The sequence below is a fragment of the Bacillus mycoides genome (assembly GCF_018742245.1).
Classification (GTDB): Bacteria; Bacillota; Bacilli; order Bacillales; family Bacillaceae_G; genus Bacillus_A; species Bacillus_A cereus_U.
Window position 1 is genome coordinate 4,397,399 of the sequence record NZ_CP036132.1, and the last position, 115,343, is coordinate 4,512,741.

Genomic DNA, 115,343 nt, shown 5'->3' on the forward strand with positions numbered 1-115,343 from the left:
TCCTGGCGTTGTCGTGGATAATGTAACCCCAACTAATCCAGTTAATTCCAAGCTAACAGCAGCTCCAGCAGGCAAGCTAGTAATAATTGTCGCATTCAATGAACTCACATTAGCTACAGCAGAATTTATCGTTCCAGCAAGCGGGCTTCCATTTACAGTTATCTGAGAACCAACAAGCAAAGCAACTGTTAAATTGATTGTATAGGCTATATAATAATTCCCTGCATTCGCAACTGTAAATATAGTATTTGTAACATTAATTGTTATTCCTGGACCTATACTTTGGTTATTCGGTAAATTAACATTTGCACCAGCTCCTATATTACTTCCTGACGTATTATTCGCAAATGCATACGTTGCCGTTGTACTAACTCCTGTCGTCCCTGTGCTTCCTGTTGCTCCCGTACTTCCTGTCGATCCCGTACTTCCTGTCGATCCCGTACTTCCCGTCGATCCCGTACTTCCTGTCACTCCCGTACTTCCCGTCGATCCCGTACTTCCTGTTGCTCCCGTGCTTCCTGTCGCTCCCGTACTTCCTGTTGCTCCCGTACTTCCTGTTGCTCCCGTACTTCCTGTTGCTCCCGTACTTCCTGTTGCTCCTGTACTTCCCGTTTCTCCTGTTTCCCCCGTGCTTCCTGTGGCACCGGTGCTTCCTGTCGCTCCGGTGCTTCCTGTGGCTCCTGTACTTCCCGTTGCCCCCGTACTTCCTGTTGCTCCCGTACTTCCTGTCACTCCGGTGCTTCCTGTTTCTCCTGTTTCTCCTGTTGCTCCCGTACTTCCTGTCACTCCGGTGCTTCCTGTTGCTCCTGTACTTCCTGTTTCCCCCGTGCTTCCCGTGCTTCCTGTTACTCCTGTTACTCCTGTTACTCCTGTTACTCCTGTTGCTCCCGTACTTCCTGTCACTCCGGTGCTTCCTGTTTCTCCTGTTGCTCCTGTTGCTCCTGTTGCTCCTGTACTTCCCGTTTCTCCTGTACTTCCTGTCGCTCCTGTCGCTCCCGTGCTTCCCGTTGCTCCCGCGCTTCCTGTTGCTCCCGTACTTCCTGTCACTCCGGTGCTTCCTGTTTCTCCCGTACTTCCCGTTTCTCCGGTTGATCCTGTACTCCCCGTTACTCCCGTCGCTCCGGTGCTTCCCGTTTCCCCTGTACTCCCTGTCGCTCCCGTACTTCCCGTTTCTCCAGTTGCCCCCGTGCTTCCCGTTTCTCCCGTACTTCCTGTCACTCCGGTGCTTCCTGTTTCTCCTGTTACTCCTGTTGCTCCCGTACTTCCTGTCACTCCGGTGCTTCCTGTTGCTCCCGTACTTCCTGTCACTCCGGTGCTTCCCGTTTCTCCGGTTGATCCTGTTTCCCCTGTACTTCCTGTTGCTCCCGTGACTCCTGTTATCCCTGTCATTCCGGTTGGTGCTGGAGGTAAAGTCGGGCCAATAAGTTCTGGTGGTATTTTAAAATTAGAATTTATCGCCCTTTGTATTTGTGGTTTTCTGTCATTTCCCTCCACTATTTCCACCCCCTCAAAAACAAATTGCATTTATGAAGTGTGTTCAGAATAAAAAATTCCCCTTCAATTTGAATTGTATTTTCCAAAACCGTTTCCAATACTTCTTTTAAATAAAAAATCCCCTAATTTCTTAGGGGAGTCCAACTGTTGAATCCATATTATCTGTATTAGGGACACTTTGTGCTATACTTGATACATTTGTACCTTGACCCGTATTTGTTCCTGTTAGATTACTAGCAGGAGTACCTTTCGTATACGTTGTCGTCACACTATCTCCCGGCTGTAAACAAAGCTTCGTCTCCGTCCCTATTACTGTAACAACATCAATCCAAGTGCAACCCATTGAACCACTATACGATTTCGTAGCAGTAAATGAAGTATCACTCAAATTATCCCCTGTAAATATATTCCCAGTATTATTAACAATAATAAATTCTTTAATACATGCAGGCATACTTACACTCTACCTTTCCTTTATGCACCTAATGTACGTGTACTCGTCGCTAATGGCGGAAGAAACACTGATGTTCTAATCACAGCTTCTGGCTGTCGTTTCCCATTTAAAAAAACAGCCGCACTCGATCCTCCAGCACCAGCATATATTTTTGCCACAGCTAAAGGTGAGATATCATAACAGTCACCGACATTGACAGCTCCTGTATTATTTATAATTTTTACTTTACGCATGTTAATCCCCATTTACCTATCCCCCTTTTATACACTGTATGCAAAAGAAAAAAACTTGAAACAGACTCGTTTCAAGTTTTTAACAATTAACTATTTCGTTTCGCCTTCATATTGAAGCATACCGCCAACCATATTCACTGTTTTAAATCCTTGCTCATTTAAATAATGGCATACATTTTCACTACGCATTCCCGAACGGCAAATAAAGATATATTCATTCTCTTTCTCAAAGAAATCTACTTTATTTGGAATATCGCCCATTTTAATATGTACAGCTTCCGGAATTTTTCCTGCCGCTACTTCTTCATCTTCCCTTACATCTACTAAAAATAATGTTTCTCCATTTTCTAAACGCTCTTGCACTTCTTCTGTAGTAATTGTTTTTACTTCTGTCATATGTAGTTCCTCCTTATATACAATAAAACCTTCAGTTTCTTCTTTAAACAATCATTTCTCATCAATTTTAGCACGCGAAGGAAGGAACGCAAAGAATGGAACATGTATTTCTCAATTTTCCCGCAAAACTTATTCTTTACAAACATAACTAACGCATTGTATCCTCAATATACTTGTTTGATGAAAGGAGCCAGTTAAAATGACACTTTTTCTTTTCATTATGGGCATCATTTTTTTAGTTGTTGCAGTTATTGCTCTTAGTATGAAAAATAATAAAAAGATAAAATCCCCTCAAGAAATGTCATTCTTATTTCTATTACTTAGTATAGCTTTCTTCGGTTTATCAATCGCTTCATATATTTTCCGTCTGCAAATCATGTAAAAAAAGGTGCCTACTATAAATCATGCACCTTTCCACATTAATTATTTCCTACACAAAACTAGATACTTTCCGGTTTAAAAACTCATAAACTTTCTTTTCAAATAAATGAACATCTAACGCTCCTGCCATATGCCCATTTATACTTTCTATCTCGTATACTTCTGCATACTTCCCTTGCTTTTGCAAAATTTCTACCATTTTATAATTGTAACGAGGCGGCTGAAGTAAATCTTGTTTACATGGAATCATGAGTACATTCGCTTCAATCTTAGAAAGAGCCTCTTCTAAGGAAGAAAATCCATGTGCAATATCATGTAATAAGACCGCTTTTGTAGTGTACATCCATGAATTTGCATCTACTAAATCTATACTTTTACATGTCACTTTATTTATTTCTTTCTCAAATGATGTTAATGCAGAAAATTGCTGATAAGGTGCCATTTCTATACTGTTCCGCGGGAATGCCGTTTCATAAAAATGTTCATCAAATGCGTTCATAAACATCATTTTATTCGCCAAATGAAGCCCCTTCGTTGGTTGTTCCTCTCCGTACTTTCCACCTTTCCAATTTGGATCAAGCTGAATTGCTTCGATCGCATTTTGCGCTACATTTCCCGACGTTATAATTGGGTTTTGCGGATTCGTAATAACTCCAATCATTCGTTCTACCATATGAGGATAGTGGACAGCCCATTGCTGCGCAATCATCCCACCTGCCGACGGTCCCATTACAGCATGTAATCTAGCAATCCCCATATCTTTTATTAACTCATATTGCATACGTGCTACATCTAAAAATGTGAAAACTGGAAAATCCATCGCATACTCAAAACCAGTCATCGGATTTATCGATTTCGGTCCCGTTGTAATCACATATGGGTTCTTCACTTGGACATTACAAAGATTATCAGTACATATAATGAAATATTTATTTGTATCAATTGCTTTCCCAGGTCCAATTAATCCATCCCACCAACCAGCCCCCTCATCATGCTCTGTATATTTTCCAGCCGCATGACTTGTTGCACTAAAATAGTGACAAACCAAAATCGCATTTGATCTTTCTCTATTTAAAGCACCATACGTCTCATACCCCATTTGAACAGGAATTTCCCTACCATTTTCAAACACAAACTCTTTTAAAACAAACTTCTCCTTTTTTACAATTTGCACAGACTCGCCTTCTTCCCGTCGTTTTATGAACTGCTTACTAAAGGATTTTTTCTATGCAAACCAATCTCCTCCTTCTTTTCATAAATAAATGAATAATATACAAAATTAGCCACAAAATAGCACTATATTACACAATCAAAGAGGGCATACATATGATTTGGAATTGGTTACGTAAGAAAAAAAATTCAAATACAAAAGAGACAGATGATTCGAAACAACAGTCTGATGATCAAAAGGAACATAACAAAAATAAGAATGCCGAGCCAAAAAGTACGGAACAAACTGATGATTTTTCTCAAAATAAGCAACAAAACTCTAAACAAGAGGATAATTCTCAAAACAAACAGCAACATTCTAAGCAAGAAGATAATTCTCAAAACAAGCAGCAAAATTCTAAACAAGAGGATAATTCTCAAAACAAGCAGCAAAGTTCTAAACAAGAGGATAATTCTCAAAACAAACAACAAAGTTCTAAACAGGAGGATAATTCTCAAAACAAACAGCAAAGTTCTAAACAAGAGGATTCTTCTCAAAACAAACAGCAAAGTTCTAAACAAGAGGATAATTCTCAAAACAAACAACAAAGTTCTAAACAAGAGGGTTCTTCTCAAGACAAACAGCAAAGCTCTAAACAAGAGGATTCTTCTCAAAACAAACAACAAAGTTCTAAACAAGAGGATAATTCTCAAAACAAACAGCAAACTTCTAAACAAGAGGATTCTTCCCAAAACAAACAACAAAGTTCTAAACAGCAGGATAATTCTCAAAACAAACAGCAAAATTCTAAACAAGAGGATTCTTCCCAAAACAAACAACAAAGTTCTAAACAGCAGGATAATTCTCAAAACAAACAGCAAAATTCTAAACAAGAGGATAATTCTCAAAACAAACAGCAAAGTTCCAAACAAGAGGATAATTCTCAAAACAAACAGCAAAGTTCAGGAAGTAACAGCATTTATGACTTTAGCAAACCAGAAAATGACCATATTCATTCTCTACAAGATTTAATAGAGAAGCTGAAACAGTCTAGTGATTTTGTTAATTATCACACATCTGACGATGAAACGATGCCTTATTGGATTTCTTACTATCGCCCTTCACTTGATGGTGAGAAATTGCAAAAGTATTTAATGCCTACTCTTTTGAAACGTCCTTGCGCTCCATTAGAAGAATTAAAAGAACATATTCCGATGAGCGGTATTACAATTACAAATGATTTACAAAAAATTGAGGACATGGTTTTAAAAGGCCATGCAATTATTCAATTAAATCAGCAAGATCAAAAGTGTATGCTTGCAAATATTGCAATTGATAATTATCGTGCACCAACTCCTCCATTAAATGAATCAACCGTTATCGGACCTCAAGAAGGCTTCGTAGAGGATATTGATACGAATATTAATTTAGTAAGAAAACGCCTTCCTGTTTTAGAGTTACAAACAAAAGAAATGATTATCGGAGAGTTCTCAAAAACAAAAGTCGTTATGATGTATTTAAATAACTTAGCTGAGAAAGATAATGTAGATTTTCTAGAGGAATCATTACGGTCTCTTGAATATGATCAAATTAACGATAGTGCATATATACAAGAATTAATGGGGGAAAAATCTATTTTTCCGCTCTATATAAATACAGAGCGTACTGACAGAGTTACAAAGGCACTTATCGATGGTAAAATCGCTATTTTTGTTGATGGTTCTCCAAGTGTCCTCTTAACTCCTGTATCATATTTTGATTTTTTCATTTCACCAGAAGACTATAACGTTTCTTGGTTATACGCTACATTCTCAAGGATTTTACGGCTAATCGCTGTTTTATTCTCAATTTGCGCGACACCATTATATGTTGCCACTTTAAACTATCACTATGAATTAGTTCCTAGTGATTTATTGGAAACGTTAATTTTATCAAGGGCGCAAGTACCGTTTCCACCTTTAATTGAAGCACTCTTCTTAGAACTTGCCATTGATTTATTAAGAGAAGCTGGTGCGAGATTACCGATGAAGGTTGGTCAAACACTTGGTATTGTAGGCGGTATCGTAATCGGACAAGCATCTGTACAAGCTGGTTTAACGAGTAATATTTTATTAATTATCGTTGCCTTATCAGCACTTGCATCCTTTATTACACCTATTTATAAAATGGGTAACGCCGTTCGTTTACTGCGTTTCCCATTTCTCGCCTTTGCAGAAATAGGTGGTCTATTTGGTATCTCTCTTGGATTTATCTTTTTATTTACCCATCTTTTTAGACTAACTTCTTTACGTAAACCGTACGCGCTTTTTTATCCAACTAGACAACAATCAATGAAAGATTCATGGATTCGTTTTCCATTAACGATGATTGATACACGAGATGTACAAGCGAGACCACAGCATGTGAAAAAGTCAGCAAAAGGAATTTCAACAAAACATAGATCGGATTTTGATGATTAAGAAATGAGGTGCATTGATGAGTAAAGTTCAAGAAAAATATCAAATATCTCCTATTTTTGTTTTCTTCTTAATTCACAGTGCACAGTTTGGTGCTGGCGTTCTCGGGTTTGCTCGAATTATAGCAAAAGTCGCTGGATACGACAGCTGGATGGGAGTTCTAATCACAGGAATCTGTATCCATATTCTTATATGGATGATGTATTTCTTATTAAAAGAAACAAACGGGAATTTAATTGATTTACATCGACAAACATTTGGAAAATGGTTAGGAAACGGTATTAGTCTTATCTTTATGATGTATTTTTTAACCGTCAGTATTTCTGTCATTCGAACATACGTTGAAATTATTCAAGTGTGGATGTTCCCTACCGCTTCAACTTGGATGTTAACACTCTTTTTATGCTTAGTTAGCTATTACATTATTTCTTCCGGATTTCGTGTAATTACTGGCATTTGCGTTATCTCTATTGGCGGTACATTAGGATATTTATTTCTTAGCCTTTTCGTTTTGAAGTACTCACATTGGGATAATTTACTTCCTATGTTTACACGCTCTTTTTCAGATATATTAAAAGCTGCACACCTTTCAATATATAGTATGTCCGGATTTGAGGTCTATCTTATGGTATATCCATTTGTAAAACAACCTAAAAAATCGCATAAATTCGCTCAATACGGAGCACTGTTTTCAAACCTGTTATATTTATTCAGTACTCTTTTAGCCTTTACTTTTTTTAGTGAAAAACAATTATTTAAAACAATCTGGTCTCAACTCTCTATGACCCAAGTAATTCAACTTCCCTTCATAGAAAGGCTAGAATATATTGCAATTTCAGCTTATGCACTCGTTATTGTTACAAGTTCCATCCTTCCTTTATGGGCGGCAATGAGAGGAACTCACGAAATATTTCGCGTAAAACAAAGAGGGGTTCTAATCGCGTTTATCCTTATCACCCTCATTGTTTCACAACTTTTAACAAACAGACACGATATTAATAATTTTATTAGTAATGCATCAAAAGTTAGTTTTTGGCTCATTTATGTATACATCCCAATCCTATTTATCATTGTGTGGGTGAAAAGAAAATGGAAAAAATAAAAAGCAAAAGCAAATTAATACTTATTTCTTGTATAACACTCTTCAGTCTAACTGGATGTTTACAAAAAAATATTATCGATGATGTACAACTTATTCAAGGAACTGTTTTCGATGTAGCAAAGGATAATAAAGTAAAAGTGACATTCGTTTGTCCCATTCAGCGAAAAGGAAATAAAGTTCAAGTTTTTGAAGGAACGGCAAATGCGGTAAAACAAGTAAAAGCAGACACATCTTTAGAGTCTTCTCAACCATTTGCGAGCGGACAAATGCGGGTTTCGCTATTTACTATAAAACTTGCAAAAAAAGGAATGTCTACTACATTTGACACTTTAATTCGAGATGTGAATATAGGGAACGCTTTATACGTTGCTTTATTAGAGGGAAGTGGTACTGAACTTTTAAAAGGAAAATATACGACTTCATCCAATGTTGCAATTTATATAAAGAAATTGCTAGAACATAATATGGAAACTGGTCCTTTACCAAAGGATAACCTGCATATAGGAGCATTTCGTTATTATCAAGAAGGGCAAGACTACTATATTCCAATTCTAAAGAAACATGAGGATAAAATAAAAATCACCGGAATCGGTCTTTTTAAAAAGGATAAATATATCGGTAAAATTGCTGAAAGAGATATGTTCATATTTAAAGGACTGTTAGAGAAACACAGATTAGATTCACATGAATTTAAAACGGATTCTGCGTACGTAATGATTAATAATATTCGTTCTGTTCCAACTTACGATATAAAAATAAAAAACGGGAAACCTTCTTTTCTCATTCACGTTAAGCTTGATGCCCGTATTCAAGAACTATCGAAACAAATTAACTTAGAAAATGCTAAGAACACAAAAAAAATTGAAAAAGCCGTCCAAAAACAATTAGACGTACAGGCTGCCAAATTAATTAAGCAGTTTAAATCTTTAGGTGTCGATCCTCTTGGGCTAGGAGCAAAATATAAACAACATTATCGTCCATTTAAATTAGAAGAGTGGAAAAAAATGTACAAAGATGTCCCTGTTAAAGTAAAATATACCGTTAACATTACAAATTCTGGTGTAATTGAATAAGTTAACGATTGAACTCCCCTCTCTGGCATGGTACAACGGAGAGGAGAGTTTTTATTTTTAAATAGAGAAAAGGGATATTTACGGGGGAACTTATGTCTAAAAAATTAGTAAAACCTATTTTAAATGGTATTTTATTTCTCGGCGTCTTTTTATTTGCTCATACATACTTAAAAAATGTTTCTTTTACACGTTATTTACTTGTCGTTATACCAATGCTACTCATCGGAATGTTTGGTATCGATCTTATTTTATCCGTTTTAATTAAGAAAGAAGAATAACGAGCGAACATCTTATTTCTCATAAGATGTTCTTTTTATTTAATAACTACCTTATGTTACAATAAACTTCGGCATAACGTAAGAAAGGATGAAACAACATGATAAACGAAAAAGGTTTAGATAAAGGATACGAACTTGTTGCAAAAATGCATGAAGAATTCGGACATCCTGTGACAAGCACTCCAACAAAACTAACAGAAGAGCGTGCAAAAATTCGTGCTAGCTTTATGCAAGAAGAGCTAGAAGAATTTCTAGAAGCAACAACTGTTGAAGATCAATATGATGCACTTATTGACCTTATTTACTTTGCATTCGGAACGTTTGCAGAAATGGGCGTACGTCCAGATAAAGGATTCGAAATTGTAAACAATGCTAACATGGCAAAACTATTCTCTGATGGAAAGCCTCGATTCCGCGAGGGCGATGGCAAAATCATGAAACCAGAAGGATGGCAAGCACCCGAACCACAACTTCGTGCGGAAATTGAACGCCAACGTCAAGAGGCGGAAAAAAACTGCTAGGATCTCCTAGCAGTTTTTTATTATGTCTTTTTTCCAGCAATCCATTAATGACCCACGTGTCCCGCGTGTCCTGCAGCTCCTGCAGTACCAGCTGCTGCTCCTGCTGCCGCCCCGGCTCCCATTCCACCTGCCCAAGGCTGTTGTTGTTGCTGATACTGTTGGTATTGTTGTTGACCTTGATGATGTTGTTGACCTTGATGATGGTGTTGGCCTTGGTGATGGTGTTGGCCTTGATGATGTTGTTGACCTTGGTGATGGTGTTGGCCTTGGTGATGATGTTGGCCTTGGTGATGGTGTTGACCTTGGTGATGGTGTTGGCCTTGGTGAGTTTGATAAAGGACAGCCTGCGGGTGAATTTGGTGCTGGCCTTGGTGATGTACTTGTTGCTGATGATGGCCTTGGTGTTGGTGTTGATGATGGCCTTGGTGTTGGTGTTGATGATGACCGTGGTGTTGATGATGGCCTTGGTGACCATGATGATGACTTTGATGAGTTTGATAAAGGACAGCCTGTGGATGAATTTGATGATGACCTTGGTGATGTATTTGTTGCTGATGATGACCGTGATGCTGGTGATGACCGTGATGCTGATGATGACCGTGATGACCGTGATGCTGGTGATGCTCATGGTGCACATGATGACCGTGAACACCTTGAGGGAAGCCGCCGATTCCACCAGCTACAACACCAACGCCAGGTACAGGAAATCCTGTTTGTACGCCTCCAACGAAAGATGGGAATGTAGTTGGCATGCCTACAGGAACTCCACCCTGTGCTCCGGTTACCGACGTTGGAAACCCTCCCATTCCCCCTGGAAAGCCTGTTTGTCCTCCAGCTACTGATGTTGGAAATCCTCCCATTCCCCCTGGAAAACCTGTTTGTGCTCCAGCTACTGATGTTGGAAATCCTCCCATTCCCCCTGGAAAGCCTGTTTGTGCTCCAGCTACTGATGTTGGAAATCCTCCCATTCCCCCTGGAAAGCCTCCTCCTGCTCCTCCCATCCACGTTGGGATTCCTCCATATCCTTGCTGTCCAGCGCCCTCTATTAACATCATCTGTGCATAACCGTCTTCCTCACCTACCATAAAGCCATGCGGTGCATTATTATCCATTCCTTTCATTACTTTCACCTCTTCTTCTCATTTAGCCTACCTTTTTTATCATATTTTCTATAGAAGAATAGGTGTTTGTCTATATGGGAATTCCGCTCTTTTTTATTTGTTCTCCATTCGTGTCAAAATAAATTAACTGATTATTCACTCTAAAAGGAGGGCGTTGTATTGATGATCATAACGAAGGCTGAAATAACTGATTTAGATTCAATCGGAGATATAGATATCGACGTGATTGGAAATGATAATAGACGAAATTATATTAAACGTGCTATTGATGAAGGAAACTGCATAATTGCAAAAGAGGACAATTCTATTTCCGGTTTTCTAACATACGATACAAATTTCTTTTGTTGTACTTTCCTCTTATTAATAATTGTTTCGCCAACGAAAAGAAGACAAGGTCATGCAAGCTCATTAATCTCATATATGTTAAATAATTCTCCTACTCAAAAAATATTTTCTTCAACGAACGAATCGAATACAAATATGCAAAAAGTTTTTAAAGCGAATGGATTTATGCGTAGTGGAATAATCGAAAACTTAGATGAAGGTGATTCAGAACTTATTTTTCACATAAAAAAGCTCAGAGCATAAACGCTCTGAGCTTTTATTAATAATTAATTAGTTTGCAACAACGTTAACAAGTTTTCCAGGAACGACAATTACTTTACGAACTGCTTTTCCTTCGATTTGTTCTTTAATTGCTTCAAGTGCAAGTTGTTCCATTTCTTCTTTTGATGCGTCTTTACTCATTGTTAGTTTTGCGCGAACTTTTCCCATAATTTGAACAACGATTTCAACTTCATCTTCTACAAGTTTAGACTCATCAAATGTTGGCCAGCTTGCATATGTGATTGTTTCATTGTATCCAAGCTTGCTCCAAAGTTCTTCCCCGATGTGAGGTGCAACTGGTGCAATCATTTTTACGAAACCTTCTACATATTCTTTCGGAAGTGTTTCAGCTTTGTATGCATCGTTGATGAATACCATCATTTGAGAAATCGCTGTGTTGAAGCGAAGCTCTGCATAGTCTTCTGTTACTTTCTTCACTGTTTGGTGGTAAGCTTTTTCAAGCTCTTTGTTTGGTGCATCAGTAATTTTCTCACTTAATTCACCGTTATCTTGAATGAATAGGCGCCATACACGGTCTAGGAAACGACGAGCTCCGTCAAGACCATTTTCAGACCAAGCGATTGAAGCATCTAATGGTCCCATGAACATTTCGTATAGACGAAGTGTATCTGCACCGTGGCTTGCTACGATATCATCCGGGTTTACAACGTTACCTTTTGATTTACTCATTTTCTCGTTGTTTTCACCTAAGATCATACCTTGGTTGAATAGTTGTTGGAACGGCTCTTTCGTTGGAACTACACCGATATCATATAATACTTTATGCCAGAAACGTGCATATAGTAAGTGAAGTACAGCGTGCTCTGCTCCGCCGATATAAATATCAACTGGAAGCCATTGTTTTACTTTTTCAGGATCTACAAGTGCTTCGCTGTTGTTTGGATCGATATAGCGTAGGTAATACCAGCAGCTACCAGCCCATTGTGGCATTGTATTTGTTTCACGGCGACCTTTTTTACCCGTTTCAGGATCAACAACATTTACCCACTCTTCAATGTTTGCAAGTGGTGACTCACCTGTACCTGAAGGACGAATGTTCTCTGTTTTCGGAAGAACTAATGGTAATTCCTCTTCTTTCACAGCTGTCATTGTACCATCTTCCCAATGGATTACAGGAATTGGCTCACCCCAGTAACGTTGACGGCTAAATAACCAGTCACGTAGACGGTACGTTACTTTTTGATTTCCTGCGCTTGTTACTTCAAGCCACTCAATCATTTTTACGATTGCTTCTTCTTTATTTAAACCATCAAGGAATGCTGAGTTTATGTGCGCACCATCGCCTGTATATGCTTCTTTCGAAATGTCTCCGCCTTTTACAACTTCCTTCATTGGAAGATTGAACGTTGATGCGAATTCATAATCACGCTCATCGTGAGCTGGAACTGCCATTACAGCACCTGTTCCGTAAGTTGCAAGAACATAGTCAGCGATCCAGATTGGTAATTTCTCACCATTTACTGGGTTAACTGCGTAAGCACCAGTGAATACACCAGTTTTCTCTTTCGCAAGTTCTGTACGTTCTAGGTCGCTCTTCATTTTTACAGAATTAATGTAAGCTTCTACAGCTTCTTTTTGCTCTGCTGTTGTAATGTCAGCAACAAGTGCATGTTCCGGAGCAAGTACACAGTAGCTTGCACCAAATAGTGTATCAGGACGCGTTGTGAAAACTGTAAATTTCTCATCTGTACCATCGATGTTGAAGTGTACTTCTGCACCTTCAGAACGACCGATCCAGTTACGCTGCATATCTTTTAAGCTTTCTGGCCAGTCAAGCTCATCTAGATCTTCTAATAGACGATCTCCGTAAGCTGTAATTTTTAACATCCACTGTCTCATCGGACGACGCTCAACTGGATGTCCACCACGCTCACTCTTACCGTCAATTATTTCTTCATTCGCAAGTACTGTACCAAGTGCTGGGCACCAGTTTACAGGTACTTCATCAACGTAAGCTAAACCTTTTTCAAATAGTTTTAGGAAGATCCATTGTGTCCACTTGTAGTAGGTTGGATCTGTTGTATTTACTTCACGATCCCAATCGTAAGAGAAACCTAATGCTTTAATTTGATTACGGAACGTATTAATATTAAGCTCTGTAAATTCTGCTGGGCTGTTTCCAGTATCAAGTGCATATTGCTCTGCTGGAAGACCGAATGCATCCCATCCCATTGGATGAAGAACGTTATACCCTTGCATACGCTTCATACGAGATAAAATATCTGTCGCTGTATATCCTTCTGGATGCCCTACGTGTAAGCCTGCACCTGATGGATATGGGAACATATCTAGTGCATAAAATTTTGGTTTTTCCGTCTCATCTGGCGTACGGAATGTTTTATTCTCTTCCCAATGACCTTGCCACTTCTTCTCAATTTCTTGATGATTAAAGCTCATGAGATACCCTCCTTGAAATTCCATTTATTTTCACCGCCAAAAATACAAAAAACCTCTCATCCCTAGAAAGGGACGAGAGGTTATAGATTCCCGCGGTACCACCCTAAATTAATGTAATAAATACATTCGCTTAGATCCGTAACGTGGATTAACGGCAATTGCTACTAATGATTTCACAACTGCAACTCAAAGGCGAGTTCATAACGAAACGTGGATTGACTTGCACCGACCGTCAACTCTCTAAACCAGCTTCTATTACTACTACTCCTTCTCACTGTTATTACAAATATGAGTTAATGTGAACTACCCACCACTTAGTATCTCTTACAAGCTTACTTGAAGCGGGGGCTTCTCGGTTAATCGTTACTTTTTATAGCTAACGAATTCGTCTTAGGACAGCCGAGCTATCTCCCTTGTTCCAAAGGTTATTTTAGTACTATTTATTTAAATATATTCTAAAACATGTTGCATGTTCCGTCAAACTAAACTGCAATTTTTTCTTCAACTGTTTCTTCTACTTTTACTCGTCTATCATAAATACTCGTTGCTATAAGTGCTAATACAAGCATTACCATGATCGCTATAAACAATACTTCCATATTGTATAAGTCAACAATCGCTCCGCCAACAACCGGTCCGAACATTTTCCCTACAGTCGCTGCGCTATTTACAACCCCTTGATAAAACCCTAACTTATCTTTCGGTGCAAGTATATTTGCAATGGTCGGAACTGCCGGCCATACGAATAACTCGCCAATTGTTAATGTCACCATCGCAACGAGGAACATCGTAAATTGCTGTGCTTGGCTTAGTACAATAAATGAAACCGCAAAAATACCAATTCCAATCATAATTTGTTGTTTTAAAGAACGCTTCATCCAGCGAATTAGCATACTAACAAGCGGTTGTGCACAAACAATCATCGCCCCGTTTATCGTCCATAATAAACTGTAGTGACGAAGACTAATATTTAACTCTCGCATATACGTCGCAATTGCCCCTTGCCACTGTACGTATGTAACCCAGCATAAAGCATATGCTACACATACGATAAGAAGTGCTTTAAATCCAGGTGTAAGTGACCACCCTTTTTTCGTTTCAGCTTCTTTTTGTACCTCTTGCCCTTTTTCCGCTTCCATACCACGGAATCCGATAAACGCAATTAAGAAGAAAATAAAGTATAAAATAAAGTTCGCTAAGAAAATATAATCAAAACGATAAGACGCAACTAAACCACCGCACGCTGTTCCAATAGCAATACCAACGTTTTGTCCAACATACATCGCATTAAATGCTCGTCTTCCGCCCTCTGGCCAAACCGTACCAACCATCGCATACATCGATGGAAACACCATTCCAGAACCGAATCCGATTAATGCTAGCCACACAACATATAACGGCCAACCGTGGAAGAACACAAGACCTAAAATCGATACAAGTGTAATGACAATCCCTACTAAAATTGATTTATAACCGCCCCATTTATCAAATAAAACACCGCCGAGCAAGTTTCCGATTACACCAGTAAGCGAGTTGATCATTAATACCATTCCGGCTACTGATAAAGATTTCCCTAAACTATCATGTAAGTAAATTGTATTAAAAGGCCATAAAAAAGAAGCACCCGTGACATTAATAATCATCCCAGCTACTAATAGCCATACTTTCCTTGGCATAGTCTCCCCTCCTATTCTCTTTTTTTCGTTCATATATATAACAGTAAAATTGTAGTCGTTTTTAAATAGGAAGGCAACTGATTAATAGTTGATGAAATTCAGATAATAGCACAAAGACGATTAGAATGTATTCTAATCGTCTTTGTAAAATATTAATCTATAAATAATGGAATCGTTCCCTCGCGAAAGGTTATCCAACTTCCTTTTCTCGCTTTGCACGTTCTTTAGCACTCCATTTAAATATTTTGTCTAGTAGAGAGTATATTCTCCCAGACTCCTTCGTTAATAATGGCCCTAACGACGCCAATATTAAAACATATAAAGCTGAGAATGGTTTAATCGTTGCCATTAAGCCACCCGCTATTCCGAGATTCGCGACAATAATGGAGAATTCCCCACGTGATATAAGTGTTAAACCGATATTCGTAGAAGCCTTATGCGATAACCCGGCTTTACGCCCTGCAATCATTCCAGCTGTAAAATTACCGATGAGGGTAATGAAAACTGCTCCTAATGCCAACCATACTGCTCCTCCAAGCGAAAACGGATCTATACTTAAACCGAAGCTGAAGAAAAATATAGCTCCAAAGAAATCACGAAACGGGACGACGAGATGCTCGATTCGATCACTATGCTCTGTTTCAGAAAAGACGAGTCCTAATAATAAAGCTCCAATCGCCTCCGCAACATGAATTGTTTCTGAAAATCCTGCTACAAAGAATAAAATAGCGAATATTACGATAATAAAAATTTCGTTTGACGAAATATCTAATACTTTATTTAGAAACGGCGTAGCTTTTCTAGCAATTACAAAGAATAGTAACATATATCCTACTGCGATTAACACGGATGTAAGAGCACCTACAAATGACGTTGCACCTCCGAGTACTAATCCTGAAACGACTGATAAATATACAGCTAAAAAGATATCATCAAACATAATGATTCCTAAAATTAGTTCTGTCTCTTTATTACCAGTTCTTCTTAAATCAACGATTACTTTCGCTACAATTGCACTCGATGAGATTGTAATAATTCCAGCAATAATTAATGTTTCTAGTAAGGGGAAGCCCATTATATATCCATAAAGTAAACCTAATATGAAATTAAGCGATATATGAACACTACCCCCAAAAGCAATCGACTTTCCTGATTTAATTAATTTTTTTATTGAGAATTCTAAGCCTAAGTAGAATAGGAGGAATATGACGCCAACACGGCCGAGGAAGGAAATAACTTCTCCGCTTTCAATAAACCTTAAATCGATAAGTCCTAAATCTGGGGCATGAGGCCCCACTAACATACCGAGTATAATGAGAAACGGAATAATCGAAAACTTTAACTTTGCAGCGAGGATAGCTGCAAAAGCTACTAATACTAACGCAGTTCCAACTTCAAAAATTAAAGTATCCATCGATTACGAGTCACCTCCTGCTGAAAGTAACTCATTAATAATTTTTTTCACTTCATGTCTTTCGCCCGATAATACGAGCATATCGCCAGCTTCAATGATAGAATCTGGGCCTGGATTAAAGAATTTCTTCATATTCTTTTTCAAAATAGCAATGATTGTTACGTTATATGTTTTTCGAACGTGTAAGCTACCAATTGTTTTTTGTACCACTGGTGCGTTATTTTCTACTTTAAACCATTCAATTGATAATCCTTCAAAAGCCATCTCAATCGTGTCTAAAGCTTGTGGTCTATATACCATCCCGCCTAATATAGCCGCAATTTGTCTCGCCTCAGAATCGCGAAGAGAAATGCTTGAAATACTCTCATCATGATCCGCATCGAAATGATATATTTCCCTTCGTCCATCATCGTGAATAACAATAACCATTTTTTCATTACCCTTTGTTATCACTTCAAATTTACATCCAATGCCTGGTAGTTCACTCTCTCTAATATTCATATTCCCGCCTCCTAAAATTTTTTAGTTACGGCTCTTCCCTTTTACAAATCTACATCAATCTCTGTTTTAAACTTTTCATCTTTTGATATCCCTAAATACTTTAACGTTTCTGACGGAGTCGCGTGATGAAAATGTTTTTGCAACAGTGCGATTGCTATGCCTCTTTTATATGCATGAAATCCAAATGTTTTTCTCATTGAGTTCGTTCCAATCTTACCAAGTATTCCGACCGCTTCAGCTGCACTATGGATAACACGATACGCTTGTTGGCGTGAGATTGAATTTGTTGTTTTATTAGATTGAAATACGTAGTTTTCTCTTTGAATATCAAAAGATTGTACGTACGCTAAAAGCGCCTCTTTTACTTTTGTATTTAAATAAATATCTTGTTTAAACTTTTCATCTTTCACAGGAAGAGCATAAAACTCTTTAACAGTTCCATCTTCATGTAATACATCTTCAAATTTAATACTCAGTAGTTCTGTAATTTTTAATCCAGTGTTAATCCCAATAACAAATAAAAGATAATCTCGCTGGGAATGCTCTTTCAAATATTTTTTCATAGCCTCAATTTGGCTTATATCTTTTAATGCCTCTACAACTTCCATACATGTATTCTCCTCATCTTATGAACGGTAATTTTCTCATCATGTTGTCCATTTTACCTTATCATGCTATGGGAATTCCATGTATTATCCATTTCCTTTTAAATTTTTTACGCTATACAATTGGAGCGATATACTTTAATGCACCTAAAAATTCTGGATATTTATGATTTGGAAACTTACTATTGTAAAAATACGTTGCGGTTAGAAAAATAACGAGGGATAAAAATGAAAATAGTAAAACTTCTTTGGACCTTAGCGTTATACCTATAACTTCAAATAAAGATCCATCTTCTTTCTGCAAGTTGGATTCCTCCTTTCATTTCCTGCTACTTTATATGTTTAGTTTATGTTACTTAATTATATTCTATAATATAATTAAGTAACATATCAATGTTTTTCGTTATTTTTTCTGAAAATAACGAAAAATACCGAGCACCCTATGCTCGGTATTTTTGTTATTAGTCCTCTTTTGGAAGAACAATTCCTTTATACAATTGAACTGTAATGAAGTAATAAATCGCATAAATAACTACGAAAATTACAATTGGTACCCAAATACGGAAATATGGATCCATTAAAATAAATCCGAAAATATTCATACCAACTAATACGTGAGCAATACCCACAATTGCTGGGAATAGGAATACTAAGAATAACTCTTTATAAATTGATTTCGTTAATAATTCACGGCGCACACCGATTTTACGAAGCATTTGATAACGCGTAATATCTTTTGATGCACCAGACAGAATTTTAAACATTAAGCAACTTGCCATCATTGCTAAGAAAGCAATTCCAAGGAAGAAGCCCATAAACACTGTTCCACTCGCAACACCGTAGAACATATCGTAAGCTTGATATTTACTGTTCATTCTTTCAGCCGTTACATTTTTATATTTATCTAGCTGCAACTCGTCAAGTTTTTTCCATTCTTTTGTGTATGTTAAGAAATCATCTGCTTTTCCGATAAATGCTATACCTTCTTTACCATTTATCCCATCGTACATTTTTTGATCTACAATTTTAATCGCATGATCTTCGTATATATAATATGGATGGATTGTACTAAAAGCATCAACCCATTCTTCTGGAAGTTCTTTAGCGTTCGCATCTTTTTCATTCATTTCTCTAGAAACTGCACCTACTGGTAGTTCCTCTGAAGCTTTCTTCGTATTCACTAAATCTTTCATCGACTTCATGTTTGTCATATCTTTTACTAAAGGACGATTTTTCTCTAAATCCTCTTTTATATAGTAAACGTATTTATCATCTACTTTGTAACGATATTCGTTTTTCTCTTTAAATGTAATACCGTCTAAAATTTTCTTTTCTTCAGCTGTTGGGTTATGAACTACTGAATCATATATTACTAAACCATCTACCATTTTTATAACGTTATTTTTAAACGCCATACCACCTGAAATTGCACCCGCTCCAAGAGCAACTAACATTGCTACTGTCGCAAGCACTTTCGTTAAACTATTAATACGGAAGTTTAATTGTGCAAAAGTAAAAGCGTTAAGCCCTTTTTCGCTTCGTTTTTTATTACTTTTTAACTTTTTAATAATAACCGGAAGAAGCGATCCAAATAGCATGTAAGTACCAGCTGTTGTTGTAATTAATGCAATAAGGATTCCCATTTCTCTTAGCTTTTCCATATAAATCATTGATGCATAACCAATACCTAATAAAATAACCGCAAGGAATGCAACTAAACCTGTCATTTTTCCTTTCACTGCAACACGTTCTGTTTGTGCATCTGCATGTACAAGTTGTAATACAGAAATACGGGATAATTTAATACTATTCATAATTGCTGATAATACAAATAATGCAAAGAAGAAGATGCAAGTAACAGTCATAGATGGTAAATAAAATGCTTTATAACCTTCACCCGCAAATTCGAGTTGTTTCATTAACAACTGACCGATACCTTCTGCAAGTCCTATACCAACTGCAAGTCCAATCGCAAGAGACGCAGCACCTAATACAATTGTCTCAATAAACATAAGTAATGTAACTTTATGCTTTTTTGCTCCTAACATCATATACATACCAAACTCTTTTTGACGAAGAGATAGTAAGAAAGAGTTCGCATATAAAATATAGAAGAAGGTTATTATCGCTAATAAAAATGAGCCTGCTTGGAATACGAATCCAATTTGGCCAATAGTAGAATTTCCCTTAAGGAAGGCTTCGTTTAATGCTAATGTTTGGAACATATAAAAAATTGAAATGGACATGACAAGACCAACAAGTAAGACGATATAATCTTTCAACTTACTTTTCAGCCCTGACATGGAAAGTTTAAATAACATACTGGGCCCTCCTTTCTTACGCTTTTTGTGTGCCTAAGTCTGCAAGCACATCTAAAATTTCTTTATAAAACTCTTCACGTGTACCACCGCGGTGAATTTCTTTATATAGCTCACCGTCTTGAATGAATAAAATACGCTGACAGTAACTTGCACTATATGGATCATGCGTAACCATCATAATCGATACGCCTTGTTCTTCATTTAAGTTTGTCATCGCATCAAGTAAACTCGCTGCATTTTTAGAATCAAGAGCTCCTGTTGGCTCGTCACCTAAAATAATTGCAGGCTCATGTACTAAAGCGCGCGCTGCTGCTGAACGCTGCTTTTGTCCACCAGATACTTCAGTTGGATACTTTTGAAGTATTTCTGAAATTCCTAACATATCAGCTACTTTTTCTACTTTCGGTCCAATATTACGTGATGGAACACCTTGAAGGGAAAGTGGAAGTGCAATGTTCTCATAAATAGATAAGTTCTCTAATAAGTTAAAGTCTTGGAAAATGAACCCTAATTTTTGTGAACGGAAATCTGAAAGCTCACCTTGTTTCATTTCCGTAATATCCGTACCCGCAATTTCAACAACGCCGCCTGTTGCTTTATCTAACGTTGAAATTACATTTAATAATGTCGTTTTACCAGAACCAGATGGTCCCATAATTCCTACAAACTCACCCTCTTGAATTGAGAATGATACGCCTTTTAACGCATGTGATTGGTTCTCACCTTTTTTACCGTACACTTTTTGAACGTTTTTCACGTCTACAACTGGTTTCGTCATATATATCCTCCTACGCTTGTTTTTCCATTACCTATTTTGCGCCTTTTGGAGGGGAACTGCTATTTGTTAACATTACATTTACCTTACACTTTTGTAATAAAATAAAACCAGGTCGTATTTCGACCTGGTTTACTCTGATTGCTTCGATCTTTGAGGTTGTCCTTTTTTACTGTTACGCTGTTTCACTTGAACAACTGGATCAAGTTCATTTGAAAATTCAGCGTTATGTCCATTTTGCGTTTTTTGCTCTGGGTTATTTTGATCTGAACGTTTCGCCATTACATTCACTCCTTTATTAGTGCGGTGTAATAATCATTTGATGTTGCAATTGGCGAATTGCCATCCGTGCTCTATTTAACTGCTCACGTTGCTCATCATTCGCATGTTGCTGCATCGTTTGTAAGTCGTTATATGCTTGTTCTAATTGCAACTGCGCATCTGAATACTCCATCGTATTGTAATGCTCTTGTCTCATGCCTTGGTCTAATTGTTCTTTCGCATATTCCACCGCTTCTTCCGCTTGTGTAATATACGATTCAAGTGATTGACGCTCTGCCATACTTGTCCCTCCTTGCTTCAATTCTCCTTTAGTGTGTCCCTTCCATATGAACCTTATGAGTATGTTATAATGGATTTTGTTTCATTTTGACTCGTCTTAGGAGGGAAAATAATGAAGGTTCAAAACCCTTTTCCATATACAAATGACAATAAACGTTATCATACATGGAATTACCACTTACGAAATGAATTTGGTGAAAAAGTCTTTAAAGTTTCATTAGATGCTGGCTTTGATTGCCCGAACCGTGACGGTACAGTTGCTTATGGTGGCTGTACATTTTGCAGTGCCGCTGGATCTGGTGACTTCGCTGGCGATCGCCGCGATGATGTTATAACTCAATATCATGAAATGAAAGAAAAAATGCGCTCAAAGTGGAAAGACGGAAAATGTATCGCTTATTTCCAAGCGTACACAAATACACATGCACCACTTGAAGTGTTAAAAGAAAAATTCGAACCGCTTCTAGCAGAAAAAGACGTTGTCGGTCTTTCTATTGCGACTCGTCCAGATTGCTTACCTGACGATGTTGTTGAATATTTAGCGGATTTAAATAAACGCACTTACCTTTGGGTTGAACTCGGATTGCAAACTGTTCATGAGCGCACCGCAAACCTTATTAATCGCGCTCACGATTATCCATCTTACGTTGAAGGCGTAAATAAATTACGCAAGCACGGTATTAGAGTTTGCTCTCATATTATTAACGGTCTTCCCCTTGAAGATTACGACATGATGATGGAAACAACTCGTGAAGTTGCAAAGCTTGACGTACAAGGAATTAAAATTCATTTACTTCATTTATTAAAAGGAACGCCAATGGTGAAGCAATATGAAAAAGGACAATTAGAATTCCTTTCTCTTGAAGATTACGTAAGTCTCGTTGTTGACCAACTTGAGATTATTCCAGCAGATGTAATTGTTCACCGCATCACAGGTGACGGTCCACCTGATTTAATGATCGGTCCAATGTGGAGCTTAAATAAATGGGAAGTATTAAATTCCATCGATGCAGAATTTGTACGCCGCGGAAGCTGGCAAGGAAAATATGCAAATGAGGAGAAACAAAAATGAAATTAGAACGTGTATTACCGTTTGCTCGCATGCTACTGCAAACAGCAGTAAAAGAAGGTGATTACGCTATAGATGCAACACTTGGCAATGGACATGACACTTGCTTCCTAGCTGAAATCGTTGGAGATAACGGAAAAGTATTTGGATTCGATATTCAAAAAGAAGCGATCGAAAGCTCTACTATCCGACTAAAAGAAAAAGAACTTTTCGAACGTACTGTTTTAGTCCACGATAGTCACGACACACTTGTATCCGTATTACCAGAAGATGCAAAAGGAAAAGTAACAGGCGCAATCTTCAACTTAGGTTACCTTCCTGGCGGTGACAAACATATCGTCACAAAACCGAACTCAACAATCTCGGCGATTGAACAATTGCTAGAACTAATGGCACCTGAAGGTATCATCGTCCTTGTCATTTACCACGGACATCCAGAAGGACAAGTAGAACGTGACGCTGTACTTAAATTTGCAGAAGAACTAGATCAAAAACAAGCTCACGTTTTGCGATACGGCTTCATTAACCAGCAAAACAACCCGCCATTTATTGTGGCGATTGAAAAGCGATAAAGTGAAACTTTAATCAGCCCTCACCAATCGGGCATTTATGGGTAGTTGATCTACCGCCTAACTTCTTTGCTCCAGCTGAATTTTGAGGTGGGAGTGTTACTGCCCACAAATAGCGGGATAATATATCGACGATTCGACACAACACAATAGAATAAGAAAAAGACGTGCATTCACTGCACGTCTTTTTCTTATTCTCCTATATAATGGATGTATTAAATATTAAAGGGGACTAAGCAATGATCGGAATACTAGCAGGAATGGGACCAAAATCAACTGGACCATTCGTCGATACAGTTGTAGCAAAGTGTCAAACAATATACGGAGCAAAGCATGATATGGACTTTCCTCATATGATGATTTATTCGTGCCCAACACCGTTTTACATGGATCGCCCTATTGATCACGAGGCGATGAAAAAAGCGATTATTGAAGGAGCACAAAAACTTGAAAGTACTGGCGTAGGATTTATCCCGCATTAACGGGCAGTAAGACTCCCTCCTCAAAATTCAGCGAATGCGAGGGCGTTAGTTGGGAGATCAACTGCCCATAAAAGCCCGATTGGTTCAACTAATAATCAGTGGGGGATGGACAAAACCCCCACTGATTATAGTTTCACTTTATCGCTATGCCGTGCAATACGGCGCATCTTTATTTTGAAGAATTACAGCATTCTCTGTCCATTCCGATTTTAAATATAGTCGATGAAACGTTAAAAGCAATTCCTGAAACTGCAAAAAGAGTCGCTCTCCTCGCAACAGAAGCAACTGTTCAAGCTGGTATTTACCAAGATGGGATTGCACAACGTAATATAGAATACATTCATAATGAAAAATGGCAGGAAATGATTAATCAAATTATTACTTGTATTAAAGGCGGAGAAGTTGAAGAAGCTCACAAATTATGGAGTGCACTCGTTTTACAATTGAAAGATGAAGTAGATACCGCTATTATCGCATGTACCGATTTGAATGTAGTGGCGAATGAGGGCTTTGTAGATTCTGCTCAATGTCTTGCGAAAGCGGTTGTTAGGATGTATGTAGAAAATATAAAGAGGTCCCAATGAATATATCTTGCTGGCTATTGTTTTCAGAAAGATTATGTTGCTGCAGCAAGTTCATTAATTCACCTTTAGTTGCAAATCTCTCTTTATAACGTCCTTTGTATACACCGTTTTCAGAAGTAAATTGCGCTTCCAATTCAAAGAAAGGCGTTGGCTTAAAGTTTTTAATTTCCTGCTGTCGCTTGTTTATCAAACACAACACAGATGTTTGTACTCGTATAAACACCTTGAACGCCTTTCTTACGTAAGAGAAGTGTATATAACCTAACTAGCATTCATTCCAATAATCCAATCGCTAATTTGACGTACTTGCGCTTCAGCAAACATGCGCTCATAATCTGAACCAGGCTTTAAATTCTGAAAACCTTTTTTAGTATCATCTACTTCTAAACTATTGATCCACAAGCGGTTATTTTTTTTATTTGTACATCCTGCTTGTTGAATGATTAACCTCGCAATTGCTTCACCCTCTCAATCGTAATAAAACTCCAACATAGCGCTATGTTGGAGTTTTACTGCTACCTATTCATAGAAAGCACTTACTAAGAACAACATACTATAGCATCATCAAATGCATCTTCTGGAACATACACCTTATTGCCCTCTACTTTATATGGAATGTTGTTTCTTTCAAATCTTTCTGTGTCAACAGTTTCTACAGTGTCGCCCCATTTCACATATTTTCCTTTGTATTCTTTTTGACAAGCAGACAATATGAATAAAATAGATAGACAAAAAATCAGTATTAAATTCTTTTTCAAAATCTTTGTCTCCTTTTTTATGCAAATATGTATTTTCAAGGTTTTAATTTAAAGAATATCACTAAGTAAAATATAAAGACAATACTATAGGATAATTACTTCTTCTTACATTCATTCTGTGCATTACTTACCAGTAACAACATTTGTCGCCACTAATTGATTATTAACTATTCGTGCTATGTTGGAGTTTTACTGCTACCTATTCATAGAAAGCACTTCCTAAGAACAACATACTATAGCATCTTTAATTACGTAAAAAGTAAATTGGATGAGGGCGACTTCCACACCGCCCTTACTTATTTTCAAAAGGCACTTCAAATTAGGATACAAAAAGGAAATGAAGCGCTGATTCATTCAACTAAGCTTTGCATTGCGTATTGTATGTCTCGCCGATAAAATCTGCCCTAAAAACTTTTAACATTTTTCACAATTCCTTCAAAATATCCACACTTAATCTCGCTATATTAAAATGAGGAATCTATTCATATAGGGAAGGTTAGGGGAACTGAAAGTATGAAAGTAAATCGTTCGCTTCATTACATTTTTTGGCGTTGGCATTTTTATGCTGGGCTTTTTATTACGCCGCTTCTTATTACATTGTCACTGAGTGGAATTGGGTATTTATTTCGGGAAGAGGTTGAAGATTTCATCTATAAAGATTTATATTTTGGGAAGAGCGCCCAAACAGAGTCTATTTCGATGGCTGATTCGCTTTTCTTAACAGAGAAAAAATATCCACATTATAGTGTGGCGAAAATTAGTGAGTTTAATGGGGATTATAATACGAGGCTTACTATTGCAAATGAATATACTGGGCAACAAAAATATGTGTATTTAGATAGCAATAATCAAATTGTTGGAGATCAAAATGCAGCTGAAACGTTTGCCAATATAATGCGGGAATTACATAGTTCCCTTTTAGTCGGTGGCACTGTCGTCAATTATATTGTAGAACTTGCAGCGTGCTGGACAATCTTTTTAATTGTAACCGGATTGTATATGAGTATACGCCAATTCAAAAACACACCGTCATCCAATAAGCGCGAAAAAGCAAAACGACGTCATTCTATTATCGGTATTATATTTACAATTCCTCTCGTTCTGCTAGTCGCATCAGGTTTACCTTGGTCAGGATTTATGGGTAACCAAATTTATAAAATCGCAGCGTCGAATGAATCAATCGGATATCCGAAATTGTATATGGCACCACCTGAATCAAAGGTAAAAGAATTACCCTGGGCAACAAGAAAAGAAGCTCCTCCGGAATCTAACTCAAGTGAGCCAAAAATAATTTCAATTGATGAGTTACAAAAAGGGATTGAAATAAAGAGGCCATACGTTATCTCACTACCAACTGATCCGAAAGGTGTATTCACTGTTTCGAAATCAAGCGGTTCCGGTATTACGGGTATGGATGTGGCACCAAATGAAGAAATAACAGCTTACTTTGATCAATATAGCGGAGAACTCATTTCGAAAACGGACTATCGTGATTATGGATTATTTGCACAATGGTTCACTTACGGTATCCCGCTTCACGAAGGGCATTTATTCGGATGGCCAAATAAAATATTATGCTTACTAACAACATTATCTTTATTACTTCTCATTTATTACGGAGTAAAAATGTGGTTAGCACGGAAGCCTAAAGGAAAATTAGCGGCACCTCCAAAGCAAAAAGATAAGAAGAGCTTATTCGCTTTCTTTATCATGATGGTTATACTAGGCGCTGTCATGCCTTTATTCGGACTATCTGTTTTAGTTATCTTCGCAATCGAACTTCTCATATATGTATTTTCAAAAATACGATCATAAGAAAAAAACCACTCAACATGAGTGGTTTTCTTCATCACTGCGCCATTTTCTTTCGGTACATCTTCCCGTTCCAATAGAAGAATCGTGAAGTAAGCCCTCCGTATTTTACAATGCGCCGTGCCATTTTGTGCATATTCTTTTGTGCTGATACTTTTTGATCTGATAAATAAATACCAAGTAACCCTCGGCTTATGAGACGATGAAACTTTGCATGAGGTAAATCACCAATGCTCTTCTCTGCTTCTTCTACAAAATGTTTCATACGATCTAATATGGCTTGCTCGTTTTCGTAATAACTACAGAAATTCAAATCCCCGCCCATACGATCTTCTTCTTGATCAATGAAATAATCAAGTAAAATGTGAAGTCCTTGTACGTAAGGAAAATATCCTTGTCTAATTTTCTCAATATCCTCATCATGTAATTCATCATGAAATGCATATGCTACAAGACAAAAGATTCCTAAAGTTGATCCTGCACAAGCCGAAAATTCAAACCAGCTCATCGGCGGCAAGTTTTCTTTATGAGCTTCAAACCATGTTTTTAGACGCGGTTCTCTTTCTTCTAACTTCACATGTTTATGAATTTGCAAATCACAATAATAACAAGCAAGCTCATGAAGAATTGGAGCAATTTTATCATAATGCTTCGTTTTCTTTAAAACATCCTGACACGTTTCAACGAGCTCATCTAAATAACCACCATCATCTTGATCATCACGATAACGATAATAATTACCGCCTCCTTCAACTTCAGGACTTAATGCCATTACCATCGACTCATGAAGAGCCGCAAAGTCTTTCGGATCAAGTGATGTACTACGGTCACATAAATTATCCAAATAGTCGCTAATCGTTTGATATGCTACGATAAAACGAATACATTCCTCTCGATGTTCATTTGCTAGCAGCGCTAAAATGCCACCGCCCTCGCAATGAAACGTTTTATTCTCAATACTTGCGATTGCCTGACTATGAAGCTCGTCATTCGGAATATGGTAGGCACGCTCTTTCCACATCGCTAGCTCATGGTGTACAACCGGAAACACATCACGGTATACTTTCGCCATGAGCGTTATGGGATTACTCGGTACGTTCACTTCTTCCTTCATCTCCTCTGTTAAATGTACAAATAATGATTTATTTGTTTGTTTTTACTATATTATTGATATGCATTTCAGTAAATGACTGAATATAATTCAAAATTTCATCACGCTCATACTCATTTAATAATTCATGATAACAATTAGGCCATTCTTTATATGCCTTATCACTAATTTTAACATTATCAAACCATGTACGGACACGTGTTTTATCTACAAGTTTATCCTCACACGCCTGCATTAGCAAGAGCGGAACATCTGGAAAATCATCTATTTTCTCATGAGCAATCTCGATAGACTTAATCAATTCACTATACCAACGTACTGATACTTTGCGCAAGAACAATGAATCATTCTCCATCGCATCCCTCACTTCATGGTTACGAGTTGACATTTCTACAGTGAGATTTGTTGCAAATTGCAATTTTGGAGCAACGACATTTAATATTTTTGAAGCAGCACGAAGCGGAGCAGAAGGTGCAGCCAATACTCCTAAACAAGGCGAGCTTAATACAATCCCATCTATGTCCTCTCTTTTCGTTTCTTGCATCATACGAATAACGACAAGTCCTCCCATACTATGACCAAATAAAAAAATAGGCAATCTATATTTTCTTGCTTCTTTCACCCATAACTTTATTTCCTCTATGTATTCATCAAATGAATCGATATGTCCTCTATTTCTTGAAGTTGTTCCGTGTGCTGGAAGATCCCCCATAACGACGTGATAACCGCTATGATTCCACATTTCTGCAACTGCTTCATAACGCCCGTGATATTCCATAGCACCATGCACGATAATAATGACGGCTTTCGCTTCTTCCGCTTCATAGTTCCACATACGAAACTCCTCCATTTCACTCTTTTTCATAATTTGATACACTAAAACTAGTCTCTAGGAAAGGAAGGCTTTACATGATATATCCTTACAAAGAAAAAAATCCGAAAATTGCGAGTAGTGCTTTTATCGCTGACTATGTTACCATTACAGGCGATGTGACAATTGGCGAAGAATCTAGCATTTGGTTTAATACAGTCATCCGCGGTGATGTATCACCAACGATAATTGGAAATAGAGTAAATGTACAAGATCAATGTACACTTCACCAAAGCCCACAGTATCCTCTTATTTTAGAAGATGACGTTACCGTTGGGCATCAAGTTATTTTACATAGCTGCAAAATTGAAAAAGATGCTTTAATTGGAATGGGATCTATCATATTAGATGGCGCTGAAATTGGTGAAGGAGCTTTCATCGGTGCTGGTAGTCTCGTTTCACAAGGAAAGAAAATCCCTCCTAATACGTTAGCTTTCGGTCGTCCTGCGAAGGTCATTCGCGAATTAACAGAAGAAGACCGTAAAGATATGGAACGTATCCGCACACAATACGTTGAAAAAGGACAATATTATAAATCGTTACAAAAATGATTTTATCGCTGCCATAAGACTGGCAGCTTTTTTTTATGAAAAAATCTAACTTTTTCTTTACAAAACATTATTATTCCCTCAATAAAATCTTATTAAAATAGAAGTTAATAACTCCATATATATGTAAATGAGGGAGGAAAAATCTCATGAAGGTCAGTGGACTATATAAAATAGAATGTTACATTTTCAAAGGAATTAATCGCTACTTTGATCAAAAAACATTAAACATCTTTTTCAGCAATATTACCCATATCGGTGGTGCTACCTTCTCCATTGCACTTACCCTATTCTTTTTAATTTTCGCAACAGGGAATTTGCATCAAGCTGCAATTGCAACTGCTATTTCTTTAACAATTAGCCATATCCCGGTGCAAATACTAAAAAGATGGTATCCACGAAAACGCCCTTATTTAACAATTCAAGATGCGAAATATCCAGTACAGCCTTTAAAAGATCATTCTTTTCCATCCGGACATACAACGGCTGTTTTCTCTGTCCTCATTCCATTTATTTGCTATAATCCAAACTTGCTTGCTTTTCTATTACCTTTAGCGCTATGCGTCGGTATTTCCCGTATTTATTTAGGGCTTCATTATCCGTCAGATGTATTTGTAGGCATGTGCCTTGGCACTTGCTCTGGCATCATCTCTTTTTATCAATTCATTCCACTCATGTAAAGGAGCGATATGATGAGAGTCGCCATATTTACCGATACATTTACACCACAAGTCAACGGTGTGGCGAAAACTTTGGAACGTTTAACTAAATATTTTCAAAAAGAAAATATCGCCTATTCTGTTTTCGCCCCTCAGCATACGGCAGAAGATAATTTCGTTACGAATGTGAATAAAATGAGAAGCATCCCGTTAACAATATTATATCCAGAATGTCGCTTTGCCTTTCCTACTCCGCGCATTAAACGGGAACTTCTTGCCTTTAAACCTGATATCATTCACATTGCTACGCCTTTCAATATGGGACTTTGTGGATTATATTATGCCAAAAAGTTAAATATCCCGGTCGTCGGTTCTTATCATACTGATTTTGACGCCTATTTACGCTATTACAAAATCGAATTTCTCTCCAATATGCTATGGAACTATTTAAGTTGGTTTCATGGTCATATGCAAAAAAACTTTGTTCCTTCTCCTGAAACATTACATCAATTAAATAAGAAAGGATTTCAACAGCTCTATATTTGGGGACGTGGTGTAGATTGTACTCTCTTTCATCCAACTTACAATAAAGACCTATTCCGAAAAAAATATAATATTACAGCGGAATATATTCTTTCCTACGTCGGACGTCTTGCTCCTGAAAAAGATATCGACACTCTTCAAACACTTATTCAAACGACGAACAAAGAACGTGACGATATTCATTGGCTCATCGCTGGAGATGGTCCTCTCGCGAAGAGCCTGCATGAAAATGTTCAAAAAACAAATGTAACCTTTACTGGATATTTACAAGGCGTGGATTTAGCTGAAGCCTACGCTTCCTCCGATCTAATGGTATTTCCCTCTCCTACTGAAACATTTGGGAACGTCGTACTGGAGTCACTCGCATGTGGTACACCTGTTATTGGTGCGAATAGTGGCGGGGTTAAAAATATTATTAAAGATGAAAAAACTGGAATTCTATGTGAACCAAAAAATGCGGACTCATTTTTGTCATCCATTTATGAATTATTAAATAATGAAGAAATGCGTAAACAAATGAGCCTAGATGCTCACTCCTACGCTACTACACAAAGCTGGGATGAAATTTCCAGTGATTTACTCATGCATTATGATGATGTGATTCAAAGTCGAAAAGCGGAAATGCTAGCTTAAACGCAGCTTATGTATCATCAATTTACAAGTGAAACTTCTATATTATACAAAATATAAAAAGAGAGGTCATACTTCGTAGCATGACCTCTCTTTATCTTACGCTTTTATTTAACGTCTAAGTTGTTACATAGATATAATGAATAACATTTGAACTTATTTTTCTTTACCTTTTGTTTGATTCGCATTAAACGTCCAGTTCAATTTCAATGTATCTCCTTGGAATACGTTTTGATCTTCTCCATTATCTTCAAATATGAATCTCACATAGAAAGTGTCATCCTTGCCTGGAGCAAGTCCGTTTCCTTCCCAGTTTACGACACCTTTTTCTACAAGATCAGGCAAGTTGCCATCAGCAGTAGCTTGTTTCAATTCAGACAAAGTAGTTTCCCATACAGGAACTGTGTTCTTGTCTATGTTCCATAAAAACTCCACTTTGACATGATCACCGAAATCAGCATTTCCATTATCACCTTTTGCATCTGTTACAGTGTAATCAGTAAGAAGATGAACGTCCTTAATTTTCAAAGTACCGCTGTTGATTAAGTGGAAATCGCGTTCTATTTGATCACCTGGTTTGATTTTGTCAACATCGATGATAACTTGTGGATCAATGCTCAAATCTAACGTACCAGCCGCAAACGTGTTTTCTGATACTTCTTTATCACTGAAGTATGCAAACGTTCCGCCTCCGATTAAAGATAAACCAAGAACTGCGGATGCAACACCCATACCAAGTTTTTTCTTAAGATTCATTTTAACAATCCCCCTATTTTTATCATATCTAAACCATTAAACAGCTGATAAGTCCTGATAAAGTAAACACAAATTGTTTCCTTATCTGATGTCTTTTAGATTTACCTCTAAGATAGTCACTAAATTCTTAATAAAGAACTTCTCGTTTTATTTAAGAGCGACTATCGATATTTACAGAAGATGATATTTCTCCCTCTTTTATCAGCAGCCGCTCCTAAGACACCTTCTTTTTATCCCGCTATTTGTGGGCAGTAAAACTCCCACCTCAAAATTCGGCTGGAGCAAAGAAGTTAGGTGGGAGCCCCGCTGCCCGTAAACGCCCGATTGGTGAAGGCTAATAATCAGTGGGGGATGAACAAAACCCCCACTGATTAAAGTTTCACTTTATTTCTTCGGTTCTAGACCGATCTGACGTAAGAAATCTGCCAGTCCTTTTTTACCAATTGTTTCTTTTGGCTTAACTACTTCTGGAACACCGACTTCTTTTTGCAAGAAGTTTTTCTCAATGAAGCGGACATCTGTTTCGTCCACTACACCATCTTGGTTGATGTCTTGCGGCACGATGGATGCATCCTTCTTACCGTATACATCTACTACACTTTGCATATCGCGAATATCAATCAATCTATCACCATTCACGTCCCCTGCAAGACTTTTAGCCCCTAATCTAATATGTTGCCCACGCATCTCACCGTTTACAGAATACCCTGGAATGAATTTCCTCATCACTTTGAGATGTCCCGGAATATCCAAAATAAATGTGTATGCTTCGGTAGAAGCTGGGATACCATGAATGGTGTAGAATCCTTTATTATCAATTGTTCCCTTATATTTTTTACCGCTTGGGGACAGCACATATACTTGGGCACCGATTTTTGTATAATCCTCTTTTCTCAAATACGAACTTTGCCCATCCACCTCAATCAAAAATCCTTCTGGGGAGATGGAACCCTGTACTCTCGAATGCGTTGGAATGATATTAAAGGTTTCTGTTCTGAAATAAGGAATGGCAGTAGCTGCTGTTTGTCCCGCTTTCATATAAGACGCCTGTTGTACATTAAATCCGATAACATTATCGAAATATGCATCACTTACTAATTTAAACGTTACATCAAGAAAAGGCATATCTCCATCCATACCGCTGAATGCATTCCCTGTCATAGATGCGCCGACTTTCACCGTATTATTGAAAGTCCCTTCCTTCACGACAGGTTCTTGCAACGATACCTCCAAGCCCTTTTCCTTTACGTATTTATTTACCGCATTATTCAGTTTCACATTCTCAAATTTGAACAGATCTTTCATGAATTCGACTTGGAATTCCCCGGATACAAGCTGCTTCACATTATTGAGACTGAGTGTCATCGTAACTGTATCGCCAATCTTTGCATCTTTCTTATCGTAACTAGAAATCGTATATTCCGTACCTTCTTTTACGAAAACATAATTTTGTTTCTCCATTGCCGTTGCCATATCAAACGTAGTCAAAGTCAAACGTAAAGGATTTGTTGCAATATCACTTTTCTCAATTCCAAATTTCACATCTCCGTTCGCTTGGATCGGGAATATTCCATCTATGAATGCAGAATTTGCAGAGTAACCCATTGTGTTGGATGAGTGATCATAGTTTAAGCCTTTTGATTTTAATACATCTACCGTCGAATCTTTAGCTGTTCCATGCAACCATACCGCTTTTTGTCCATCCTCTTCCGTAAACATAGAGTCATTGATCTCTATTACACCCGGTTTTTTATCCATATTTACTTCCGGTGCTGTATTGTCCACAATAAGCGGATTGTCTGCAACATACGATTTCCCTTCTTCATCGTGCGCAATCATTTCCAGTATATAATCGCCTGCTGGAAGCTTCACAGGAAGATCGTCAATCGGCTTGGAAGGATCATTTGTAAATGGATAGACAGTACCGCTGAATGCTCCTATAAGAAAAGTTTCTACGTCTGTCTGTAATTTACTAGTATTCGCTGTTCCTATAAAACCTACAGCTTTTCCTGTTTTACTGTCCTTAACAAGTACATCGATTGTTTTCATCGGGCTATTCAACTTCATTACTCCGTGAACTACAGGTTCTAAATATTGCCAGAAAGGTGTCGTATTTGTTACGGATGGTTTAGTCGTTTTTATATATTCAAATCCTTTTTCCGTCACCATGACAGCGAATGGAATTTGATACGTTTCGGCCGGATTGTTCGCATTAGTCACATGGATATACCCTTCGTATCTGCCTGTCTTGGCGCTAGCAGGAATCGTAACTTTAGGCTCCAGCTCCTGTGATTGTCCGCTTGCTACTGTAATGGATGCCGGTACCTCAACTTGTACACCATTCTTCACTGCATCTTGAATACCTGTACGTTCATCGTGATACTCCACTTCTACTTTAAAGGATTTTTCTTCTTTGCCGTTGTTTTGGACATTTACTTTTTTGCTTGCCTCAATTGGTTTATCATCTTGCTTAAAATGTCTGCCAAACATAATAGAGCCTGTTTGTTCGTCAATTTCAACAATATTCCCGTTCTCAATATTTTTTGTTTTGTCCAATACTTTGATAGATGTGTCCGTATGAACAGCTTGATACGCGTCAATACGCCCCGCACCCACTTCGTATACAGAATTCTTGCCATTCAAATCATCGGATGTATTCATAAGAGCCGCTTTTACATCGAAAGGAGTATATTCTGGATGCTCCTGCAGGATCAATGCAGCTGTACCCGCTACGTGAGGAGACGCCATAGAAGTACCAGACAAGCGTACATATGCATTGCCGTAATTTATACCGTCCTGCGGATCATTGATGTATTCCGGTGCAGTAGAGAAAACCGACACACCAGGAGCGACTACATCTGGCTTAATGTCATAATTCCCATTTACCGGCCCACGGGAGCTGAAATCAGCTAAGTGATCCCCTTCCGTTTTTGTATTGCTCAGCGTCTCGAATTTGAAAGATACTTCACCTAGCGCCTTTAACCGTTCGCCATCTGCTTTTGACAGACGGAAAGATGGCATAAGGCCTACCCCCTCACCTAAGTAGGCAGATATTTGTCCGTCAGCATTGTTATATACGATAACCGCTTTTGCTCCAGCACTTTTTGCATTTTTAATTTTTTCATCAAACGTAATTTCTCCGCGCTGAATTAACGCAATTTTTCCGTTAAGATCTTTCCCCGTAAAATCAGCTGGTTTACCAAGTCCCGCAAATACAATTGGTAACGATTGTCCCCCAAAATCTTCTAACTTATCAGGAAAATCTTTACCTAATAGCTGCATATTTTCAAATTTTTCGTTAGATACACTTGCGCTGAATGTAGGAATAGACATGGCAGCATCACTTGCCCCTACTGAAATACCAAGAGCTGCCGTTCCCGGGGAACCAAGCGTTTTTTCGTTTGGCCCGGCGTTACCTGCGGCAACAACTGTTACCACACCTGAAAGCATAGCGTTATTTGTCGCGACAGAAGTAGCATATAACGGATCGTTAGTCTGCGCACCAAGTGACATATTGATAACGTCCATACCATCTGTAATCGCTTTATCTATTCCAGCAAGAATTCCTGCTGTATTACCTCCGCCCCAAGGACCTAATACTCTATAAGCATATAAATCTACATCAGGTGCTACACCTTTCACAGCATAATCCGCATTGTTTTTCTTTTGAGCTGCAATCGTTCCTGCTACATGTGTACCATGGTTTGTATAATACACATAGCCAGGAGATGTTGGCTTACCAGCTTTTATCCAGTCCTCGTATGTCGTTTCCATCGGATCTGCATCGTTATCTACAAAATCATATCCGCCTTTATAGGCACCTTTTAAGTCAGGATGATTATAGTCAACACCTGTATCAAGAACGCCGACTTTAATCTCTTTACCTGTAATGTTTTCTGCATGAAGCTTGTCCACGCCAATTTGCGGAATACTGTCCGCCATTTTCGGATCGATTGTTTCTTTTGTTTCTACCGGAGGTTCCACTTTTACCTCGTAATCTTTAAAGACACGTTTTACTACTCCAGATTGGATCAACTCCTGCACAGCCACACCAGGTAAAGTCATCGCTACGCCGTTGATCGCATTCTTATATTCGCGTGTAACCTTCACTTTTTTCGTATCGTAAGTGCCGGCATCCTTCTTCGATTTTAAGGATTCGACATGTTGTTTGAACACTTTATGCTCTTCATCCACTTTTGCTTGCGCAGTAGTAGTAGTTATTTTCTTCCCTTTCGCCGCTTGTTTCATCACTTCAATTTTTGCTGGAGCTTGATTGAATTCCACGATAACGTTAACTAATTCAGGACTATTAGAATCAATATCAGGTGAAATCGTAAAATTAGGACTTACATCTAGCTGTTCCAACGCTTTTCTTTGTTCTGGAGACAGATTCATTAGTACCTGTTCCGCATTATCAACTGGCTTCAATTCAACCGCACTTTCTGCCAATACGTTATACGGAATACCTTGTGACAATAGCATACCAGTAACTAAAGTTCCTGTAAGAACCCTCCCAAATTTCCCTCTCTTCATACAAGTTCCCCCATCTAAATTTATTTGTATTTGTAGTCATTGCATAACATAAATTTCCGAAGCTTTTAGACTACGACTCTACTTTCTTATCTTATTAAATTTAAACTTTTCTGAAAATTATCAAAAAGTAATATTTTTTTAGTTATTAGTTCTATACCGTATAGTACAAAAGAACTACCCCGCACTTTATTATTTTGAGTAAAATAATAAAACACAGGGTAGTTCTTTTAAATGATTTTCATTTAAGAAAATGGAACAAGCTGATTTCGCACGGCATATATGACTGCTTGTGAACGGCTTTTCACATTTAGTTTTCTGAAAATCTTATTTATATGGATTTTAACTGTCTTGTCACTGATATATAGAGCTTCAGCAATTTCCTTATTGCTAAAACCTTTGACCAATTCAAACAGTATTTCTTTTTCGCGCTCTGTTAGTTCATTTTCATTTGATTCTGATTTCGTTTGCTGATGATATGTAATCAACTTTTTAGTCATACGCGGATGAATCACAGAATCTCCTTGTAATACCATTCGGATTGCCGCCACTACCTGCTCGGATGATGAATCCTTCAGTAAATAACCGTCTGCACCTGCCCGAAGAGCAGCCATCAAGTATTCATCATGTTCATACATAGTCAATACGAGAACACGGCAGTTCGGATACTGATCTTTCACGAGTGATGTAGCCTCAATACCATTTTTCCCCGGTAAATTAATATCCATTAAAATACAATCAGGCCTACAATCTTCCACTTTCTTTACTACCTCATCCCCGGAAACAGCTTCTCCAACTACTCGCATATCAGATTCGAGTTCCAATATACTTCGAATTCCATCACGCAAAACAGTATGATCATCCACTACTAATATTCGAATCATGATACTCCTCCCCCATTTCTGAATCTGGAATTAACAATGTGATTTCTGTACCTTTTCCTGCTGAACTATCAATCTGAAGGACAGCCCCTAGCTGTTCAGCCTGTTCATTCATATGTAATATACCATAATGCGGCTCATGCTTTGCTTTAATCATAGATTCAAAAAGAGAAAAGCCAATTCCGTTATCCTTTACCTTTAAAAGTACATGTTCCCGTTGATAGCTTAATAAAATGTCAACTTTATCTGCCTTTGCATGCTTTATAATGTTCTGCAAGCTCTCCTGTAAAGTATCGAAAATAACTCGTTCTTTCGTAAAACTAAGTTTTCGAGAACGGCCTCTTTCATGATATGTAATGGCTAGACCATATTCTTGTTTTAAGGATTGAACTTTATTTATAATTGCTTGTTTTAGTCCTAATCTTTGTGTTGGATATGGCTTTAAAGCATAAATAGAATAACGAACTTCACTTAAACTCTTCCGTAATTTTTTTATGCTTGTATCTACCACTTGCTGCATGTCCTTTGGTCGATCTGCATATTTTTTCTGAGCTGACTCCATCTGAAATATCACTCCAGCCAATGCTTGTGCGATTCCATCGTGGATTTCACGAGCAATTCGATTTCTTTCTTCTAAAATCGTTCTTTTTTCCTGTTCAGAGACGAGTGTCCGTGTTTTAAGCAAGCTACCTAATTGATTGGCAAACGTAGCTAAAGTCTGTACATCTTCAGTAATAAAACTCGCACTCCTGCTTTTCCCTGCCACAAACATTCCAACTAATTCATGATTTACCTTAAGAGGTAAATATACAAGCGAGCGCATAGTATTTTCAAACACTTCATCTCCCGGAGCCATACCTGTTTTCCAATCAGTAACAACAACAGTTTCTGATATCTCTTCAAACTTCTTATGCAGGTCAGAATAATTAGAAATATCACGACGTACTTTTCCATCCTTTAATAAAAGTGTCCAGTTCTCTTCATCTTTTGCCCATAAAACATATGCCTGTATTCCTAGAAATCCTTTCAGTGATTGTTTCATCTGCTGTAAGTTTCCGGCAGATAATCCATGACTTAATTCCGTCGTAATGGAAAAAAGCTTATATAATCGTTCTTTTTCCACCCGTATTTGTCTAACGAAAGAGCTAATGATACAAATTGCCACAAGCGGGAAAAAGAAGAATAGAACCATGATTTCATCCATCACTCCGCGATATCGGTAATCTAAAATATGTATAAGTGAAGAATAAAATAAACAAAAACTCAAACTCAAGAGTACTAATATATTCTTTTTACGCCACTCTTCTAGCGGATAGGGCTGAGGAAGAAGTATGATTAAAAGATCGTAAAATAAACTGTTAAAAAGGCAAAGAAATGCGCTGAATAAAAACAAGCTTATAAATTTTTCATATAAAACTGAAAGATTCATTCCAGAAATAAAAAAAGAGAAACATCCACTGGAAAACCATTCTGCTAATACGATACTAAGAGCAAGTTGCGCACAATTAAATACCGTCCTTTGCATAGATAAGCGGCGAAACAATTGGATACATAACATCACACCCACACACGAAACAACAGTTATATGCATCCCAAACTGCCAATTCATTGTATAAATAAGTGTAAGGCTGAGTGTGATTCCCCCTCTCCAAATGCGGATAGGAAAATACTCAGTAATTCCCATAAACATAATTAACAACAAAAGCAGTATAAGATGGGAAGGCATTTCACTTAAAAATAAGGAAATAATAACAGCAATTAAACCAAGAAAAGAGATAGAATAAATATAAAAACTAGCTACTTGCTCTCTCATAGAAGTAAAATCTATCTTTTTCAAAACGATCCCTCCCTCAAAAAATTTATCCCGCTATTTACGGGCAGTAAGACTCCCACCTCAAAAGTCAGGTGGGAGCCCTGCTGCCCGTAAACGCCCGATTGGTGAAGGCTAATAATCAGTAGGGAATGAACAAAACCCCAACTGATTATAGTTTCACTTTATTATCATCATTATCTACTAAAAAACCGGCACTGGCAAAATGAGAATGTTCCCATTAGCCAATAACCGGTTGTGCGCTGTCCCTTAGAAGGGGTGACACAATATTAGTATAAAACAGGCCTCTCTATTCCGCTACCCATCAAATGTTATATTTGTAAATATATTCTATGTTTATCGTATAGAACTAAAGATGTATATGAATCACTTTCATAATTGTTTGTGTGGAGCTGCTCCGCAACCAAACGTGACCTTTACTGGCTATTTACAACGTGAAGGGAGTTTATTACACAATTATAAAATTTCGTTTACTAAATGATACATAAAGTGAAATATCGCTTTATTTCTATATTCATTATATCAAAAAGACACATAACTAAACAGACTTGTAATAAAAACCCATGAAAATTAAAATATGGTTATACAGTATTTTTACTGTATGATGATTTTAAGAAATTCCCCTTAAAATCAACTTACTCACATACCTTTATACAGTAATTGTTCCCCAATTTCTGTATATCAAAAAACCTTTCATTCATTTGAAAGGTTTTTTTGAACCTGTACATATTCTTCTTTCGTATTCACATTTATAAACCATTCTGCATTTGCTTGTACATCTTCTCCGGCAACATATTTCACATTACATTGTGATAAAAGCTGCCCCATGCTTCTTTTCTCTTCCTGAAGTAAAGTGTAAATCTTCTCTTTCACACGGTTATGATACGCCGCAAGTAACGGTTGTTTTCTTCCATTAATAATAGGCACAACCGCATCACACTCATCACTCGTTTGTTCTAATAAAATAGTAAACCACTCTTGCGAAACATTTGGTGCATCGCAAGGCATAATAGCGTACCAATCTGCTTCGATATATTCCATTCCTGATACAATTCCAGCAAGCGGGCCGTTTCCTTTATAATGTGGAATATCTTCTATAACGGGAACTTGTACTAATTGCTCCACTCGCTCTTTTATATCAGAATGACTAATGACTACAACTTCTTGAAGCGTACTTGTCATCACTTTCAAAATATGCTCAACAAAAGTACTCCCACCCCAGCTCGCTAATGCTTTGGGCTCACCGAATCTACTCGACATACCTCCTGCTAATACAATTCCAGCCCACTTACTCATTGGCGATGCAGCTCAAATGTAATATGACCTAATTCCGGTAAAATTAACTTATTCATCGCAAGACGAACCGCTCCGCTAGACCCTGGCATTGAAAAGACAACTTTACGCCCGATTGTACCGCCGATTGCTCTACTTAACATCGCACTACTTCCGATATCTTCTAAGTAACTTATCATACGGAACAACTCACCAAATCCAACAATTTCTTTATCTAATAACACTGACACTGCCTCAATCGTTACATCACGTTTCGTAATACCAGTTCCGCCATTGGTTAGTACGACATCAACATCTTCCCTATGATAACCAGCTAACACAGCCTGCTGAATACTTTCTTTATCATCTTTCACAATTTCATAAGAGGTCACTTTATGTCCTGCTTCTATTAATAATGTATGTAACAATTGACCACTCTTATCCGTCTCTTCCGTACGTGTATCGGAAATCGTCACGATCTTACAACGCACTTCTTTTGGCGCTTGTTTTTTATGTTCAGTTACACTCATTTTTCATCTTCCCCTTCTTAAAAGCTTTTCTTCATTTTATCATACATATCTTTACACAATTATGTATGAAGCCACCGATACGCCATGATACAATATAAGTATTAACACCCATAAAAAGGAATTTGAATAGGTATGCTATTTCCATTTCTTATACTCCTAGCTTTCACATCATTAGCTACTATTTATCTCTTCTTATGTTTTCTACATAATAGGTTTAGTTTTTAAATTTACAATACAAAATAATTCGGAGGTTCACATACTATGGAACTTTATAAAAAATTAACAACGACATTCATCCTCTTATTTGTCGCTTCCATCACTGTCGGCTTTTCTTTAAAAGGCGCAATTCCATACGCTACATTAGTGAGTATTATATTCGCAACGCTATTTTTACTGAGCAGTGCTTTTTGCGCAGGAAAAGCGCGTCAACTGAAAGGTTGATTGTCTATGTTCCGTAAGAAACCAATTCTTTGTAAATTATGTGAAAAGGAAATACAAACGTATGAAAAAACATGGATTCACATGCCATTTCCAGCAAGTGGTATGACAAATATGAAGAAGTATATTGAGCTAGACGGGGAAGTTTATTGTAGTTCTTGCATTCAAGTAGTAAATAAAGTGAAACTTTAATCAGTGGGGGTTTTGTTCTTCCCCACTGATTATTAGCCTTCACCAATCGGGCTTTTATGGGCATTTAGCCTCCTACCTAACTTTTTTGCTTTAATTTTGAGGTGGGAGGCTTACTGCCCGTTAATGCGGGATAAAACTAAATAAAAAAAGCTTTGCGACACGCGCAAAGCTTCTTTTTCATATATTATAGACCAGCTTGCTCTTTTAAAGTAGCTGCTTTGTCTGTACGTTCCCATGTAAGATCTACATCAGTACGTCCGAAGTGGCCGTAAGCTGCTGTTTGTTTGTAAATTGGGCGACGTAAGTCTAGCATTTTAATAATACCAGCTGGGCGAAGATCGAAGTTGTTACGAACTAGTTCCACTAGTACGTCTTCAGATACTTTACCAGTGCCAAATGTATCAACTGAAATTGATACTGGTTGCGCTACGCCGATTGCGTATGCAAGTTGTACTTCTGCTTTGTCAGCAAGACCAGCTGCTACGATGTTTTTCGCAACATAACGAGCTGCATATGCTGCTGAACGGTCAACTTTCGTTGCATCTTTACCAGAGAATGCACCACCGCCATGGCGAGCGTATCCACCGTAAGTATCAACGATGATTTTACGTCCTGTTAAACCAGCATCACCTTGTGGTCCACCAATTACGAAACGGCCAGTTGGGTTAATGAAGAATTTCGTTTCTCCATCCATTAATTCTGCTGGAACTACAGCTTTAATTACATGTTCTTTTAAATCGCGATCGATTTCTTCCCATGTAACATCTGGATGATGCTGTGTAGAAATTACAATTGTATCCACACGTACAGGTTTACCATTTTCATCATACTCAACTGTAACTTGCGTTTTTCCATCCGGACGTAAGTATGATAATGTGTCATCTTTACGTACTTCAGTTAAACGACGAGCTAATTTGTGAGCAAGCGAGATTGGAAGTGGCATTAATTCTTGTGTTTCATTACATGCGAAGCCAAACATTAAACCTTGGTCTCCTGCACCAATTGCCTCAATCTCAGCGTCAGTCATTAGACCTTCGCGTGCTTCTAGCGCTTGGTCAACACCCATAGCGATGTCAGCAGATTGCTCATCGATAGATGTTAAAACTGCACAAGTTTCTGCATCGAATCCATATTTTGCGCGTGTGTAACCAATGCCTTGAATTGTTTCACGAACGATTTTTGGAATATCTACGTAAGTAGAAGTCGTAATTTCCCCCGCTACCAATACTAAACCAGTTGTTACAGTTGTTTCACAAGCTACACGTGCATTTGCGTCCTTTGCTAAGATCGCATCTAAAATTGAATCAGAAATTTGGTCACAAATTTTATCTGGATGTCCTTCAGTTACAGACTCAGATGTGAACAGATGACGTTTTTTTGTCATGTGGTAAACCTCCCTACAGTAATTGTATATATTGTACGGAACTCATCCTTAATTTGCCACAAACTGCGACATACATTTATTCTCCCACACAAGCATACAGAAAAACCTTTCCTACTTAACATAGAGGAAAGGTTTAATTTGCTACTTGCATACTGCTTTTTGCCCTTTGCTCTTATCGTTCGAGACCGTTAGCCTCGCACAGGTTTTAGCACCTATTCACCTGTATTTACCACTACAAGTGAGGTTGCTGGGCTTCATCGGGCCTGTCCCTCCGCCAGCTCGGGATAAGAGAGTATCCGTCCCAACCTATACTAAAGAAATGATATTCATTTGTCAATTAATATTCACATTTTCCTGAAAGTTTTTCTCAATACGCATAGAATGAAATATTAATAAGGAAATGATACATTCACACAAACAAAAATAAATAAATAGTATACATTATTTATATAATTGTGTTATACTCTTGATGGGGATTACGAGAAATATTTCATTAAATGAAAAGGATGGTATATAAATATGAGTACTGTGAATGTCCAAATTGGTTTACATGAATTATTGAACGGAAGCAATGCACAGATTCAATTAAGTGTTCCGCAATTAGTGGAAAAAGTATTAATGCGAAACGAAGGGAAATTAACTTCTACTGGTGCCGTTTCTGCTTCAACAGGAAAATACACAGGACGTTCTCCTAAAGATAAATTTATTGTGAAGGAAGCATCGGTTGCTGACAAAATTGCTTGGGGAGCCGTGAACCAACCGATCTCTGAAGAACATTTTAATAAATTATATATAAAAGTTTTAGAATACTTAAAAGAAAAAGAAGAGTTATTCATCTTCAAAGGATTTGCTGGCGCTGATCGCAACTATCGCCTACCAATTCAAGTTGTTAACGAATATGCATGGCATAATTTGTTCGTACATCAATTATTTATTCGTCCAAATGAAGAAGAATTAGCAACTCACGAATCAGAGTTCACAATTGTTTCTGCACCAAACTTCAAAGCAGATCCAGCAATTGACGGTACAAATTCTGAAGCATTCATTATGGTTTCATTCGAAAAACGTATCGTACTAATCGGTGGTACAGAATACGCTGGAGAAATGAAAAAATCAATCTTCTCTATTATGAACTTCTTACTACCTGAACAAGACATTCTTTCTATGCACTGTTCTTCAAACGTAGGCGAAGAAGGCGACGTAGCACTATTCTTCGGTTTATCTGGAACAGGCAAAACAACATTATCTGCTGATCCAAACCGTAAATTAATCGGTGACGATGAGCACGGTTGGTCTGATAACGGTGTATTCAATATTGAAGGCGGTTGCTATGCAAAATGTGTAAACCTTTCTCATGAGAAAGAGCCACAAATCTTCGATGCAATCAAATTTGGTTCCGTTTTAGAAAACGTTGTCATTGACGGTCAAACACGCATCGCCGACTATAACGATACTACTTTAACAGAAAATACACGTGCTGCATACCCTATGCATGCGATTGACAATATCGTACTGCCAAGTGTTGCAGGACATCCAAATACAATTATTTTCTTAACTGCTGATGCATCAGGCGTATTGCCTCCAATCAGTAAGTTATCAAAAGAGCAAGCTATGTACCATTTCTTAAGCGGTTACACTAGTAAACTAGCAGGAACAGAGCGCGGTGTTACATCTCCGCAAGCTACATTCTCTACTTGCTTCGGTTCACCATTCTTACCGCTTGATGCATCTCGTTATGCTGAAATGCTTGGTGAAAAAATCGAGAAACATAATGCAAAAGTATTCTTAGTAAACACTGGCTGGACTGGTGGCGAATACGGTGTTGGTAAACGTATGAACTTAGGTTACACTCGTGCAATGATTCAAGCAGCACTAAGCGGTGAACTTGCTAAAGCTGAAACTGCAAAACACGACATCTTTGGCCTTGAAGTACCTTGTCACGTTCCAGGTGTACCTGACGAAGTATTAATGCCTGAACAAACTTGGGCTGATAAAGATGCTTACAAAGCGAAAGCAATTGAGCTTGCAAACGAATTTAAAGAAAACTTCAAAAAATTCGATAGCGTTTCTGAAGATATTATTAACTTAGGCGGTCCAATCGCTTAATTACAAATTTTCTGTTGGAATAACCCTTTTACTCATATGAATAAGTGTCGTGTAACCGTAAAGTTCCGCGTACTCACCGACAAAACCCAATGCGGCTTAACGGTTATACACACTTACATAAAAAGAAGCTTACGTAAAAAACGTAAGCTTCTTTCTATATCTTATATAAAGTGAAACGTTAATCTCTTCATCTGTGACTTAGCTCATAAAATTGCATACCAACACTCATAAACTTACAGAAAATTCATTTTATAATCATTCATTTTTAGTTTTTTATGATAAAATTGACATATACAGGAAAGGGTGAGGCCTATGAAAAATTTTTCTCGTACAGGAAAAATTTTATTCAGTTATGGAGCGATTCAAATGTTTTGGGGACTTGTAATGCTTAACGTTAATTTATTTGAGCATACAAGTGAAACGATAAAATACGTTATTCTAATTACCGGAATAGTTTGTTGTATTGTATCCAACTCTTTTAAAGAACCTAAGAGTCATACTAATACGTGATTGCATGTTAACTTATTGGGAGCAGAAACCTGCATTTTATGCAAAGTTACGCTTCCTGTTGTACTACCCCTCGCCAGATCCTCTATTCCATCTAAAAAGAGGCTTTTTATCTTTTTTAGCTCTTTGATAATTCTTCTTCATCTTTCATACTATAATACCCTAAATTAACAACGATTAAGAAATAACCACCCATAATCCCAACTGCAAATGCCCACATAACCATATGGTGCTCAATTTCGTACATAATAATTGCACCAAGGATCGCCGCTGCGTAGCGATTAAACATACCAAGCGTCGGCGCTTTCGTCTTCTTTACGATACTATCTCCAAGTTTTTCGATACGCCTTCCTAAAATCCAAACACAATACATGCTTACAATAAGTCCAATTCCTGCACCTAGAAAATGTGCTGAAAACGGTGTTAACATCCAGCCTAATAACAGAATACCTAGTAGATAATACGATTGAATTTTAAACGACCTTAATGACATACTAATCATGTTGTACTCCCCTTCAATAGTTTTTATCTATCCAACCAAACCTATATAACTCATTTCTTTCGAGTCCATGCTACTTAAAATCTATTTCATTCAAATTAAAAACAACATAAACTGTATGTTTATGTTGTTAAAATGCTTTTAGAAAATAATATTATACAAGATTTCTAATATAGAATCCCTCATAAATGTGACATTTTTCAAAACATTTTCGTCCAATTATGAAAAAAGTGATATCAATCTATGAACATACGGATATGATGTAATAAGCACATAAATAAAGGGGGCGTCTAATGGTTTATTTTTTAATGGCTCTCATTCACCTCATTGTCCCTGCACTTATTGGACTTTCCTTGTATTGGTACACGAAAAGACATAGTATTTTCTATGCTGTCCTCGGTGTTCTTCTTCCAGGTATTATTCTTATTACACTCTTCCGTATTCCATTTTTAAATTTAATTCCACTTATTACTGCTATCTTGTTTCTCATCTTTTTACCAAAAATAAAAAAATAGGAAAGCAGATCATAGGTAATCTGCTTTCCTATTTTGATATAGGTTCTTGTACGGTAGAGTGCGCTTCTATTTTCTCTGATTTCACAAACCATAGACCGAAGAAAATGATAATTCCACCGATTATTTGTTGAAACGATACATATTCATTTGCCCATACAGCTGCAAATAAAACAGCTACAAGCGGTGTTATATACATATATACCATCGTATGTGACGCACCAATTTTTTGCACACCAACATACCACATCACTAAACCAAATACTGTTACAAAGAAAATAGAATATAGTAAAGCAAACAATGTCATTCCGTGTGTAATGTGAAATGGCATGACAAATACATGTGGCCCGCTTAATAATAAGAGCGGAATCGCTCCGACTAATGCCGACCATGCAGTAACACGTAGTGCAGAGTATTTTTTTATTAATGGCCCTGCTAAAACAGGATAAAGTCCCCAGCATATCGATGTAATTAGTCCAATCCCATTTCCGTAGAAAGAACTAGCGAGTGAATGCCCCGCTACTAAAACTAATGTAGCACCAACAAAAGCAATCATGGAACCAACTAACTTTCGAGAAGAAAATTTTTCTTGTTTCAAGAAAATCGCAAATAAAGTTGTAAAAATAGGTGAAATAGAAATGAGTAAAGAGGCATTTGTAGCGGATGTATATTGTACAGTCTCCATAAATAGCGTTTGATACAGTACAATACCTACCGTGCTAACCATGATTAATCTTGGTATATCTTTTCGCTCCATATAAAGTGACTTTTCGATAAAGAACGTAAGTAATAACAGTAGTGGTGCTGCTGCCATCATTCGAACTGCAGTAAACTCAATCGCTGTAAATTCTAAAAGTCCATATTTCGCAATCGTATAGTTAATCCCCCAAATAATAACGACACTTAAAATTAATAACTCAATTCCCCATCTTTTCATGCACAATCCCCTCCGCAAAGAGAATTATACAGAAAATTCAACTATGTGTACATTTCATTATGTGAAAAAATCTTTTTATTGTATGAAGAACCTTGTCTTGGTAAATGAAGTTTTATAGACGATTTTCAAAATATATCAGCGATTCGACAAGGAATATCGATTTCCCAATAAGAAACGACAATAGCAGCACCCTATACTATAAAGAAAAGGCAGCTCCAAAATATTTTTGGGCCGCCGTTTCTTTACTATACTCGAACATGTAACTTCATATTTGGATTATAAAACTGGCTTGGGCTCTTCAGCTGAAAAGTCCCTCCAACTTCATGCCAATCAACTGTTAACTTATCATCCATAAATACAAGCTTTGTTCGATCTGCGATAAAGTTTAGTACGCTTGATTCAATATCTACATCGCGCTCATCTTTCTCTGAAACGGCTACTAAATCAATAATCCCGCTCATAACACAACCGCAACCTTCATTATCGTAAAATAATTTTATATATTTCGCTTCATTTGGAATCGTATCCATAATCTTTTTATATGCTGCTTCTGTTACAGTAACGTACATGCGTAAATCTACATCCTCTCTTCTCGTATCCTTTATATATTGTACCACCATTTTTCTTAAAATTTATATACAGAAAATTAAGACTAACATACAATGTATGTGGTAAAGGATGCTATATCACTGATGTTCAAACTACAGCGATATCCCATTTTCTTAAGTCTATTAGGTAGCTTTTTTATTTCTAGCGGAATGGTATTACAACATATACTTCCCTATTCCCCTTCTATTGGCTGGATTCTAGGTTTTATTTGTTTTACATCCGCTTCTTATTTTGCTATGAAAAATAAAAACAACTAACAAAGTAAGAATTATCTTAAGGAGGATTTTGATGTAGACGTTACTTTGATTCCACAGGAGACATGGTGGTTATCAAACTAATAACACCTCTCCTATTTTTGAAATCTATATACACAATACGATCGACCACACAAAAATATAGAATCTACAATATATATATAGTAGTTCTACTTTTAAAACTAGATTTTCAAAACTATAGAAAGGAGACAATATATGTACCAACGCAATTGCTTTAGTTGTGACGGTAGACGCAACAGTGGTTCTATCGGAAGCACTGGACCTACTGGTACTACAGGTCCTACTGGCGCTACAGGTCCTACTGGCAATGCCGGACCTACCGGGGCCGGTTTACAAAGTACTACCGCTTTTAGTCTAGCAGCTGCTCCTAACTATAAAACGGGACAAGTTGTGACTTACACAAGTAGCGGCTATGTTGTAAAAAAAGATGCACCTCAAGGGTTTCCGAATGTGTCCCCAGATTATATCGTATTAGTAGAAGGTGGACCTACTGGCAACACTGGTTCTACTGGCAACACTGGACCTACTGGCATCACTGGACCTACCGGCATCACTGGACCTACTGGCAACACTGGTTCTACCGGCATCACTGGACCTACTGGCAACACTGGTTCTACCGGCATCACTGGACCTACTGGCAACACTGGTTCTACCGGTATCACTGGACCTACTGGCAACACTGGTTCTACCGGCATCACTGGACCTACTGGCAACACTGGTTCTACCGGCATCACTGGACCTACTGGCAACACTGGTTCTACCGGCATCACTGGACCTACTGGCAACACTGGTTCTACCGGCATCACTGGACCTGCAGGTAGTTCATCAGCGAAAAGTATTGTTTTTCAAGGGACGAATGCTGGGTTTCAACGTATAGCAGGTTCTCCAGGAATTGATTCAAACGTTATTCCGTATGTAACTGCTGGAGCTGGGAATATAGTTGGTTTTGCTGCATCTATAAATATTAATAACTTACCCGCTGCTGTTTATACGATTGATATTTGCAAGGATGTCCCAACAAACCTCTCTGCCCCTACCTCTAGTTACATCCTATCTACTATCACTTTAACTACTACAGATAAAATTACGGGGACTATGACATTTTCAATTAAACCTACGGATATTGGCTCTAGACAACCTCAAGTGTATAACCCTACTCCAGTACCTGGACCTGCCACTGTAACTTGGACTAGTATTACAACTGGAAACCTGGTTTCGAGGGGGGATGCGATATCCCTTTATATTACCCCCGGGATTACGGCAAGTGCTGTATATTCTGTTTTTCTAATCACTGATATATAGCCCACTCTTACAAATCGTTCATTTTACAAAAAAACTTCGCTACCGAGGCCAAAAAAATTACAAATAAATTAAAACAAATAAATTAAAACAAATAACAGACAAATTCATTATATACCTTACCTTGGATATATCCATATTTTGATTTTTCAAATTGGTACACTATGTCAATATTGTAAACATCCCCTTTATTGGATTCCGTACTTCCATCCAAAATGAAAAGGGAAATCACTCTAAAGAAAGTGATTTCCCCTTTTTAAAATACCCACCGTTAAATCGGCAACATAATCTCAACAGTCGTTCCAACTCCAACTTGACTTTCAAAGTTCAATTTACCGTGGTGATCTTTAATAATTTTTTCCGTAACTACTAATCCTAAGCCTGTTCCAGTTTCTTTCGTTGTGTAAAAAGCTTCATTTAGCTTAGGAATTTTATCTTTCGGAATACCGCATCCCTCATCTATAATTTGAACAATGATCACATCTTCCACTATAACTTTTACAGTAATAGTTCCGCCAACTGACATTGCTTCAATCGCATTTTTAATTAAATTAAAAAATACTTGTTTCAATCGTTTCTCATCACATGTAATTGAAGGCATGTCTTTACTATAAATAGCATGCATTTTTATCCCTTGTTCTAAAGCTGGCTTTTCCATAACCCTGATAACATAAGAGATGATTTCTTTAATATTATGAGTTTCGGATTCTACCGATTTAGATTTCTCAAACCCATTTAGTTCTGTAGCAATTGTATAAATTCGCTCTACTTCCTGTCTCATAATTTCACTATAAATCTTATCTTCTGGATATTTTTTCGCTTGCTTATTCACAAGTTTTTTCAATTTCTCTAACGGTCTTCTAATCTTATCACCAATTACTGTTGCCATTTTTCCAACCATCGCTAATTTTTCTACATTTTGTATTTCTTTGTCCATCATTTCAAGTGTACGAACGTAAGATTGGAATCTTAAAAATATAATCCAACATATAATAACAAACACGCTATATAATGCTATTGGGATAAGAACGATAAAGGATTGAACAACGAATCCCATAAGTGCATATTTTCCAACAATAGTTCCGGCAACTAACCAAAAGTACCTCTTATTCACAAATATCGGTGCAAATAAAATAAAGAATCCTTCTACTATATTCCCGCCATCAAATTCCGCATCACTTCCGTAATAAATAATGAAGTTATTAATAAAATCCAATATATTATAGCCAATTAAAATAATATACTTCACAATATACGGCTTTTTCCATTTCATAAAATAAAGTCCTATAAAGAATAATCCAACCATCAAACTATATAGCCATAAACCTAATCCTTCTCCAAAAACATCTGCTAGTTTTTGATTTTTATCTGCTAAAAGGACCATCGCCTTTTCAGCAAAATCATATGCAAAAAATATAACGAAGAATAAGCTTAAAAATATTATTAATGCCTTTATCTCTTCCTTTTCAAATATATTGCCTTTTTCCATATGATAACTCCTTTAACAACACCTCTTAATCTTGTGTCACATTGCGCTCACATTTTTTCGGGAGTAGTATTTCTACTCTCGTCCCTTTCTTTACTTCACTAGAAATGTGTAATTCTCCAAGATGCTCTGTCATAATTCGCTCCGCTACCGTAAGACCTAATCCAATTCTATCTTGCTTTGTTGTATAAAAAGCATCCTTAACTCTTCCTAAATTATCCTTTTTTATCCCAAAACCACTATCTACTATCCTTACTATTACGTAATCTCTTTTTTTATTTTCAACTTGTATTTTTAATGTTCCGCCATGCTCCATTGCCTCTAAAGCATTTTTAATAACATACAAAAATACTCCTTTTAATTTGCGTTTATCACATTCAATTTCACTTCTATTTTGCTCTTCATTAAAGGTGCAATTTATATTTAACTCGTTCATTTTTTCGCGCATGTTTTCTACCGCTTGTACTAAAATATCACTTACAATGTGTTTTTCATAAACAGAAGGTTTACATGTAGCAACCTCCATTAATTCACTAATCATATTATTCATATTTTCGATTTCGAGAATCATTTGTTCATATGTTGCATCTTTTTCGTGTTTCTCTTTTTGTAATTGCGTAAACCCTTTTAATGAAGCAAGTGGGTTTTTAATTTCATGTCCGACTGTCGCTGCCATTTTTCCGATAACCGCCAATTTTTGTGACTGACTTGCCTCTGCAATACGTCCCTTTACTGCTGAAAGATATTGTAAAAATCGATTTAAAATAATAAATGACACGAAAAGTAACACCATATTTATAACAAGAGACATAAACAAGTTAAGTTCTCCAAATACAAATAGGTATATCATATATTTCCCTATAAGAAATGGCGCTAAGACAAATAAATATCTTTTACTCAAAAATATCGGTACGAAGAAAATGAAAATATATTCAATTACATTCCCTTCATCAAATGCTATTGTATTATGAAAAGCATACCATCCAATATTAAAAGTCTCTGCAATCATGTATGCAAATAAATATGTATATTTAACTAAATATGCTTTTCCTCTCTCAAATAAGTAAACACTAATACCTAATATAGCCATAATATATGCAAGCTTCCATATCACTTTATGCCAATTTCCTAAAGGCATTGTATCTTCTAATATAATCGCGTATGCAACCTCGTATACAATTACAATAACATGTATTACCCATAAGAAAATCTTAGCGTTTTTCTTTTCTTCTTTAGCTGATAGAAAACTCTCTCCCACTTCAACACCCCTTCAAAAGAATACCATTTATTATAATAAATGATTTTCATAGACAAACAAAGATAAATTGAACAAATGAGGAAAATCAATCCATAGATAATATACTTCTTCAGACCATATGTAAGCATAAAAATCATGAACAATAATACGTATAATATGGGAGGTGCTTTATATGGACGGTCGTGAAAATAAGAAGATAGAACAGTTACAATCCTTTACGAAAAACAATGAAGGAAAAGAGATGACAACGAATACGGGTGTCAAAATTTCAAATGATGAAAACTCTTTAACCGCCGGCGATCGTGGTCCTACACTTTTAGAAGATTTCCTTATGCGAGAAAAACTCGCTCATTTTGACCGTGAACGAATTCCTGAAAGAGTCGTTCATGCTCGCGGTTACGGAGCACATGGTGTTTTTGAGCTATATGATTCTTTAGAAGATTTAACAATGGCTCATTTTTTACAAGACCCATCTAAAAAGACACCTATTTTTATTCGTTTTTCTGAAGTTGCAGGATCAAAAGGTGCAAATGAAACGAACCGAGATGTACGAGGATTCGCTGTTAAGTTTTATACAGAGGAAGGAAATTTCGATTTAGTGGGTAATAACATCCCGATTTTCTTCATTCAAGATGGTATTAAATTTCCGGATCTTATTCATGCTCTTAAACCAGAGCCACATAATGAGATTCCTCAAGGACAAACAGCACATGATACTTTTTGGGACTTTATCGCCAATAATCAAGAATCAGCTGCGATGATGATGTGGATTATGTCTGACCGTACAATTCCGAGAAGTTTTCGAATGATGCAAGGGTTCGGCGTTCATACATTTCGCTTAGTTAATAAACACGGAAAGTCACGATTCGTAAAATTCCACTGGAAGCCTAAGCTTGGTGTTCACTCGTTAATTTGGGATGAAGCTCAAAAACTAGGCGGTGCTGATCCGGATTACCATCGCCGTGATTTATGGGAAAATATTAATGCTGGAAACTACCCTGAGTACGAACTTGGCGTTCAAATTTTAGAAGAAGAGGACGAATTTAAATACGATTTTGATATATTAGATGCAACAAAAATTTGGCCGGAAGAAGACTTCCCTGTTAAAATCATCGGAAAAATGACGTTAAATCGGAACGTTGATAACGTATTTGCGGAAACAGAACAAGTCGCACTGCACCCTGGAAGCATCGTCCGCGGTATCGATTTTACAAATGATCCTCTCTTACAAGGTAGACTCTTTTCTTATACAGATACGCAATTAGCCCGCGTCGGTACAAACTATCAAGAGTTACCGATTAACCGCCCGGTATGTCCTTTTCATAACAATCAAAGAGATGGTGCGTCTAAATATATAATTGATAAAGGAAAAGTCGCTTACCATAATAACTCTTTAGCTAATAACTCTCCCTTTACTGTACCTGGTACGAAAGGCGGTTTCGTTACATATCCTTCTACTATTTCCGGACATAAAACAAGAGAAACAGCCGCTAGTTTTAAAGACCATTTCTCACAAGCCCGTTTATTTTGGAATAGTATGAGCCACGTCGAAAAAATCCATATTATGCAGGCCTTCTCCTTTGAATTAGGAAAAGTAAAAAGTAAATCAGTTCGCCAACAAGTCGTAGATATGATTGGTCATATAAGTACAGAATTAGCTACTTTAGTAGCTGAAGCAGTCGGGGCAACAGTGCCAAATGTTCAAGAATCAAATGTTACAAACTCCTCACCAGCACTAAGTATGGAACATACAACATTCAGCCCAAATACATTACGAGTAGGCGTCATTGTTGCAAACGGATATGACGGTCAAAACGCACAATATATTATAAATCAATTCAAACAAGCCGGTCTTCAGCCCGTTATTATTTCCGAACGATTAGGTTTTGTGCAAGGCTCTCAAAATGTAAAGTGGGAAGTGAATGATACTTTCTTAACAGGATCACCGCTTCTTTACGATGGGCTACTTCTTATTGGCGGAAATATTGATGATCATTTTCTTAACAAAGCAAGTTCATTTGTCGTAGAATCATATAATCACTTTAAGCCAATTGGCGCTTTCCAAAACGGAACTACTATTATTCAATCTTTAAACATCGAAGGAAAACCTGGCGTTATAACAGAACAAAACCCTACCTTACTTGCAAATGAATTTATTCAGGCAATGACAAAACAGCGATTTTGGGAAAGAGCCTATTAAAATGCATGAGGAGGATACGTCATGTTCGTTACAGTGGAAAAAGATGTACACATTTTTGTGCAAGATATGAACCCAGGTCCTGATAGTAAAACTGTTTTCTTTGTACACGGCTGGCCTTTAAATCACCAAATGTTTCAATATCAATTCAATGTTTTACCACAGCACGGGTTTCGCTGCGTCGCAATGGACATTCGCGGAAACGGGCAATCTGATAAACCATGGACTGGTTACACATATGACCGTTTAGCTGACGATATCGCAATTGTATTAGAAGCACTTCAAATAGAAAATGCTACGTTAGTTGGTTTCTCAGTCGGCGGTGCTCTTTCTATTCGATACATGTCACGATATAACGGTCGCCGTATTTCTAAACTTGCATTAATTGATGCCGTCTCCCCCTCTTTCGTAAAAAACCAACAATCCCCTTACGGCGTACCGAAAGAGCAAGCAGATGCTCTGATTGCTCAAATGTATGCAAATTTGCCTAAATTTCTTAATGATGTATCTTTATCATTTTTTAATAGAAACTTAGGGGCTGCCACGTTAGACTGGTTTTCTTATCTCGGTATGCAGTCCGCTTCTTATGCTCTCATCAAAATTTTGCAAGCTGCTGCAAACGAAGACGTGACGAAGGACTTAAATAAAATTAACGTCCCAACAAAAATATTCCACGGTGTTCACGACCAACTCATCCCTTACAAAAGTGCTGAGCTTACACAACAACGGATTAGAAATTCTCAGTTACATGCTCTTACAAATAGTGGTCACGGCTCGCCAATCGATCAAGCTGATGAATTGAATAAAGAACTTATTAAATTTATAAACTCATAACAAATTAACAATGCCTCCTCAACAAAAAAGAATTTGCCAAAATGGCAAATTCTTTTTTTAAAATTACCACACAACTTTATTGCAACTGATTTTTCTGAAATTTTAATATGTATCTAAATAAAAAAACTCTTAGCAATCTTAAAGAGTTTTTTTTAAGCATTAAACAAATTATCCAATTATATACTAAATGAAAAATTCACACACTTCTCACAAATCAATTATTAAACCGATTCTATTTTAATTTATACTAAATGTACAAGTAATACTCCCTAACCCTAGCTTGTCTGGTTATCCCGTTAAATACTATGAAAAAAGAACTTGTATCGTATACAAGTTCTTTTTTTTCGCTTATTTAAATAATATATCCTTACTATATTGCTTTCCGACGAGTAAGTCATATTGAATAAACTCATATTGCTTTAACATCTCTTTTTGTTTCGCTGTTAAACCTTTTATTGCTTCTCCGTCTTTTCCTATCCTCAATTCGTCACGAAGTACGGGAATTTCTTCATATAACTTCGATAAAAATTGATAGAATGGTGCCTTATTTAATCCAGCATAATCAAAGACAAGATTTGAAAAATAAATTGGACTTACTAAGCCTAAATTGTCATTTGGAATATCAAAATTTGCATACATTAATAACGGCGTTTGTGCCATCGCTAATCGTTCACTTAGCGTTTTTTCATTTGTTATATAACCAGTCTCTTTATAAAGAGATTTATTTATTCCTAACGATGGGAGATGATCGCCAAAGAATACTAGTAATGTAGGTCTATCTAAATTATCTAGTTGCTCTATTAAATATTTAAGAGCTTCATCTGAACGTCTTAAACCTTCTGTATAAGTCTCTAATTCAGCCTTCGATTCTTCATTTTCTAAACCACTAATTTCTATTTGATTTTCGCCAAATCTTCCTTCTGTAAATGGAAAATGATTTTGCATCGTAACCGCATGAATAAAAGTAGGTTGTTTGTGCTTCTCTAATTCAGCTATTATCTCTTTACTCATAGATAAATCGCTAATATAATCTCCATCAACTTCTACATTTTCCATCGTATCTTGTGCATTAAACTTATCAAACCCTAACACTTTATATACATCATCCCGTTTAAAGAATGAGCGACCGAACGAATGAATTGCACTTGTATAATACCCTTCTTTTTTCAAAGCTCGAGTAATAGATGGAATTTCTTTCTTATTTGTAACAACTTGCTGATACGGTATAGAGCCTGGTTTTAACAAACTCATTGAATAACTCGTTAGCGCCTCAAATTCAACGTTCGCAGTATTTCCTCCAAATGTAGGAGAAATAGTTTGTCCACCAGGAAAATTTTCTATATAATGATGCAAATTCGGTAAAGGATCTTCACTAAAGGAAAGATTCGTTAATTTCGTTGGATCCCAAAACGACTCGCTCATTACAAAAATAATATTTGGTTTCTCTTTTTGCTTCTGCGCCCCTATATTGCTACTATATTTTTTCTTTATATCGTTTGCTATTTGAAGCATATTTTCTTTTGAATAATCTTTCGGCTTTTCAATGACTGTCGTATCTAAATTACTTATAAATCCTAATACAAAACCATTTGAAGCATAATTTTCATTTTGATCCCACAAAACGAACTCTATACCCGACTTTTGAAACAATTTATTCATAAACGTATTCGTAAAATTACCATACGCATATAAAACAAAGCTGGATCCTATTATAAATAGAACTCGTACGCCTACATGAACTTTTACATTTTGAATATATTTCCTTATATACATACCCGCTAAAATACAGGCAACAACACTTACAATAACGAGAAGAATATAACCCCAACTAAAATAATCCATCACCATCGGTATAACAGATTGCATATGTCCAATCTGTGTAAAATCAGAAGGATATAGTGGGTCTCCCCTAAAAACAATTTTAAAGTGATTTACAATAGCCAAAATGATTAGCAAAATGCTTGTCAAGATAGTACTCAAAAAAACTTTCCCAAGCACGTTATACACAAAAACATATATCGCATAAATTACAATTAAACTAAATATAAACTGTGCGTTATAATTGTAAATCCAATTCAGTGTATTTACGAAATCCATATTATTTTGCGTAAAAATAAAAAGCAAAGTAACCGCATGGGCTACTAAAAACATTCTAATATAAATCCTAATAATCGGTTTAAATTTATTAACTATATCTTTATTTAAATACGCAACATACAGTAGTACAATCCAAATCAAAATTGTCATTATACTTAAAACAACCTTTTGATTTAACATATCTTTCATCGTACCTAAACTAAAATATCTTAAAATCAAGAAAAGTGTGGGTACAACATATAAGGTTACTACACCACTTAAAATCACTGAAATTAATATATTTCTTCTTGGCTGATGAAATGAAAAATTATCCCTCAATTCATTCCCTCTTTTCTGTTTATTAATTTCACCCCGCACCGTGAAAATACTTCCTATAAAAATAACATATAACGTGTATTTCGTCTTCCTAATTGCTTTTACTATAAATATATTTTCTTAATTATCCCTTAACCATCAGTTAAATTTTGGATTTCAACCTATGGAGTATTGAAAAATCAAATTACTACGCTCCACTTTATGATATAATAACTATGTTTTGGAAAACCTTAATACTATTAGGAATTTTTCATGAAAATACGAAAGAATTAATAAAAAAGGAGATGCTCATTTTTGCTAAATAAGTTTAAAAGTTTACCTAAAGCGGTATATGCAATTTTGGCGCTTTCTTTCCTGTTGCACGTTTTTTGTCTAGTAAAACAGCCAGGATTAGATGGAGAGTTAGTCAAAGTAACATATGGTGCAAATGATGCGTTTAACTATTCGTTAACAGCTGAACAATTATTAAAACATGGTGTATTTGGCTATGTTTATTTAGAACCTAGTGAAGTTCCTGGAAAAAATGCTTATATCACACCAGGTCAACCACTATTATTAGCTGGCGCTATGATTATTTCTGATGTTACATCACTTCCGTACTATTACGTAGCAACTGTCATTAATATGATACTGAACCTCTGTACAGTGTTATTAGTATTTTTAATAGGAAAAGAGTTGTTTGAAAAAAACATTTATGGGATTGTTGCGAGTATTTTATATGCTATTTATCCAAGTAACTATACATACTTCCGTACATTATTGACCGAAGTTCCTTCAATATTCTTATTAGCGTTAAGTGTATATGTATTTGTTCTCGCATGGAAATACAATAAAGTAAAATTCCATATATGGTTTGGAATTGTTGTTGCTATTTTACTTATGTTCCGTCCAAATCCAGCTCCAATGATGCTCATTCCTGTTCTTGTCGTCTTGTTCACATATGGATTTAAAGACTCAATTCGAATTGGATTATTATGGTTCATTGGCCCGTTCCTTATTATCGGCGCCTGGGTTGTTCGTAACTATTTAGCGCTTCATCAATTTATCTTATTCTCAACGCAAGGTGCAGACCCATTAATTGCCGGTGCAGATCCGTTTAACAAAATTGGCTATGAAAATGTAGTTAATCAAATGAAAGCCCAAGGCTTAGATGATAAAGGGGCATACGCAAAAGATTTAATCAAAAATGGATTTAAAACGGATTTCACATATTGGTTCTCTTGGTTCACTGTTGGTAAAACAATTGAGTTATTCAAAACAGCTCCTGCTGTAGACCAATACCGTATTCATAACTTTATACAAATGTGCCATAGAGTCTTTGTCATTGGTACATTCTTAAGTGGTTTCTGCTTCATGCTAAATTCATTTAAACATAAACGCGTTATGATGCTAGTAGCAAGTTCTGTTATTTACATCATCTTCTCAAACTTATTCTTAGCAATTAATCGCTACGGATTTTTCATTAACCCTCTTATGTGCTTAATTCTTGCATATGGGTTAGTTTACACTGTGCAGAAGCTTCCATTTTTCCGCACTAACCAAGCATAATAAAAAAGAGGTCGTCCAAAGATGGACGATCTCTTTTTTATTTACCCAACACTTTGAACACGGCCAAGTTGTCCATCTTGTAATCGAACTTTAATTCCATGCGTATGTGTTTCACTATTTGTTAAAATATCTTTCACAACACCACTCACTGTTTTACTATAATCTGTATCTAATTGGATAACCACATGTGAACCGACCGAAATTTGCGATCTTGTCGGTTTCCCACCTGTTGCTTGTCTTGTTTTTTCTTGTTTTTGTGTTCTCTCTTGTTGTGCAGACTGTTGTTTTTGTTGCTCTTGTACACGTCTTTGTTCTTCTTGCTTACGTTTTTCTTCCTCTACTCTTTGTTGCTCTTCTTGCTTACGCTTTTCTTCTTCTACTCTTTGTTGCTCTTCTTGCTTACGCTTTTCTTCTTCTACTCTTTGTTGCTCTTCTTGCTTACGTTTTTCTTCTTCTACTCTTTGTTGTTCTTCTTGCTTACGCTTTTCTTCTTCCGCTTTTTGCTGTTCTTCTTGCTTACGCTTTTCTTCTTCCGCTTTTTGCTGTTCTTCTTGCTTACGCTTTTCTTCTTCCGCTTTTTGCTGCTCTTCTTGCTTACGTTTTTCTTCTTCTGCTTTTTGCTGCTCTTCTCCCTTCTTATCTTCTTCAATTTTCTTCTCATCTATTTTCTGTTCTTCCGCCGCTTTCAGCTTGTCCTCTTCATCTTTACAAGCTGTTAAAGCAACTACGCATAAGCCTGTAAGTAAAAATAATAATAATTTCTTTAACATTAAAAAATCCTCCTATATATACATTACAAATAATGACCTTTAATAGAATAGCAAATATATATGAACTCCCTTGTCGTAATTTGTCGTATATATTGAATTTCCCGTATAACAAAAGAACCTGTCATGTGACAGGTTCTTTTCGTTATTTATTATGAACGGGAAAAATGATGAAATGATTAACATGTTTACTATACAAGAGGAAGCATCCATAGTTTCCATATGATACACACGATTACTATAAAAATAAAATCAAACAAATCTAATCTCGGACCCTTTTTCATAGTCATATCTAACCACATATGAACCAATTTCAATCTTTTGTATTTATGAATATTTCTCTTTGCAAATCGGTAAGTAAGCACCCTCAGGATAAAAACTCCGGCTACGCAAATACATAATAAAATGAGAAATCCAATCACGAAATCCCTTCCTATTTTTGCAGCGTTCGTTCTACTATATGGTTCTTCAAAACCCATTCCTCAAACTGAGCACTTCCAAATTCCCAGCTCAAATCACGAGCATGTACAGAAAAAACGTAATAACCGGCATATTCGTCCATAAACATTCCTGCCCCTACATCATCTTTTTGAATACCGTATACTCCAAAATTAAAATACACATCCCACACGTCTTCATGCTTCCTCTTATAAGCAATCGATTCCATATCACATTCAGTTCCGAAATAATCAAGATGTAAATGTACGCTATCATCGTATTCGTAATCCATTTTATCACCCCTTATATTTGTACTTCTTTATTCCCTAAAAAATTCCTGCTATCTATACTCACATATGGGCACTTACCTACATATTATGCTTGTAGATTGACTTCTAGGAGGTGTCATATAGTGAAAAAATTAATAACCGTTTTTTGCATCATGTTACTAGCTGTTTTCACATTCGCTGCTTGTAGTAGTACAAAGGAAAGTACGAAAGAACAAGTTCAAAAAATTCGCGTTGGCGAAGTTACCCACTCTCTTTTCTACGCACCTTTATATGTTGGAATTGAAAAAGGATTTTTTAAAGATGAAGGTTTAAATATTGACTTACAAACAACAGCTGGCGGAGATAAAACGATGACCGCCCTTTTATCTGGCGGAATTGATATTGCGCTCGTTGGTTCAGAAACGTCTATTTATGTTCATCAACAAGGAGCAAAAGATCCTGTCATTAATTTCGCACAGCTTACACAAACAGATGGCACATTTTTAGTTTCACGTAAAAAATTGAACTCTTTTAATTGGAATGACGTAAAAGGTGTTACGTTTTTAGGACAGCGTAAAGGCGGCATGCCACAAATGGTTGGAGAATATGTTTTAAAGAAAAATGGCATTGACCCTCACAAAGATACGAACTTAATTCAAAATATCGAGTTTGCTAATATTGCAAATGCCTTTGCATCTGGTACGGGAGAATTTGTACAGCTCTTTGAACCGACTGCAAGTATACTTGAAAAAGAAGGAAAAGGTTATATCGTCGCGTCTTTCGGAGCTGAATCTGGTACTGTCCCTTATACAACGTTTATGGCAAAAGAAAGTTTCTTAAAGAAAGATAAAGCTGCTGCAGAAAAATTCACTCGCGCACTATATAAAGCGCAGCAATGGGTTGATACCCATAGTCCCGAAGAGATTGCTAATGCTGTTTCACCACTATTTAAAGACACTTCAAAAGACATTTCAGTGAAAGTAATTGAGCGCTACAAAAAACAACATTCTTATGCGACAAATCCATTATTAGATGATGCAGAATGGAAACAGCTCCAAACGATTATGAAAGAATCTGGTGAATTACAAAAAGAAGTTCCACATGAAGCGCTCGTCAATACAAAAATTGCCGAAAGCGTTATTAAGAAATAGAGGCGAAGTGTATGAGCTTTTTACAAATACGTAACGTTTCTCACTGCTTTTTTGCAAAAGAACATGCCAAACTTATTCTTGAAGATATGAGTTTGCACGTAGAAGAAGGTGAATTCATTTCAATCCTTGGCCCAAGTGGTTGCGGAAAAACAACGCTCCTCTCCATCATCGCAGGGCTACTTGATCCAATTGAAGGTATCATATTTTTAGATGGTGAACCGATTACAACTAAGACCCCATCTATGGGCTATATGCTCCAGCAGGATTACTTGTTTCCGTGGAAAACGATTGAAGAAAATATTATGCTCGGACTTCATATTCGAAAGATTTATGATGAAAATACGAAAGAACATACATTAAAGCTCTTACAACAAGTCGGCCTATATGATATAGAACAGCAATACCCACGTGAACTATCCGGCGGTATGCGCCAACGTGCTGCCCTCGTTCGAACATTAGCGACCGATCCAAAAATTTTATTGCTAGATGAACCATTTTCCGCACTTGATTATCAAACAAAATTAAAACTAGAAGATCTCGTCTTCACATTACTACGTAACTATAAGAAAACATCCCTACTTGTGACACATGATATTGAAGAAGCAATTGCGATGAGTGATCGTATTTATTTGCTGCAGGCGAACCCTGGAAAAATTGCAAAAACGTTCATCGTCCCAGAAAGTATCCGTTCCTTATCGCCATTAGAAGCACGCCACCACGATGACTTCCCATCCCTCTTCCAAGAAATATGGAAGGAGTTGGAACGACTTGGATAATATAAAACAACTACATGAGCAGTTTCGAAAAAAAGAAAGACAACATGCATGGTTAGCTCGCTCTTTACAACTTGTACTTCTTGTTCTTTTCTTTGCACTATGGGAAATAGCTAGTAAAAAGGAATGGATTGATCCTTTACTCTTTAGCTCTCCTTCAAGTATTTGGGATCTCTTTTTAATGAAATGGATTGACGGTTCCCTTTGGATTCACATATGGACGACATTACTTGAAACAGGAGTAGGCTTCATTCTCGGAACAGTACTCGGAGCTATTATCGCCACTTTCCTTTGGTGGATGCCACTTTTGGCCCGCGTACTTGATCCTTATCTCGTCGTCCTAAATGCAATGCCAAAAGTTGCACTCGGTCCAATCATCATTGTTATTTTCGGTCCAAACATTTCATCTTCTATCGCAATGGGAGTAATCATTTCAATCATCATTACTATTCTCGTTATTTACAGCGCATTTCAAGAAGTCGATTCCAACTATATTAAGGTCATGGACACATTTGGCGCAAATAAATGGCAATGCTATAAGCACGTTATTCTCCCTTCATCTTTCCCTGCAATTATTTCAACGTTAAAAGTGAATGTTGGCTTATCATGGGTCGGTGTTATTTTCGGGGAACTCCTCGTTTCTAAACAAGGACTTGGCTATTTAATTAGCTACGGATTCCAAGTCTTTAACTTCACACTCGTCTTACTCAGTGTATTGCTCACTTGCGTCCTCGCAACTCTTATGTATGTATTTGTCGAGGCATTTGAAAAACTCCTTATTGGAAAACGAAAAAAAAGCTGACTTAGAGCGATACGCTAGAGTCAGCTTCTTTCCGTTACCTTTTGTCACACATTTTAGAATTATCTGTAACATTCCCGTTAGCAACCGTAACTGTATGGAAACAATCTTTCACACGCACCGTAACGACATTATCTTTTCGATCAATAATATGATAATCATTAAACTCTTTATTTAATGCACTACGAATTTGCTCCCCTTCAAAAATCGGAAAACCGTGAGACATTACCCAAATGAGACCAGCAACAGCAAGAATCGTTTTCATACGTTTCATTACCTCCTCGAGAGTAAACTTATAGCCCCTATACTATGCGCATTATAATTGTGTCTAATTTGTGACGTTTTTATACTAATTCTATTTTAATGATTCAGTTCCTTCTTCTTTTTTAAAAAAAGACAGAATTTTCAATTTTATTAACATAAAAAAACGCAAAGAACAGAACGTCCTCGCGTTTTCATTTAATTGATCAAAAATTTATTGACTTACCAACAAATAATTACCACTAAACTATGACTGCTCTATATCCCTTGAAATATCATATAATCCAGCTAACACTTCCGCTCTCATTTTTACAAGCTCGGGGAATTGATAGAAAAAGGAAATTTTTTTATATTTTAATTCTGTTCCTTCTTTCACCTTTTTTGAATCTTGTAAAATAAACGCTGTAAATGTATCCGCAATATCCTCTGCTACATTTGTCGTCCCATACAGTGAAACAAACTCACCATGTTTTTCCTTAAAAAATTCAATTTGAGCTTCTTCGCTTTCTTCCACTTTCTTTTCTGTCCACTCCTGATCAATTGGTTTCCAGAACAAATTATAAAATTGATTTATATAAGAGCTCTCCTTCGCACATCCTTCTTGTAAGAAAAGAGATTTACATTTATTTTGGTATGATGAAATATCTTTATCTTCTTCAAAAGCCTTTAAGTACTTTTCATTTACTGGTATTTGTTTATGTCCCAGTGTCAATACGTGAGCCGTCTCATGTATTAATGTTTTCATCACTTGATCGATATTTACTGCTGAATCAAGCGTATCTAAACTAATGGTCCACTCTTTCGGATACTCCATACTCGGCATAACGTGGGCGACAATTCCGTCGTAACCATCTGTTACCATGTCAAACTCTTTTATGTCAGTGCGATACTTAGCTGGAATAAGCGTGCTATACATCTCCCATAACGATTCATGATAATCCCTATCTTGACGTTGCTTTAATACTTCTTCTTTCGCGTCCTTATCATCCGCAAAAGCCTTATTCAATCGTTTGCGATCTAGTTTATCGAAATAAGGATCTACAATTTCATCACCATCAATATAATACGAAGCTAAAAAGAAATAATTTTCATCATCCTCTTTTTTCATTTCTGCTTCTTTCATATCGTTACTTGAATGTCCTTCTAAATCATAATCCTCTAGTACTTCAAGTTCTGAAAGTCCATCTATCTTTTTATATACTTTTTGAAGCGTCTTATCACCTATTTGTGTGCATTCTTCTGTCGTTTCGCACACATCTTTTTTCTCTCTTTTCGAAGTTTTTTCCGCCATATCACATCCAGCTACTAAGCCAATCGAAAGTATAAAACAAACTAATTTCCCACCATACAGTTCTTTCATTTGAACCTCCGTCGTTACAGTCTACAAAAATATGATAATCATTTTTTCACAAATATGCGATAATTATTTATAAAAACTTTGAGGAGGTTACATATGATTCATGCGGTGTTATTTGATTTGGACGGGACACTATTAGATCGTCGTCAATCTTTAGTACGATTTATTCACGACCAATACAATCGCTTTTCTCTTCATTTTATAAACATAGAACACGCCGAGTATTGCTCTCGTTTTCTTGAACTCGATAATAATGGATATACGTGGAAAGATAAAGTATACGATTCTCTTCTTTCTGAATACGGCATTACCACTTTAACATCAGAACAACTGCTGCATGACTACATTACAAACTTTCAACATCACTGCATTCCCTTCCCAAACATGCATGAATTACTTCAACAACTAACGCAGCAAAACATTAAAATCGGTATTATTACAAACGGCTTTACTGATTTTCAAATGAACAACCTTCGCGCCTTAAACATACATACGTATACAAATACAGTTCTCGTTTCAGAAGCAGAAGGAATTAAAAAACCACATCCCGAGATTTTCAAACGAGCCTTGCATAAACTAAATGTTAAAGCAGAAGAATGTCTTTACGTTGGAGATCATCCAGAAAACGATGTGCTTGGTTCTGAACAAGTAGGGATTCTTGGCGTTTGGAAGAGAGATTTATTTTGGGGTGACTTTGAACATTCACGTGTGGTGGATGATTTGTTGGAGGTTCTTTCGTTTTTAGAGCTGAAGGTAAAAACAATACAATAGTAAATAAATTATATCAGCGATTTTTCGAATATATCGACCGCAACTCAAAATATATCAGCGATTTTTGAAATATATCGACCGCAACTCAAAATATATCGGCGATTTTTGAAATATATCGATTTACCGACAAAAAGTGACAATAGTAAGTGGATACTTTCATTCCCAAATGCCTCCCTAAAAGTAAAAATATATTCACACCTTTTTTGGGTATTTAATCAAAAAAAGAAACCGGCCATTTTACTTCGTAAAACAGCCGATTTCTTCTATATGTTTCATCGTACGCGCTAATACATCATCGCGCATAATAAAGCTAAATTTTCTATCAGTTTTAATATTATCAGGAATGTCTTTTAATAAAACAGACCCTTTCGTTTCTTCGTAATGCGTATGCTGCTCTACCGCACTAATTGTTGCAAAATAAATGTTTTTAATGATTATTTTGTCTTTTCCGGATACTTTGTATTGCCCTAAGTAAGTTAAATCAGAAACTATGCCGCCGGTTTCCTCATGAACTTCTCGAACTGCCGCTTCTTCCGGTGTTTCCCCGAGTTCTACTTTACCACCTGGAAATTCAAGACCACGGCGTAAATGATGCGTTAATAACCATTGATCCCCGTACCGGCATACAACCCAAACATGCTTTGGCTCAGGAGAAAATGGGTAACGTTCAAACGATAATTGTACAGTGTTGTGGTAATAATCTTTAAATTTGTACATGCCATTACTCCCCTATTGATGATTACAAGTTTTTCCTACCACAAATTGTAGCATATTCTCGCTTTTCTGCATAATATTATCCAATTACAATCCATTGATTATTCCCATTTGCGCGACTAATTCTTTCGTTTCATGATTCCCTAGATCATAAATCATTTTATATGCTTTTTGTAGTTGTTCATCATATCGATCATTATTCGAATCGTGATGATACTCAACGAATGGCACGTGGGAGCGTACATACGAACCTAAGTCCTCTTCATACGCTTGATCAAAATACTCTCTTAACTCCGTAATCTCTTCGTCATTTGCGTAAATTTCAAAATTATACGTATCCGCCGTCTTCACTTGTGAAATTTGACCATTTCCAACTGATATATAATATGTTTTTTTATGCTCCATGTAACACCCTTCTTTCATCCTTTTAATTTCTATTGTTTTCATCAATTACAAAATTATGTAAAATAAAGAAAAGGAGGGATTTCATGCTCAAAATATTAATTATCGGCATTATAATCGTACTGATCGTATTAGTACTCTCCGTTATGACGATCAATAAAGGTTACGCATATAAACATTCCGTTGATAAACCAGAAGATAATCCTTACTCGAAAGATAATAAGGAGAACTCATAGTATACTTCGTATCGTAATCGCACTCACGGTGATAATTATGTCGGCAATTGGGCTCTATACAGATCAAAATAACTTTCTACCACTTTCACAATTTCTATTAGGGGTTTTAATGTTTCTCATCGCAATTGAGCAAATAAAAAAGACGGAGGATCCTTTATGTTAAAAGGATTTCGAATTACTTTTTCACTTATCGCTTTATCTATAGCAATCTATAGTTTTATCAGCGGCAACAGAGACATTATGCCTTACATGTTTATTCCCTTAGGATTGATGGCTTTCACTATAGGTCTAGAAGAAATAAAAAAACATAGAACAATCTAGTGGCACACTTGCTTTCATAACTGGCGCTGCTGCTTTATTACTTGGCTTCTCAGAAATATTCCGGTAAATAGTCTATTTAAAGGAGGTATACAATGTTAACTGGATTACGGATTTTCCTCATATTTTTCACGCTTATCATACTCTCTCTTTGCACTTATTCTCTTATTACCGATAATTTCACCCTTCTCCCGTACATACAATTTACTCTCATTTGTTCCTTTATTCTTCTAGGAATTAATGAACTGAAATCCGGACGAAAATCAATGAGTATTCCGTATTTTTTTGTTGCTAGTCTTATATTCTTAGTTTTAATATCGAACTACCTTCACTACATGTAAAATGTAATTTTAATCACCTACTGACTATTACCTTTCACCAATTTGGCTTTGTCGAACAGGTAATAAATTTGAGGATAATCTAAACAAAAAAGGTGGAGAATAGTATGCTAAAAGTATTTCGTATTATATCCGCACTCATCGTCATCGCTCTCGCTCTATATGGAATGTTTAGAAACCCACTTGTTACGATGCCCTATATGCTTATTGCCTTATCTATTATGACTTTCATCATAAGTGCAGAGGAGAAACAGAAACAGAATAAAGTAAATAGTACACTCTCTTTCTTTTCTGGCGTCTTTACTTTAATTATTGTCATTCTTATTCTTGTCTCTCGATAATAATACTTCTACTAAGGAGGATTTCATGTTAAAAAACTTTCGAATTATAATAGCTACTATCGCTCTTATTCTCGCTCTACTTAACCTCTTTGCAAACTTCTCTATGCTTTTACCATTCGTATTTATCCTTTTAAGTATTATGTTTATCCTTTTTGGAATTGATGAAATAAAAGAGCGGCAAAAAACAAAAGCATTTGTTTATTTTCTCGGTTCTGCCTTTATTTTATATGTTGGGGTGTCTAGTCTACTTTCATAAAAAAAGAAGAGCATTCCTGCTCTTCTTTTTTAAACGCATATTAAAGTATTTCTCCATTAGTATTAATAACATCTTTATACCAGAAGAATGAGTTTTTCTTTTTACGCTCTAACGTTCCAGATCCGTCATCATGCTTATCAACATAAATATAACCGTAGCGTTTAGACATCTCTCCTGTGGAAGCACTCACTAAATCAATACATCCCATTTCTACAAAAGAAAAAACTGCCCTTTAACAGGCAGTTTTCCTTTTTATCCAAACACTTTCTCAAGTTCATCTTTATCTTGGCTTAGCCAGAAGTTCATTAAGCGTTGTGCTCCTTCTAAGTCATGAAGCTTCGCTTGGCCACACTGCGTTTCATTTGCAGCTGGAATTTCTGTAATTTGAACCGCATCTTTTAATGTTAGTTCTAATAAATCAATGATTTCTCGAACCGTCGGTGTTCCGCTTACAACAAGGTAATACCCTGTTTGGCAGCCCATTGGTGAAATATCGATAATATCAAAATGCGGATAACGATCAATATATTTACGTAAATTAAATGCTAATAAATGTTCTAACGTATGAATAACATCTGGTTTCATTGCTTGTTTATTCGGTTGGCAGAAACGAATATCAAATTTATTTACAATACCGTCACTACCTACATTGTGGACTCCGCAATGTCTTACATAAGGCGCCTTTACAATCGTATGGTCTAATTCAAAGCTTTCTACTGATGGCATACAACATCTCTCCCGCTTTTAATTTAATTCCGTTATATCCAATATGATATAACGGAAATCGACATTAGTAAAGAATTATGTACGGTCGTGCTATAATACTTTAAGACTATGCTGAAAAGGAGACCATTATGAAACAGATTTTTATCGGTATTATACGCTTTTATCAAAAGTTCATTTCTCCGATGACACCGCCAACGTGCCGCTTTCATCCGACTTGCTCTCATTATGGATTAGAAGCGTTTCAAAAACACGGTGCCTTCAAAGGATTTTGGCTTACATGTAAGCGTATATTAAAATGTCACCCTTTCCATCCAGGAGGATTTGATCCTGTCCCAGATAAAAAGGATGACAAAGTAAATTCTTAATTGTCGTAGCCATTCACAACTACATCTAATTTTCCTGTGTCAGGGTGAATAACAAGACCGTGAACAGGCACTTCTTCAGGAAGTAACGGATGGTTGCGAAGTACTGATACACTATGTTCTACACTTTCTTCTACACTAGAGAACCCTCGTAAGAATTGTTCTAAATCAATTCCAGAATAACGAAGTGTATCTAATTTTTCTTCTGTTACACCGCGCTCTTTCATTTTTTCGATCGTACTGCTTGCTTGAATTTTTGCCATACCACAATCGTGGTGACCAACAACACATACTTCTTCAGCACCAAGTTCATATACAGCAACTAAAATACTACGCATAATACTTCCAAATGGATGCGAAATAACCGCGCCTGCTACTTTAATAATTTTCACATCACCGTTACGCATATTCATTGCTTTCGGTAATAATTCAACAAGACGTGTATCCATACAAGAGATAATTACCATTTTTTTATTTGGAAATTTCCCAGCTACAAACTCTTCATATTTCTTCTCTTCAACGAATTTTTCATTGTACTGCAAAATCTCTTCTAATGACTTCATAGTAAAAACCCTCTTTTCTCTCATTTACACTACATAGATAGTGTACCAAAATATGAAAAACTCAAAAAGGATATTGCTTTATAGTAAAAAACGGATACTTTTAGATAATCGACATAATTCTTTCAAAATATACACACAGCTTTGTAACAAGTCACACATACTTTCCCCCTATTCTCACTATAAACTAATTGTAGATAATGTAAAAAGGAGTGAATATTTATTATGTCCGACGTTTTGTTACTGAGTCGTTTTCAATTTGCAATTACTATTTTTTATCACTTTTTATTTGTACCTTTGACAATCGGACTTGTTATTTTAGTAGCATGTATGGAAACTCAATACGCCCGCACATTGAATCCAACATACCGCAAAATGGCAAATTTCTGGGGTAAATTATTTACAATTAACTTCGTAATGGGGATTATAACCGGGATTACGATGGAGTTCCAATTTGGAACAAACTGGTCTGAGTACTCCAAATATATGGGAGATATTTTCGGATCACCTCTTGCAATCGAAGCACTTGTTGCCTTCTTCTTAGAATCTACTTTCATGGGAATATGGTTATTCGGTAAAGATAAAATCTCACCAAAATTCCGTGCTTTCTGTATGTGGATGGTTGCACTTGGAACAAATATTTCTGCCCTTTGGATTATTACAGCAAACGGCTTTATGCAAAATCCTGTTGGCTATGTAGTACGTAATGGCCGCGCTGAATTAAATGACTTCTGGGCTCTTGTTACAAATCCATATGCATGGAATATGTTCTTCCATACTGTAATTGGTTGTTATATTGTCGGTGCTTTCTTCGTTATGGCAATTAGTGCATACCACTTACTACGTAAAAATGAAGTGGAATTCTTCAAAAAATCATTTAAGTTTGGTTTAATGTTAGGGTTATTCGCAGCAACTATTACACCTTTTATGGGACATCAATCCGGTGTATCAGCAGCTAAGTATCAACCAGCAAAAGGAGCTGCAATGGAAGCTGTTTGGGAAACTGGAAAAGGACAAGGCTTCTCAATCATTCAAATTCCTGATGTGAAAAACGAAAAGAACTTTGAATTCCTTACTATTCCAAAACTCGGAAGTTTCTTCTATACAAACTCATTTGATGGAGAAATTGTTGGTTTAAAAGATATTCCGAAAGAAGATCGTCCAAACGTTAACCTCGTGTACTATAGCTTCCGCTTAATGGTGGCACTTGGCATGTTCTTTATGGCATTAACTTGGTTCGGTTTCTATTTAAACCGAAAAGGAAAACTAGAAAAATCAAAACGTTATTTAAAAATTACAATGTGGTCTGTCTTACTTCCTTATATTGCAATTAACGCTGGTTGGATTGTTGCTGAAGTAGGTCGTCAACCGTGGACAGTTTATAAACTAATGCGTACAGCAGAATCTGTGTCACCTATATCAGTTCCACAAATTTGGTTCTCATTAATTAGTTTAATATTGTTCTACACTTTACTCTTAATTGCAGACGTATACTTAATGCTGAAGTTCGCGAAAAAAGGACCAGCTGCATTAGAAGAACCTGCTACTGAAGGAGGTACAGCTCATGTCTCATGATATGCTTGCAGTCATCTGGTTCGGTTTATGGGGCGTAATTTGGACAGTTTACTTCATTCTTGATGGCTACGCACTCGGTAACGGGATGATTTTCCCATTCGTTGCGAAAGACCGACAAGAACGAAATCAATTACAAGAAGCTATTGGCCCGTTCTGGGGTGGTAATGAAGTATGGTTAATTACAGCTGGTGGCGCAACATTTGCCGCCTTCCCAATCACATATGCAAATATGTTTAGTTACCTGTATACACCACTATTTTTAGTATTACTTGCACTATTTTCTCGTGCCGCTGGACTTGAATTTATGCATAAAGACGATTCACCAATTTGGCAAAAAACTTGTAAATGGGCATTTACAATTGGTAGTTTCCTAATCGCCTTCTTATTCGGTGTTACATTCGCTAACCTATATTACGGACTACAAATCGGAAAAAACGGTTATGAAGGAAATTTACTTAGCTTACTAAACCATTACGGTATTTTAGGTGGTCTTTTCTTCACTGCTATATTCGTCGTATCTGGTGCCCTTTGGATTATGATTAAAACAACTGGCGAAGTATCTGATCGTGCTTATAAAATCGCAAGACCATTTTCAATGGCAGCTGCTATCATTTTAGCTATCTTCTATGTCGCAACTGCAAATCGTACAAATTTATTCCAAAACTTCACGGAATATCCTGTACTATTCATTCTTCCAGTACTTGCAATGTTAATGAGTGTACTCGCACTTATTATGGTGTACAAACATAAAATTGGCCTTGCATTCACATTCGTTTGCTTAACAATCGCAATGTTTATGACAACTGGTTTTGCAGGTATGTTCCCAAGAATGTTACCATCACGTATTAACGACGCATACAGCACAACGTTATATAACGCAGCCGGTAGTGAATTAAACTTAAAAATTATGTTCTTCGTTGCAATCGTCATGGTACCAATCGTTATTGGATATCAGCTTTGGAGCTACAGCATATTTAAAAATAAAATTCATAAAGACTCTGCTAAAGGGTATCACTAAAATGAAAAAAGACACTTCGAGCGAAGTGTCTTTTTTCTTATACGTATGATTTTCGATAAGATGTTACATTTCTAATCTAACAACTATGATAAAGAAGAATCACTAACAGCTCACAACTAAATTATATCACAGAGCAAACACATCACTTTATGCAATTTTACATATAAAAATTATAACGTAGATTGAATTACTTGGTCATACACATCGTTATCCGTTACATCTGCCGTACTAATACCACTGAATGTCCTCACATTTAATCCGGTATTTGAAGATCCCGATCCATTATAAGCTTTCGTTTTTTCAATTGGATGTACGTTATATTTATCACCTAAGTTAATTGTTCCGTTACAGTTTTCAATAATAACACCTTCAACAATAGCTGGCATTTTGTCACCTACTTTCATTTCGTTACTTTCAGTGTATGAAAAATGCCTATAAAAATAGCTTATTTATATGAGAAAAAGCACTCAGAAGAGTGCTTTTTCTCATACCATGAATAGCTAGTTTGGAGACAGTTGACTTCTTCAAAATTTTATTAGGGGTAATATTTTGAAAAAGAAAGCCTTTCATATGTAGCTTAACACCGCTGGAATATATAGTAAATTGATAATCTTTATACGGAAGATTGCTAATGTTTAGTATAGATATTTTCCACTATATCAACAGTGATAACTATCTACACTAAACAACAAAAAGGCGCCTTTTAAAAAGACGCCATTTCCCCTGTTTATATACAGCCCATCCCACTTTTCGTAAACACACACTAGAAAACAGAATCATTAATCGTTACAAGATTGTTAGATACAAAAAGAGTAGAGGCTAATGTTTGTATACAATTCTGCTTTATAGCATGTATCCACAATTTATATTTTAATCCTCTTTCATTAAAAAGGAACAAAATATGCAAAATTACATATTTCAAAGAAAAAGACACTCTACAGAGTGCCCTCTAAACCATTTTACTTTTAATATATCGCTTTGAATACATTTTATCATATTTATCTATATCATTTATTGAGAAAATTCCGAATCGTTATTTTAATTATTAATAACTTCAAAATCATGTAGTATTAGGGGTGCAATAAAAACATCATAAAAATTGAGGTGTACTATATTTATGTATTTTGGAATTATTCCTCTTATATTGTTTATTATTTTTCTTATCTCTTACTTAAAAGATCCGCGAAAAATAATAAATGGCTTTTTATTTAATGCCTTTTTCTGTTCTTTTCTATTATTTTGTGCAGTCGTCTCGTTTGCATCTGGTAATAACGCTTTACATTTTATCGTTATTATTCCCATGATAGCGCTAATTGTAATGATACCTTTTGCTATAGTCGCTTTAATGTTTGGGCTATTTCTTAATGCGAGAATCTTGATGAAGCGTGAAGGAAGACGCTTTACAAACTCTTTAACTTTAATTGCAGCTTTAGGGATTTTATTCTTTATGCTACTCCCTATCATAAATCCAGCAAGTTTAGTCTCAACACACTTTCAATTTATTTTTGCTGGTATTTCTCTTATAACTATGTATTTCTTTATACATTTATCTAACTTCTTAAGCGCTTATTTTCTATACCAATTCAATAGACCGAGACGTAATCAAGATTTCATCATCGTTCTTGGTAGCGGCTTAATTAATGACAAAGTGCCACCTTTACTTGCAAGTCGTATTAATAAAGCTATCGACTTCTATTGGAAACAAGCAGCTGTGAATACACCACCAACAATTATTTTCTCTGGTGGACAAGGTCCAGATGAAGGGCTTCCTGAAGCAGAAGCGATGCAAAATTATGCGGTTGAAAAAGGAATTCCTCTTGAACATACAGTGCAAGAAAATCGCTCTGTAAACACATATCAAAATATGTCGTTCTCTAAAGAAATTATGGATTCATTAAAGCCTGAAGGTAAGTATAAAAGTATCTTTACAACGAATAATTTCCATCTTTTCCGAGCTGGTATATATGCAAAACAAGCCAGTCTGAATAGCCAAGGAATCGGATCAAAAACAGCATTTTATTACTGGCCTAACGCAATGATTCGCGAATATGTTGCAATCGTCGTTATGGGACGTAAACGACATATGAAAGTGTGCGGAACTATTTTAGGATTCTCTTTATTCCTAACAGTAGTTAGTTTTATATTTTCTTAACAACCTCCCATCCTTTGAACGGATGGGATTTTTTATACGAATTCCAAAAATATTTTAATGGTAATATGGTGATAATATTCCCTGCATACATCCATTAAAGGAGAATTTTTTCAAATAAAATGTTAGAATGAAATTTAGATGTGAATTATGTAACAAATACGAAACTAGTTTGAAACGAGGAAATTATATGGAGAGAATTATGAAAAACAAACCCAATAAGCTAAAAATCGCTTTTAAAGCTTTGATGATTATTATTGGGGCATTTATCACAGCGTACGGATTAGAAGCCGTATTAATTCCAAATAACGTATCCGACGGTGGTGTAACTGGTTTAAGTATCGTTAGTTCAAGATTATTCGGGTTACCATTAGGTCTTCTAATCGCAGTCGTTAACATCCCTTTCGTTTGGTTAGGATATAAACAAATCGGTAAAAGCTTTGCACTTTATTCTATTATCGGGATTGCTTCACTAGCAGTAGGTACCGTTCTCATGCACGGAGTGCCAACAATTATTGAGGGCGATACACTTTTAATTACTGTTGTTGGTGGTATTATTATCGGTTTTGGTATGGGACTAGCATTACGTAATGGCGGGGCATTAGATGGAATCGATATGCTAGCCGTATTACTTTCTAGAAAGTTACCATTTGGAACAAGTGATCTTATCTTATTCTTAAATATGTTTGTCTTTATTTTTGTCTCAACAGTATTTGGTCTTCAAGGAGCTATCCTTTCAGCGATTGCTTACTTTATCGCTTCTAAAGTAATTCATATTGTTGAAGTTGGTTTAAGTGGTTCTAAAACGTTTAAAATCATTACAAAAGAACCTGAATTAATAGTAGAAACAATTCGTGATCGTTTAGGTCGAAGTGCAACATACAATGAAGTTTATGGTGGGTATTCAAGAGAGAAATTTAAAGAAATCTCTTGTGTAATTAACCGTTTAGAAGAAAGTAAAATGAAAGAACTTATTCATGAAATTGATCCAAATGCCTTTATTACAGTGTATGACGTAGCAGAAGTAAAAGGCGGTAATTTCAAGAAGCATGATATTCATTAATCGTTATGAAAAACGAGGCTGTGCCAACATTTTGGCACAGCCTCTTCTTATTATTAAGTTGCTACCGTTGTCAGTTTTTGTCGGTAAATCGATATATTTCAAAAATCGCTGATATAATTTTACTCCCCCCATCTTCCTCCGCTTTTAATCCATGCTACGTATTTTTGAAAGGCAGTCACTTCATCTTGAAAGCGCAGCGGAATATATAGAAATAGAGTACATGTACATAGTATCCATACAATACCTACTACAAAGTGAAATTTCATCGTTGTACTAATAAACAAACTGAGGAATAATACGAGGAACATAATCAAACTAAATCTTTTATACATAGTCATACTATCCCCTCCTTATCCCTTAATTGTACCAGATAAAAAGAATTAATTTCCATAATAAAAAAAGACCGAAAAGCAAATTCCACTTTTCGGTCTCTATACTATCTTCTCTTCGTAATTTTCCCTGAACCGCCAACCCTTGTTTTCGGGGGAGACGTATTCTTTGGTGGCGTTTTAATAGATGATTTCGGCTTCACATCAGATCCGCTCGAACCACCTGGATTTTTCGTAATTTTCCCTTTGCTTCCGGTAGAAGGCGGAGGCGTCGTTTTACTTCCTTTTTCCGTAATACTTCCTTTATCACCTACAGATGATTTCGGATCTACATTATCTCCTCGCTTAATAATAGATCCTTTCCCTTCCTTCGTAATTGGAGGCGGGGTTTTCTTTTCTTCTTTCGTAGGTGGTCTTTCCGGAATAACCGGTTTATGATTTTGTCTGTCATTATATCCGCGATAATCACCATATGATGATTTTCGTGAACCGAATATATCGTTTAATATACTCCCCATAATATATCCTTGTAAGAAGGATGGTTGGTAATTTTGACGGACAAATTCTTCATTACTTATTTCAATTAACGTATCAGATGGTTTCTCTTTATCCTTTTGTAAATTATACATTTTATCAGAATAAACGAGGAACATTTGATTTTCGTCTTCTTTAGATGCTTGCTTCGGTTTCCTTTCGGCTATAAGTTCCTTTGCAACTTCAGGAACTGACCGATTGGCGGCCCTATACACGTAAGATTCTTGTTTACCATCCTTTGCGACAGACTCTAGCGGATAACGGTCCTGAATTGACTTCGCCTGACCACTTTGACAGCCCGATAAAGCATAACCGGCAATAACAAGTAATGTAACGATAGCAAGTATAGGGATCACGAACGATTTAATCATGGTAAACAATCGGTTTGACATGATTACGCCCCCCTTATGTTGCTCTTATGATTTGTACATCAGCAGGAATAATTGCTTCTCCCTCATACATCATTGTGCGACCATTTTGCCATTCAACACGTAATAATTTGCGGTTGTCAGACTGGAATTCCCATACGTACTGTTCTTCTGAAGCAGCGAATGGCGTTTTCCCCATAACAACAACACGTCCATTATATTGTTCTTCCATATGATACTCTATATCATCCATTTCAATTGTCGTCGGAATTTCATCAATTGAATCTAAACGACCATCAATCGGTGTATACAATTTGTAATACGTATTTTCACGGTCTTCAATTTTTAAATAGCGAATGTCTTTCCCGTCCTGCAGCGTTAAAACAATCTCCTTACGAGAATGCATGCTCGTTTTCCCAGTTAATTCATACATGACTAACGAAACTTCAATCATATCGCCAGGAGCCAACGTTAAAAGACTCTTTTCTGGCTTCGGCGGCTCTGGGCTTTTCATTATATTTTTAATACGTTTAAATAAGCTCACAATCTACCCCTCCTTCTCTCTTTATAAACAAGCACCTAAAATAAATGCACCAACAATATGTAATGAACCAGCTAACATCGCATGCGCTACGCTGCCTTCTTTCGTTCCTTCTTCTAAATCAAGACCTGCCATTTTTCTTAAAACAAATTCAATAAACATTTCTACAACTAATAAAATAACGAAAGAAACTGCTGAGGCAAGAAGTGCTTGCCATAAATCATTCGCTTTCGTAATTGATTGTGACAAGATGTATCCTTGAGCGAATAGCTTCATAACGAAACGTGTTGTCACAGCTGTGTTCCCATTTTTTATTTCTTTTAAATCATTGTATTTTGTAAAAATCGAATCAACCCACATAATTGCAAATAAAAGTACCGCACTTGCTCCAGTCCATACAAGCATCGCTAAAACATTCGTCCACGTCATTGCAAAACCTCCTCTAAAAGGTAATAGAAAACCGACATGAATTCTCTTCAGACATGTCGGCTTCTTTGTCTATTCTATATTATTTCTCATACTGCTTCATAATACGAGCTAATTCATCGTCAACAACAGAATTTTTGTTTAAGCTTGCAAATTCATCATCTAACGACTTTTCTTTCTTGTAAATTTCACCGCTTGCTTCTGCTTCAGCCTCTAATTGAAGTGCTTTCTCTTCCATACGGCTTAAACCAGCTTTTGCTGAATTTGAATCGAATCCAGACATCGCCTGATTAATATTCTTTTGTGCTTTCGCTGCATTTACACGCGCTACAAGTGTTTCACGCTTATTTTTCAGCTCTGTTAATTGTTTACGCATTTCTTCTAGCTTAAGGCGAAGGTTATCAGCAGCAGCTTTGTTTTGCTCATAGCTTGCTTTATACTCATTCATCTTTTGCTCTGCATTTTGTTTTTCTTCTAGAGCACGGCGCGCAAGATCTAAGTTGCTAGCTTGAACAGCCATATGTGCTTGCTCTTCACGTTTTTTCACAAGTGCTTCTTGCTCTTCAAATAATATTTTGAATTTCTTCTCAAGTGCGATTTGAGCTGCTACACTTTTCTCAGCTTCTTGTACATCCGCTTGCATATCGCGTAAATATTGATCCGTCATCTTAACTGGATCTTCAGCTTTTTCAATTAATGAATACACATTCGACATTGTTAAATCTCTTAATCGTTTAAATACAGACATCCAAATTCCTCCTATGATATACCTCATATTTCAAATTCACTACTTGGAAAATTAAAAATCTCCCTTTTCAGTAAGAATATTCATTTTTACAACCTATGTGTTTATTATAACAAAACTAAGATGTCCTTACATGTTATTTCCAAAATACATACAATATAATATGACATTCTAGATAGAATATTGTATTCCTACTATATTCTTATTATTTCTTCCCACAAAAATTAACTTATTTTTACGTACTTTCACTCAATTACATAATTGTAATGTTACTGTAAGCTAACTCGATAGTTGCATCTCCATATTTCTTATACACTAATACCAGAAGCAACGAAATAACAAAAAAGCTTCTCATAATGTAAGGACTAATACAGAAACTGTATTTACTATAAAACATATAAAAAGGAGAAATCATCATGAAAAAATTAGTAGGAATCGGATTAGCAGCAGCAATTTCATTCGGAGCATTATCAGGTTGTTCTTTATTAGGAGAAAAAGCGAACGGCTTTGTATTATACGGAACAGAAGAACAAGTAGCGCAAATTGCAGATAAAAATAAAAAAGAAGTAAAAGAAAAAGATGTATACAAAATGAAGCTTACAACGCTAGAAGATAAAAAAGTTCTTGTAATGGATAAGAAAACTGGTGAAGAACTTGTTAAGAAAGAATTACTACAAAAAGTTGATGAAAAAGACGAAACGAAACCACTTGATAAATTACCAGCTGTAACAGCAGACCAAGGTGTATTATTCGCAAAAGATAAAGTAGAAAATGCTACAATTGATGGCGCGAAATTAAAATATGAAGGCAACACAATTATCGGTAGTGGCCGCGCATATGCAGACATGTTCGCTATTGTTGATGATGCAACTTACGGCAATGTAAAAGGTGAAGAAAAATCTGTAGGTGTACTAAAATTCGATAAGGACCCTAGTAAAGAATTCCCTGGAAAGAACGGTGTAGAAGCAGCTCAGCTTGTTACAATTAAAAAATAAGTAAAAAAGCTTTGCGAAATTCGCAAAGCTTTTTTCTATTTATGAGCGATTTGCTCCATATCTGGACTACAAGTTTGCGACTGACATGACTTACTTAAAGAGCATGCTGCGCATTTTCCTTTTTTACTTCTCTTTACAAAATTAACTAACGTATATGCTGCATAACCAAAAATGATAGCTCCAATTATAATATTGACCATCACCGCGATACATCTCCTTCTAGAATCCGAGTAAGGACCCAACTTGGTATATAATGAGCGTTAATACATAAGCAACAACGAGCGGATAAACGACAGAGAAAACTGTCCATTTCATCGATCCAGTTTCGCGTCTAATAACAGCTACTGTCGCTAAGCACGGAACATATAATAAAACAAAGAACATAAATGCATACGCTGATAAAGCAGTATAATGTGCCCCCATTACATTTCCTAGCACATCTTCTTTAACCGCATAAATAATCGCCATTGTTGAAACGACAACTTCTTTTGCCAAAAATCCTGTTAAAAGGGATGCCCCAGCTTGCCACGTTCCAAAGCCGAGCGGTGCGAATAGTGGCGCGATAAAACCACCAATCATTGCTAAGTAACTGTCTCCCATATCAACACCAAATCCTGATGGACCTGCATAGTTTAATAGCCAAATGACAACAGAACCACCGAAGATGAATGTACCTGCTTTACGAACAAATCCTTTACCTTTCTCCCACGTGCTCAGCCATAACGTTTTCGCTTGCGGCACACGGTAAGGCGGTAGTTCAATTACAAAAATAGATTTTTCTGCTTTTAAAATAGTAAGAGACATAATTTTTGTAACAAGTAACGCAAGAACAATACCTGCAATGTATAAAGAGAACACAACAGTTGCCTGACTATTAGGGAAGAACACTCCCGCAAATAATGCATATACAGGTAAACGTGCTGAACAAGACATAAATGGTGTTACAAGAACTGTAAGTAAACGTTCTTTCTCTTGTTCAATCGTTCTCGCTGCCATAATACCTGGAACGTTACATCCAAAGCCGATAATCATCGGAATGAACGCTTTTCCGTTTAAACCGAAAAACTCCATAATTCTATCCATAACAACTGCAATTCGTGCCATATATCCTGAGTCTTCTAATAATGAAATGAAGAAGAATAGTGCAAAGATTTGTGGAACGAATACTAATACCGCACCAACTCCAGCAATAATACCTTCTGTAACGAGTGCTTGAATAAAATCAGAAGCGCCAACACTTGTGAGCCCAGCTGTAACCCAATCAGTAAGTTGTCCTCCAAAAAATCCATCAAGCATATCCGATAAAGGTGTACCAATCCACGTAAACGTAACCTGAAAAATAAAAAACATAACTGCTAAAAAGATTGGAAGTCCTAAAATTTTATGTGTAATTAACTGATCGATTTTTTCCGAAAAAGGAATTTTTCCTTCTTTCTCATGCTGCATAACATTTGTTTTTAACTTTTCAATATACGCTTCACGAGTCTTGTAAATGTGCTCCTCCAACGTACAATCAAGTTTTCCATCTAAACGAGATCGAATGGCTATAAGTTCCTTATAAATTGGTAATGCTTTCATTTCTTTTTCTACTACTTCGTTATTGCTTAAAAATTGAAGGGTTAACCACCTCGGATGCTCATAATTCGCTGTCTCTAAAAGAGCAATTATCTCTCCAATCCCTTCATCCATTTGTACACCATATGAAATAACAAATGGCTTTTTCTCTTTTTGTTTCTCTTCATGAAGAGTAGTAAGTAATTCTTCACAGCCTTTTCCGGTTCTTGCGATGACAGGAACGACTGTTACACCTAATATTTCTGATAACCGTTTTACATTAATCACAATTCCTCTTTGCTTTGCCACATCAACCATATTTAAACCAATTGAAACGGGCTTACCAAATTCAAGTAATTGCAATGTTAAATGCATATTTCGCTCAAATTGCGAGGAATCCACTATATTTAACATATGATGAAATTCGTCTGTTAGTAGAAAATTCGTAACGACACCTTCATCACGTGAAACTGGATTCAAATCATAGACGCCTGGCAAATCAATTAATGTTCCTTGCTTATCTTTTAATTTACCAACCTTCTTTTCTACTGTTACACCGCTCCAGTTTCCTACATACTCATAAGAACCAGTAAGTGCATTAAATAATGATGTTTTCCCTGTATTCGGATTTCCTAGCAAAGCAACCTTATTCACGCTAATTCCACCTTTATCATTTTCGCGTCACAATGACGAATACTAATTAACTGTCCGCGACACTCCAATGTACAAGGACCTTTAAACATCGCTTTCTGTTTTATGCGAAGCTCGCTTCCTTCCGCAAGACCGAAAGCAGCTAGTCTACGCTTTAATAACTGATCTAACGACTGAATACTTTTTACTAACACTTTCTCACCAATTTTAATATCTACTAAGCTCATAACCTTCCCCCTCAGAAGAGAATGATAATTATTTTCAAACAAATTATATCATACTCTATTTCACTTGGACTATATCTTTTTGCTTCATATTTATTAACATTTCGATACAATTATATTTCAATAATTGTCATACACGGTACATTTGCCATTCTCATCCATTTCAATTACAATAAACAATAACAAATAAAGAATCTCGTTATCACAGGGGGAGCCTTACCGCTGAGAGGGAACATTTCGTTCCGACCCTTTGAACCTGTTAGTTAATGCTAACGCAGGGATTGTGCAAACGTCCGAAATACATACCTCTTTTTTATTTACGTATTTCGTATCCTCCTATGATAATGTTCTTTTTTGTGCAACTTGGATTTAGGGGGAGACAACATGCGTAACACCAATTTACAAGCGATGATCGAATCTGCAATTCTTGCAGCCTTCGCCTTGATTATCGACATTTTACCATTATCAATTAAACTTCCAACAGGCGGTTCCATTTCATTTGCTATGATTCCTATTTTTATTATCGCATACCGCTGGGGCTTCAAAATGGCTTTCTTAGGAGGCTTAATTTGGGGACTTTTACAAATTGTTGTAGGCGATGCAATTATCGTCACACCAATTCAAGTAATCATTGAATACTTCGTTGCTTTCGCATTCATTGGATTTGCTGGATTATTTTATAAGCCAATTCAGCAAACATTAATGAATAATCAAAGAAAGAAAACCATTGCTTATATTATCTTTGCAACATTTATTGGCAGCCTTGCACGTTATTTCTGGCACTTTATTGCAGGTATTATCTTTTGGGGCCAATATGCACCAAAAGGGCAATCAGCCGTCTTATATTCATTAATTGTAAACGGCAGTACAATGCTCGCTTCTTTCACATTATGTACTGTATTACTACTTCTTTTATTTACAACTTCACCACGCTTATTCAAAAGCATTGGTGCTTATCAAATGAATTCACAAAAAAAAGGCGCTTAATTAGCGCTCTTTTTTTTATCAAAGCTCTCAATGAGTAATATCAATAATAAATACAATAAATGCACAAAAGAAAATAAATACCATCACACCTAGTAAATTGCTATTCACGGCTAATCTACTCCTTACATAACCTCATTTTCTATTCAAAGTATACTGTTTAAAAATAAAGATTAGGTAAAGATAATATGAAATTAAATTAAAAAAGCGTAACATGTATTGTCTACGCTTTTTTCGGTAAATAGAAGTAAAATAACACACCATCTTCGGTATTCTTTACCCCATATTCAGCATTGTGCAGTTCTAAAATATTTTTTGAAATCGCAAGGCCGAGTCCTGTTCCACCTTGTGAACGTTTCCGCGCCGCATCCACACGATAAAAACGATCCCAAATTTTATCTAATTGTTCTTCTTCAATGTGAGAACCTTTATTTTCAATACACACTTCTATACGATTCTTCTCATCTATTACGGAAAGAATAATATCTTCTTTTTCTGGTGTATAACGTATTGCATTCGTAATGAAGTTCACTATTACTTGTTCAATTCTATTTTGATTCCCAACCACTTCAGCTGGACATATATGCTTGTGCACACTCAGTTCTTTTTTCTCTATCTCCGATGAAAGCTGTTCACATATTTCTTCAATCATTCCATCGATATAGAAAGAATCCATCTTCATGTTGTATGTGCCAGACTCAAATTTAGCTAATTCAAGCATATCCAAAATTAGTATATCCATCTTGTCTACTTCTTTTTCCATCGCCTGAAAATAGTAGTCTTTCTTATGTTCAGCTACCCCATCTTTTAAAATAGAAATACAGCTTTTCATAATACTCAGCGGTGTTTTTAATTCATGTGAAACACCTGAAATAAATTCTTTTCTCGTATTTTCTAATTTTCTTTCCTTCTCAATATCTTGTTCAAGCTGCCCAATATGTGAATGTAATTTATTAGATAGTGTATTAATATTTTTTGATAAATCACCAATTTCATCTTTTGAAGTAATCGGGATTTTTTCTGTAAAGTCTAAATGTGCTATTTTCTTCGTTGTATCATTTATTTTTAATAACGGTTTTGCAATTTGTTTTGAATAATAGAAAGAAGCTAGAAAAATAAGAATGACTACAAACGCAATAATGTAAATGTAATAATCTTGTACCATTTGTACAGCCTCATCTACAGGTTGTAAAGAAGCCATCGCGTATATGTATGTCACCGATCCATCTTTTTCTTTTATTGGTTTGATTAATAATTTATATTTTATATCATTCTTTTCATAGTCCATTGTTTGTGTTGCATATTGTATTTGATTGTTTTCTTTTAGTAATAAATCAGCTTGAAATTCTTTTATGCTATCTAAGAATAAACTATTTTTATAAATTGGATTCACAGGACCTTTTACATCGGGGAACTGTACTTTCGTAACACGTCCTCCTATGTAAGCACCTAATTCCTGAGTAGCTTGTTCCTGAACAGCTGGTTTCTTTTCCTTAACAAGTTGCTCTTGAGCTGCTCTCTTTTTCTCCTCATCTAATTTCTTTTTCTCCTCATCTAATTTCATTTTCTCCTGAAACGCTTTTTCTAACGGTTTATTAGATCCATTTAAATTTTGCTTACTTAACGCGAAAGAGAATGGAATGAAGCTATCTTCTTGTTTCACTCCAGAAAAATAAATTTCTTGTCCTAAAAACTGATCTGATGATTTATTATCAATCTCCTCTATATTGACGAGATTGTATAAGGGAATCTTGAATATTTGTTGTCCAAAGCTTTTTTGTTGCCTACGGTCTATCGTTACCTCAAAATAAAAATCATCCACATGTTTTAAATTCCCATTCTGATCTAATGTCGTAATCCACGTATTATTTTCTCTAAAAAAGTCTTGCTCCAGTTTCTGAATTCCTTCTGCACTTCCTGCATAATTTAAATAGTTCTTTGCAAAGGAATTTAAATTCACTTTAATATCTTCCACTTTTCTATTTGCATAATATTGCTTGAAAAATATCGTTTGTCCAATAAATATCGTCGCTAAAATCAACATACATAGAGCTGTTGTAAGGGTAAATAATTTAAGTACAATCCCTTTTCTCATATGTTCCCCTCGAATTTATAACCGGTTCGCACCACAGTTGTAATGCACTTTGCTTTCTCTCCTAATTTATTTCGCAAATTACGAATATGACTATTTACTGTGCGATCATCCCCAGCAAACTCATATCCCCAAATCCTTGAAATGAGTTGCTCTCTCGTTAAAACAATCCCCTGATTTTTCATGAAATACACTAATATTTCAAACTCTGTATGTGTTAAACTAATGTCTGCCTCATCAACAGTAACAGTACGTGACGGGAAATGGACATGAATGCCGTGAATTGATAACGTATCATCTTCATTCTCTAAAGGTTTCTTTGTTGCTTTTCTACTTTCCAACAACCTTTTCGCTCTTGCTAATAAAATTGGCGGACTATACGGCTTCGTCACATAGTCATCTGCCCCAAGTTCAAAGCCAAGTAACGTATCATCTTCATCTACACGCGCCGTCAACATAATAATAGGAACCTCGGACGTCTTACGGATTCTTCGGCAAACAGACCATCCATCGAGTTCTGGCAACATAATATCTAGAATAACTAAATCAACCTCTTCTTCTTCAAATACAACTAAGGCTTCTTTCCCATCTCTTGCTTCAAACACTATATATTGTTCACTCAAAAAATAGTCTTTTAATATTTCACGTAATATATCTTCATCTTCAACAATTAAAATGTTCTTTGACATAACTTATGTATCCCCCTCCCGCTTTCAAAAACTACAATTTCATTTTGAATAACTACCAGTTAACTTCGCTTCAATAATATATCGATCCGGTGCATCTCCTATATAATCAAACGGATAGCAAGTCGTCAGTGTTAATATTGGTTCTTCTTTTTTTATAATAACAGTACGATCATCCGCATGGGTAATCCATGTCTTTTGAATTTCATATGTGTAAGTTTTATTATCATACTCTAAAATAAGAGTATCCTTTTCTTTTAACTCTCCTAAATCTGTAAATACAGTATCTCGATGCCCACTGAGTACAGTATGTCCTCCTCCAGATGGAGTTGTCGTTAAATCGCTAACAAACATACCAACTCCTTTTTTCAAAGTTGCATCATTCGCTCCCCAATATATAGAAAACTTCTTCTTTATTTTCGGTATATTTAACATCGCTACCTTTTCTCCTTCTTTATGTTCTGTTTGAGAAGAAGGTACTTGAGACGTTACTGGTGTTTCATATGAAAGTTGATTATCTTGTATATTTTTAAGGCTCTTTATTTCTTCTTTCGTTAATTCTTGAGCAGAGCTTTTTCCTTTATACCATTCCACAGCGTAATACGATCCCATGAATAGCCCTATGACCATCAATATGATACCGATATAATTGAGTAACTTCACGTTCCATCCCTCCATGCAAAAAATGGTAGGAATAACCTACCATTTTTAATATATGAAATTATCCCGTTCTTTATAGAAAAATATTTTATTTATGCCTTAACTTTATTACGACGATTCAAACCAAATAATGTCCCTATCCCTACAAGACATGCGCTTAGCGCCATCATTGCTACATTATTTGATGCTGTGTTTGGTAATTTTTCACCTTGTACAACTGGCTTTGCTACTTCTTTTTTAACTGCATCATTTTTTTGCCCGTCTTTTATCGCTACTTCTTTTTTTGCCATATCACTTTTTAACTGTTCTTGCGCTATTCTCTTTTTCTCTTCTTCACTCTTTTTCTCGGCTTTTATTGCTTCCTCTTTTTTAGCCATATCACTTTTTTCTTGTACTTGTGCCGCTTGCTTTTTCTCTATATCATTTTTTTGCTGTACCTTAATTGCTTCTTCTTTTTTAGCTGCATCTTGCTGCATTTGCGCTGATTCTTCCTTTGTTAATGTTCCGGTAGAAGCACTCGCTACTGAAGAATATCCTACTGTTAAAAGTGCCATTGCACAAATTGGTAATAGTTTTTTTTTCATTTTATTTCTCTCCTCTTATACGTTTTACATCACTTCGCATCGGATGTATCACTAGAATAAACAACAGATATAAATATAAGATGCAGATGAAATATATTTCATTTAAAGATTTCATTGTAGAAAAATAAAAAAACATCGCAATATATACGATGTTTTTTCGGGTGTGTGTCTCGATATTTATTTGTTACTTTCGCGTGATTGAGAAGTAGAAAGGGCCGGAGTGATAACTAATTGTCTCGGCTCAGTTTTCTTGAAGTGATTTTTGACGTTACACTTACGACATTGAACGACCCACGCTTTAATAGGATTTGTTAAAATAATTTTTTGCCTTTCGTTAGGGGCCTCTTCTTCCAATTTACAACTATCGCTCCACTTACTCCATTTCATTGTAAATTTAGAAGAAGAATGATCGTCTTCTCGATCAAACATCTGCAAAAAATCCATTTCTCCAGCTAGTATTACGGTGTTACTAGTTGCTAAAAAAGAAAAGGTCGTCCAATGTTTCTCCATGCCCTCCTACTCCTTTTTCACATATAGAGTGCCTAAAACTCAATTTACCTAAAATATGCTTGCCTTTTACCTTACACTTATAGTTTATCCAAAACACTACTATGCAACTATCGATTTGTCTTACAAATTACCTTACATTTTTGTAAGAAACGAAAAAACCTTCACTCTATATACGTGAAGGTTTTTCATTTCTTATCCCGCATTAACGGGCAGTAAGACTCCCACCTCAAAATTCGGCGAATGCGAGGAAGTTAGGTGGGAGATAACTGTCCATAAATGCCCGATTGGTTCAACTAATAATCAGTGGGGGATGGACAAAACCCCCACTGATTAAAGTTTCACTTTATCTATATGATCTTTCATATCATCAAGTCCAGCTTCTTGCAGCTGCGACATCATACCGTGGGAAATTGCGCCTAATACTAAAGTCATTCCAATTAGTGAAATGCGAATTGCAGGTACATCAATTATGTAAGCCAACATGCCAAGAACAATTGTTAAAAGCAATGCTTTTATAAATGTTACACTTGTATACTGTTTCTTTTTCATCATAATCACCCTTTATGGAAGCGTTTTCTTAATATAATCAGTATATCATATCATCTGATTATTTTGTGGGGGGTTTCTGTAAAAACCTTATATCTTCTTTGACTTTTTTCTTTCTATCCTTTACAGTCGAAATGTTCACAAGTTTTGCACTGTAGGAGGATTCAAATGAAAATTGAAATAAAAGACACTTTAATTTCTGAAGAACAATTACAAGAAAAAGTAAAAGAACTAGCTCTTCAAATCGAACGTGATTTTGAAGGAGAAGAAATCGTAGTAATCGCTGTATTAAAAGGATCTTTCGTATTCGCTGCTGATTTAATTCGTCATATTAAAAACGAAGTAACAATCGACTTTATCTCTGCATCTAGCTACGGAAATCAAACAGAAACAACTGGAAAAGTAAAACTATTAAAAGATATCGATGTAAACATTACTGGAAAAAACGTAATTGTCGTAGAAGACATTATCGATTCTGGTTTAACACTTCACTTCTTAAAAGATCACTTCTTTATGCATAAACCAAAAGCATTGAAATTCTGTACGTTACTTGATAAACCTGAACGCCGTAAAGTGGACTTAAAAGCTGAATATGTTGGCTTCCAAATTCCAGACGAATTTATCGTTGGCTACGGTATTGACTGCGCAGAAAAATATCGTAACTTACCATTTATCGCTTCAGTTGTAACGGAATAATAAAATAAACTTCCATCAATTATTGATGGAAGTTTATTTTCTATCACGATTCGTAAAAGACAAAGGGAGAGAATAAAAATGACAAAGACAAAATTTGAAAAAGTACTCCTCATCGTAAATCCGAAAGCAGGACAAGGTGATTTACATGCAAACTTAACGAAAATCGTACCACCACTTGCCGCAGCTTTTCCTGACTTACATATCCTTCATACGAAAAAGCAAGGTGATGCAACAAAATATTGTCAGGAGTTTGCTAGTAAAGTAGATTTAATTATCGTCTTTGGTGGTGACGGAACTGTATTTGAATGTACAAATGGCTTAGCCCCTCTTGAAACTAGACCTACACTTGCAATCATTCCAGGCGGAACTTGCAACGACTTCTCTCGCACACTCGGCGTTCCGCAAAATATTGCAGAAGCAGCAAAACTCATTACAAAAGGACATGTAAAACCAATCGATGTCGCAAAAGCAAATGGACAACACTTCTTAAACTTCTGGGGTATTGGACTCGTCTCTGAAGTATCAAACAATATTGATGCAGAAGAGAAAGCAAAGCTTGGTAAAATTGGTTACTATTTAAGCACCATTCGAACTGTAAAAAACGCTGAACCATTCCCAGTAAAAATCACTTACGACGGACAAGTATATGAAGACGAAGCTGTACTTGTTATGGTTGGAAACGGCGAATATCTTGGCGGTATCCCGTCCTTTATCCCAAACGTAAAATGTGACGACGGAACACTTGATATTTTCGTCGTAAAATCAACAGGCATTCAGGCGTTTAAAGATTATATCGGAAAGAAATTATTTGAAGGCTCAAATGAAAATGACATCTTCCACGTAAAAGCAAAATCCATTCATATTGAAACAGAAGAAGAAAAAGAAGTAGATACAGATGGAGAAAGTTCGCTTCATACACCATGCCATATTGAACTATTACAAGGGCACTTTACGATGATTTATAATCCTAATGTTGTGTAATAAAAAAAACGAGTGATATCACTCGTTTTTTCTCTTCTAATCTAATTATGTCGTTGTATAATTTTTTGTATTTCTTTAACTCTCTCTAAAGTAATTCCATTTCTTTGTTCCAGCGCAAGAGGATGATCAGTCGGTTCTAATTCGATGAACGGAGCCATTCCAACTTCTCTTATATGTATATTTGTCTTTAAATTTAGTGTTTCTGAATAAACTGGTATTTCTACAGATAACCAGCCAAAATAAGGATCACTATTTTCTCGTCCTCTTTTATCCCACTTTTCTAGTACTTTATCATAACTTTCTTTACTAAGTGATACCCACACAGTCCAGATAAAACTTTCATGGTAATCAATTATAGGAAGCTCTAAACACCCTCTAATAAAGTAATGTTCATCGTCCATTATGCAAAGATCTGATGTTAAATGGAAGCGTTCCTCTCTTTCATGAGGCGCTACTTCATAATAATAATATGGTGCTTCACTTCCGTAACATAAAGGAAGTGTAAAACGATTCATTTGTATTTTCCCTCCGGATTTTCTTCTTCTTTTCATCTCGCTCTCCTATCCATGTCATACACAAAATTTATCTACATTTTCCAGTGTGTATTAAAATACTTAATCTTCAATATCATCTAATTGAGCCTTATAATATTCATCACACTCTAATGCAGTCGGAAGAATCCCTCTTCCATCAGGTAACAAAACTCTTAAAACCTCCCGATCTAGCTCTATGAAAGACTTCATACTAACTGGATAGCCTTCAATAATATTTGTGTACTCTATTCCTTGTTCAAACTTTTTTCCACTCTTTATTTCTTCTATTATGGAACAAAAAACACCATGTGCTACTTCAGGATCCATATTTAATGTTATTTGTAAATCTTGATGACTAAAGTTTTCTCTTAGACCATGCGTATGATAATTAGCATGAATACCATCAATATCCTCTGCTAACACGATATGCATGTGCCACCCATACTCTTGTAGCATGTTTTCTTCCCATGCATCTGAACCCTCTTCTAAATCTTCATTAAGTAAATTCGGATCATACCACACATCCTCGTAATCTCTAGCAATTAAAAATCTCCAACCAGGTGGTAATCCTAAATACTTCTTTATTTCAGGTACCCATTCATCAATATGTTGAACGTGTAAAGGAAGAAAGAAATCTTCTTCTGTCCCCATTTCTTCACCATCCCAAATGTACCAACCTGTCGTTCCGTTTTCTACAGGCATTCGTAACCCATTAATCGGAACGATACCACTTTTCACATTTTGCGCTATTCCTAATTTCAAGTCATTCGGGGATTCTACATACTCTGCTCTATATTTGTCGCATATACTCATTTGCTCTTTTATGTATTTTTCCATCCTTTTAGCACACTCCCAAACTTCTGAAATATAGATTTCTTTGCCGAAGCACTCTCTAACTTCCATACCCCGCACGGATTATAAAATGGATCCTCTTGTTCATAGCGTTCATCTATATAATGAGCTAGACGATACATTGGGGAATCTTCTGTGAAACTAATTGTATCTCCATCTTTCAAATTAGGTTTTTCGAATATATTATGTAGGTTAAAATCATTTAATAAATCTACAGCTACTTCCGGATCTATTCCTCCGTCTAAAACAACATCTGGTAGATTAAATGCTTGCATTCCACACGAATAATAACCGCCCTCTTCATCTCCTACTAAAGTTACAAGGTGTGAGTACATAGGGAATATTTCCTTATCCTCTACAAGCTCTTTCCATTCTTCTTTCGAATAAGCTACACCTGCTGTTTCAACTTTTAAAGCAAGTCCACCTGCATTTAAGAGTTCCATTCCTACATCAATTACTTCTTGTAACCTCTCTGTATCGTCAACTTTCGCAATAACATACACTGTATAAGTATGCTTCTCCAATTCCCGAAGCAATTCTTCATCAAAACGCTCACCGCTTGCATAGAAAAAAGCTTCTCCTAAAGATGTGTCTTGTTCATATACATCAATTTCAAAAACAATCTCCTTCTCCTTATGGTGCATAATATTCCCTGCTAACATATAGTCACTCTTACTCGCAACTTCTTGTATTAATTCTTTTCTATCTTTCCATAAACCAGGTACTCCAATAACGATTTGTGTCTCCATTAACATGCTCCCTTTTCAATTAAAATCACTACAATATTTTTGGATGATAAAAAAGTGTAGCTGAATTACTTAGCTCATTCTACTAATCTTCTTTGAAATCCTTAAGAAATATGTAACAAATGTTTCTAATATATTGCTCTATATTATCCTCCAGTTATTTCTATCTTGCGATTTATACTACCTATTAATTAGCGCTACTCACTTTTATTAAAAATTTAATGAATTCTAGAAAGAAACTCAACTAAAAAAAATAAAATTTTAAAGAAAAATACCTATTCCGACTCTTTACTGACACTTTTCCATTTTCTATTTCATAATCAATCAAAATAAATTACAATATATTAATACAAAAACACATTGTAAACAAAGTGTAATATCTACCTTATTTATTAGTATTAAATAAGGTATTCACAAGAAAATCAAACAAAAAATCCCGTGTCAAATTGAATTATTACCAAAGTGTTCAACGATGATTTATAATCCTAAGCTTGTATAATCACTATTTCACTATAACTTTAACAATTACTAAACTTCGCATTTTTCAAAAAAATATAGTATGATGAATAAATAAAAGGTTGTTAACAAAACGTTAACAACCTTTTTTGTTTTTTCTAAAAAACTTTTCAATTTAAAGGAGCGATCACATGTATTGGAGAAAAAATGATAAACCTGTAGAAGAACCAGAAGCAATTGCTGTGTGGGAATGCGAAGCAGACGACTGCCTTGGATGGATGCGTAAAAACTTTTCTTTAGAAGATAAGCCGCAATGCCCGTTGTGTAAAGGCGACATGAAAAGCAGCGAACGATTACTACAGAAGTTATAATACCTTTCCCTCTTTATCTTTTATATACTGAAAAGATAGAGGATTTTATTTCTCCTTATCTACAGTACAAGTTGCTTCCTAATTATAAATAATGAAAGAAGCAGCTATTACGTAGAATAGCTGCTTCTTTCAATCTATAACTTCTTCATCGCTATAAATTCCATATAATATTCCCCTAAATTTATCTCTATTCATCATCCCCCTTACTCACTACATACTACACTTCTTTCGGAAGAACAATTTTTTTATACAATTGAACTGTAATGAAATAATAAAACACATAAATGACTAAGAAAATAATAATCGGCAGCCAAATACGGAAATATGGATTATCTATTAAGAACGAGAACATGCTCATTCCGACTAATACGTGCATTATACCTACGATCGCTGGGAACAAGAAAACTAAAAGTAACTCTTTATAAATTGATTTCGTTAATAGCTCATAACGCACACCAATTTTACGAAGCATTTGATAGCGAATAATATCTTTTGAAGCACCAGAAAGAATTTTAAACATTAAACAGCTTGCCAGCATCGCTAAGAAAGCTATGCCTAAGAAAAATCCCATAAATACTGTTCCACTGTAAGTACTGTAATATCCTTCATACAGCATATATTTACTCAAAAGATGTACGTCCTTCATATCTTTATATTTAGCTAGCTCTAATTCATCAATTTTTTTCCATTCTTCTTTATACGTTATAAAATTGTCCGTTTTCCCCAGTATTATAATTTCTTCTTTACCTTGTATCCCGTCATACATCTGTTGATCTACAATTTTTATCTTTTGACTAGGATTCATATATGTCTTTTGAAGAGACCTTAAAACATTTCCCCACTCTTCTGGAATTACATTGGTATTATCCTCATTTTTTTCTTGCCTATGGCTTAAAACGGCTCCGACAATTAGCTCCCTCGAAACAGGAACGAATCGGCTACTATTCTCGTCTTTTCCAGTACGTGTTAGCGGACGATTTCTTTCTAAATCTTCTTTCAATTGATAAATAAACTGCTCATCTACTTTGTATCGATATTCATTCTTTTCTTTAAATGTAATACTATCTAATATTTTCTTTTCTTCTGCTGTGGGATTTTTAATTTCGACATCATAGTATTCTGCACTCTCCACCATATTTGTGACATTATTTTTTAATGCCATACCACTGGAGATTGCACCCGCACCGAGAGCCACTAACATAGCAACTGTCGCTAATACTTTCGTTAAACTATTAATAGAAAAACTTAACTGTGCAAACGTAAACGCATTGATTCCTTTTTCACTACGATTTTTATTCGCTTTTAGTTTGTTAATAATAATGGGAAGGAATGATGCAAATAGCATATAAGTTCCTAGTGTTACTGTAATTGTAGCAATGATAAATCCTGATTCCTTTAACTCTTTCATATAAATCATCGAAGCATAACCAACTGCTAATAAAATAATTGATAAAAGTGCTACTATATTCGTTAGTTTTCCTTTAGTAGGCGTACGCTCTGTGTGACTATTGGAGTGAACGAGTTGTAATAACGAATTACGCGCTAGTTTCATACCATTCATAATTGCGGACAACATAAATAATGCAATGAAAAAGATGAAAGTAACAATAATTGATGGTATATAAAATGCATGATAACCACCTCCAGTAAACTCCAGCTCCTTCATCAGTAAATGCCCAACGCCTTGCGCCAAAATTATACCGACTATCACACCTACTATAAGAGATACTATTCCTAATACAATTGTTTCAATAAACATGAGCAATGTAATTTTATGCTTTTTTGCCCCTAATACCATATACATACCAAATTCTTTTTGCCGAAGTGATAATAAAAATGAATTGGCGTATAAAATATAAAATAATGTAATGAAACCTAATAAAAATGATCCTGTTTGGAAGACTGAAAAAATTCCATCCATGGAATTTCCTTCGATAAACGTTTTATTTAACGCTAACGTTTGAAACATATAAAAAATTGAAATAGACATAATAAGCCCAACTAATAAGACCATATAGTCTTTTCGTTTACTTTTTAGTCCCGACATGGAAAGTTTGAATAACATGTTGAACCTTCTTTCTTATGCTTTTTGTGTACCTAAATTTGCAAGCACATCTAAAATTTCTTTATAAAACTCTTCACGAGTACCTCTGCGATGAATTTCTTTATACAATTCTCCATCTTGGATGAATAAAATACGTCGGCAATAACTTGCGCTTAATGGATCGTGTGTAACCATCATAATTGAAACATCCTGTTCTTCATTTAAGTTGGTCATCGCCTCTAATAAACTTTTCGCATTTTTAGAATCAAGCGCTCCTGTTGGCTCATCTCCTAAAATTATTGCTGGCTCATGTACAAGTGCACGAGCCGCCGCCGAACGTTGTTTTTGTCCACCAGATACTTCGGACGGATATTTTTGAAGAATCTCTGAAATTCCTAACATCTCTGCTACCTTTTTCACATTTAATCCAATTCTTTTCGAATGAACACCTTGCAGAGAAAGCGGTAATGCAATGTTTTCATAGATTGATAAATTTTCAAGTAAGTTAAAATCTTGAAAGATAAACCCTAGTTTCTCTGAGCGAAAATCAGATAATTCCCCTTGCTTCATTTTCGTAATATCTGTTCCAGCAATTTCAACAATTCCACCTGTCGCTTTATCTAATGTAGAAATTACATTCAATAATGTTGTTTTTCCTGAGCCAGATGGTCCCATAATTCCAACGAATTCACTCTCTTGGATTGAGAACGATACATTCTTTAGTGCATGTGATTGACTCTCACCTTTTCTACCGTATACCTTTTGTACATTCTTTACCTCTACAACTGATGCTGTCATTTATATCCTCCTACACTTCTTTTTCCTATTTTTATTTTCCTTACATATTTTCCGAGCATTTCTTAACCCATTTCTAAGTATAGATAGCATTTCTTAATAAATAGCAGCGGATATTCTTAACATTTCTTTAAGAATATGAAAAAACCCCAAAGCTAGTAGCTTGGGACTTTTGGTTTCTATATTCTATTTTTGCTTGTTTCTGAAAAGCTGCATCTTCCATTTTATCTATAGATTTATGAACTGATTTTACTTCTTCTCGTACTTTTCCAAAAGCTTCTTTTTCTTTGTTCCATACTTTTTCTTATTCCTCTTAATCTTACTCTACCTAAAAAAAGAAATGATATTCATCTCTTCTTCACTTTTAATAGACACTATTCTTTGCTATCCTTTAGGTTCTACTAAAATGACATCTTCTAAATCATATAAATTCGCCTTTGGTTTTGCATAAATAATATGTGCAAGACCATATTTATCCGGCTCTTGATTTATTACCTCTGCTACTTCAAGACCAGGTGGTATTTTCTGGCTCAATTCAGAGGTAATAATGCTATCACCTATTTTTATTTCTTTCGCTTTATCTGATGGAATATTATCAATTCGAAGAGCTTGTTTTTCCTTATCATACCCTGTAACAAATCCTAAAATGGATGAGTTATTTTGGAAAGTGATTGCTAAACGATTTGTTCGTTCATCTTTCGTAATTAATTTCACAATAGATGTAAATTGATCTACACTCTCTACCTTTCCAATAAGACCACTCACCGTCATAACAGCCATATCAACCTTTACACCATGTTGTACCCCTCTATCAAGAGCGATTTTTCCATACCAATCTTCTGCTACACGTCTTACTACTGTAGCTTGAATTAAATTATATTTTCCTTGTTCCTTTAATTCTCTCGTCTTGTTGATAAGCTTAGTAAGGTTTTCTTTCTCCTCACTTAACATTTGTACTTTACTCTTTAACGATTCTTGGTTCTCGATTTTTTCTTGCAATAATTGATTCTCTTTATATACTTTATAAATGTCTTCTATATTGTGAACAATATTTTGTACATGCCTATTATTCGTACATACATACATCATCAATAAAACAAAAAGAATAATTGAAAGAAATAATAATATTTTCCTCTTAGAAACCTGCATAGTCATCCTGTTACTCCTTACCATTTTTTATCTACACAATATAGAATACTAGTAGTTGTATACAGAAGAAATGCAGTTTAGATAAAGTTCAGATAATCTTTATCTTCTTTATAAAAAATTTAAAATTCATCATATACTGCCACAAGAAACTTGCTCGTTACTTTATCCATGGAATGCAACTTATAATTTCTATAACTAATTATGTTTTATTTTTACTTTCTCTTTTACTTTAGTAGGTATTTCATCTACTTGCACTTCTTCCCATTTCATACCATAAGTCCCTTTAGACTTAATCTTTACATATGCTCCTATTCGTAAATGTTTTGAAGAAGTCATCATAATTTTTTGTTCTTTACCAGATTCATCATATCCTTTAAATTTATAGTTCCATCTACCAAAACCATTACTTTTGGCTTCATATTCCCCATCACTGTCGACAACAGCATAATAAATATCTTCTTTAATAAACGGATTGAGTTGATCTACAATCGGTCCACCTTTCACTACAAGTAATGTAACTCCAACTATAATCAATACGATAAACGCACTTAATTTTTTCATATAACTTTCGATTCTCCACTTCTCTGTTTTATTAGTCAAAGTCCACCTGAATGATGGAATAAGCCTCTCTCTAAATCAATAGCAACACTATCACTCATTCTTCCCTAATTAGAAGGTAACCGATATTTCTAATGCCCTTCTAATTAAATTGGTAATAAGATAATAAATTGAATAACCCCATTTTCATATTCTGCTCGAATTTCTCCTTTGTGCAATTCAACAATGCTTTTTGCAATTGCAAGCCCCAAGCCTGAACCTTCTACAGCTCTACTTCTAGATTGATCTTTTTTATAAAAACGCTCAAACAAGTTCTCTAACTCTTTTTTTGTAAATTCTTCACTATGATTTGCTATTGAGACTCTAATATGACGTTCTTCCCTTTGAATAGAAACTTTAATTTCTCTCTTTTCTATACTATATTTGATTGCATTTATTAAGAGGTTTTCAAACACACGCACCATTTTTTCCGAGTCCACAACGGCATATATACGATCTTCCTGAAATTTTTTCACGAATGAAAGATTATGTTCCTCCGCTTGTGGTACTAGCTCTTCTATTAACTGATCAAGTAGTTCATTCATACACACTTCTTGTGAATCTAACACCATATTTTCATCTGTTAGTTTTGTATACTCAAACAAATCCTCTATTAACATCTTCAACTGCTCTGATTTTGAAAAAGCAATTTTTATATACTCATCATACTGTTCTTTATTTTCATATTTCGCATCACCTAGTAAGCGTAAATACCCCATAATAGAAGTAAGTGGTGTTCTTAAATCATGTGATACATTTGTAATCAATTCACTTTTTTGTTTCTCTATTTGTTTTTCTTTTTCTATATTAGCCAAAAGTTTTTCTGCCATTTGATTAATCTTTGAAGTTAATACACCTATTTCATCTTGACCTGCCTGTTTGATTTTATATTGTAAGTTCCCTTTCGAAAACTCTCTTACTCCTTCTGCCATTGCTTCAATCTGATTCATCTTCCTTTTCGTTATATAAAAGAAAGAAAGTAGAAAAGTAATAAACCCTAGTAAAGATGGGAATGGACTACTACCGTTCACTACATACTTTACATTTCCTTGTGGTATACCACTTGCAATGACATACATATTTTTCGTATTAACAGTAACTGGATAAAAGGTTGTAAACTCCTTACGCTTTTGTTCAGCTCTATCTTGAATTAAATTTTGTGCTTCTACATATCGTACTTGATCCATTTTAAAATCCATTACATTACGCATCGTCTCATGAAGATTAATCTGTTCTTCCGGTGCTCCCTTTGTTTTATAAACGACTTTCCCATTCTCATCTATTATTAAAACCTTCAATTGATTTTGATGATTTAATTGATCAAGCAGTTCTTGTATATTAATTTCCTTACCCTCTTCTGTCATACTTTCAACAAGCCTTTGTGTCTGTCCATCAATGGCTTCCATACCTGATGCATAATCAATGATAGAAATTTTATTCGCATCCTCGAAAAAGGAAGATGAAGACCACCCTACTAATACACCAAGTAACGTACAGAAAGTAAATGTAGTAATTAGCTGTACACGTATACTCTTTTGCAAATAACTAACTGTTTTACCTATCATTTTTTTAAAACCTTGATTCATCCATATTATCGGTTCAAATATCTTTCTCAATCTTGTAGCCAACTCCCCATACTGTTTTAATGTAACGAGGCTTCCTTGGAATTGCCTCTATCTTTTCACGTATTTTCCGAATATGTACCATCACAGTATTATCAGATTGGAAAGCTTGCTCTTTCCATACTCTTTCATAAATTTGTTCTGCATTTAATACCATTCCTTGATTTCGTGCAAGCAATTCTAATATCTCAAACTCTCTCGGTGTCAATTTCACCTCTTCATTTGCAATAATGACCTGCCGCGTTGCTATATTTATCTTTATATCCCCAACTTCAAATACATTTTCATCTTTTACACTTGCCCCGCTCATTTTCATATATCTCCGAAGTTGTGATTTAATACGAGCAATGAGTTCAAGTGGATTAAATGGTTTTGCTACGTAATCGTCTGCTCCAGTTGTTAACCCTAAAATCTTGTCCATATCTTGCGTTTTTGCCGACAGCATAATAATGGGCATTTCCGCTATTTCTCTCACTTTCATACACATATGAATACCATCTATTTTCGGCATCATAATATCAAGTACAATTAGATGCACGTCTCTTTTCCTTACTATTTCTAACCCCTCTTCACCATCTCCAGCTTGTAATACTTCGTAGCCTTCATTCTTCAAATAGATGGCGATAAGTTTTCTAATTTCCTTCTCATCGTCCACGATAAGTATCGTTTCTTTACTCACAAAATCTCCTCCAGCATCATTTACCAAACTATGAATGTTGCTTTATTTCACTCACTACTGCATTCTTCTTATGCATATACACATAAGAAATACTAGAAACTATGATAACGATGCCACCCAAATATATACCATACTCGGTCACAAGGGTTACTATCATTTCTATATGCTTTCCAAATATAGAGCCTAGTACAAAGTAAACTAACGTCCAAACAAATCCTGTTACATATGAATAAATCGCATACGTTTTAAATGACATGTTATTCATTCCTACTAAATACGGTACGATATGTCTCACAACGGGGATAAAATAACTTATTACTAATGCATAATGACCATATTTCCCTACTATCTCTTGTGATTTTAAAAGGTACTTCGCCTTTTTCTTTTTCATCAATTTTTTAAGTACTTTTATGCCAAATATTTTCCCTAGTATGTAACCTAAAGAAAGCCCAGATACAACGCCTAAATATGTTAATAAAAACGCAGGAATGACACTTAATACGCCTAATGAAGATACAAATCCACCACTCATTACAATCATTTCATCTGGAATCGGCATACCGATAATACCAAGCCATAAACAAAAAAATAGTGCCCAATAACCATACTGCTCAATGTATGATATTAATTCATGTAGCGCCATTATGCATATGCTCCCCTTAGCTCTTTTTTACAGCTAAAGACGTAGGCTGGCGGGAAATTAAACCAAACTTTTTCTAGTGTAATTTCAGGGAAGAAATGCTGTATAAATCCTTTTTTTACAAGTGAATATTGAAATGTAATGAATTCACCACTCTCATGTATCGCTTCCATTGCGTTGTTTAAAATTCGTTTTGAAACCTCTTCTGGTAAAGATGTGAAAGGCAATCCTGATAAGACGTAATCAATGCATTCTATATTGAGCTCTTCCATATACGTCTTTATATTTTCAGCTGAACCATGTACAACAATGACATTCTGCTCATCTTTAAATTTTCTCTTTAGCTCTTTAAAAAACACTTCATTAATTTCGATAAGAAGAAATATTGTCTCCTTCTTCTTTCGCTTCATAATTTCTTTCGTAAAGACTCCTGTACCAGGACCTAATTCCACAATGCACTTCGCTCTATTAAAATCAATTACATCTACCATTTTCTTTGCTAATATTTTTGAACTTGGCGCAATCGCACCAGTATGTTTCGGGTGTTTAATAAATTCATGTAAGAATGTTATGAGTTGCATGTAAATCTCTCCCCATTCGTTCAATAGTTTTTAACTTGTGTTTAAGTATAACTATCGTTTCTTAATAAAAATTGAGGAGATTTCTTAAGATTTTATGAAGAAATCAAAAAACAGCTACCGCTTATAGCGATAGCTGCCCCCTTTATTACTTCGCGCTCACAATCTTATAATAAGAACGAACTGTTAAGAAGTAATATCCGATATAAATGACACCGTATACTCCGATACTAATTAGGAGCGGAATCATAATTTCAAATGGTAGTATGTTCCCTAAACCTTTTAATGCAAACAAACTGTGTAGAATTCCGATTACTAACGGAATCGCAAAGATAAAGCTTACTTGTTTTGCGATAGCTTTTTTCATTTCTTGTTTCGTTACCCCGACTTTACGAAGTACAACATAACGCTCACGATCAGCATTTGCTTCTGTTAATTGTTTAAAGTAAATGATAGAACCTGTTGCTAGTAAGAATACAAGTCCTAAGAACATTCCGATGAACATCATTAGTCCAGTTCCTTCAAGCCCCATTTGGAAACCAGTGTAAAAATCTCTAAATGATGGTACCATTTCTGATTCACCAGCTGGCATCACTTTTGTTAATTTTTCTGTTAATACTTTACTGTTTCTTTCATCTTTTACATCAATATTTTTTACAACACGTGTTCCAAATGCTTGCTTCGCTTGTTCATATGTTTCATCTGAAACGACAACAACTAGTTCACCTAAGTTCGTAATTGCATTATCATTTGCGCCTTGAATCGCTAATTTCTTCGTTTCATTTCCAATTTGGAATACCGCTTTATTTCCTTTATATTGAGGGCTAAACTCATGCCCTTCAATATAAGAACTATCATATATAAATGCTTCACCAGCAGCTACATTCACTGTTTCTGCATCGATTTTTTTAGCAAGTTTATTAAATTCAGATTGAGACATAAATTGATATTTCTCTGAGATACTGTAGTTCATATTAAGGATGAAATCAACTTTATCTCCTTCAAACTTTCCTTTTACAGGAACCATCTCAACTTCAAATTGATCTTTTACAGGATGATTCTCTTTCTCTTCAGCAAAAATCGCATTTACTTTCTTATCTAGTTCTGCATCTTTTTTCTCATAAGAATAGCTGTATGGCGCGAATGCTTTTGATTGTGTAAATGTGTTGTAATACATCGTAACTGACGTACCAACTGCTGTTAATGTTACCGCACTTAAAATAGAAATTGTTGCAAGTGACTTTGCATTCCCTTTAATACGATATAGTAGCTGTGACGTCGTTACCATATTCATACCGTTATAAAACGATGATTTATTATTTCTTGAACGTTTTAATACGAATACTGTAAAGAACATAAATAGTAAGTACGTACCTAATACTGTCGCAAGTAAAATATAAAGTGCAACTGCCATAAAGTCTGCATACTTAACTGCCTTCATGAACATTAATGCTAAGAAATAACCTGAACCGATTAAGAAAATTGAAATTAACGCCATAATTACAGATCCTTTTGGCATTACTTCTCCTTCGCGTTCTGCGCGGAAAAGTTCAATTAGCTTGAATCGATAAATTAAACGATATCCTTGAAGTGATGTATACAATATAATCACAAAGAAAATAATTGCTGTATCAACAATTGCAGCCATCGGTACTTCAAAATGAACATTTAAATTTAACCCCATCATACTTACTAGTAGTTCAAGGAATAGTTTTGAAAGAACGCTACCAATCGCAATCCCAATAATTAAAGACATTAATCCCATTAACATATTTTCATAAAAGAGCATTTTACCGATCTGTCTTTTTCGAATACCTAGTAACGAATATAGCCCAACTTCTTTTTTACGCTTCCGTGTAAAGAAACCGTTCGAATATATAATGAACACCGCTACGAAGATGATTAGCATGACACTTGAAACTTGAAACGCACCGCTAATTTTTTTAGAACCTTCCGCAGCTTTTTCCATTTGCGAATTATATTGTAGTGCTTTAAATGTAAAGTAAATTACAATACTAAAAATCATAGATGCAAAATATACAAAGTAGTCTTTAAAGTTCCGCTGTATGTTACGGAGGGCAATGCTAGATAAGGTCATCAGCCATACCTCCAGAAATGGAAGACATTACGTCAACGACTTTTTGGAAGAATTGTTTACGTGTTAATTCACCGCGGTGCAATTCTTTATATAACTCACCATCTTTAATGAAAATAACTCGTTTACAGTAACTTGCCGCAAAAGCATCGTGCGTTACCATTAAAATTGTTGAGTTATCATATTCATTTAACGACTTCATACTTTCAAGTAAATCTGTTGCAGATTTTGAATCAAGTGCTCCAGTTGGCTCGTCCCCGAAAATCATACTCGGATTTGTAACGATTGCACGTGATGCCGCGCAGCGCTGCTTCTGTCCACCAGATACTTGATATGGGAACTGACTTAAAATATGATCAATACCGAATTTCTTGGAGATTTCAAGAACACGGCGATCAATTTCATTAGCCTTTACTTTTGATAACGCAAGAGGTAAAGCAATATTCTCTTTCACTGTTAACGTATCTAATAAGTTATAATCTTGGAAAATGAAACCTAAATGATCGCGGCGGAACAAAGCTAGCTTATCATCATTCATCTTCACGATATCTTTTCCATCAATTAAAATTTCACCGTCCGTCGCATTATCAATTGTAGAAAGAACATTTAAAAGAGTCGTCTTACCAGAACCAGAAGGTCCCATAATTCCAACGAACTCACCTTCTTTTACTTGTAAGTTAATACCTTTTAAAGCTGCAAATTTATTCCCACCTGTGTCATATACTTTTTCAATATTTTTTGCTTCTAACACTGTTTTCATCTCGACATCCCTCATTTCTTCTATTCTCTATTTTCAACTATATACACTCTCTACTCTTGCCACTATCGATGTTTCTTACACAAACATGACAGTTATGTAAGGCACATAAGTAAAGACATAAAAATTTAACCTACTGAATGAAAGTACTTTGTTACTATAGCATTGGGATATCATGCCATCCATTCATTCTCCTTACAGGAACATTACATTTTTGTAAGGTTAAAAATGCCCCCTACAAAGTTGTGCATGAAATGTCGGATGGAGCTATTTCATTCTTGCTATTCTATATACAAAGGAGGTCATAGTATGGATTCACTTAAAAATATGAATGCGGCAATGCAGCATATTGAAGACAACCTTACACACGAAATTGATTTTAAAGAAGTCGCAAAAATAGCTTTCTGCTCCGAATATCATTTCAAAAGAATGTTTTCTTTTTTAGCTGGCATATCACTATCAGAATATATTCGCTGTAGACGTCTTACGCTTGCTGCCTTTGAACTAAAAGATAGCAATGCAAAAGTCATTGATGTCGCTATAAAATATGGATACAACTCACCAGATTCTTTTACACGTGCATTTCAAAATTTGCACGGAATAACGCCTTCAGAAGCTCGAAGTACAATTCGTTCTTTGAAAGCTTATTCACCAATGACCTTCCAACTATCCATTCAAGGAGGAAATGCAATGAACTATCGAATTGAAGAAAAAGATCCATTTCGAATCATTGGTATACAAAAACGAGTACCGATTGTTTTTAACGGCGTAAACGAAGAAATTACTTCTATGTGGAAAAGTTTAGATCCGGGGGCCATTGAAACGTTAAAGTCCCTTTCAAATATTGAACCTACAGGAATTATTAGTGCTTCTACGAATTTTTCTGAAGGAAGAATGGAGGAAAAAGGAGAACTCGATCACTATATTGGAGTAACTACGACCAAAGATTGTCCGAAGCAATTTAAACAACTTGAAGTCGCTGCTTCAACATGGGCTATCTTTGAAGCTGTCGGTCCATTTCCTGACGCGTTACAAAATGTATGGGGGCGTATTTATTCTGAATGGTTCCCTTCTTCAAACTATGAATTAGCGGAAGGACCGGAAATATTGTGGAATGAAAGTAAAGACGTATCTTCGCCGAATTTCAGAAGCGAGATATGGGTACCTGTTTTGAAGAAATAATATAAAGGTCTAAACTGTTTCAAAATAAAGAAGCTGCTCTTCCTCTTTAAAGGAAAAGCAGCTTTTTATTTTATACTTCTTCTCGACTCGTTCTTATACAAGAAAAGAGTAATAATCGCAAGCACTATAACAACTACAAAAGTAAATACTCTGTAGTTCGAGATCGTAGCAGTACCAATTAACAAGGCAGGTATAACAGCCGTAATTAAGCCACCAAACATACCGACAAACGATCCTATGCTTTGTTTTACTATTTGAGTTTCTGATACCCAATCATAATAACCAAATCGATTATTAATAAAAATCCCCCATACTGCCGAAAAGAATGAATATGTTATCGGTGTTATGACGATTAAAAAAGAACTCCAAACATCTAGTTTTAACCCTATTATCAGTAATACGGCACTAATAAGTGATGCAGGTATACTTAATGAAAGATTCATAAGAATTTTACTGTCATAAATTATCTTTGGCGCTATAGGCAATGACTTTATAATCCATACATTTTTTCCTTCTAAAGACAATGACACACATGTTGTACACGTCATCGAAATCGCTGCTGCAATAGCAAATGGAGCAACCTTTTGCAACAGGGGCTCAATTCCTGGATACGCTATTAATTGACTTGGTCCTACTACAACTATAGCTAGCGCGAAAGCTAGCGCCATCACAACTCCCATTCCACTATTTATGACATACACTGTAGAAGAAAAGAAACGTTTCAGTTCTTTTTTATACAACGCGACCAATACACTTTCTTTTCTCATACCATTAATCTCATAATTTGAAAGCATATGATAAGTGGTAATCCCTGTGTTTATTTGCTTATATTTTAACGAAAGTATTTTTACAAAAAGATAATACCAAATAACCGATATCCCAACGAATAGGATGAAAGCTACAAGATCAGCATGAACAATTGCTTTTTGAAACATGTTAGCTAATGGGTAAACTTTAGTTAATTGCTCCGAAACAATTGCACCAATCCCGTTCATATCATTAAGGCTATATTGAGCATTTCCGTTTTTTAGCATAAAGAAACCGAATGTAATAATTACTATGAAACTTAAAATCGTAGTTATTTTATTCGTATTTTTAAATTTAGAAGCGATTGCCGTAATCGCAGCTCCAAAGACCGCTGCGATTGTTGTTGGAATTAAAGATGCTATAAACATACTGATGAACCACATAAAGTAAAAAGAAACTGATGGATTCTCATGTATGCCATAAACAACTCCCATTGGTAGCATGATTATGATTGAAAAGATCGTATTCAGCAAATATAAATACAAAAATCTACTTGTAATAACAGTACTTACACGAATCGGTAATGACATTAAAAGATCGTAGTCCTTAAAAGCAAAAATTTCTCCATTTGCCTTAAATATAGTGAAAAACAACGTCAATACACTGCTAATAACTAGTGCATAAACTGGGATAATTTCACTTATTCCTAGTTTCACCAACCCATATGCTGAGGCTCCGCAATATAGCATTAACATGACACCAACTAAGGCAATAGATGCTGACAGTAAAATCTTATTCTGCTTCTTTTTCTTATCTTTTTCGTATTTAAAAGTATTTAAACCGAGCTGCGTTATCAACCGGATTTTCAAAAGACCTAGACTATTAGTATTCATTAGCAAGCTCCTTCATAAAGAGCTCTTCCAATGATCCTTCCTTTATTAAAGAATTCACTTCCCCTGAAAGTGCTAATTTCCCTCTATTAATCATCGCTATTTTATTACATAACTTCTCCGCCACATCTAAAACATGTGTAGAAAAGAAAATCGCACTTCCCTTTTCACAAAGCTCCTTCATAATACCTTTCAATACTACGGCTGCCTTTGGATCAAGACCAACGAAAGGTTCATCTAAAACTAATAATTTCGGTTTATGCAAAACCGCTGATATAATCGCCACTTTTTGTTTCATACCATGTGAATAAGAAGATATTAAATCACCTAGGTGCGGTGTAATCTCAAAAGCATCTCCATACTTTTGTATCTCCTTTTCCCGATCTTTTGCAGACACCTTAAAAACATCCGCAACAAAGTTTAAATATTGAATTCCTGTTAATTGCTCATATAAATCTGGATTATCGGGAATATACGCCATTACTTTCTTACATGCAATCGGATCTTTTTTTACTGAATGGCCATCAACAAAAATTTCACCCTCTTCAAAATCTATAACTCCTACTAACGACTTAATCGTTGTACTCTTCCCCGCACCGTTATGCCCAATAAATCCAAAGATATCTCCTGCTTGAACAGTAATATTTAAATGATCTACTGCTTTTTTGCCACCTTTGTATGTCTTGCTAAAATTTATAATTTCTAACATGTGATTTCCCCCAAACTATCCTTTTTAACTGAATTTTCAGACCTAAAAGCAAAAAATTTACTCAGCGAGCTTTTTCATTATCCCCACTGAGTATTTAAATCTCTTAACACATAGAAACTATAAATATAAAATTTGACTAGTATAATTCAATCGCTTATTGCTCACAATTGCATTTCTTTTTTATATAAAACGTAGGAATATAAATTCGTTATGAGGACAGCAACTACTATAATCCCAAGCATCATATAAGATCTCCAATCAGCTGGAGCGAAAACACTTATAATCATAATAAGTCCTAAAGCCACAAATACTTTTCCGCTAAATCGATGTGTTTTCCGCCATACTTCTTCATTACTTAACGTCCAAGGATTACGCATCCCGACGAAAAAATTAGGCTTACACTGCGGTAAATAATTACCCATCACTAAAAATAAAACACCAACTAATAATTCTGGAACTCGATTAATGAATAAATTATATCCTAGTCCACTTGTAATAATATCTATATTTCCTACAAATAGTAGCAGGAGTATCCCGTTATTCATCATCATAAAAGCTTTAGCAAATTTCTCGTAATTTGCTTTCCTTGGATCAATCTTTGGTATCACATTTAGAAATACATATAATGCAATCATAATTCCAACCATAGAAATCATTCCGTAAAGTTTAGAAGAATAGCCATCTACCTTACCACCACTCCAATGTGTCGCGATTGTATCCGGCAAATGAGGCCAAGCAAACGCCCAAGCTAAACAAGTTGTAACAATTAATATAATTGCAAAAAGATGTTTTTTCACCTTTCCTGCACTCCCCTGTTTTTAATTCACTCATTCTATACTATTTCTTTTTATAAATAACATATGAATTTATTGTTGGTATGAAGGTACATATTCACATCACTCCAGCCAACACAAATTCTATATTATTCTATTAAGACCCTATCTCTTTCTTATAAGCCACATAAGAATATCCCATCGTTAATCCTACCGCCCCAATAATAATTCCAGCCATTAAGAAAGCTTTCCATGCTGCAGGTGCAAAAACACTTAAAATCATAATAACTCCTAGTACAACAAACACCTTTCCGCTAAAACGATGCGTCTTTCTCCACACTTCTTCATTACTTAACGTCCACGGTGTTTTTATACCTACGAAGTAGTTTGGCTTACATTGTGGTAAATAGTTGCCGATGACTATAAATAACAGACCAACAAGAATATATGGTGTACTATTCATCGGAATGTCATAACCTAATCCTACCCCAATCACGAGCATGTTTACTAGAAACAATACTACTAATACGCTATAATTCATTATCTTATAACTTCTAGAAAACTTATCGTAGTTCTTTTTCTTAGGATCAATTTTAGGAGTAATTGTTAATAAAAAATAGGTGAAAATCATAATCCCAAGTAGCAACAGCATTGCATTAAATTTGGAAGCAAAGCCATTCACACCTTCAGTCCCCCAATGAATTGCCATCGTGTCAGGCAAATTCGGCCAAGCATATGCCCAAGCTAAACCAGTTATAAGAATCAATATAATTGCAAAAAGATGCTTCCTCATTTCCCCTCTTCCCCCTTATTCGTAAACGTAAACACCCAAGTCAATAAATCCTGAAATACAGTTGTGTTCAAAGAATACATAACGAATTGCCCTCTTTTTTCATCTTGGATAAGTTCAGCATTTTTAAGCGCATTTAGGTGATGAGAAATACTTGGCTTCGTCATATTGAATTGTTCGGCAATTTCACCAGCGGTTAGATCGCCTTCTTTTAATAAGTCTAAAATTTTTCTTCTTGTTGGATCAGCTAATGCTTTGAATGCTTGATTCAATGTCTTTCTTCCTTTCGATAATTAGACATTTAGATATTTATCTAAATGTTAAAATGATTTTAGTTAATTGTCAATAATATATAAGGCCCTTTTTACTTTTTCCACTTTTGACCTATAAATACGCCACAGCTATGCTATATATAACAAACAGGAAACCCTATTCATTTGATTTCTTTGTTTTTACTTCGTACGGGGCAAAAAAGGCTCTGACCGCTTCTATGCATGGCTGGATCCTCTCTCTCCCCTAAAAAGATAGGTTTTATGTTATTTTTAAAATCTTTATATTTATATAGCTCTCATTTCAACATAATGAAAAGACGAGAAACACATGGTACACTATAGCTACAATTGTTTTTTTTAGGAGGAATATACATATGTATAAAATTTTAATCGTTGAAGACGATCCAAATATTTCATCATTACTACAATCTCACATTCAAAAATATGGCTATGATGCTGTTGTTGCGGAGAACTTCGATGATATTATGGAATCGTTTAACGCCGTGAAACCACATCTTGTTTTACTTGATGTAAACTTACCGAAATTCGATGGTTTCTACTGGTGCCGTCAAATCCGTCATGAATCTACTTGTCCAATTATTTTCATTTCAGCTCGTGCTGGTGAAATGGAACAAATTATGGCGATTGAAAGTGGCGCGGATGATTACATTACGAAACCGTTCCACTATGACGTTGTAATGGCAAAAATTAAAGGTCAATTACGCCGTATTTATGGTGATTATGCACCAAATATTTCTGAACGTATCGTTGAAGTAGAAGGTTTAAAACTATTCCCTGAACGTCCAGAAATTCATTTCGGATCTGAGCAAGTTCTTTTAACAAAGAAAGAAGCTATTTTAGCAGAAATGCTATTATCTAAATTCCCTCGTACAGCAAGCCGTGAAGATTTATTAGCTGCCCTTTGGGATGATGAGAGCTTCGTTGAAGAAAATACATTAAACGTAAACATTACGCGTCTTCGTAAAAAGTTTAATGAGCTTGGTATTGAGAACTCTATTGAAACAGTACGTGGACTTGGATATCGTTTTAACACAACTTGGAGTGAATAAGCATGAAGCTATTTTTACGTGATCATTTTGCATTTTTTCTACTATATGTATTAAACTTCGGAATCATTTTCGTTCTCTATGATGCAGTAGATGGATTTCAAAATAATAAGTTTTACTTCATCGTTTTAAGCTTATATTTATTCATCTGTTTCCTCGCTTATCGTTACGTTCGTAATCGTAGAATGTACCACAGATTAAGTGAACCACCAGAGAAAATGGAAGATGCGTTTATTGAAAGAGCGACTGCTCCTATGCCCCACGGTGTAAACGAGCTCGTTCGTACGCAATATCGTCTATTCCAAAAAGACCTACAAACATTTGAAGTAAAACAGCAAGAACACCAATTATTTATTAACCACTGGGTACATCAAATGAAAACGCCCGTTTCTGTTATGCAACTTATGGTGCTTGAAATGGAAGATGAACATTTAATCCCGCAATTTAAAAAAGAGTTAGAGCGACTAAATCAAGGACTCGATATGGCTTTATACATGGCAAGGTTAAACAACTTCCATGAAGACTTCCATGTTGAGACCGTTTCATTAAAAGATGCTGTAACAAAAAATATTAACGGATTAAAAGAACTATTCATTCGAAACGGGGTCTTCCCTGTTTTAGAAGTTCATTCAGATTTAAAAGTTGCTTCTGATGCGAAATGGCTAAAGTTCATCATTTATCAGTTAATGACAAATGCTGTTCGTTATTCTGGTGAACGCGGAAAGAAAGTTTTCTTATCAGCTTATCGAAATGGAAAAGATATCATTTTGGAAGTTCGTGATGAGGGCGTTGGTATTCCGCAAGAAGATGTTCGAAGAGTATTTGAACCATTTTACACTGGGAAAAATGGTCGTACATTCGGAGAATCTACTGGTATGGGACTTTATATCGTAAGTAAAATTTGTGATTATTTAGGTCATTCTGTAAAACTAGACTCTGAAGTTGGTAAAGGAACGACGATTAAAATCATCTTCCACAACGCTGCAAACAATCAAGCAGAAAATACGGAGAAGGTGACCAAAGCATGATCGGAACATATGCTAGCAAAATGTATGAGAATATACTCTCATACATTTTTTGCAATAAAACTGCATATTGGCCTTCTAACGGGAGGTACATATTATGACATTTTGGCAATTTGCATTTAAAAATGTAACGCGCAACTCAAGAGCTTATTTTGCCTATTTTTTAAGCAGTTCCTTTTCCATTGCTGTTTTCTTTTCGTTTGCTGTTTATTTATTTCATCCGAAATTACAAAATTTCAGTATGATCTCTGAAATTTCAGGATTAATGATTTTTTCAGAAGTTGTCATTGTACTGTTCTCTTTCTTCTTTTTACTATATTCAATCGGATCGTTTTTAAAAGTTCGTAAAAAACAATTTGGTATTTTAGCCGTTTTAGGTATATCGAAAAAGCAATTACATCGTCTCGTTTTTACGGAAAATATGTTAATTGGTATTTTATCTATCTTTTTTGGTATGCAGTTTGGGCTTGTCTTTTCGCAATTTTTCTTATTAGTGACGGCGAAAATTACGCACGTACCAGGGATATATTTATATATACCTACGAATGCTTTCATTTTAACAACGATTGTGTTTCTTGGTCTCTTTATCGCTGTATCTGCATTCACACCAATGCTTATTCGAACAAAAAAAGCATTGCACCTTTTAAAAACAAACAATGTAAAACAAAAAGAAAGAAAACCATCCATATTAATTTCTCTATTTGGTGCTATCTGTTTATTAGGTGGTTATATTTTAGCTGTAAATCCTAAATATTTCTTCTCAGTAAACCCGCAAGTAGGCGTTATATATATGGTTTCAAGTATTTTTGTGATTCCAGCACTTGTTACAATTGGGACATATTTTTTCTTTTCTCAAATTAGTTTCTTACTTATTTATATTTTAAAGAAAAGAAGAAGTTTTTATATGAAACGGATTAATATGCTTTGGATTTCTGATTTAGCAAGTCGTATTCGAACAAATATTAATATGCTTTTTATTGTAGCGATGCTATCTACAGTAGCCTTCACAATGATTACATTTCTATATGGATTTGGAAAGTTTACAAAGCTAGATGTTACGAGAAGTTCACCTTTTCCATTTTCTTATTTTTCATATGACGCAAATCCTTTTGCTAACAAGCATTTAACTTGGCTTGAACAGCAGTTACAAAAAGAAAATTTCTCTTATAAAAAGATAGAAGCTGATTTATATGAAACACCACTGAAAGAAGATGCAGGTATAACGACTTACAATGACATCTATGCAATGAAACAAAGTGACTATAATAAACTTGCAGCTTCCCTGCGAATGAAACAACTATTCATGAGCGATAACGAAGCATATGTCTTAAGCGGCAGCGCTTATTTCACCTTATTCAGCCAATTTGATCCAAGCTTCAATAGAAAATCCATTACACTTTCTAGCACAAATACGATATTACAAGTAAAGGGCTATGAACAAGCAGGGGCCATTCCATCTAACTTTTCATATCAAACTTTAATTTTACCTGATGTTGTTGTAAATAACTTACCAAGTACAACAAAGCATGTATCAGCGTACAATTATAACGTACAAAACTGGGAAAAAACGTATGAAATTGCTAATGATTTTATGAAAAAAATACAAAAAGATCGACAGGAATTCCAATACGAAGGCCCCCTTATACGCTCCTATGAATCAGCAGACTCATTATATAGAATCACATCAGGAAGTGCTGCATACTTCCTAATCGGGACATTCTTAGGTGTCATTTTCTTTATTGGAGCAGGTAGCGTTCTTTACTTCAGAATGTATACAGATTTAACAAACGAACAAGAAAAATATGTAGCAATTTCAAAAATTGGTGTAACAAATGCAGAGATGAAACGATCTGCAACCATTCAACTTAGCATTTTATTTTTCGTTCCATATGTTATGGCATCCATTCATACAATGTTCGCAACAAAAATGCTTCAAGATGTAATTGATTTATCACTATTCAAAGAAATTTCAGCCGTTCTTATTATTTTTGGCATAGTTGAAATCGTCTTTTTTTTATTCATTCGTTCCTTTTACATGCAAAAGTTATCAGAGTATACAAATGGTTAAGTTTTATGAATATATTAGTACAGGAAAAGGGTATCTCTTATATCCTTTTCCTCTTCACTCTATTAGGAGGTTCAGGTGAATGACATTTTGGCAGTTTGCCTTTAAAAACGTAACACGGAACGCCAGAGCTTATTTCGCCTATTTTGTAAGCAGTGCGTTTTCCATTGCTATTTTTTTCTCATTTGCGGTTTATTTATTTCATCCTAAATTGCATATGACAGACGTGAATTATGCTCTGAACATATTAATGACAATTTCAGAAGTTGTCATTGCGTTTTTTTCATTTTTCTTTTTACTATATTCGATTGGTACGTTTTTAAAAGTACGAAAAAAACAGTTTGGAATTTTAACAGTACTTGGCATCTCTCAACAACAATTAAAAAGGCTCGTCTTTTTAGAAAATATGTTAATTGGCATTCTTTCTATATTTTTTGGAATTCAACTCGGACTTGTCTTTTCACAGTTCTTTTTATTAGTTACCGCCAAAATTACACATGTACCTGGTTTATATTTATATTGGCCGACAAGTGCCATTGTTTTAACGACTATAACCTTTCTCGGTCTCTTTATTCTGGTATCTTCCTTTACACCAATGCTCATCCGTACGAGAAAAGCTGTACGACTTTTAAAATCAGGAAAACAACATAAAGAAAAAAAAGCATCCGTACTCGTTTCTTTATTCGGTGCGATATGTTTAATATCTGGGTATGCGTTAGCCGCAAATCCTCTGTATTTTATGTCGTTAGGTGACATCATTGGGCTTTTGTATGTCGTCTCTAGTATATTTGTCATTCCATCGCTTATTGCAGCCGGAACATACTTCTTCTTCTCACAAATTAGCTTCTTGCTCATTCGCATATTAAAGACAAGAAGAAAATTTTATATGAAACGTATTAATATGCTTTGGATTTCCGATTTAGCAACTCGTATTCGAACGAATATTAACATGCTCTTTATTGTAGCGATGCTATCAACGCTCGCTTTTACAATGATTACATTCTTATATGGGTTCGGGAAATTTACAAAGTTTGAGGAAATTAGGCAAAACCCTTTCCCGTTTACGTATTTATCTCATACTGAAAATACGTTAGCTGATCAACATTTAAACTGGTTAGAGCAAAAATTTAATGAAGAGCACTTTACTTATACAAAATTTAAAACGGATATATATGAAGTATCTTCGGCGGAAGAAAGCCCGCAGCTCTATTATGCCATTAAACAAAGTGACTATAATATACTGGCTAAGGCATTAAATTGGGAAACTCTCACAGTGAATAAAGACGAGTCTTATATCTTAATTAAAGATTTAGATGCTCAAGTCATTGGAACGCTTCATAATAAGGAAAAGAAAAACACTCTTACACTTACTCAAAACTCTTTACAATTGCAGGTGAAAGACTATACAAGTTATAGCCCGTTCCCAATTGGCTTAGTACCTCAATTAATCGTACTATCTGATGAGAATGTAGAAGCATTATCATCTATTTCGAAACAAATGAGTGTATATAGCTTCAAAGTTCTGGATTGGGAAAAAGCATATAATATTGGTTCAGCATTTATAACAAAAATCGCTAACGACAATGCGACGATTCAAGCAGAACATCCACCGTTCCACGCAAGTGAAGCAAGTGACTCTTTATACAACACGAAACTAAATATTGCTTCCTTTTTCTTAATCGGAACTTTCCTTG

General features: G+C 35.7%; 119 protein-coding genes, 5 pseudogenes, 2 riboswitches and 1 other annotated feature (2 of these 127 running past the window's edge). Of the genes and pseudogenes, 48 read left to right on the plus strand and 76 right to left on the minus strand.

Going from position 1 to position 115,343, the window contains the following annotated elements:
• The 4 genes from EXW56_RS22585 to EXW56_RS22600 all read right to left on the minus strand — a co-directional run.
• A protein-coding gene (locus tag EXW56_RS22585; protein WP_286675572.1) for a BclA C-terminal domain-containing protein crosses the window boundary here: on the minus strand, positions 1-1,494 show its 5' portion. 30 nt of this gene lie to the left of the window's left edge; 1,494 of the gene's 1,524 nt are visible here — the first part of the coding sequence; the start codon lies at positions 1,492-1,494; the stop codon falls past the left edge of the window.
• Positions 1,495-1,624: 130 nt separating this feature from the next.
• A complete protein-coding gene (locus EXW56_RS22590) occupies positions 1,625-1,948 on the minus strand; it encodes a hypothetical protein (RefSeq protein ID WP_215596959.1) in 324 nt (107 codons plus the stop codon).
• A 20-nt stretch (positions 1,949-1,968) separates the two neighbouring features.
• The gene (locus tag EXW56_RS22595; RefSeq protein ID WP_000512595.1) at positions 1,969-2,193 is read right to left on the minus strand and encodes a spore germination protein; all 225 of its coding nucleotides are present in this window, start codon (positions 2,191-2,193) and stop codon (positions 1,969-1,971) included.
• A gap of 78 nt (positions 2,194-2,271) precedes the next feature.
• Positions 2,272-2,577 (minus strand): rhodanese-like domain-containing protein, encoded by a 306-nt coding sequence (locus tag EXW56_RS22600; protein WP_000141214.1) that lies wholly within the window; start codon positions 2,575-2,577, stop codon positions 2,272-2,274.
• A gap of 199 nt (positions 2,578-2,776) precedes the next feature.
• Here EXW56_RS22600 and EXW56_RS22605 point away from each other — a divergent pair, with 199 nt between their 5' ends.
• Positions 2,777-2,959 carry a hypothetical protein gene (locus EXW56_RS22605; RefSeq protein ID WP_199659280.1) on the plus strand — a complete coding sequence of 61 codons (183 nt, stop codon included), beginning with the start codon at positions 2,777-2,779 and terminating at the stop codon, positions 2,957-2,959.
• A 48-nt stretch (positions 2,960-3,007) separates the two neighbouring features.
• Here EXW56_RS22605 and EXW56_RS22610 read toward each other — a convergent pair whose 3' ends face one another.
• Positions 3,008-4,132, minus strand: a complete 1,125-nt coding sequence (locus EXW56_RS22610; protein WP_215557574.1) for a homoserine O-acetyltransferase family protein — start codon at positions 4,130-4,132, stop codon at positions 3,008-3,010.
• 152 nt (positions 4,133-4,284) lie between these two features.
• On the opposite strand from EXW56_RS22610, the gene EXW56_RS22615 reads away from it, so the two are divergent.
• From EXW56_RS22615 to EXW56_RS22635, 5 genes are all read left to right on the plus strand, one after another.
• Complete coding sequence (locus EXW56_RS22615; RefSeq protein ID WP_215596960.1) at positions 4,285-6,567, plus strand: spore germination protein; 2,283 nt, start codon at positions 4,285-4,287, stop codon at positions 6,565-6,567.
• 16 nt (positions 6,568-6,583) lie between these two features.
• The gene (locus EXW56_RS22620) at positions 6,584-7,666 is read left to right on the plus strand and encodes a spore germination protein (RefSeq protein WP_002199093.1); all 1,083 of its coding nucleotides are present in this window, start codon (positions 6,584-6,586) and stop codon (positions 7,664-7,666) included.
• Positions 7,654-8,739, plus strand: a complete 1,086-nt coding sequence (locus tag EXW56_RS22625) for a Ger(x)C family spore germination protein (protein ID WP_215596961.1) — start codon at positions 7,654-7,656, stop codon at positions 8,737-8,739. The genes EXW56_RS22620 and EXW56_RS22625 overlap by 13 nt, the downstream gene beginning before the upstream one ends.
• A gap of 92 nt (positions 8,740-8,831) precedes the next feature.
• Positions 8,832-9,017: a hypothetical protein gene (locus tag EXW56_RS22630; protein WP_002129504.1), complete on the plus strand. Its 186-nt coding sequence runs from the start codon at positions 8,832-8,834 to the stop codon at positions 9,015-9,017.
• A 98-nt stretch (positions 9,018-9,115) separates the two neighbouring features.
• The gene (locus EXW56_RS22635) at positions 9,116-9,538 is read left to right on the plus strand and encodes a pyrophosphohydrolase domain-containing protein (RefSeq protein ID WP_215596962.1); all 423 of its coding nucleotides are present in this window, start codon (positions 9,116-9,118) and stop codon (positions 9,536-9,538) included.
• A gap of 44 nt (positions 9,539-9,582) precedes the next feature.
• Here EXW56_RS22635 and EXW56_RS22640 read toward each other — a convergent pair whose 3' ends face one another.
• Entirely contained in the window at positions 9,583-10,659 is a 1,077-nt protein-coding gene (locus tag EXW56_RS22640) for a VrrB protein (RefSeq protein WP_215596963.1), read from the minus strand.
• A gap of 162 nt (positions 10,660-10,821) precedes the next feature.
• Here EXW56_RS22640 and EXW56_RS22645 point away from each other — a divergent pair, with 162 nt between their 5' ends.
• Positions 10,822-11,247 carry a GNAT family N-acetyltransferase gene (locus EXW56_RS22645; protein WP_427224956.1) on the plus strand — a complete coding sequence of 142 codons (426 nt, stop codon included), beginning with the start codon at positions 10,822-10,824 and terminating at the stop codon, positions 11,245-11,247.
• Between the two features lie 27 nt (positions 11,248-11,274).
• Here EXW56_RS22645 and leuS read toward each other — a convergent pair whose 3' ends face one another.
• From leuS to EXW56_RS22695, 10 genes are all read right to left on the minus strand, one after another.
• Entirely contained in the window at positions 11,275-13,683 is a 2,409-nt protein-coding gene (gene leuS, locus EXW56_RS22650; RefSeq protein ID WP_033710716.1) for a leucine--tRNA ligase, read from the minus strand.
• A gap of 65 nt (positions 13,684-13,748) precedes the next feature.
• Positions 13,749-13,967 (minus strand) — a binding site (T-box leader).
• Positions 13,968-14,165: 198 nt separating this feature from the next.
• Positions 14,166-15,359 carry an MDR family MFS transporter gene (locus EXW56_RS22655; RefSeq protein ID WP_215596964.1) on the minus strand — a complete coding sequence of 398 codons (1,194 nt, stop codon included), beginning with the start codon at positions 15,357-15,359 and terminating at the stop codon, positions 14,166-14,168.
• A 190-nt stretch (positions 15,360-15,549) separates the two neighbouring features.
• Positions 15,550-16,773, minus strand: coding sequence for a cation:proton antiporter (locus tag EXW56_RS22660; RefSeq protein WP_002199086.1), 1,224 nt, complete (start codon positions 16,771-16,773; stop codon positions 15,550-15,552).
• Between the two features lie 3 nt (positions 16,774-16,776).
• A complete protein-coding gene (locus tag EXW56_RS22665) occupies positions 16,777-17,274 on the minus strand; it encodes a cation:proton antiporter regulatory subunit (protein WP_002199085.1) in 498 nt (165 codons plus the stop codon).
• 41 nt (positions 17,275-17,315) lie between these two features.
• Positions 17,316-17,882 (minus strand): tyrosine-type recombinase/integrase, encoded by a 567-nt coding sequence (locus EXW56_RS22670; RefSeq protein WP_002199084.1) that lies wholly within the window; start codon positions 17,880-17,882, stop codon positions 17,316-17,318.
• 112 nt (positions 17,883-17,994) lie between these two features.
• A complete protein-coding gene (locus tag EXW56_RS22675) occupies positions 17,995-18,183 on the minus strand; it encodes a hypothetical protein (protein WP_215596965.1) in 189 nt (62 codons plus the stop codon).
• A 157-nt stretch (positions 18,184-18,340) separates the two neighbouring features.
• Complete coding sequence (locus EXW56_RS22680; RefSeq protein ID WP_002199083.1) at positions 18,341-20,200, minus strand: FtsX-like permease family protein; 1,860 nt, start codon at positions 20,198-20,200, stop codon at positions 18,341-18,343.
• A gap of 16 nt (positions 20,201-20,216) precedes the next feature.
• On the minus strand, positions 20,217-20,978 hold the full coding sequence (locus EXW56_RS22685; RefSeq protein ID WP_002199082.1) for an ABC transporter ATP-binding protein: 762 nt from the start codon (positions 20,976-20,978) through the stop codon (positions 20,217-20,219).
• A gap of 129 nt (positions 20,979-21,107) precedes the next feature.
• A complete protein-coding gene (locus tag EXW56_RS22690) occupies positions 21,108-21,257 on the minus strand; it encodes a hypothetical protein (RefSeq protein ID WP_001129345.1) in 150 nt (49 codons plus the stop codon).
• A gap of 16 nt (positions 21,258-21,273) precedes the next feature.
• Positions 21,274-21,537 carry a YtzC family protein gene (locus tag EXW56_RS22695; RefSeq protein WP_002112394.1) on the minus strand — a complete coding sequence of 88 codons (264 nt, stop codon included), beginning with the start codon at positions 21,535-21,537 and terminating at the stop codon, positions 21,274-21,276.
• Between the two features lie 111 nt (positions 21,538-21,648).
• Between EXW56_RS22695 and EXW56_RS22700 the strand changes: the two genes are divergently transcribed.
• The 4 genes and pseudogenes from EXW56_RS22700 to EXW56_RS22715 form a co-directional block, all read left to right on the plus strand.
• Positions 21,649-22,608, plus strand: coding sequence for a tRNA modification radical SAM protein MnmL/YtqA (locus tag EXW56_RS22700; RefSeq protein WP_215596966.1), 960 nt, complete (start codon positions 21,649-21,651; stop codon positions 22,606-22,608).
• Positions 22,605-23,177 (plus strand): tRNA 5-(aminomethyl)-2-thiouridylate-methyltransferase MnmM, encoded by a 573-nt coding sequence (locus tag EXW56_RS22705; protein WP_199659268.1) that lies wholly within the window; start codon positions 22,605-22,607, stop codon positions 23,175-23,177. Before EXW56_RS22700 ends, EXW56_RS22705 begins: the two co-directional genes overlap by 4 nt.
• Positions 23,178-23,413: 236 nt before the next feature.
• Positions 23,414-23,647 (plus strand): annotated as a pseudogene (locus EXW56_RS22710) (amino-acid racemase); the annotation flags it as partial.
• A gap of 143 nt (positions 23,648-23,790) precedes the next feature.
• Positions 23,791-24,240: pseudogene (locus EXW56_RS22715) on the plus strand (aspartate/glutamate racemase family protein); the annotation flags it as partial.
• 7 nt (positions 24,241-24,247) lie between these two features.
• Here the strand turns inward: EXW56_RS22715 and EXW56_RS22720 are convergent.
• Positions 24,248-24,564 (minus strand): annotated as a pseudogene (locus tag EXW56_RS22720) (DNA topoisomerase); the annotation flags it as partial.
• A 215-nt stretch (positions 24,565-24,779) separates the two neighbouring features.
• Complete coding sequence (locus EXW56_RS22725) at positions 24,780-24,998, minus strand: hypothetical protein (protein WP_070129093.1); 219 nt, start codon at positions 24,996-24,998, stop codon at positions 24,780-24,782.
• A 513-nt stretch (positions 24,999-25,511) separates the two neighbouring features.
• Here EXW56_RS22725 and EXW56_RS22730 point away from each other — a divergent pair.
• Complete coding sequence (locus tag EXW56_RS22730; protein ID WP_215596967.1) at positions 25,512-26,813, plus strand: PepSY-associated TM helix domain-containing protein; 1,302 nt, start codon at positions 25,512-25,514, stop codon at positions 26,811-26,813.
• Positions 26,814-26,847: 34 nt separating this feature from the next.
• Here EXW56_RS22730 and EXW56_RS22735 read toward each other — a convergent pair whose 3' ends face one another.
• On the minus strand, positions 26,848-27,912 hold the full coding sequence (locus tag EXW56_RS22735) for a tetraprenyl-beta-curcumene synthase family protein (RefSeq protein ID WP_016106418.1): 1,065 nt from the start codon (positions 27,910-27,912) through the stop codon (positions 26,848-26,850).
• Positions 27,913-27,952: 40 nt separating this feature from the next.
• Entirely contained in the window at positions 27,953-28,756 is an 804-nt protein-coding gene (locus EXW56_RS22740) for an alpha/beta hydrolase (protein ID WP_215596968.1), read from the minus strand.
• A gap of 74 nt (positions 28,757-28,830) precedes the next feature.
• Here EXW56_RS22740 and EXW56_RS22745 point away from each other — a divergent pair, with 74 nt between their 5' ends.
• The 3 genes from EXW56_RS22745 to EXW56_RS22755 all read left to right on the plus strand — a co-directional run bounded on the left by EXW56_RS22745 (position 28,831) and on the right by EXW56_RS22755 (position 31,175).
• Complete coding sequence (locus tag EXW56_RS22745) at positions 28,831-29,343, plus strand: gamma carbonic anhydrase (RefSeq protein WP_002015678.1); 513 nt, start codon at positions 28,831-28,833, stop codon at positions 29,341-29,343.
• 146 nt (positions 29,344-29,489) lie between these two features.
• On the plus strand, positions 29,490-30,020 hold the full coding sequence (locus EXW56_RS22750) for a phosphatase PAP2 family protein (protein ID WP_002112405.1): 531 nt from the start codon (positions 29,490-29,492) through the stop codon (positions 30,018-30,020).
• Positions 30,021-30,032: 12 nt separating this feature from the next.
• Positions 30,033-31,175, plus strand: coding sequence for a glycosyltransferase family 4 protein (locus EXW56_RS22755; protein ID WP_215596969.1), 1,143 nt, complete (start codon positions 30,033-30,035; stop codon positions 31,173-31,175).
• Positions 31,176-31,328: 153 nt separating this feature from the next.
• On the opposite strand, the gene EXW56_RS22760 is transcribed toward EXW56_RS22755, so the two are convergent.
• From EXW56_RS22760 to EXW56_RS22785, 6 genes are all read right to left on the minus strand, one after another.
• Positions 31,329-31,928 (minus strand): TasA family protein, encoded by a 600-nt coding sequence (locus EXW56_RS22760; RefSeq protein ID WP_215596970.1) that lies wholly within the window; start codon positions 31,926-31,928, stop codon positions 31,329-31,331.
• A gap of 384 nt (positions 31,929-32,312) precedes the next feature.
• Entirely contained in the window at positions 32,313-36,461 is a 4,149-nt protein-coding gene (locus tag EXW56_RS22765) for a S8 family serine peptidase (RefSeq protein ID WP_215596971.1), read from the minus strand.
• Between the two features lie 242 nt (positions 36,462-36,703).
• Positions 36,704-37,342: a response regulator gene (locus EXW56_RS22770; protein ID WP_002160145.1), complete on the minus strand. Its 639-nt coding sequence runs from the start codon at positions 37,340-37,342 to the stop codon at positions 36,704-36,706.
• Positions 37,317-39,176, minus strand: a complete 1,860-nt coding sequence (locus tag EXW56_RS22775) for a GAF domain-containing sensor histidine kinase (RefSeq protein WP_215596972.1) — start codon at positions 39,174-39,176, stop codon at positions 37,317-37,319. The genes EXW56_RS22770 and EXW56_RS22775 overlap by 26 nt, the downstream gene beginning before the upstream one ends.
• A 687-nt stretch (positions 39,177-39,863) precedes the next feature.
• On the minus strand, positions 39,864-40,466 hold the full coding sequence (locus tag EXW56_RS22780; RefSeq protein ID WP_002160143.1) for a molybdenum cofactor guanylyltransferase: 603 nt from the start codon (positions 40,464-40,466) through the stop codon (positions 39,864-39,866).
• Positions 40,463-40,972, minus strand: a complete 510-nt coding sequence (locus EXW56_RS22785) for a MogA/MoaB family molybdenum cofactor biosynthesis protein (RefSeq protein WP_215596973.1) — start codon at positions 40,970-40,972, stop codon at positions 40,463-40,465. The genes EXW56_RS22780 and EXW56_RS22785 overlap by 4 nt, the downstream gene beginning before the upstream one ends.
• A 261-nt stretch (positions 40,973-41,233) precedes the next feature.
• Here EXW56_RS22785 and EXW56_RS22790 point away from each other — a divergent pair, with 261 nt between their 5' ends.
• Positions 41,234-41,413 carry a hypothetical protein gene (locus EXW56_RS22790; protein ID WP_002067722.1) on the plus strand — a complete coding sequence of 60 codons (180 nt, stop codon included), beginning with the start codon at positions 41,234-41,236 and terminating at the stop codon, positions 41,411-41,413.
• Positions 41,414-41,419: 6 nt separating this feature from the next.
• Entirely contained in the window at positions 41,420-41,602 is a 183-nt protein-coding gene (locus EXW56_RS22795) for a hypothetical protein (protein WP_016106424.1), read from the plus strand.
• 184 nt (positions 41,603-41,786) lie between these two features.
• Here EXW56_RS22795 and metK read toward each other — a convergent pair whose 3' ends face one another.
• A complete protein-coding gene (gene metK / locus EXW56_RS22800) occupies positions 41,787-42,986 on the minus strand; it encodes a methionine adenosyltransferase (protein ID WP_002112417.1) in 1,200 nt (399 codons plus the stop codon).
• 169 nt (positions 42,987-43,155) lie between these two features.
• Positions 43,156-43,277, minus strand: a riboswitch (SAM riboswitch).
• Positions 43,278-43,505: 228 nt separating this feature from the next.
• Between metK and pckA the strand changes: the two genes are divergently transcribed.
• Both pckA and EXW56_RS22810 read left to right on the plus strand, forming a co-directional pair.
• The gene (gene pckA / locus EXW56_RS22805; RefSeq protein WP_002112418.1) at positions 43,506-45,092 is read left to right on the plus strand and encodes a phosphoenolpyruvate carboxykinase (ATP); all 1,587 of its coding nucleotides are present in this window, start codon (positions 43,506-43,508) and stop codon (positions 45,090-45,092) included.
• Between the two features lie 312 nt (positions 45,093-45,404).
• Positions 45,405-45,602, plus strand: coding sequence for a hypothetical protein (locus tag EXW56_RS22810; protein ID WP_215596974.1), 198 nt, complete (start codon positions 45,405-45,407; stop codon positions 45,600-45,602).
• 115 nt (positions 45,603-45,717) lie between these two features.
• Here EXW56_RS22810 and EXW56_RS22815 read toward each other — a convergent pair whose 3' ends face one another.
• A complete protein-coding gene (locus EXW56_RS22815; protein ID WP_078180111.1) occupies positions 45,718-46,101 on the minus strand; it encodes an ATP synthase subunit I in 384 nt (127 codons plus the stop codon).
• Positions 46,102-46,391: 290 nt separating this feature from the next.
• On the opposite strand from EXW56_RS22815, the gene EXW56_RS22820 reads away from it, so the two are divergent.
• Positions 46,392-46,613 carry a hypothetical protein gene (locus EXW56_RS22820; RefSeq protein ID WP_002112420.1) on the plus strand — a complete coding sequence of 74 codons (222 nt, stop codon included), beginning with the start codon at positions 46,392-46,394 and terminating at the stop codon, positions 46,611-46,613.
• Positions 46,614-46,641: 28 nt separating this feature from the next.
• Here the strand turns inward: EXW56_RS22820 and EXW56_RS22825 are convergent, their stop codons facing one another.
• Together EXW56_RS22825 and EXW56_RS22830 are read right to left on the minus strand one after the other, a co-directional pair.
• The gene (locus EXW56_RS22825; RefSeq protein WP_199659260.1) at positions 46,642-47,547 is read right to left on the minus strand and encodes a DMT family transporter; all 906 of its coding nucleotides are present in this window, start codon (positions 47,545-47,547) and stop codon (positions 46,642-46,644) included.
• A 245-nt stretch (positions 47,548-47,792) separates the two neighbouring features.
• Positions 47,793-48,116 carry an iron-sulfur cluster biosynthesis family protein gene (locus tag EXW56_RS22830; protein ID WP_000289566.1) on the minus strand — a complete coding sequence of 108 codons (324 nt, stop codon included), beginning with the start codon at positions 48,114-48,116 and terminating at the stop codon, positions 47,793-47,795.
• 93 nt (positions 48,117-48,209) lie between these two features.
• On the opposite strand from EXW56_RS22830, the gene EXW56_RS27765 reads away from it, so the two are divergent.
• Together EXW56_RS27765 and EXW56_RS22835 are read left to right on the plus strand one after the other, a co-directional pair.
• Entirely contained in the window at positions 48,210-48,413 is a 204-nt protein-coding gene (locus EXW56_RS27765; RefSeq protein WP_080025052.1) for a hypothetical protein, read from the plus strand.
• Between the two features lie 213 nt (positions 48,414-48,626).
• Positions 48,627-49,733, plus strand: a complete 1,107-nt coding sequence (locus EXW56_RS22835; RefSeq protein ID WP_215596975.1) for a collagen-like domain-containing protein — start codon at positions 48,627-48,629, stop codon at positions 49,731-49,733.
• A gap of 268 nt (positions 49,734-50,001) precedes the next feature.
• Here EXW56_RS22835 and EXW56_RS22840 read toward each other — a convergent pair whose 3' ends face one another.
• The gene (locus tag EXW56_RS22840) at positions 50,002-51,219 is read right to left on the minus strand and encodes an ATP-binding protein (RefSeq protein ID WP_199659258.1); all 1,218 of its coding nucleotides are present in this window, start codon (positions 51,217-51,219) and stop codon (positions 50,002-50,004) included.
• A 25-nt stretch (positions 51,220-51,244) separates the two neighbouring features.
• On the minus strand, positions 51,245-52,474 hold the full coding sequence (locus EXW56_RS22845) for an ATP-binding protein (RefSeq protein WP_199659257.1): 1,230 nt from the start codon (positions 52,472-52,474) through the stop codon (positions 51,245-51,247).
• 172 nt (positions 52,475-52,646) lie between these two features.
• Between EXW56_RS22845 and EXW56_RS22850 the strand changes: the two genes are divergently transcribed.
• Both EXW56_RS22850 and EXW56_RS22855 read left to right on the plus strand, forming a co-directional pair.
• Entirely contained in the window at positions 52,647-54,674 is a 2,028-nt protein-coding gene (locus EXW56_RS22850; protein ID WP_215596976.1) for a catalase, read from the plus strand.
• A 21-nt stretch (positions 54,675-54,695) separates the two neighbouring features.
• Positions 54,696-55,505 (plus strand): alpha/beta fold hydrolase, encoded by an 810-nt coding sequence (locus EXW56_RS22855; RefSeq protein WP_215596977.1) that lies wholly within the window; start codon positions 54,696-54,698, stop codon positions 55,503-55,505.
• A gap of 348 nt (positions 55,506-55,853) precedes the next feature.
• On the opposite strand, the gene EXW56_RS22860 is transcribed toward EXW56_RS22855, so the two are convergent.
• Positions 55,854-57,920, minus strand: coding sequence for an LTA synthase family protein (locus tag EXW56_RS22860; protein ID WP_215596978.1), 2,067 nt, complete (start codon positions 57,918-57,920; stop codon positions 55,854-55,856).
• A 291-nt stretch (positions 57,921-58,211) separates the two neighbouring features.
• Between EXW56_RS22860 and EXW56_RS22865 the strand changes: the two genes are divergently transcribed.
• Complete coding sequence (locus tag EXW56_RS22865) at positions 58,212-59,465, plus strand: glycosyltransferase family 39 protein (RefSeq protein ID WP_002199058.1); 1,254 nt, start codon at positions 58,212-58,214, stop codon at positions 59,463-59,465.
• Positions 59,466-59,506: 41 nt separating this feature from the next.
• On the opposite strand, the gene EXW56_RS22870 is transcribed toward EXW56_RS22865, so the two are convergent.
• The 3 genes from EXW56_RS22870 to EXW56_RS22880 all read right to left on the minus strand — a co-directional run bounded on the left by EXW56_RS22870 (position 59,507) and on the right by EXW56_RS22880 (position 60,962).
• On the minus strand, positions 59,507-60,235 hold the full coding sequence (locus EXW56_RS22870; protein WP_215596979.1) for a YwbE family protein: 729 nt from the start codon (positions 60,233-60,235) through the stop codon (positions 59,507-59,509).
• A gap of 188 nt (positions 60,236-60,423) precedes the next feature.
• A complete protein-coding gene (locus EXW56_RS22875) occupies positions 60,424-60,654 on the minus strand; it encodes a hypothetical protein (RefSeq protein ID WP_215596980.1) in 231 nt (76 codons plus the stop codon).
• 11 nt (positions 60,655-60,665) lie between these two features.
• Positions 60,666-60,962 carry a DUF3986 family protein gene (locus tag EXW56_RS22880; RefSeq protein WP_002112440.1) on the minus strand — a complete coding sequence of 99 codons (297 nt, stop codon included), beginning with the start codon at positions 60,960-60,962 and terminating at the stop codon, positions 60,666-60,668.
• A 120-nt stretch (positions 60,963-61,082) separates the two neighbouring features.
• Between EXW56_RS22880 and EXW56_RS22885 the strand changes: the two genes are divergently transcribed.
• Genes EXW56_RS22885 through EXW56_RS22895 form a run of 3 tightly spaced genes read left to right on the plus strand, consistent with a single transcriptional unit; the run spans position 61,083 to position 63,665 of the window.
• Positions 61,083-62,090, plus strand: a complete 1,008-nt coding sequence (locus EXW56_RS22885; RefSeq protein ID WP_215596981.1) for an ABC transporter substrate-binding protein — start codon at positions 61,083-61,085, stop codon at positions 62,088-62,090.
• 11 nt (positions 62,091-62,101) lie between these two features.
• Positions 62,102-62,866 carry an ABC transporter ATP-binding protein gene (locus tag EXW56_RS22890; protein WP_215557596.1) on the plus strand — a complete coding sequence of 255 codons (765 nt, stop codon included), beginning with the start codon at positions 62,102-62,104 and terminating at the stop codon, positions 62,864-62,866.
• Positions 62,859-63,665 carry an ABC transporter permease gene (locus EXW56_RS22895; protein ID WP_002199054.1) on the plus strand — a complete coding sequence of 269 codons (807 nt, stop codon included), beginning with the start codon at positions 62,859-62,861 and terminating at the stop codon, positions 63,663-63,665. Before EXW56_RS22890 ends, EXW56_RS22895 begins: the two co-directional genes overlap by 8 nt.
• Before the next feature lie 34 nt (positions 63,666-63,699).
• Here the strand turns inward: EXW56_RS22895 and EXW56_RS22900 are convergent, their stop codons facing one another.
• Positions 63,700-63,927, minus strand: coding sequence for a hypothetical protein (locus tag EXW56_RS22900; RefSeq protein WP_002199053.1), 228 nt, complete (start codon positions 63,925-63,927; stop codon positions 63,700-63,702).
• Positions 63,928-64,170: 243 nt separating this feature from the next.
• Positions 64,171-65,283 carry a hypothetical protein gene (locus EXW56_RS22905; protein ID WP_002199052.1) on the minus strand — a complete coding sequence of 371 codons (1,113 nt, stop codon included), beginning with the start codon at positions 65,281-65,283 and terminating at the stop codon, positions 64,171-64,173.
• A gap of 93 nt (positions 65,284-65,376) precedes the next feature.
• Between EXW56_RS22905 and EXW56_RS22910 the strand changes: the two genes are divergently transcribed.
• A complete protein-coding gene (locus EXW56_RS22910; protein WP_215596982.1) occupies positions 65,377-66,051 on the plus strand; it encodes an HAD family hydrolase in 675 nt (224 codons plus the stop codon).
• Positions 66,052-66,288: 237 nt separating this feature from the next.
• Here the strand turns inward: EXW56_RS22910 and mutTA are convergent, their stop codons facing one another.
• Both mutTA and EXW56_RS22920 read right to left on the minus strand, forming a co-directional pair.
• A complete protein-coding gene (mutTA, locus tag EXW56_RS22915) occupies positions 66,289-66,768 on the minus strand; it encodes an antimutator 8-oxo-(dGTP/GTP)ase (RefSeq protein ID WP_002015736.1) in 480 nt (159 codons plus the stop codon).
• 84 nt (positions 66,769-66,852) lie between these two features.
• A complete protein-coding gene (locus EXW56_RS22920; protein WP_002112448.1) occupies positions 66,853-67,170 on the minus strand; it encodes a hypothetical protein in 318 nt (105 codons plus the stop codon).
• Between the two features lie 83 nt (positions 67,171-67,253).
• Between EXW56_RS22920 and ytzI the strand changes: the two genes are divergently transcribed.
• From ytzI to EXW56_RS22940, 4 genes and pseudogenes are all read left to right on the plus strand, one after another.
• A complete protein-coding gene (gene ytzI, locus EXW56_RS22925; protein WP_002112449.1) occupies positions 67,254-67,403 on the plus strand; it encodes a YtzI protein in 150 nt (49 codons plus the stop codon).
• 156 nt (positions 67,404-67,559) lie between these two features.
• Positions 67,560-67,791, plus strand: a pseudogene (locus EXW56_RS22930) (YczI family protein).
• A 375-nt stretch (positions 67,792-68,166) separates the two neighbouring features.
• Complete coding sequence (locus tag EXW56_RS22935; protein WP_002199049.1) at positions 68,167-68,400, plus strand: DUF3953 domain-containing protein; 234 nt, start codon at positions 68,167-68,169, stop codon at positions 68,398-68,400.
• Positions 68,401-68,425: 25 nt separating this feature from the next.
• On the plus strand, positions 68,426-68,656 hold the full coding sequence (locus EXW56_RS22940; protein WP_002199048.1) for a YczI family protein: 231 nt from the start codon (positions 68,426-68,428) through the stop codon (positions 68,654-68,656).
• 40 nt (positions 68,657-68,696) lie between these two features.
• Here EXW56_RS22940 and EXW56_RS22945 read toward each other — a convergent pair.
• Both EXW56_RS22945 and luxS read right to left on the minus strand, forming a co-directional pair.
• Positions 68,697-68,864, minus strand: a pseudogene (locus EXW56_RS22945) (family 1 glycosylhydrolase); the annotation flags it as partial.
• A gap of 44 nt (positions 68,865-68,908) precedes the next feature.
• A complete protein-coding gene (gene luxS, locus EXW56_RS22950; protein WP_001141371.1) occupies positions 68,909-69,382 on the minus strand; it encodes an S-ribosylhomocysteine lyase LuxS in 474 nt (157 codons plus the stop codon).
• 128 nt (positions 69,383-69,510) lie between these two features.
• Here luxS and yidD point away from each other — a divergent pair, with 128 nt between their 5' ends.
• The gene (gene yidD, locus EXW56_RS22955; protein ID WP_002112460.1) at positions 69,511-69,747 is read left to right on the plus strand and encodes a membrane protein insertion efficiency factor YidD; all 237 of its coding nucleotides are present in this window, start codon (positions 69,511-69,513) and stop codon (positions 69,745-69,747) included.
• Here yidD and EXW56_RS22960 read toward each other — a convergent pair.
• Entirely contained in the window at positions 69,744-70,307 is a 564-nt protein-coding gene (locus tag EXW56_RS22960; RefSeq protein WP_002112461.1) for a beta-class carbonic anhydrase, read from the minus strand. The two genes, yidD and EXW56_RS22960, sit on opposite strands and share 4 nt — an antisense overlap.
• 222 nt (positions 70,308-70,529) lie before the next feature.
• Between EXW56_RS22960 and cydA the strand changes: the two genes are divergently transcribed.
• Positions 70,530-71,879, plus strand: a complete 1,350-nt coding sequence (gene cydA, locus EXW56_RS22965; protein ID WP_002199043.1) for a cytochrome ubiquinol oxidase subunit I — start codon at positions 70,530-70,532, stop codon at positions 71,877-71,879.
• The gene (cydB, locus tag EXW56_RS22970) at positions 71,869-72,897 is read left to right on the plus strand and encodes a cytochrome d ubiquinol oxidase subunit II (protein ID WP_215596984.1); all 1,029 of its coding nucleotides are present in this window, start codon (positions 71,869-71,871) and stop codon (positions 72,895-72,897) included. Before cydA ends, cydB begins: the two co-directional genes overlap by 11 nt.
• 170 nt (positions 72,898-73,067) lie before the next feature.
• Here cydB and EXW56_RS22975 read toward each other — a convergent pair whose 3' ends face one another.
• Positions 73,068-73,301 carry a spore germination protein gene (locus tag EXW56_RS22975; protein WP_002015747.1) on the minus strand — a complete coding sequence of 78 codons (234 nt, stop codon included), beginning with the start codon at positions 73,299-73,301 and terminating at the stop codon, positions 73,068-73,070.
• Positions 73,302-74,014: 713 nt separating this feature from the next.
• On the opposite strand from EXW56_RS22975, the gene EXW56_RS22980 reads away from it, so the two are divergent.
• Positions 74,015-75,049 (plus strand): YdcF family protein, encoded by a 1,035-nt coding sequence (locus EXW56_RS22980; RefSeq protein ID WP_078173918.1) that lies wholly within the window; start codon positions 74,015-74,017, stop codon positions 75,047-75,049.
• 187 nt (positions 75,050-75,236) lie between these two features.
• Positions 75,237-76,109 (plus strand): YitT family protein, encoded by an 873-nt coding sequence (locus EXW56_RS22985; RefSeq protein WP_016106459.1) that lies wholly within the window; start codon positions 75,237-75,239, stop codon positions 76,107-76,109.
• A 119-nt stretch (positions 76,110-76,228) separates the two neighbouring features.
• Here the strand turns inward: EXW56_RS22985 and EXW56_RS22990 are convergent, their stop codons facing one another.
• The 5 genes from EXW56_RS22990 to EXW56_RS23010 all read right to left on the minus strand — a co-directional run bounded on the left by EXW56_RS22990 (position 76,229) and on the right by EXW56_RS23010 (position 79,055).
• Positions 76,229-76,447 carry a hypothetical protein gene (locus EXW56_RS22990; RefSeq protein WP_215596985.1) on the minus strand — a complete coding sequence of 73 codons (219 nt, stop codon included), beginning with the start codon at positions 76,445-76,447 and terminating at the stop codon, positions 76,229-76,231.
• Positions 76,448-76,545: 98 nt separating this feature from the next.
• Positions 76,546-77,364, minus strand: a complete 819-nt coding sequence (locus tag EXW56_RS22995) for a DUF4247 domain-containing protein (protein ID WP_002199038.1) — start codon at positions 77,362-77,364, stop codon at positions 76,546-76,548.
• A 13-nt stretch (positions 77,365-77,377) separates the two neighbouring features.
• Positions 77,378-77,884 carry a DUF4178 domain-containing protein gene (locus EXW56_RS23000; RefSeq protein ID WP_000051748.1) on the minus strand — a complete coding sequence of 169 codons (507 nt, stop codon included), beginning with the start codon at positions 77,882-77,884 and terminating at the stop codon, positions 77,378-77,380.
• Positions 77,885-77,905: 21 nt separating this feature from the next.
• Positions 77,906-78,310, minus strand: coding sequence for a DUF350 domain-containing protein (locus EXW56_RS23005; protein ID WP_002123337.1), 405 nt, complete (start codon positions 78,308-78,310; stop codon positions 77,906-77,908).
• A 79-nt stretch (positions 78,311-78,389) separates the two neighbouring features.
• Entirely contained in the window at positions 78,390-79,055 is a 666-nt protein-coding gene (locus EXW56_RS23010; RefSeq protein WP_002015754.1) for a PspA/IM30 family protein, read from the minus strand.
• Positions 79,056-79,468: 413 nt separating this feature from the next.
• Between EXW56_RS23010 and EXW56_RS23015 the strand changes: the two genes are divergently transcribed.
• On the plus strand, positions 79,469-80,047 hold the full coding sequence (locus tag EXW56_RS23015) for a lipoprotein BA_5634 family protein (protein WP_002199037.1): 579 nt from the start codon (positions 79,469-79,471) through the stop codon (positions 80,045-80,047).
• 35 nt (positions 80,048-80,082) lie between these two features.
• On the opposite strand, the gene EXW56_RS23020 is transcribed toward EXW56_RS23015, so the two are convergent.
• The 3 genes from EXW56_RS23020 to EXW56_RS23030 are packed head-to-tail and all read right to left on the minus strand — an operon-like array spanning position 80,083 to position 82,479.
• Positions 80,083-80,250, minus strand: coding sequence for a FeoB-associated Cys-rich membrane protein (locus EXW56_RS23020; protein ID WP_000989601.1), 168 nt, complete (start codon positions 80,248-80,250; stop codon positions 80,083-80,085).
• A 16-nt stretch (positions 80,251-80,266) separates the two neighbouring features.
• The gene (gene feoB, locus EXW56_RS23025; protein ID WP_002199036.1) at positions 80,267-82,255 is read right to left on the minus strand and encodes a ferrous iron transport protein B; all 1,989 of its coding nucleotides are present in this window, start codon (positions 82,253-82,255) and stop codon (positions 80,267-80,269) included.
• Positions 82,252-82,479, minus strand: a complete 228-nt coding sequence (locus tag EXW56_RS23030) for a FeoA family protein (RefSeq protein WP_000060510.1) — start codon at positions 82,477-82,479, stop codon at positions 82,252-82,254. Before EXW56_RS23030 ends, feoB begins: the two co-directional genes overlap by 4 nt.
• A gap of 194 nt (positions 82,480-82,673) precedes the next feature.
• A riboswitch (TPP riboswitch) is annotated at positions 82,674-82,775 on the plus strand.
• A 64-nt stretch (positions 82,776-82,839) separates the two neighbouring features.
• Here EXW56_RS23030 and thiT point away from each other — a divergent pair.
• Positions 82,840-83,463 carry an energy-coupled thiamine transporter ThiT gene (gene thiT, locus EXW56_RS23035; RefSeq protein ID WP_215597589.1) on the plus strand — a complete coding sequence of 208 codons (624 nt, stop codon included), beginning with the start codon at positions 82,840-82,842 and terminating at the stop codon, positions 83,461-83,463.
• A gap of 220 nt (positions 83,464-83,683) precedes the next feature.
• Here thiT and EXW56_RS23040 read toward each other — a convergent pair whose 3' ends face one another.
• From EXW56_RS23040 to EXW56_RS23065, 6 genes are all read right to left on the minus strand, one after another.
• The gene (locus tag EXW56_RS23040; protein WP_215596986.1) at positions 83,684-85,555 is read right to left on the minus strand and encodes a sensor histidine kinase; all 1,872 of its coding nucleotides are present in this window, start codon (positions 85,553-85,555) and stop codon (positions 83,684-83,686) included.
• Positions 85,552-86,241 (minus strand): response regulator transcription factor, encoded by a 690-nt coding sequence (locus EXW56_RS23045; RefSeq protein ID WP_002199033.1) that lies wholly within the window; start codon positions 86,239-86,241, stop codon positions 85,552-85,554. Before EXW56_RS23045 ends, EXW56_RS23040 begins: the two co-directional genes overlap by 4 nt.
• Before the next feature lie 39 nt (positions 86,242-86,280).
• Positions 86,281-86,901 carry a class D sortase gene (locus tag EXW56_RS23050; protein ID WP_002199032.1) on the minus strand — a complete coding sequence of 207 codons (621 nt, stop codon included), beginning with the start codon at positions 86,899-86,901 and terminating at the stop codon, positions 86,281-86,283.
• Positions 86,902-86,990: 89 nt separating this feature from the next.
• Positions 86,991-87,482 (minus strand): LPXTG cell wall anchor domain-containing protein, encoded by a 492-nt coding sequence (locus EXW56_RS23055; RefSeq protein WP_002199031.1) that lies wholly within the window; start codon positions 87,480-87,482, stop codon positions 86,991-86,993.
• A gap of 177 nt (positions 87,483-87,659) precedes the next feature.
• Positions 87,660-87,992 carry a hypothetical protein gene (locus EXW56_RS23060; protein ID WP_002199030.1) on the minus strand — a complete coding sequence of 111 codons (333 nt, stop codon included), beginning with the start codon at positions 87,990-87,992 and terminating at the stop codon, positions 87,660-87,662.
• A 330-nt stretch (positions 87,993-88,322) separates the two neighbouring features.
• A complete protein-coding gene (locus tag EXW56_RS23065) occupies positions 88,323-88,544 on the minus strand; it encodes a hypothetical protein (protein WP_002112485.1) in 222 nt (73 codons plus the stop codon).
• A 162-nt stretch (positions 88,545-88,706) separates the two neighbouring features.
• Here EXW56_RS23065 and hpt point away from each other — a divergent pair, with 162 nt between their 5' ends.
• Both hpt and EXW56_RS23075 read left to right on the plus strand, forming a co-directional pair.
• Complete coding sequence (gene hpt / locus EXW56_RS23070) at positions 88,707-89,234, plus strand: hypoxanthine phosphoribosyltransferase (protein WP_000687586.1); 528 nt, start codon at positions 88,707-88,709, stop codon at positions 89,232-89,234.
• Positions 89,235-89,312: 78 nt separating this feature from the next.
• Positions 89,313-90,215, plus strand: a complete 903-nt coding sequence (locus EXW56_RS23075) for a diacylglycerol/lipid kinase family protein (protein ID WP_215596987.1) — start codon at positions 89,313-89,315, stop codon at positions 90,213-90,215.
• A gap of 41 nt (positions 90,216-90,256) precedes the next feature.
• On the opposite strand, the gene EXW56_RS23080 is transcribed toward EXW56_RS23075, so the two are convergent.
• From EXW56_RS23080 to EXW56_RS23090, 3 genes are all read right to left on the minus strand, one after another.
• Positions 90,257-90,766, minus strand: a complete 510-nt coding sequence (locus tag EXW56_RS23080; RefSeq protein ID WP_215596988.1) for a DUF2199 domain-containing protein — start codon at positions 90,764-90,766, stop codon at positions 90,257-90,259.
• 63 nt (positions 90,767-90,829) lie between these two features.
• Positions 90,830-91,585: a DUF4262 domain-containing protein gene (locus EXW56_RS23085; RefSeq protein ID WP_215596989.1), complete on the minus strand. Its 756-nt coding sequence runs from the start codon at positions 91,583-91,585 to the stop codon at positions 90,830-90,832.
• The gene (locus EXW56_RS23090) at positions 91,570-92,349 is read right to left on the minus strand and encodes a DUF4261 domain-containing protein (protein ID WP_215596990.1); all 780 of its coding nucleotides are present in this window, start codon (positions 92,347-92,349) and stop codon (positions 91,570-91,572) included. Before EXW56_RS23090 ends, EXW56_RS23085 begins: the two co-directional genes overlap by 16 nt.
• Before the next feature lie 644 nt (positions 92,350-92,993).
• On the opposite strand from EXW56_RS23090, the gene EXW56_RS23095 reads away from it, so the two are divergent.
• On the plus strand, positions 92,994-93,173 hold the full coding sequence (locus EXW56_RS23095; RefSeq protein WP_002067775.1) for a cold-inducible protein YdjO-related protein: 180 nt from the start codon (positions 92,994-92,996) through the stop codon (positions 93,171-93,173).
• A gap of 217 nt (positions 93,174-93,390) precedes the next feature.
• Here EXW56_RS23095 and EXW56_RS23100 read toward each other — a convergent pair whose 3' ends face one another.
• From EXW56_RS23100 to EXW56_RS23145, 10 genes are all read right to left on the minus strand, one after another.
• A complete protein-coding gene (locus EXW56_RS23100; RefSeq protein WP_215596991.1) occupies positions 93,391-95,238 on the minus strand; it encodes an FtsX-like permease family protein in 1,848 nt (615 codons plus the stop codon).
• A 15-nt stretch (positions 95,239-95,253) separates the two neighbouring features.
• The gene (locus EXW56_RS23105; protein ID WP_215596992.1) at positions 95,254-96,015 is read right to left on the minus strand and encodes an ABC transporter ATP-binding protein; all 762 of its coding nucleotides are present in this window, start codon (positions 96,013-96,015) and stop codon (positions 95,254-95,256) included.
• A 381-nt stretch (positions 96,016-96,396) separates the two neighbouring features.
• The gene (gene mreC / locus EXW56_RS23110; protein WP_215596993.1) at positions 96,397-97,167 is read right to left on the minus strand and encodes a rod shape-determining protein MreC; all 771 of its coding nucleotides are present in this window, start codon (positions 97,165-97,167) and stop codon (positions 96,397-96,399) included.
• 189 nt (positions 97,168-97,356) lie between these two features.
• Complete coding sequence (locus EXW56_RS23115; protein WP_002199022.1) at positions 97,357-97,722, minus strand: YxeA family protein; 366 nt, start codon at positions 97,720-97,722, stop codon at positions 97,357-97,359.
• Between the two features lie 143 nt (positions 97,723-97,865).
• Entirely contained in the window at positions 97,866-99,374 is a 1,509-nt protein-coding gene (locus tag EXW56_RS23120) for a sensor histidine kinase (protein WP_215596994.1), read from the minus strand.
• Positions 99,358-100,059, minus strand: coding sequence for a response regulator transcription factor (locus EXW56_RS23125; RefSeq protein ID WP_215596995.1), 702 nt, complete (start codon positions 100,057-100,059; stop codon positions 99,358-99,360). The genes EXW56_RS23120 and EXW56_RS23125 overlap by 17 nt, the downstream gene beginning before the upstream one ends.
• A 28-nt stretch (positions 100,060-100,087) precedes the next feature.
• A complete protein-coding gene (locus EXW56_RS23130) occupies positions 100,088-100,702 on the minus strand; it encodes a DedA family protein (RefSeq protein WP_098988763.1) in 615 nt (204 codons plus the stop codon).
• Positions 100,702-101,280: a class I SAM-dependent methyltransferase gene (locus EXW56_RS23135; RefSeq protein ID WP_002123387.1), complete on the minus strand. Its 579-nt coding sequence runs from the start codon at positions 101,278-101,280 to the stop codon at positions 100,702-100,704. The genes EXW56_RS23130 and EXW56_RS23135 overlap by 1 nt, the downstream gene beginning before the upstream one ends.
• A gap of 145 nt (positions 101,281-101,425) precedes the next feature.
• Positions 101,426-103,375 (minus strand): ABC transporter permease, encoded by a 1,950-nt coding sequence (locus tag EXW56_RS23140; protein WP_002199018.1) that lies wholly within the window; start codon positions 103,373-103,375, stop codon positions 101,426-101,428.
• Complete coding sequence (locus EXW56_RS23145; RefSeq protein WP_002199017.1) at positions 103,362-104,132, minus strand: ABC transporter ATP-binding protein; 771 nt, start codon at positions 104,130-104,132, stop codon at positions 103,362-103,364. The genes EXW56_RS23140 and EXW56_RS23145 overlap by 14 nt, the downstream gene beginning before the upstream one ends.
• 306 nt (positions 104,133-104,438) lie before the next feature.
• Here EXW56_RS23145 and EXW56_RS23150 point away from each other — a divergent pair, with 306 nt between their 5' ends.
• The gene (locus tag EXW56_RS23150; protein WP_215596996.1) at positions 104,439-105,311 is read left to right on the plus strand and encodes an AraC family transcriptional regulator; all 873 of its coding nucleotides are present in this window, start codon (positions 104,439-104,441) and stop codon (positions 105,309-105,311) included.
• Positions 105,312-105,376: 65 nt separating this feature from the next.
• On the opposite strand, the gene EXW56_RS23155 is transcribed toward EXW56_RS23150, so the two are convergent.
• The 5 genes from EXW56_RS23155 to EXW56_RS23175 all read right to left on the minus strand — a co-directional run bounded on the left by EXW56_RS23155 (position 105,377) and on the right by EXW56_RS23175 (position 109,492).
• A complete protein-coding gene (locus EXW56_RS23155; protein WP_215596997.1) occupies positions 105,377-106,951 on the minus strand; it encodes a putative ABC transporter permease subunit in 1,575 nt (524 codons plus the stop codon).
• Positions 106,941-107,657 carry an ABC transporter ATP-binding protein gene (locus EXW56_RS23160; protein WP_215596998.1) on the minus strand — a complete coding sequence of 239 codons (717 nt, stop codon included), beginning with the start codon at positions 107,655-107,657 and terminating at the stop codon, positions 106,941-106,943. The genes EXW56_RS23155 and EXW56_RS23160 overlap by 11 nt, the downstream gene beginning before the upstream one ends.
• A 161-nt stretch (positions 107,658-107,818) precedes the next feature.
• Complete coding sequence (locus tag EXW56_RS23165) at positions 107,819-108,454, minus strand: SdpI family protein (protein WP_002145176.1); 636 nt, start codon at positions 108,452-108,454, stop codon at positions 107,819-107,821.
• 133 nt (positions 108,455-108,587) lie between these two features.
• A complete protein-coding gene (locus EXW56_RS23170; RefSeq protein ID WP_215596999.1) occupies positions 108,588-109,223 on the minus strand; it encodes an SdpI family protein in 636 nt (211 codons plus the stop codon).
• Entirely contained in the window at positions 109,220-109,492 is a 273-nt protein-coding gene (locus EXW56_RS23175; protein ID WP_002089211.1) for an autorepressor SdpR family transcription factor, read from the minus strand. Before EXW56_RS23175 ends, EXW56_RS23170 begins: the two co-directional genes overlap by 4 nt.
• 374 nt (positions 109,493-109,866) lie before the next feature.
• Between EXW56_RS23175 and EXW56_RS23180 the strand changes: the two genes are divergently transcribed.
• From EXW56_RS23180 to EXW56_RS23195, 4 genes are all read left to right on the plus strand, one after another.
• On the plus strand, positions 109,867-110,562 hold the full coding sequence (locus EXW56_RS23180) for a response regulator transcription factor (protein ID WP_002034497.1): 696 nt from the start codon (positions 109,867-109,869) through the stop codon (positions 110,560-110,562).
• A gap of 2 nt (positions 110,563-110,564) precedes the next feature.
• Complete coding sequence (locus EXW56_RS23185; RefSeq protein WP_002034498.1) at positions 110,565-111,587, plus strand: sensor histidine kinase; 1,023 nt, start codon at positions 110,565-110,567, stop codon at positions 111,585-111,587.
• A 94-nt stretch (positions 111,588-111,681) separates the two neighbouring features.
• Positions 111,682-113,652 carry an FtsX-like permease family protein gene (locus EXW56_RS23190; protein ID WP_215597000.1) on the plus strand — a complete coding sequence of 657 codons (1,971 nt, stop codon included), beginning with the start codon at positions 111,682-111,684 and terminating at the stop codon, positions 113,650-113,652.
• A gap of 79 nt (positions 113,653-113,731) precedes the next feature.
• Positions 113,732-115,343, plus strand: partial view of an FtsX-like permease family protein gene (locus EXW56_RS23195; protein WP_215597001.1) — the 5' portion only. 344 nt of this gene lie beyond the right edge of the window; only the first 1,612 of its 1,956 coding nucleotides appear in the window; the start codon lies at positions 113,732-113,734; its stop codon lies off the right edge, out of view.

Excerpts from the sequence above, each read along its gene's own strand:
- EXW56_RS22590 (WP_215596959.1), bottom strand. The coding sequence starts at position 1,948 with ATGCCTGCATGTATTAAAGAATTTATTATTGTTAATAATACTGGGAAT.
- EXW56_RS22595 (WP_000512595.1), bottom strand. The coding sequence starts at position 2,193 with ATGGGGATTAACATGCGTAAAGTAAAAATTATAAATAATACAGGAGCT.
- EXW56_RS22600 (WP_000141214.1), bottom strand. The coding sequence starts at position 2,577 with ATGACAGAAGTAAAAACAATTACTACAGAAGAAGTGCAAGAGCGTTTA.
- EXW56_RS22605 (WP_199659280.1), top strand. The coding sequence starts at position 2,777 with ATGACACTTTTTCTTTTCATTATGGGCATCATTTTTTTAGTTGTTGCA.
- EXW56_RS22615 (WP_215596960.1), top strand. The coding sequence starts at position 4,285 with ATGATTTGGAATTGGTTACGTAAGAAAAAAAATTCAAATACAAAAGAG.
- EXW56_RS22620 (WP_002199093.1), top strand. The coding sequence starts at position 6,584 with ATGAGTAAAGTTCAAGAAAAATATCAAATATCTCCTATTTTTGTTTTC.
- EXW56_RS22625 (WP_215596961.1), top strand. The coding sequence starts at position 7,654 with ATGGAAAAAATAAAAAGCAAAAGCAAATTAATACTTATTTCTTGTATA.
- EXW56_RS22630 (WP_002129504.1), top strand. The coding sequence starts at position 8,832 with ATGTCTAAAAAATTAGTAAAACCTATTTTAAATGGTATTTTATTTCTC.
- EXW56_RS22635 (WP_215596962.1), top strand. The coding sequence starts at position 9,116 with ATGATAAACGAAAAAGGTTTAGATAAAGGATACGAACTTGTTGCAAAA.
- EXW56_RS22640 (WP_215596963.1), bottom strand. The coding sequence starts at position 10,659 with ATGAAAGGAATGGATAATAATGCACCGCATGGCTTTATGGTAGGTGAG.
- EXW56_RS22645 (WP_427224956.1), top strand. The coding sequence starts at position 10,822 with ATGATCATAACGAAGGCTGAAATAACTGATTTAGATTCAATCGGAGAT.
- leuS (WP_033710716.1), bottom strand. The coding sequence starts at position 13,683 with ATGAGCTTTAATCATCAAGAAATTGAGAAGAAGTGGCAAGGTCATTGG.
- EXW56_RS22655 (WP_215596964.1), bottom strand. The coding sequence starts at position 15,359 with ATGCCAAGGAAAGTATGGCTATTAGTAGCTGGGATGATTATTAATGTC.
- EXW56_RS22660 (WP_002199086.1), bottom strand. The coding sequence starts at position 16,773 with ATGGATACTTTAATTTTTGAAGTTGGAACTGCGTTAGTATTAGTAGCT.
- EXW56_RS22665 (WP_002199085.1), bottom strand. The coding sequence starts at position 17,274 with ATGAATATTAGAGAGAGTGAACTACCAGGCATTGGATGTAAATTTGAA.
- EXW56_RS22670 (WP_002199084.1), bottom strand. The coding sequence starts at position 17,882 with ATGGAAGTTGTAGAGGCATTAAAAGATATAAGCCAAATTGAGGCTATG.
- EXW56_RS22680 (WP_002199083.1), bottom strand. The coding sequence starts at position 20,200 with ATGTTATTTAAACTTTCCATGTCAGGGCTGAAAAGTAAGTTGAAAGAT.
- EXW56_RS22685 (WP_002199082.1), bottom strand. The coding sequence starts at position 20,978 with ATGACGAAACCAGTTGTAGACGTGAAAAACGTTCAAAAAGTGTACGGT.
- EXW56_RS22690 (WP_001129345.1), bottom strand. The coding sequence starts at position 21,257 with ATGGCGAAACGTTCAGATCAAAATAACCCAGAGCAAAAAACGCAAAAT.
- EXW56_RS22695 (WP_002112394.1), bottom strand. The coding sequence starts at position 21,537 with ATGGCAGAGCGTCAATCACTTGAATCGTATATTACACAAGCGGAAGAA.
- EXW56_RS22700 (WP_215596966.1), top strand. The coding sequence starts at position 21,649 with ATGAAGGTTCAAAACCCTTTTCCATATACAAATGACAATAAACGTTAT.
- EXW56_RS22705 (WP_199659268.1), top strand. The coding sequence starts at position 22,605 with ATGAAATTAGAACGTGTATTACCGTTTGCTCGCATGCTACTGCAAACA.
- EXW56_RS22730 (WP_215596967.1), top strand. The coding sequence starts at position 25,512 with ATGAAAGTAAATCGTTCGCTTCATTACATTTTTTGGCGTTGGCATTTT.
- EXW56_RS22740 (WP_215596968.1), bottom strand. The coding sequence starts at position 28,756 with ATGTGGAACTATGAAGCGGAAGAAGCGAAAGCCGTCATTATTATCGTG.
- EXW56_RS22745 (WP_002015678.1), top strand. The coding sequence starts at position 28,831 with ATGATATATCCTTACAAAGAAAAAAATCCGAAAATTGCGAGTAGTGCT.
- EXW56_RS22750 (WP_002112405.1), top strand. The coding sequence starts at position 29,490 with ATGAAGGTCAGTGGACTATATAAAATAGAATGTTACATTTTCAAAGGA.
- EXW56_RS22755 (WP_215596969.1), top strand. The coding sequence starts at position 30,033 with ATGAGAGTCGCCATATTTACCGATACATTTACACCACAAGTCAACGGT.
- EXW56_RS22760 (WP_215596970.1), bottom strand. The coding sequence starts at position 31,928 with ATGAATCTTAAGAAAAAACTTGGTATGGGTGTTGCATCCGCAGTTCTT.
- EXW56_RS22765 (WP_215596971.1), bottom strand. The coding sequence starts at position 36,461 with ATGAAGAGAGGGAAATTTGGGAGGGTTCTTACAGGAACTTTAGTTACT.
- EXW56_RS22770 (WP_002160145.1), bottom strand. The coding sequence starts at position 37,342 with ATGATTCGAATATTAGTAGTGGATGATCATACTGTTTTGCGTGATGGA.
- EXW56_RS22780 (WP_002160143.1), bottom strand. The coding sequence starts at position 40,466 with ATGAGTAAGTGGGCTGGAATTGTATTAGCAGGAGGTATGTCGAGTAGA.
- EXW56_RS22785 (WP_215596973.1), bottom strand. The coding sequence starts at position 40,972 with ATGAGTGTAACTGAACATAAAAAACAAGCGCCAAAAGAAGTGCGTTGT.
- EXW56_RS22790 (WP_002067722.1), top strand. The coding sequence starts at position 41,234 with ATGGAACTTTATAAAAAATTAACAACGACATTCATCCTCTTATTTGTC.
- EXW56_RS22795 (WP_016106424.1), top strand. The coding sequence starts at position 41,420 with ATGTTCCGTAAGAAACCAATTCTTTGTAAATTATGTGAAAAGGAAATA.
- metK (WP_002112417.1), bottom strand. The coding sequence starts at position 42,986 with ATGACAAAAAAACGTCATCTGTTCACATCTGAGTCTGTAACTGAAGGA.
- pckA (WP_002112418.1), top strand. The coding sequence starts at position 43,506 with ATGAGTACTGTGAATGTCCAAATTGGTTTACATGAATTATTGAACGGA.
- EXW56_RS22810 (WP_215596974.1), top strand. The coding sequence starts at position 45,405 with ATGAAAAATTTTTCTCGTACAGGAAAAATTTTATTCAGTTATGGAGCG.
- EXW56_RS22815 (WP_078180111.1), bottom strand. The coding sequence starts at position 46,101 with ATGATTAGTATGTCATTAAGGTCGTTTAAAATTCAATCGTATTATCTA.
- EXW56_RS22820 (WP_002112420.1), top strand. The coding sequence starts at position 46,392 with ATGGTTTATTTTTTAATGGCTCTCATTCACCTCATTGTCCCTGCACTT.
- EXW56_RS22825 (WP_199659260.1), bottom strand. The coding sequence starts at position 47,547 with ATGAAAAGATGGGGAATTGAGTTATTAATTTTAAGTGTCGTTATTATT.
- EXW56_RS22830 (WP_000289566.1), bottom strand. The coding sequence starts at position 48,116 with ATGTACGTTACTGTAACAGAAGCAGCATATAAAAAGATTATGGATACG.
- EXW56_RS27765 (WP_080025052.1), top strand. The coding sequence starts at position 48,210 with ATGTATGTGGTAAAGGATGCTATATCACTGATGTTCAAACTACAGCGA.
- EXW56_RS22835 (WP_215596975.1), top strand. The coding sequence starts at position 48,627 with ATGTACCAACGCAATTGCTTTAGTTGTGACGGTAGACGCAACAGTGGT.
- EXW56_RS22840 (WP_199659258.1), bottom strand. The coding sequence starts at position 51,219 with ATGGAAAAAGGCAATATATTTGAAAAGGAAGAGATAAAGGCATTAATA.
- EXW56_RS22850 (WP_215596976.1), top strand. The coding sequence starts at position 52,647 with ATGGACGGTCGTGAAAATAAGAAGATAGAACAGTTACAATCCTTTACG.
- EXW56_RS22855 (WP_215596977.1), top strand. The coding sequence starts at position 54,696 with ATGTTCGTTACAGTGGAAAAAGATGTACACATTTTTGTGCAAGATATG.
- EXW56_RS22870 (WP_215596979.1), bottom strand. The coding sequence starts at position 60,235 with ATGTTAAAGAAATTATTATTATTTTTACTTACAGGCTTATGCGTAGTT.
- EXW56_RS22880 (WP_002112440.1), bottom strand. The coding sequence starts at position 60,962 with ATGGATTACGAATACGATGATAGCGTACATTTACATCTTGATTATTTC.
- EXW56_RS22890 (WP_215557596.1), top strand. The coding sequence starts at position 62,102 with ATGAGCTTTTTACAAATACGTAACGTTTCTCACTGCTTTTTTGCAAAA.
- EXW56_RS22900 (WP_002199053.1), bottom strand. The coding sequence starts at position 63,927 with ATGAAAACGATTCTTGCTGTTGCTGGTCTCATTTGGGTAATGTCTCAC.
- EXW56_RS22905 (WP_002199052.1), bottom strand. The coding sequence starts at position 65,283 with ATGAAAGAACTGTATGGTGGGAAATTAGTTTGTTTTATACTTTCGATT.
- EXW56_RS22910 (WP_215596982.1), top strand. The coding sequence starts at position 65,377 with ATGATTCATGCGGTGTTATTTGATTTGGACGGGACACTATTAGATCGT.
- mutTA (WP_002015736.1), bottom strand. The coding sequence starts at position 66,768 with ATGTACAAATTTAAAGATTATTACCACAACACTGTACAATTATCGTTT.
- EXW56_RS22920 (WP_002112448.1), bottom strand. The coding sequence starts at position 67,170 with ATGGAGCATAAAAAAACATATTATATATCAGTTGGAAATGGTCAAATT.
- ytzI (WP_002112449.1), top strand. The coding sequence starts at position 67,254 with ATGCTCAAAATATTAATTATCGGCATTATAATCGTACTGATCGTATTA.
- EXW56_RS22935 (WP_002199049.1), top strand. The coding sequence starts at position 68,167 with ATGCTAAAAGTATTTCGTATTATATCCGCACTCATCGTCATCGCTCTC.
- EXW56_RS22940 (WP_002199048.1), top strand. The coding sequence starts at position 68,426 with ATGTTAAAAAACTTTCGAATTATAATAGCTACTATCGCTCTTATTCTC.
- luxS (WP_001141371.1), bottom strand. The coding sequence starts at position 69,382 with ATGCCATCAGTAGAAAGCTTTGAATTAGACCATACGATTGTAAAGGCG.
- yidD (WP_002112460.1), top strand. The coding sequence starts at position 69,511 with ATGAAACAGATTTTTATCGGTATTATACGCTTTTATCAAAAGTTCATT.
- EXW56_RS22960 (WP_002112461.1), bottom strand. The coding sequence starts at position 70,307 with ATGAAGTCATTAGAAGAGATTTTGCAGTACAATGAAAAATTCGTTGAA.
- cydA (WP_002199043.1), top strand. The coding sequence starts at position 70,530 with ATGTCCGACGTTTTGTTACTGAGTCGTTTTCAATTTGCAATTACTATT.
- cydB (WP_215596984.1), top strand. The coding sequence starts at position 71,869 with ATGTCTCATGATATGCTTGCAGTCATCTGGTTCGGTTTATGGGGCGTA.
- EXW56_RS22975 (WP_002015747.1), bottom strand. The coding sequence starts at position 73,301 with ATGAAAGTAGGTGACAAAATGCCAGCTATTGTTGAAGGTGTTATTATT.
- EXW56_RS22980 (WP_078173918.1), top strand. The coding sequence starts at position 74,015 with ATGTATTTTGGAATTATTCCTCTTATATTGTTTATTATTTTTCTTATC.
- EXW56_RS22985 (WP_016106459.1), top strand. The coding sequence starts at position 75,237 with ATGGAGAGAATTATGAAAAACAAACCCAATAAGCTAAAAATCGCTTTT.
- EXW56_RS22990 (WP_215596985.1), bottom strand. The coding sequence starts at position 76,447 with ATGACTATGTATAAAAGATTTAGTTTGATTATGTTCCTCGTATTATTC.
- EXW56_RS22995 (WP_002199038.1), bottom strand. The coding sequence starts at position 77,364 with ATGTCAAACCGATTGTTTACCATGATTAAATCGTTCGTGATCCCTATA.
- EXW56_RS23005 (WP_002123337.1), bottom strand. The coding sequence starts at position 78,310 with ATGACGTGGACGAATGTTTTAGCGATGCTTGTATGGACTGGAGCAAGT.
- EXW56_RS23010 (WP_002015754.1), bottom strand. The coding sequence starts at position 79,055 with ATGTCTGTATTTAAACGATTAAGAGATTTAACAATGTCGAATGTGTAT.
- EXW56_RS23015 (WP_002199037.1), top strand. The coding sequence starts at position 79,469 with ATGAAAAAATTAGTAGGAATCGGATTAGCAGCAGCAATTTCATTCGGA.
- EXW56_RS23030 (WP_000060510.1), bottom strand. The coding sequence starts at position 82,479 with ATGAGCTTAGTAGATATTAAAATTGGTGAGAAAGTGTTAGTAAAAAGT.
- EXW56_RS23040 (WP_215596986.1), bottom strand. The coding sequence starts at position 85,555 with ATGAGAAAAGGGATTGTACTTAAATTATTTACCCTTACAACAGCTCTA.
- EXW56_RS23045 (WP_002199033.1), bottom strand. The coding sequence starts at position 86,241 with ATGTCAAAGAACATTTTAATTGTTGAAGATGAAGATATATTACGTGAA.
- EXW56_RS23055 (WP_002199031.1), bottom strand. The coding sequence starts at position 87,482 with ATGAAAAAAAAACTATTACCAATTTGTGCAATGGCACTTTTAACAGTA.
- EXW56_RS23060 (WP_002199030.1), bottom strand. The coding sequence starts at position 87,992 with ATGGAGAAACATTGGACGACCTTTTCTTTTTTAGCAACTAGTAACACC.
- EXW56_RS23065 (WP_002112485.1), bottom strand. The coding sequence starts at position 88,544 with ATGATGAAAAAGAAACAGTATACAAGTGTAACATTTATAAAAGCATTG.
- hpt (WP_000687586.1), top strand. The coding sequence starts at position 88,707 with ATGAAAATTGAAATAAAAGACACTTTAATTTCTGAAGAACAATTACAA.
- EXW56_RS23075 (WP_215596987.1), top strand. The coding sequence starts at position 89,313 with ATGACAAAGACAAAATTTGAAAAAGTACTCCTCATCGTAAATCCGAAA.
- EXW56_RS23080 (WP_215596988.1), bottom strand. The coding sequence starts at position 90,766 with ATGAAAAGAAGAAGAAAATCCGGAGGGAAAATACAAATGAATCGTTTT.
- EXW56_RS23085 (WP_215596989.1), bottom strand. The coding sequence starts at position 91,585 with ATGGAAAAATACATAAAAGAGCAAATGAGTATATGCGACAAATATAGA.
- EXW56_RS23090 (WP_215596990.1), bottom strand. The coding sequence starts at position 92,349 with ATGGAGACACAAATCGTTATTGGAGTACCTGGTTTATGGAAAGATAGA.
- EXW56_RS23095 (WP_002067775.1), top strand. The coding sequence starts at position 92,994 with ATGTATTGGAGAAAAAATGATAAACCTGTAGAAGAACCAGAAGCAATT.
- EXW56_RS23100 (WP_215596991.1), bottom strand. The coding sequence starts at position 95,238 with ATGTTATTCAAACTTTCCATGTCGGGACTAAAAAGTAAACGAAAAGAC.
- EXW56_RS23105 (WP_215596992.1), bottom strand. The coding sequence starts at position 96,015 with ATGACAGCATCAGTTGTAGAGGTAAAGAATGTACAAAAGGTATACGGT.
- mreC (WP_215596993.1), bottom strand. The coding sequence starts at position 97,167 with ATGACTATGCAGGTTTCTAAGAGGAAAATATTATTATTTCTTTCAATT.
- EXW56_RS23115 (WP_002199022.1), bottom strand. The coding sequence starts at position 97,722 with ATGAAAAAATTAAGTGCGTTTATCGTATTGATTATAGTTGGAGTTACA.
- EXW56_RS23130 (WP_098988763.1), bottom strand. The coding sequence starts at position 100,702 with ATGGCGCTACATGAATTAATATCATACATTGAGCAGTATGGTTATTGG.
- EXW56_RS23135 (WP_002123387.1), bottom strand. The coding sequence starts at position 101,280 with ATGCAACTCATAACATTCTTACATGAATTTATTAAACACCCGAAACAT.
- EXW56_RS23140 (WP_002199018.1), bottom strand. The coding sequence starts at position 103,375 with ATGACCTTATCTAGCATTGCCCTCCGTAACATACAGCGGAACTTTAAA.
- EXW56_RS23145 (WP_002199017.1), bottom strand. The coding sequence starts at position 104,132 with ATGAAAACAGTGTTAGAAGCAAAAAATATTGAAAAAGTATATGACACA.
- EXW56_RS23150 (WP_215596996.1), top strand. The coding sequence starts at position 104,439 with ATGGATTCACTTAAAAATATGAATGCGGCAATGCAGCATATTGAAGAC.
- EXW56_RS23155 (WP_215596997.1), bottom strand. The coding sequence starts at position 106,951 with ATGAATACTAATAGTCTAGGTCTTTTGAAAATCCGGTTGATAACGCAG.
- EXW56_RS23160 (WP_215596998.1), bottom strand. The coding sequence starts at position 107,657 with ATGTTAGAAATTATAAATTTTAGCAAGACATACAAAGGTGGCAAAAAA.
- EXW56_RS23170 (WP_215596999.1), bottom strand. The coding sequence starts at position 109,223 with ATGAGGAAGCATCTTTTTGCAATTATATTGATTCTTATAACTGGTTTA.
- EXW56_RS23180 (WP_002034497.1), top strand. The coding sequence starts at position 109,867 with ATGTATAAAATTTTAATCGTTGAAGACGATCCAAATATTTCATCATTA.
- EXW56_RS23185 (WP_002034498.1), top strand. The coding sequence starts at position 110,565 with ATGAAGCTATTTTTACGTGATCATTTTGCATTTTTTCTACTATATGTA.
- EXW56_RS23190 (WP_215597000.1), top strand. The coding sequence starts at position 111,682 with ATGACATTTTGGCAATTTGCATTTAAAAATGTAACGCGCAACTCAAGA.